This is a genomic window from Priestia megaterium (assembly GCF_046599315.1).
GTDB lineage: Bacteria > Bacillota > Bacilli > Bacillales > Bacillaceae_H > Priestia > Priestia megaterium_F.
This window is the reverse complement of the sequence record NZ_JBKIKC010000009.1, coordinates 56,093-171,435: the sequence shown is the minus strand read 5'-3', so window position 1 is coordinate 171,435 and position 115,343 is coordinate 56,093. Positions and strand designations below refer to the sequence as shown.

Sequence of the window (115,343 nt, the reverse complement as noted above, 5' to 3'; positions counted from 1 at the left end):
ATGCACGGATCCCTTTGGTTCCTTATTAGCTATTGGTATTTCTACTATGATCGGTATTCAGACATTTGTTAATCTTGGTGCCGTATCTGGTATCTTACCGATCACCGGAGTAACTCTTCCCTTTGTAAGTTACGGTGGCTCTTCAATTACTTTGCTATTGTTTGCGACTGGAGTATTAGCAAATATCTCAATGGTGGACAAGTTTAAAAAGAAATATAAACAAAATGGAACAAATGCCAGCCACTTAAAAAGTGTTTAATTAAAAGGTAGCGGCTTACTTTAAACTGCTATGCTAATAAAGGCGACTGGCTTTACATAGCGCATAAGAAAAATACAATAGAAACAAATTTTGATATTTTGAGCAAGTAAATTAATATTTTTTAAGTCTTTCGATATTGTAACTGCACCTATTCAGGAAATAGAAAAGCTGAGACCTAGTGTAAAATAGGAGCTCAGCTTTTTTTAGCATATACTAATGTTTATATCTTCCGTCTGATCAAAACGAAATGTCCTGTAATTGCTAAAACAAGAGCTAATGAAATGTTCTTTATAGCTAATAAGATAATCCTTGGATATAACTGCATATCTTTAGAGAATGACATTACGTTATATAGCGGAATGTCTTCCATAGTCCAATACTTGACCGTTATATATGCTAATACAATCAATAGCGGAATAGAGATATTTCGTGATAATACCATAAGGAAAAATCCTAAATAACAGTAAAACACAGTTTGAGGAAAATAAATAATAGTTAAATTAAATAATGATATGTAAGGATAAGGGTACCTTAATGTAATAGCAATTAGTAATACAAAAAATGCCGCTAGAAAAATAAGGAAGAAAGATGTCGCTCTAATAAGGCCGTAAGACAAAATAGGTGTCGAGGAGTTAGATGTTAACTCAGATGTTTTATCTTTATCACCAGAGTGATTTAAAAATAAGTATACAGACCACCAAGCCGCTATAGGACATACAACAAATTCTATTATTCTTGATATATATTGAAGGCTTTCTAGATTAGGGGAAAAGCACGTATAAAGTATTGCAATTAAAATAACTAAAAAAGGCACATAGAAGTCCGCACCCATTAATTTAGCTTGCGACGAGATATTTAATTTCTTAAAAAAGGTAGAGGTCATTGTTATTTTCCTTTCTCTTAGTTATAAAAGCGTAGTTACACAAAGAACCAAATTTAACTGGTAGAATTCTTGCGCGTTAAGTTAAGAAGTTTCTAATGTATAATTAAAACATATTTAGAAAAAAAAGTAAAATAAAATCATTACACTAATTTGCTACTATTGAAAGAAAAAGAAGCGTTATTTCAGAAGGGAGAACGATAAAAAAAGAACTAGAAGAGGCAGATAAGCCAAATGACATCCTTCAACTTGAAAACGATGAGTTAAAATCAGAAACTATGCGAGCTAATCAAAAGACTTACGGAACACCCAGGTATTAACACCTTTTTTGACGTCTTGCTTGAGATTAAACATAAGCCGAATGTGCAGGATGTATTTGTTGAAATTATGGAAGTGGAAGGCGATGAATATTATCCATTTTCCGAAAGAGTATATATTCTAGCCAATGCTATGTCTAAAGAAATAGAAGATTAGGTCGGTATTTTGGAACCAAGTGAAATTGAAGAAAATTACGCATTTGGTAAACCTCCAATAGCTCCAGAAATGCCCTCCTACTATACAGTTTTTTGGGTTTGGTAGGATTAACAAAAAAGTGCTTGTGTCTTTAAGTATGCAAGCACTTTTTTCTATGAATTATTAGTTTTAACTAGAAAGATTAATCCATGTGACAAACACCTGAAATTTACAAAAAAAGTGCAATTATTGTAAAATTCAGGTAGGTGTATTTTAAAAAAGAAGTGAGTTCTATAGGGGGATAGTATGAGTTTAAAAGAAAGAGCAACTAAAGAGTTCAAAGAAAAGATAGATAGCGACGAAGAAATTAGAGAATCCATTTTAACTTACTATGAATATGAAAGTGGGTTCTCGGGACTTGTAGGTGTGCCAAATGGAAATTCTGTACCTATCAGAGGAGTTTTAGCTTATACAGAAAAAAGCTTACTTTTTTACGGAGAGGTTTTCTCTAAGTTGCCTATTGTATTACATATCCCATTCAATAAAATCAAAGAAATAAAAACAGGAAAGCAAATCCTTACAATTTTCAAATCAACTCTTACTATGGTTGTTGTTCATAATGATCAAGAAGTTTTCTCTACGCGGGGAAACAAGGAGGACTTTGCCAGATTAGAGTCATTTTTTGAAAATGTAAATGAAGAAGTATTTCTTGCTAAATAGTTAGTGCCAAGATAAGCCTAGACTTAAATATTAGGCTTATCTTAGTATGGCGTCCGCTAATAACATACTTTTAAGAAAGGGTTTGTTTGTGTATATAAAAAATATGTTAGAGGTTATATGTGATGCTATCTCAGTTTAGAGGAAGGTGTTAATTGTGCGTAAAAGAAATAAAGGGTTTTGGGTAGCTTACCTAGTGTTTGCAATTATTATGCTATTAATCTATAAATATGTACCAGCTGAAAACGGGTTTATTGTTATTGTTTTGTTTCCTTTAATTTATTGGTTTACCTATGAATTTATATTAAGACCTAAGAAAAGAAGATGCACTGATTAAATTAAAGAGAAGAATGGTTAAGAAGGAGCGGTGTGCTTGTTTTGGAATTATCTTAATATGTGAACCGGACTTATAATAGCTTTAGCAAACATTTTTAATTCTGAAATCCAAGGGAGTATGCGTTGGGTAATGGTTGGGTTTGGTTTGTTGATTTTTTTATACAATTTAATAGTAATTTTAGATCAAAAACAAAACGAACGGATTGATCAAAATAAAGAAAAGAACTAACTAAAAACCTCTTGGAGTACAAGTTCATTTCAAACGAAATTTAGTTAGGAAGTAAATTAAGTACGAAGTGGATATCGTTGAGTAAAATTTACTTTCTTTTATAAGTTACGTAACGAAGATTCTGAAGTGAAAATTTTATAAGAAAGAGGGAAGTAATGGACGTTCAAAAGATAGCAAACTTATTTTTAATTTTTGTTTTAATTGCGGCAGGTATTTCATTGGTAATTGGCTTTGTGGTTGCTGTAAGAAGTACAAACTATAAGAAGGGATATATAAGTACGTTTATATCCAGCGTTTTCTTTTTAATAATTATTGTAAGTTGGTACAATAAAGCATCTTCAAACGTTTTTATGGGGACAATACCTTGGATTTTAAATGTCATTGCCGTCATTATTGTGTTACCACTGTACTTGTTGGTTGCTCGCTTTATATTTAAAAAAGTGACAAAAGGACAAAAAGGAACAAATGAGAAGATTAGCGGTTAACTTATTTTTTTTAGCGTTTTTTCTAATCTTCACGATTTTAAATAAATGAAGATACACAAAATAATTTTTTATCAATATCCTGTTAGAGAAAGTGATTGATATCATTTTCCGTAAAGGAGAGAACGTCTATGATAAAGGTTAACCAACAAATTGTGAAAATAAGTGATTTAAATAATAGTTCGTTAACAAAAGAAAAAGCTGACATTTTAAAACAAATGGATGCCTATAGAGAAGTGTATGAGTATGCTACATTTGACCAGCTTGATTTTGATATATCTGTTAAATTGCAAATTATTGAATCAGCTGTGCTGCTGCGTAAAAGCGGCGCAAAATTTGCTACGTTTGCACGTTCTAGGTGTAACGAAAAGTATTGGAAACGAACCGATAATGGAGGATTTCAGCTACTGCCTACAGTTTCCCCGAATAAAGCCATAGATGATATTTTTTACAACGGACACGAATATGCGTTTGAATGCGCGATGGCTGTTATAATCATCTTTTATAAAGCCGTATTAAATAATATTGGAAAAGAAAACTTTAACCGGCTTTTTGCTGATCTTTACTTACACGATTGGCAATACGATGAGGACCTTGAGCTTCATGGCCATAAAGGTTCTGATTACTTGCCGGGAGACTGTGCGTATTTTAAAAATCCTGATTATAACCCTGATACTCCCCAGTGGAAAGGTGAAAACACTATTGTATTAGATGAGACTTTATATTTTGGCCATGGAATTGGAATTACGACGCGTGAAAGAATTATTGAAGTGTTAAATTTAAAACGAAAAGAAGATGCAAAGCGCTCAGCTTATCTGTCAGATGAAATTGTCAGGCTTCACACCGCTCATCTCAGTTATTTTGCAGTTAGACACGAACCTGTTGTTTGGTACGACAGAAACAGCGCTATTATCTCCACTATTGGATCGATTACGTATGTAGCTTAAAAGATCAAAGTTTGATACTTTGGTCTTTTTTTATAAAAAGGAAAGAATTACATGAAGGCAAATTTAAGAATTCAAAAGGATTTTATGTATAAAAGAAGAATCCATTTAATACACAGGTCTTAAAACTAAAAGGAGAGGAGGGGATTATCATTAAAAATCGTGATAAAAGACGTAAGAGAAAACGCGGCGCATTAAAGGATTACTTGAAAAATAAGCTTGGTCAGCTAAAACCGAAGCCAAACAAAGGACCTGTCTCAAATTTAAAGTCTTCTGCTTAAAAACCCCCCTAGTTTTTATATAGGGGGATTTTTCTTTTGAATTTTCTTTTATCTTAATGTTTAAGTGTTATGAGTGGAATTTAAAGATTGATTTGTACAAAATAGACATTGAGTAGTTTATCTAATACGACAACGTAAGGAGAGATTAGACAATGGAAGACATGATTTTTAAACATATGGATGTTGTAAGAGGTATTACGACTAGTATCCTCGAAAAAACAACAGAAGAAGCAGCGGACATCACACCAAAAGGATTCAAGAATAATATTCGCTGGAATCTCGGACACATTGCTTTTATTCAAGAAAAACTTGTCTTTGGCTTGGCTGGTGAACCGATGCAAACGCCAGAGAGTTACGAAAGCTTTTTCGGCGCTGGAACAAAACCTGCTGATTGGACGGAGGCTGCTCCTTCTCTTGAAGAAATCGCGAATGTGTTAAGAGGCCAAGCGCGTCGTATTAAAGAATTTATGCCTCAGCAGTTTAACAAGCAGCTGATCACCCCTTTTACAAATAAAGCTGGCATCAACTTTACAACAGTTGGGGAAACGTTTTTATTCAGCTTTTACCACGAAGCGATGCATGTAGAAACAATTAAGCAAATTAGGAAAGCTGTACAATAAGGAAGTAAAAAAAGAATAAATCACATATTCTTTATAACTATTTTACATAGCGCCTATGCATATACCAATCCATACAAAGCATAAGATGTAACATGAGCTGCTTTTCCTAATGCAGTTCGCAAGGAGGTGACAACGTGAAATTTCTTTCAGGTTTAACGACTCTTCTTGTGATTTTAGGCGGTTTAAATTGGTTAGCTGTAGCATTAGGTGTGAATGTGGTAGAAGAGCTATTTGGCTCTTGGGATTGGTTAGTAACAACGATTTATTGGTTAGTCGGCCTATCTGCTCTTTATCAAATTTTTGATAAGTTTTTCGGAACAGGAGCGAGTGTCAAAAGCAAAGCGCTATAATAAATATTATTTTTTTATTATCTCTTTAGGGAGTTTGAATGTACATTCAAACTCCCTTTTTCATGGACAAAAGACGTGACATCTTTGCAAAATAAGGTAAAATAAGGTAATAACTAAAAAAAGCAGGAGGAATGGGAGGGAGCTTTGGGGTGTAGTACCTATCTTAGTGTTTGGACTTCTTTATATAGGAATTATTGCTGGTATTATAGCGGTTGTGGTTATAGTGTTAAAACGAATGAAAGAGAGAAATCAAAACAAGACGAATGTACCAGAAAATAAGGAATAGAAGAGGGTTTGATAGATGAAGAAAAGTGTACTTCTTATATTTTTTATCGTAAATCTTTTTTTATTTACTCTTTATTATTTAATCAAGGATACATCTTTCAGCTAAAGAATCTACCTTACATATGGGCAATTTATTTACTTATTGGCATCTTTTTATCTTTCTATTATATGCTGCGATCGAAAACAAAAAGAGATGGACAAATCCTGCTTTCAATTGGCATTTTTACTACAAGTATTAGTTCACTTGGCTGTTTGGTTTTTTTTTATTTCCTTTATCACGCGATGGGCGGATAAGAAAGAGTACCAAAAGCAGGGGCTTTAGTGAAAGTCTCTGCTTTTTATACGTAAATCTATTGTATAATGAAAAAAAGAAATGGATGCAGGAGGGAAGATATGCGAATTGTTTCGCTTTGTCCAAGCAATACAGAACTAATGGCGTATTTAAAATGTGAGCACTTGCTCGTAGCAATTGATGACTATTCCGATTGGCCGCAGTCTATTCAAAACCTGCCGCGTTTAGGTCCCGATTTATCAATTAATATGGATGCTGTGGAAGAAGCGAAACCCGATCTAGTCCTAGCATCCCTAAGCGTTCCTGGTATGGAGAAAAATATTGAAGAACTTAAAAAACGAAAGCTTCCTTATGTCGTGTATAACCCTAATTCACTAAATGATATTCGTTATAATCTACAGGATTTAGGCAAACGATTAAACATCGATTCACAAACAAATGAACTGTTAAAGCGTTATGATCAGTTTCTTTCTACATATAAAGGGCTTGCACGTCAAATTGATGAAAAAGCCACTGTATACTGGGAATGGTGGCCAAAACCTGTCTTTACTCCTGGAAAAGCAAACTGGTTGACTGAAATTAGCGAGTTAGCAGGAGGAGAAAATATATTTGCTGATCACAAAGAAGCCAATGTACAGAGCGATTGGGAAGAAGTATTCCAACGAAATCCACATCATGTGTGTCTGGCTTGGGTGGGTGTGCAAAAAAACAAAGTTAATCCAACTATTTTAAACAAAAGGCCGAACTGGTCTGACATGTCTGCCATAAAAGAACATCGCGTGTATGTACTAGAAGAATGGTTGTATTGCCGTCCGTCACCTCGGTTGCTGTTAGGATTAAAAAAACTCGCACCGCTTCTTCATCCAAATACGTTTCCTGCCTCTGACGGCAATGACCCTTTATTATAAGAAAAAGGAGAGGTACATATGAAAAACATTGAACAAATAAAACATACCATTCAACATCGCTATCCTTTTTTACTTGTTGATCGTATCTTAGAGCAAGAAGAAGGAAAGCTTGCCGTAGGAATCAAACAAGTAACAGCAAATGAACCTTTTTTTCAAGGTCACTTTCCGAACTATGCGGTAATGCCAGGGGTACTTATTGTCGAAGCTCTTGCTCAGCTAGGCGGATTTGCTATGGCTCCTGATGACCAACAAAAAGGAAGACTTGCTTTTTTAGCAGGAATAGATGAATGTCGTTTTAAGCGTCAAGTCAAACCAGGAGATACACTTCGCTTAGAGTTTGAAATTCTCAAGCAGCGGGGAAAGATTGTAAAAGGAAAAGGAACAGCATTCGTGGACAGCGGATTAGCATGTGAGGCGGTCATTACCTTTGCTCTTGATATATAATGTAAGCGCCTTTGTAAAAAAGCAGCTGAGGTTAAAGGTTGAAGATTATCAAATTAAAAATCAATAGAAGTTGGGATTAAACGTATCGAGAAAACCGCCTTATTTCGTAAGTGCGGTTTTTCGTGAATACCTTTTTATCTTGTTTGAGAATCTTGTGGCAAATTGTTTACTGCACGCCTGTCTTCTTCAATGATACCGTTATGCGTCGGATTATTATTACTATCTTTATTTTTATAATTGTTGTAGTCAAATCTTTCTACAATTCCTGATCCTGAATTATCAAAACTGCTGCTATTATTATCTGGCATACGAACATCTCCTAGCTCTATTATGTGAAGGTTTTACAATAAAATAAGTGGAGTATGAGGGGGATTAAATACGTAATCATCAATTGAACTACCTTTTGATGAGAGAAGAAATAGGGTATAGAAGAAAAAAGGAGAAGGGAGAATGCAGTGAGAACATTAACCGAAGTTGTTGTATTACTTACACTTTTGGGTACGTATATAGGGATTTCATTACTTGTATACAAACGTAAGAAAACCAATCCGTTCTTTTACAGCATTTACTTTTATTTAGCTACCAGCGTCATTCTGATTTGTTTAGTCATCTTTTGGCTCCAGCTTCGTTTTGGACTTACTGATAAGCAAGTAGGAGGATTGCTTATCAGTGTGGTTGCATTCTTTTTGCTTATTTACGGGTTGTTAAAAACAAAACAAAAAGACAGGTAGCCAATGCTATCTGTTTTTATTTATATTCATGTCCTACATTTTTAATAATTACAGTGTCAATTCGATAAATCTCTTCATATAATAAAGATAGCAGCTTTCTTTTGCAGGTTAGTTGACATCACAGCTTATAACTCGCTATTCTTTTGATAATTCATTTTGTGAAAGGAAGTGGACATATGGATGCATCCCACATCATAGCTAAGTTAGAAAATCGGATGCCAACAATCCTTGGGATGGAGCAGTTTTCTCGCTTCGGCATTCTTGTTCCTCTTATTGAAAAACAAGGGGAACTACATGTTTTATTTGAGGTAAGAGCGTTTGATTTAAGAAGACAGCCGGGAGAAATTTGTTTTCCAGGAGGGCGTGTTGAAAAGACGGATGCAGACGAAAAAGAAACCGCTATTCGTGAAACATCTGAGGAGTTAGGCATTACGTCCCAATCTATTCAGAACGTACATGCTTTGGATTATATTGTTTCTCAATTTGGAACGATCATTTATCCGTATGTAGGTTTTATTGACGATTCGCTTGACCTTCGACCGAATCCTTCGGAAGTAGCAGAAGTATTTACCGTGCCTCTTTCTTTTTTTCAGCGTACCAAACCTGATATACACAATATTCATTTCAGAGTAGAACCCGAACATAATTTTCCTTATGACGCCATTATTGGTGGAGAAAATTATAATTGGCAAACAAGAGAGATGGAAGAACATTTCTACTACTATGAAAATCGAGTTATATGGGGACTGACAGCAAAAGTGATTTATCATTTAATACATGTGTTAACTAATAAATAAAAAGCAGCGAATCCACATTCGCTGCTTTTTATATTAAATAGATTGAATAGCCTCTGTGATAGGTGTATCACCTGAAACTAAATCAAAAGAACGTCCGAATGTATGATCTTCACTTAATGTTTCCACTACAACACGCGCTACATCTTCACGAGGAATTGATCCGCGCTCTTTGATCTCACCGGCGTCTACACGTCCTGTACCTGGTTCGTTTATCAATCCCCCTGGACGAACAATTGTATACGTTAATCCGCTTGCCTCTAAGATTTTATCTGCATAATGTTTAGCTACATAATAGGGAATTAATGACGGATTCCAGTTTTCACGGTGATGTGCCTGAAGTGCACTTACCATAACAAATCGTTTAATACCTAAACCTTCAGCAGCTTCCATTGCTTTTACCGCACCATCTAAATCAATTAAAAGCGTCTTATCATAGCCTGTGCTGCCACCGGATCCCGCGCTAAAGATAACGGCGTCACAGCCTTTCATGACTTCCTTAATTTCATGTACGGTGCCTTCTAAGCTTGCAAAAGCCGTTTCAACACCTCTTGCTTCAAGTTCTTTTGCTTGTTCTTCTTTACGAACCATCGCACGTACAGTGTGTACATCACTTTCACTCAAGATATTTACAATATGTTTACCTACTTGACCATTCGCACCAATTACGAGAACTTTCATGTCTAAATTTGCTCCTTTCAAATCCAGATACTTATACATTATTGTTTCATATTCACCATTTCCATTCAACAAATGAGCTCAAAATTCGGTGAATAAGGGGAAATTAAGAAAATATATTAAAAAAATGAAAAACAAGAAATAAAAACTAATTTACAAACAAAAAAAGGAAAAAAATAGTTCATTAAACCCAGTGTTTGAACTATTTAAATTTTATAAAAGTTTCTCAAACCCTTGATAATACAATATTTCTTAAAAACAGTATTTCTTTTAACATTTCCCGTTACAACCTATATAAACACATTTTGATAATTTTAAACTTTTACTTCGGAAAATTTTTTTGTTATTATGTTTTAGTCATTAAAATATTCAAGATCGTAATATTTAGTCCAGACGGACAAAAGGAGAGGATAAAATGAACACATTACAATACTTAGTCGCAGAACGTGCAGAGATTTCTCCTCAACATGAAGCACTAGTTGAACATAATGAACGTTATACATTTAATGAATTTCATGAAAAAGTAAATCAATTGTCTTATTACTTATTAGAGAAAGGAATCCAAAAAGGAGATCGTATTGGTATTTTAGCTCATACAAGCATCGCTTACCCAGTCGTTACAATGGGGATTTTACAAGTGGGAGCGGTCGTTGTTCCATTAAGTAAAAGCATGACACCTTATGAACTTGATAGCATTATTACGAGCGGACAGTTAAAAGCGATTATCCACCACAATGAATTTACATCTGTATTGGAAAAAGCAGAACAAACGGCTCAACTGAGCTTTACGCTAAAGATTGAAGATGCAAAAGAATTTACAACTCAGTTCTCAGCGTATAACACAAACACACCAGAAGCACTTCCTGAAGTACTTCCTGAAGATCTAGCATTAATGATGTTCACATCAGGTACAACAGGAAAGTCAAAAGGATGTATGATTGCACACGGATCCGTAAGTGCCTTCTTAAATTCTGGCGGGCAGGAAGAACGCGCAAATATCGATAAAAGCATGCGCTATTTGTTTGTTCATCCATTCTTCCACATGAGCTCTATGAGCATCTTATTTATGTGCATCAACACAGGAAACACAATGGTATGTTCTAAAGAAACAGATCCAGCTAAAGTAATTGAAGTAATTGAAAAAGAAAACATTAAAATGCTGTTTGCATTACCACCAGCATTAAAATACATCGTAGAAGAGCTTGAAAAAGGAAATCACTATGATTTCCCTCTAAAACTTGCTGTGTCAGGTGGAACAAAAGTATCTGAGTCTTTAATCGAACAATATGATCGGAATGGAATGATTTTAGCTCAAGGGTACGGAAGCACAGAAGCGTGGATTATCAGTTCATGGCATCCTCAAATGGGATGGAAGAAAGTAAGCTCAGCTGGAAAACCTGCTCCGCATGTAGAAGTTAAAATTGTAGATCCAGAGACACGTCAAGAAGTGCCGACTGGAGAAAAAGGTGAAGTGCTTGTACGTAGCCCTTATCTTTTTAAAGGCTATTGGCAAAACGAAGAAGCAACAAATGCTGTCTTACAAGATGGCTGGTTAGCTATGGGCGATGCAGGGCGATTAGATGAAGACGGGTTTCTTTATATTGAAGGACGCTATAAAGATGTAATTGTATACGGAGGAGACAACATCTACCCAGATCAAGTAGAAGAGGTTGTTTTAGCATCAGAAGGTGTGTTAGAAGCGACAGTTGTCGGTATGCCTGATGACGTATATGGTGAAGTTCCATATGCATTTGTTGTTAAACAAGAAGCATCAACTTTAACTGAAGAAGACGTAGTGAATTTCTGTAAAGAACGATTAGCACCGTATAAAGTGCCAACTGTTGTATTTGTTTCTTCACTTCCTAAAAACAGTGTAGGAAAAGTGTTGAAAAACGAAGTAAAAAAACAAGCATTAGCACATGCATAATAAAAAAGCGGCTATAAAAGCCGCTTTTTTATATTTATTGCTGTAATTTTTGAGATATTTTTTTCATAATGTGAAAGTATTGATCTCTTTCTTCTTCTGATAAGTGTGAAAGTAGATCTGACCAAAAATCGACACGTGTTGCTTGTAATACTTCGACAACTTTTTCGCCTTTTTCTGTCAATTCTACCCATACGCTTCGGCGGTTTTGTTTTTTATAAATACGATTCACAAGCTCATCATCTTCTAATTGATTTAATACAATGGTGATAGCACCGGGTGAGAGCCCGAGCACTTTTGTGATATCGCTAACAATACAGCTGTTTTTATCATGAATTGTCTTTAGGATTGCCTCTTTTGTTGAAGTTAGGTGGTAGGGAAGCAAATCATATTTCTCACCGATTACGGTGTTTTTATATTTTAAAAGAGCTTCTTTTACATGATCGATACTTTCTAGCTGATGACTAATCTCTTCTTTGCTATAACGTTCAGTCAAGCGTAAATCCTCCTCATAAAACAAATTCCATTTTTACCATTATACCATGTATGATGACTATAGAAAAATGAACAACCCTGCGAAAATTGTCAGAAAAATTTTAAAATAATTACCATAATTCGTTAAAAAATTCTTATTTTCGTGCTATTATATATAAGAATAGTAATAATAGGAAACGCATACAACATATGTTTTCTATTGAGTTCATAAGAAAAAATGGGGTCTATGAACATCATTCCGCTTTACCTCATGTGTTGAACACAGAAAAAAATATAAAAAATGGTGATTATTCACTTTGACATATCGTCTTTTGGACGATGTTTGTATAAAATGAATGTATACATATTTTTATAGAAAAAACATATTGAGGTAAAGCCGAGATATGGGGGGATTCAATTACATGAAGAAAGTCTTAGGGGCGCTTTTGCTTAGCGCGACAATTGTTAGTGCGTTTATTGCGTACAGCATGTACACAAATCATTTTGCAAAGCAAACAGCTGCGATAGAACAAAAACAAGCGGCTAAAAAAGCAGAAAAAAAGGCTGAGAAAAAGAAAAAGCCAGTCCTTAAAGTTGAAGACCTGACGTATCAGTTAAAAGATTCCCGTACAGGACAAGTAATGAAAGAATTCAAGCCGGTTCATTACAAGGATAAAGATGTATACGATCAAGAAATTAAACAATTAGCCTCTGAGCTGGCAAAAGGGATCGATACGCCTATGCAAAATATAAAAATGGATGCAAATGGATCATTAACTGGCGGGTCCAAACAAATCATTTTAAAAGAAGCAGAGCTTGTTAAAAATCTGCAGAATTTAAATACGAAACAATTGGATGTAAAGGTTCCGATTTACGAAACCGCTCCAAATGTAACGGCAGCATCTGTTCAAGGAATCGCCAATGTATCATTAGCTTCGTATTCTACACGTTTTCGTCCAAGTGATACAAATAGAAACAGAAATGTTCAGCTATCAGCAGAAGCGATTAATAACGTTGTACTAGGGCCGGGAGATTCATTTTCCTACAATCAAACAGTAGGAGAGCGAACAGTAGAAAGAGGCTATCAGCCCGCTCCTGAAATTATCAACAAACAGCTAGTGATGGGAATTGGCGGAGGTATTTGCCAAACATCTTCTACGTTATTTAATGCTATTGACGGAGCTGGTCTTCAAGTGACAGCTAGGTCTCACCACTCAAAACATGTAGGTTATGTACCTGCAGGAAGAGATGCAACCGTATCGTGGGGAGGACCTGATTTTAAATTCACAAACAACAAAGATTATCCCGTCATCATTAAAGCATACGCAAATGTAAATACCGGTGTTTTAACGGTGGATGTTCGTACTTCACAGCGTTCCATCTAATAAAAAACGACGTATCCTAACAGATACGTCGTTTTTTTCATTTATTATGCTTTTTGTTGCTCACGTTCACGAAGTTCTACACGTCTAATTTTACCTGAATTGGTTTTTGGTAATTCATCAATAAATTCAATTACACGAGGATATTTATAAGGTGCAGTTAGGCTCTTTACGTGATTTTGCAGCTCTTTAATAAACGCTGCATCTGTCGTTTTTACATGATCGACAAGAACAACATATGCTTTTACAACATGGCCGCGATCAGCGTCTGGGCTAGCTACAACGGCACATTCTTTAACCGCTGGGTGCTTAATTAACGCATCTTCAACTTCAAACGGCCCAATTGTATAGCCGGAACTGATAATGATATCATCTCCGCGTCCTTGGAACCAGTAATAGTTTTCTTCGTCTTTAGAAGCGCGGTCACCTGTTAAGTAGTAGTTTCCTTTATAAGTTTTCTTTGTACGCTCCATATCTTTGTAGTAGTGCTTGAAAAGAGAAGGGAGGTCTTTACGAACGGCAATGTCTCCAACTTCTCCAGGCTTACAAGGTTCGCCGTCTTCATTAATGATTTCCACAAACCCTTCAAGCATTGGTTTACCCATTGAACCAATCTTCGTTTTTACACCTTTTAATGTACCGATTAAAAGAGTATTCTCCGTTTGGCCATATCCATCACGCACTTGGATATTAAAATATTTTTTAAACACATTAATAACTTCTTCATTTAGCGGTTCCCCGGCAGATACAGCGCTATGAAGGTGAGATAGATCAAAACGTTCAAGCTCATCAATTTTAGCCATAAAGCGGTATTCTGTTGGCGTACAGCACAGTACATTTACTTTTTCGTCCTGTAAAATTTCTAAAAACTTCTTCGGTTCGAAACGTCCGTTATAGATAATGCCTGTTGCACCTTGTCCAAGTACAGATAAAAACGGACTCCAAATCCACTTTTGCCAGCCAGGACCTGCTGTTGCCCAGACCGTATCGCCTTTTTTAATATCTAACCATTCAGCAGCTGCAATACGAAGGTGAGCATAAGCCCATCCATGAGTATGAACAACTCCTTTTGGCTGGCCTGTTGTGCCTGATGTATAAGGGAGGAATGCCGTATCATCTTTGGTTGTTTTAGCTGTTTGGAACTGTTCTGATGCATTCGCAGTAAGTAACTCTAAGCGCGTCCATGACGTAACATCAGCGCCAAACGTAATTTTATGTTGTAGAGAAGTAGGGAAGTTTTCAATCTTATCGATCTCATTGCAGAAAGGATGGTAAGAAATAATCGCTTTTGCTTCAGCGTGATGTAAACGATATTGGATATCTTTTGCGCGTAATAGTTCTGAAGAAGGAATTACAATAATACCTGCTTTTAAACATGCTAAGTAAATAGCATACGATTCAATAAGACGAGGCGCAATAACCAAGACGTGATCGCCTTTTGTTAAGCCTAGCTCCGTTAACCCGTTTGCCACTTTGTTTGCTTTTGCTAACAGCTGGTTATATGTAATTTCCTCACGTGCACCGTCAGCGTCCTGCCACTTTAGCGCAAGCTGATTGGATGCATGTTTTTCAATTTCCTCTGTTAAGTTGTAATGTTCGCTTGGAACTAAATCTTTTAGTTGAATCATAAAAACGACTCCTTATATTATAGATATCAATGATTTTTTATCATTACTATTATTATATTACTAACTATTAGTACTTGCTACTAATTTGTTTTGGGTTTTTGTAAAAAAGCAAAAAAAGACCCGCTTGCCTCATTAAGACAGCGGGTATAACGTATGTTATTTAAATAAACTCCATTTTGTATGAATAGGTACTAACTCTTCTTCAGACTCGTCCTCTTCGTATAAACCACGTTCTTTTAAATATTCCACAAAATATAAGTCTGCTTCCTTGCGTTCATCATAAGGCTTGATTGATAAAACAAACCCTACTTTATGCTGATCTTCATTTTCAACGCCTGAGAGATACGCTTTTACATTATGCTGCAAGAACAACTCTTTAGCAGGAATAATTAAGTCTTTGACGAACTTTGACAGCAATTCTAACTCAAAGTCGAAGGTGAACTTAGCAATTTTTTCTAGGTCTGCAAATACCACGCCGATAAAACTTGTATTATGTATTTCGTAGTCTTTCGTTTTTTCATCCCAATCAATATGTCCGATTTCCTTTAAGTAATTAATAAAATAACCAATGCCTTCATTGTGGCCAAAAGGCTGTTTAGAAAGGACCAACCCAATCTTTTTGTACTTAGGTAAATACACGCATGAGATAGCGGCTTCAACTTTATGCTGTTGAAATAAATGCGTTGCCCCTTGAAGCAAAGCATCTAAGACATGATGGGTAATTTTCATTTGCTTACGAGGGAAGTGATATTCGTTGCGTGCTAATTCATCTGTATCAGCAAACGTTGCTCCAATAAAGCCTGTATTGGATAGGGTAGGAGGGAGCTTCTTTCTTTTTCTTTTTCGTACCGTCATTCAAAAACACTCCTTGTGATCATCAATACGATAAAAAACAAATCGAACGTATGTTCTTGTTTAATGATACAAAAAATGTGTCGAAAAGTAAAGAGTAGTAAACGGATAATTTAAAATTTTATAATAAAAGTAGCTAATAATTGTAAAGAGTAGCGGTCATTAGAAGTCGGGAAGGAGAGAGAGGGAAAAAATAAAAGGCTGCAGATGAAAAGCATCCACAGCCTTTTATATATTCATTAACGAGCTTCTGTTAAAGCTACCATATCTTCATCATCTAAATCGATGTCTACGTGGCAATCCATTGTGTGAATTGTTTTATCTTCATGATTTCCATAATAAATTGTAATGTTCATGAGTATCGCTCCTTTAAAACTGGATAATGACATCCAATTTATACCGTCATCTATTTGTTTAATATTATACCCGATGAAAAGGGAAACTACAACTAAAATCACTAAAAAGCTGATAGTAAAGGGGTTTTTAAACATTTTAACAAAGAATTAAATAGAATAAAAATGCTTTTTTATGCATTTTATTGCAGGGAATACGAGGTTTTAACATTTTAAAATGAATAAAAATCCATTTAATGCAAACATATGTACTAAATGAAAAATATACGTTTCGTAGCAAATAAATCCTTGAAATATTAAACCTAAACAGATTTTATCGGTTTGCAAAGTACTTATTGAGAATTCAATGAGAAAAAATGAATGGGTATAAAATTTAATTTCTATAAGTAAACTCATTCATTTTTCAAAATCTTAAATATAAATTGTTTAATTAGAACAAATTATTGCTGACAATTAGTTTAGAGCGTTAGTTCATATAAATACAAACCCTATCTCATTTTTAAATTCCGTCTCATTATCATAAGTATTCTTTTGTAATGAGACGGAATTTCTGTTTTATCTATTGGTTCCTAGAATATATATTATGTAAACTAAAAAAAGAAATAAAATCATTGAGGTCTCCCTTGCTCTTAGATCCTTGGAATACATATCACCTATTGCTTTGTCTTGGTTACTCGTTTTCTTTAAGGCTTTATCAAGAATTCCTATAAGAAAATAATCGCTCACTTGATTTGGATGAACTTACATCTTCAAGTGTACGTCGTTTTGTACAGAATTAAGTAATTAATCATGGAATTAAGCCTAGAACGTTACGACGCCGTATATCAAGCTACTTAGTCAATATCGTTTAAAAGAAAATTATATGAAGTCAGACTTCACTGCTGATATCCAAGCGCCATAATCAGACAAAAAGCTTACTGTTTATATGTCCCTCGAAGAGCTTCAAAAACTTTTCCGCTACCTAGAAACTGATAAGTGTCCCCTAGCCTTTTGAAATAATTCATTGTTATTCTCAAAATTTGGGATTTATTGGTCCTTTCTCTTTCACCACTATTCCCTTATAATAACCTGTTAGAGAGAGGAGCATAGAATATGGCAGATGTAAAACAATTTATCTTTTTTGATTTTGAAATGCTGTGTTCAAACAAAGGAATGCCGTTTGAAGATATGGAAGCAATTCGGCTCGGCGCGGTGAAGTACAATATCGAGACAGAAGACATTGAGTTTTTTGACCGTTATATTCAACCTACAAAACAGGTGTCCTTAAGCCGCTTCTGCACAGAGCTAACCGGTATTAAAGATACTGATTTAGTCGGTGCAAGTAATTTCAAAAATGTTTTTGAAGACTTTTTAACCTGGATTGGCGGAATTAAAAAATCCCGTTTTTTCTCTTGGTCTACCAGCGATTTATCTCGTTTAAAAATAGATGCGGAAAAGCACGAAATCTCTCTTGCTACTATAAAGAAGATAGAACAGCGTTATGTTGATTTTCAAGCGATTTTTACAAAGCGTGTTTCTAAAAATAACGTATCAGTAGAAAATGGGTTAGCTTTATATAATTTGCAGTTTGAGGGTAAAAAGCACAATCCGATGTATGATGCGTATAACACTCTTCGTATTTACCTAAGCTTTTTGCACGAGCCAGTACAATCTGATTTCATTATGATAAAGCAATTTATTCTGGAAGAAGTACCGCAGAACATTAAAGAAATGAATGCAGCGCTTAGAAAGGCAATACAAAAAGACCTCCATGTATTTGCGGAAGAGTTAAATGAAATGTATAAAATGAAAGATGCGGTAAAAATTATAAAGAGAACTCAAAGAATCGTTAAAAAATACGAAAATATTCTTATCAATCGCTCTGGTTTGTTTTCGGAGGAAAATAGTTTTTATGTCGTTCTTTTACTGGATTTTTATCATAATTTGCTGCTTTGTTATAATGAACATCTCGAATATTCATCGAAAATTATCATCTTAGATGAGAGCACTCTATACCCTTTAAACCAGCTTTCTTTAAAGAGAGGATGAAAATCCGTTCTCTTTGGTACATAATTTAGCTCTTTCCTTATCCCCTTGTTCCTGTTCATTCCATTTAGTTTCCCAATTTACTTATATCAAATTCCGCTATTTTTTCCTTGCCTGACGTAACAATTAAAGTAGCATCCCAAGCTGCGTTTCTTAATTGTTCTAATTGCTGTTCGGTAGGAACTACCTTTATATCCTGCGAATTCTCTTCATCTACGCTTACCTCATTAATTTATCTTTTAAAAAAATAAAGGGTATTAATAATAAAAACAGGATAAAGCGGTCATAAACATGCGTCTTTATCCTGTTTGTTTATAGTTATAATACTTACTATCCTAAATGCATAGCAGATAATCTAAACAGTTCATCAATTTTAATGTTTCACAACAGTTACATTATTCGAAGCATCTTTAGCAGTTACGTTTAATTTAGTTCCTTTTTTCTGTACAGGGATACTAACAGAGAATGATCCATTTGAACTTGCCTTTGCGTACCCAATTCGTTTTTTACCTACATTAACAGTTACAGTTGAACCTGCTTCCGCTTTACCAGTTATAACTTTATCGTTATTGTCTACTTTATTAACAGTAGATTTATTTGGCGCAACAGTATCTTTGTCAGCTTCAAATTGGGGAGAGATTCCACATATAGTTACTACGTTTTAATTTCGAAAAATAAACAGCTTATTTTATTAGTAACCGTCTACCGTAACATCAGTAATTGACCCATCGCCAGGACTTACTTGATACCATCCTTGTGTAGCTGTATGTCCCTCTCCTGTTTCTTCATTATCCACAACGCTTTCATAAACATGGATAATATAGTTTCCTGAGTCGTCAACGTGATCGTATTCTACAAAAAGAGGTGAATCTTCAGATATGCCTTGTTGCTCACGAACTAGCTGGATAGCTTGCTCTTGGGAAACTGTTTGTTCGGCTGGTTCCTCTTCCTCAATGGCTTCTGTATCTTCTTCTTGCTCTGGTTCTGTTTGCGCCTCATCTTCTGAATCAGCTTCAGCTTCTTCCTCATCCGCTTTTGCCTGAGCTTCGGCTTCCTCTTGTTGTTTCTTCTCTTCTTCTGCTAAACGTTCTTCTTCCGCTTTATGATCTGCTTCTGCCTGAGCTTCAGCTTCTGCGTCAGCATTGGCCTGAGCCTCTTCTTCTTTTTGTCGCTCTTCTTCTCGCTGCGCATAGTAATCATCTAATTCTTTTTCCATTTGCTGCTGTTCGAGGTCTGATAATTGCTTTTGTTGTTCTTTGATTTGGTTTTGAAGCAAAGCAATTTGTTCTTCTGAAGCATTATCAACAAAATTAATGTTTTCTATATAATCACCACTCGCGTCAAAGTTAACTTCCATCATGCAAAAAACATTTTGCTCTTGATTAATGCCGTAGTAAATATACTGATTGTCACCTACTTGGATATACTGATAGCCATTCATTACATTTAATAAATAATCGCGATCTGCTTCTTTAGAATTAACGGCTTTTTTAATTGTTGATGCTTTTGTTTGTAATGTATTGGGTGAAGATTCTTTTACAGCGGTTTTGTTACCATTTTCTTTAGTATGAAGGGCTGTGGATTTCTCTGTAGGTTCTTCTTTTTGCGATGCAGTTTCACTGGTTTCATCCCCACACCCTGTCAGCAATACAGCTAACAATGGAATACCAAAAGCAACTTTCAACATTTTCATAGACTATTATCCCCTTTTTTTATCTTTTTTAGGGTTTATATAATTCTAAAGAGCTATGAACCCTGAAGGTCATTATACCAAAATCAAGAAAATATAATAATATTTTCTTGATTTTTTATGGTGTTTTTTTGAAAAAATTATCTTTATATATATAAAACAAAAAAACGCAAAGCCGCCTACCTTTTTTAAAACGCGGCTTTGCGTTTCCATAATAGGTATTAATGATGAAATCCATTGTCGTATTTCGTATCTTTAAGAACAGGTCTATCCAACGAATTGAGAAATTCAATAGCTTGTTTGAAATTAACCATAAATAAATGAGCTAGGTCTCTTGAAAATCCATTTCTAACGACAATGCGCATGATTGTTATTTCTTCCATGTCTGGAGGTAGCGGATAAGCAGGCACTTGCCATCCGTACGTACGCAATTGTCTAGATAAGTCATAAAGAGTCCAGTTCGGCGTGTATCCTTCTTTCAGTTTCCAGGCAAGAACCGGAATATCTGAACCATCAGAAAGAATTTCGAATGCTTCCATTTCTTGAATTTCTTTGCTGAGAAATAGTGCGGTATCTTGTGTGGCTTTTTGTACGGAATAATAGCCGTCTTTACCTAAACGCAAGAAATTATAGTACTGTAAAAGAACTTGTGCTCCTGGTCTAGAAAAGTTCAGCGCAAAAGTTGGCATGTTGCCTCCTAGATAAGAAACGCGGAAAATAAGATCTTCAGGCAAGTCCTCTTTTTCTCTCCAAATCACCCATCCTAAACCGGGGTAGACTAAACCATACTTATGTCCCGACACGTTAATGGACTTTACTCGCGGCAAGCGGAAATCCCAGATCAGGTCTGGTTGAAGAAACGGAGCGATAAAACCTCCAGAAGCTGCATCTACATGAATAGGAATATCCAATCCTGTCTTTTCTTGAACCTCATCTAATGCTTTTGCGATGGCAGCGATTGGTTCGTAAACCCCTGTGTACGTCACTCCAAGAATCGGTACAACGCCAATTGTATTTTCGTCAACAGCATTAATCACGCCTTCTGCATCTAAATAAGGATGATCTGGATTAATATTCACATAACGCGGCTCTACATCCCAATAGTTCGCGAACTTCTCCCATACCACTTGAACGGATGAACTAAATACAATGTTCGGCCGGTCGGTTGATAGACCTTTACTTTTACGTAGTTTCTGCCAACGTCTCTTTAACGCCAGTCCACCAAGCATACATGCTTCAGATGAACCTGTAGTAGAAACGCCCATCGTTGTATCAGGCTTAGGTGAATTCCACAAATCCGCTAAAATACGTACACATCTCTCTTCAATAGCCGCTGTTTGTGGATACTCATCTTTATCAATCATATTTTTATCAAAAGATTCGCCGTACAGACGCTCTGCATCAGGCTCCATCCAAGTGGTAACAAACGTAGCTAAATTTAAGCGAGCATTCCCGTCTAAAACAATTTCATCATGAATGATTTGATAAGCTGTTTCTGGCAGCATACCTTGATCACTAATACGAAGCCTTGGAATGGTCACTTCTCCTTGTCGAGAAAAAAGTGGATTAACAGGAACTTCATCAGGTAAATTTTTTTGTTCACGATGCGGATGCCATTGAGGCATAAAGTATCATCTCCTTATGTATAGGTCACTTTGAATGTATGACGAACTGCTTTACTTAGTTTTATAAATAAGCAGGGTCTCCTTTACACATTATGAGCTTCGAAACCTATTTTCATTCTTTTCATTATCAGCAGCACGTAAGAATGAACTTTATTTGTTAACACTACTGAAAATTTGATTGGCATAACTCAAAAGATAAAATATGGTAATATATCCCAAAAAGGTTTTAAGATGAAGAAACAAGGAATTATCTTGCAAGACAAGTTTTTCGAATTAGGTGAATCTCCTATTTATAATGAATCACAAGAGGTTGTTGGAAATGTCGCATATAAGTTGTCCATTGCTAATAAATTTGAGATTTTAAAGAACGAAGAAATCGTATTTACAGGTAAATCTAAAATGTTTGCACTTATGCCAAAGCTAATTATTTCAGATCATCACGAAAATGAAGTTGGAATAATTCAACGGGGATTCACTTTTTTTAAAAAGAAGTATCTTTATATTCGAAACGATGGTGATACATATGAAATTACGGGAAATATAACAGATCGTAAATTTGATGTTTTGCGTTCCGGTGTTCCCGTCATTCAAGTCCGGACTCTCTCTTCTTTTTTGTCATTACGTCCACACACGTTTGCTTTGGAATTTCTTGAACCTGATCTTAATAAGTGGGAAGGAATTGCGGTTATACAAGGTGTAAGGATGATGCTGAAAGACGAAAACACCAGTACAGCTACTGCTCCGGCTCAATAGTCTTTATAGAAGGTTATATGATATAAAAAACGAACAAGCTTTATATTGAAGTTTGTTCGTTTTTTGAATTAGGGGCCAAATACTAGCGTACCGATGACATGATAGCCAATTGGTACAAGAAACAAGATGATATTTAAAATAATTGCCCATAGACAGAGCTTGTCTTTTTTTATAAAAAAACCAATAATTGAAGGAACAATCATAAGCGGAACTAAAAAAATAGGCGCGATGATAGACAGTCCTTGAAGCTTTTCAGCACTTTAATATGGTTTTTATTGTAAAGGTATGGAGAAAATAGCTGTTGAAAGACTGCTAAGAAAAAGTACTGTAGCGATTGCTACAGTACTTTTTCTTAGCAGTGCATTTTTTCCTCTGCTTCTTTCCAAAGAACCGTATAGCCCTGTCCTTTTGCGCAGAAGACAGATGATGAGCTGTATTCCGGATCCGCATCTTTATTGTAGCTCATTCGTTCCATAACCTCTTCTTCATTATGACATCGTTCATACCCTCCGAATAACAGAGACATCGCTCCTTTTCCATGCGTAAAAGATGCTAGCGTCGAACCATAGTTCATAAAAGTAGCAACAGGAACTTTTCCTATAATAATCGCTTTGTTTTCGGTTGTTTGAGGAGAATCAAAGCGGCCGTGTGCACTTTGAACATCAGCTAACACCCTGCCCATTTGATCAATATCTACTTTAATTTTAAAGTCATAATACGGTTCTAGTACAATATTTTTTGCCTTTTCTAACCCTTGTCGTAATGCCCGGTACGTTGCTTCTCTAAAATCTCCTCCGCTTGTATGCTTGTTGTGAGCTCGTCCAGTACATAATGTCACTTTTATGTCAGTAATAGGCGAACCTGTCAGCAAACCGTGATGCTGCTTTTCAAATATATGCTGACGCACTAAATGTTGATACCCGACGGATAAATCATCGGTGTGACACTCATTTTCAAAAGTAATTCCGCTGTTTCGCTCCGATGCTTCTATTTTCAAATGAACTTCTGCATAGTGTTTTAATGGTTCAAAATGTCCGTAGCCCATCACCGTATCTTCAATGGATTCTTTGTACAAAATTTCCGGTTCTTCAAACTGTACGTTTATATTAAAACGTTCTTTTATCAGTTTTTCGAAAACTTCAAGCTGAATTGCTCCCATTACATGAATATGGAGTTCTTGAAGTTTTTCTTCCCACGTCACATGTAAAGATGGATCTTCGGCATCTAATAATCGAAAAAGTTTGACCCCTTCTTTTGGATGAACAGAAGAATCAAAAACAACTTTTGCTTTTAACGTAGGCAAAAGTTCGTAGGAGCGGCTTTCTTTTAACCTTCCAAGCCCATCTCCAATCGATGCTGAGGACAATCCTGTAACTGCAAAAAGTTCGCCGGCTGAACCTTCATTTACATTTTTAAATGTGCTTCCGTTATACGCACGAATTTGAGTGATTTTTTCTTCGTATAACTCTCCGTTTTTTGCATAAGCCACTTCATCACGCACTTGCAGTTTCCCGCTCAGAGCTTTGATAAACGTGATGCGCATGCCGTTTTCATCGTGCCGAATTTTATATACACGCCCTGAAAATGCTTCATCCTTCGAGTAGTGAGTTGCTGTTAGCAAATTAAACTTCTCTAAAAAACCTTCAATACCGATATCTTGTAAAGCTGAACCACAAGCACACGGGAAAATCTGATTGGTTTGGATAAGCTTTTGCATGGCAGCTCTCCAATAAGCTTGGTCATTCTTGCCTTCAATAAATGCATCTAGAAGCTCTTCATCTTTTTCAGCTATAAATTCAATAAGTCCCTCACTTAACGAGCTATCTATGAGCTCTGACGTTATATCATAAACATCAGGGGTTAAGTTATGTTTAATATCGTTTATAACGCGTTCATGGTCTGCTCCTATACGATCGATTTTATTGATAAAAAAGAATACCGGAACACGATGTTTTTGAAGCAACTGCCAAACCGTTTCTGTATGGCCTTCTACTCCTTCGACTGCACTTAAGATGACAACCGCATAATCCATCACTTGAATAGAACGTTCCATTTCAGGTGAAAAGTCGACGTGGCCCGGCGTATCAATTAAATAGTAAGTAGAACCGTTATATGAAAAAGTTCCTTGATCCGCAAATACCGTAATTCCTCGTTCTTTTTCAATTATATGGGTATCAAGAAACGAGTCTTTGTGGTCGACTCTTCCTCGCTGTTTAATACTTTTTGTATGGTAAAGAAGCTGTTCGGAAAACGTAGTCTTTCCTGCATCAACATGCGCGACAATCCCGATCGTCGTGTTAGATTGTTTCATTATTAAATACCACCTTACTACTGTATGTATAGCTGTTACTCTCTATTTTATAATAACCGTAAGAAAAAGTGGACGACAAAGAGTTATGGCCGCTCACATCAAAAAAGAATGCGTGATTAAACATCGCATTCTTTTTTGTATAGCATTTGGTATCTTTTTTACCTTTTGCTATAAAAATAGCTGCTATCAGACACCCAATTCCAGCTAAGCTTATTACGTTATTACCTGTTTCAGCTAGACTGGTACTAGACAAACCAATTAAAATGCTACCAAATATGATCAGTAAAACAGCAAACATCAACTTCAATTTCTTCACGCTCCTTTAGTACGTTTTTAAACATGATTTGCATACGGATCATACAAACCAGTAAGTAATATTAGGCTTGCTGATAAAATCAATGTTCCCGCTATTAACAAACTGGTGCTACACGTCTTCTTCCTTTTTTTGTGTAAAAACATTCTTGATATTAAGAAGCAATAGTGCGACAGATAGTAGAATCAAGCCTACACCAATATTCAATATTTCTTTCTCTCCCTTACGAATGTATTAATTAACATCTAGTTAACCATAATATTATTATGAAAATAAAAGTAAGAATTTGAACGTTGACCACATCTTATCCTAATTGACTTATATGTTATCATACATAAATTGTTAAAAATAAATTTTTTCAGCTTTCACTCTCAAAAAAACAGCCTCTTTACTAAGAGACTGCATGTTTTAATGACGACTGATAAAAATCGCTTAAGAAGCTTTTTTTAATTGTTCTTTTTGTTTCTGTTGATAAGAAGAAAAATAAATAAAGCCTACAAATACAGCTCCTCCAATCATATTTCCAATAAAGGCAGGGACAATATTTATAATAAAATTAATCCATGTAAAGTGACCTGCAAAAATGGCAGCGGGAATAATGAACATGTTAGCTACAACGTGCTGAAAGCCGATCGCAACAAAAGCCATAATCGGAAACCAAATACCGAGAATTTCCCCGTAACATCGTCAGCACCGTATGAAAGCCAAATAGCTAAACATACAAGCCAGTTACATCCCACAGCAGAAATAAGCGTTTTAAAAAACGATTCATCAATTTTAGCTTGAGCAATTGCTACCGTTTTATCTAAAAAAGGTCCTGTTTCTGTTAAACCGACAATGTGTCCAAAGAAATACGCAATAAATACTGCGCCTAAAAAGTTAGCCAGAGTGACCCAAAACCAGTTATGAAGCAAGTGACGAAGCGAAATTTTTCTTGCATACAGCGCAATGGAAACAGACATCATATTGCCCGTAATGAGCTCTGCTCCTCCAAGTACGACCAATATAAGACCTACAGGAAAGACCGTCCCTCCTAAAAGGTTTGATAAATTCCCCCATTCAACTGGTAAATTACCAATGATGCGTACATCCAGTAAAAAACCAAGCGCAATAAACGCGCCTCCTAAAAATCCAAGCCTAAGAATAGAAGAAAGTGATAACTTTGTTTTTGAAACACCTGCTTCTAAAGCGATGTTCAGTATTTTATCCGGCTTATGAAATGCCATAAAACCCCTCCTTAACTAAAAAAGGCAGCACTCAAAAACACCTTTTACACAAGGTTTTTGAATGCTGCCTAATAATCCTGCACTTTCTTTACAGTATATCAGTCATCATTATTTATAATAAAATCAAATAAAAAACAAGCAGATCCTACTCATCGTTCATTTAATTAAATTATGTATTTTCACGTTGTTCTACTGAATATTGGTTTCAAATACAAACACGGAAACAGCAATATCTTCCTCCACTTTGATATCGGAAAATAAATAGTCCAGCTTAGCTCCTAACAAATCTTCAAGTCCTTCTGGAGGAGATGAAGCATAAATGTTTTGAATAAGCTTTGTTCGTGCCATATGTACCGTCTCTTTACCTTCGGCTGTTCTCGCGATAAATTGTTCAGCTGGCGTTAAGTTTCCATACAAAGTTGAAATAGCCATGTTTTGAACGAATACCGTATGAATTCGTTCTGGACCTTTTCCAAAAAGTTTTTTGCGCAGCTTTCGGATAATATCATTAAAATCATGTATTTGTTTAGACACCAGTATATGCCTCCGCTTATCTCGAGTATGTCTCTCACGTTCATTCAAGTTTTTTCTAAGGATAAGAGAGATAAAACGTGTAAAACTTTGATAATACAAGTTACATTATACATGACGACGTTTACATTGTATACAATGTATCTAGTGTATCCTTCTTAATCCAAACAATCACAGAACTATAACGAAATGATAAAAAAAAATCCTTCACTCATTAAAGTGAAGGATTACCTTTATATCTCTACTTAAAGGTCACAAATGGATTCCTAGTTATCAAAAAAATAACTAAGAACTCTGACAAGATAACATGCCAAAATAGTCAAGTGGTATGTTTGTACCAGTAGTTAATGCTATCACGTCAAAGTTATGGAATCCACTTAGTTTACTTTCATAATACTTTATTTAATTTAAATATTCGTTTTTAATAAGTATTCCTTAATCTTCATCGCGATCTGCTCTAAACTCATCATCAGATAATGAATTTAGCTGATGGCTAAGCTTTTCGTAGTTATCTTGTTTTAGGTTTTGTTGTATCTCATTAGATATAGGGGCTTCACTAGAAACAGTAGATTTTTTTCTAGTCTCTGCGCCTCCGCTAACTCCAAAACCAATATTGTTATCTGTCATCGGATTCACCTCTTTAACCGTTATTATGGAGAAATGCTCTAAAAAAATAACAGGAAACAAAAGGAATTACCGCTTAGCTAATAGCGGTCCAAGTTTCCTTACTTACACCAAACCGTATTTAAGTAAGGAAATGACCTGCTTTAACCCCGTAGGCGATACCGATAAAAAAACTTGCTATACCTAGTGTTTGACTTTTACATACATACTTTATAGTTAAGCCTGGAATAAGACCCCATATAATGATGAAAATAGCGAACGATACTATAATGGAAGACACTGGATCTTGCCCTGATATACTTATACCTTGCATAAACGTTTCTCCTTTCAGTACTTATATCGGGAGAACATAAGTTTTTTTATAGTATCTTATTGTACGAGCTGAAAAATTCAAGTGACCTGTTCATATATGCTTTTACAGCGAATGGTGGCGTTCAAGCTCGATTGTTTTAGGTTTTTGCCATATTAATACCCCTGCTGCTACATACATAAACGAAGTGATGTAAAAAAGGCTGCCAATTGTCAAAAAATCAATGATATAACCTGTTCCAATCACGGCTAAAGCTGCCCATATAGAGGTCCATAAATGATAGTGTCCTACTTGTTTTCCCGTGTGAGCACGATCTGTCTGCCTAGATAACGCTATTTTTTCTGCCGTTTTTTGAAGAGCTCCAAGTAACCCCATTATAATTTGAATGATGTACACCTGCGTGATAGTTGTTAAGACGGGAATAACGATCATAACAACGGCCATCCCGAACGTATATAAAAGGAGCAAGCGCTTTTCTCCTACTTTGTCACTCCATGAACCGATCAAAGGGTGACTCAAGGCTGCGGTTAAAGCAAAAATTCCGTAAGCTAAGCCAAATTGTGAATAACTATCACCAAGATTTCGAAGCAGTAAAAGGTAAAAAGGAAAAACAATACTGCTCGCGGTAATCATGAGGCTTTGTGAATGTAAGAGTTGTTTATACGTCATTTTCCATACTCCTTATAAAATAAATTAACGAACGTTTCGTTTGGATCATATTTTCTTTTTAAATTAAAAAAGGCGGCTGTATGAGGATAAGCGTCTTCTAACTGCTTCTTGCTTGGATAACCGTAGTAAGGCAAGTAGTAGCTTCCTTGATGCTGCAGCGTCACGTCCACCATTTTTCTGACAACCCTTTGTGTATCAGAAATGCCTTGGTGATCCTTTTTTTGATTAATAAGTAAAACAAGAGCAAACATATCATCTTTTGCATAAGACATCACTGCTTTATTGTATTTTTCTACATAGCGAACGGTAATGTTCAGTAAATTTAATTTCTCTGTTGATAACACTTTTCGTAAATCATCAATGTAAGAAGCAAATTCATCAACCGGAACGAAGTACTCCTGTAAAACTTCCGTCCGATTAGCACTTTCGTACTCCATAAAATCACTTTCAGAACGCATAACATTATTTCTTGTTTCAAGTCGTCCGTTTTGCCTTAAGAAATAAGCCTTTTGTGTTTCCCACAGCATATCTTTTCCCCAGTCACTATATCGAGACAGCCCCAGCATAAATTTAGGAAGTGCCACTATTTTTTCTGTCTTGAGCGGTTCTTTTACAGTAGAAGTATTTTGAGAAGATAAACGATAGTTTGTGACGTACATATCTGTTAGCAATTGATTAGGAGAAACAGAAATACGTGCCATATGCATACGAACATCAGAATTATGCTGTACGTAGTTTTTAAAATACGCTGTATACTGTCTATAACCTAAGCGAATAATTTCATCTTCGTACCATTCATCATCCGTTAAACGGAGCGTCACATCTAAAATGACCCCAAATAACCCGTAGCCTCCGTTTACTAAAGAAAACAGTTCGGGGTGTTTTGTCCGGCTAATCTCGATAATAGATCCGTCTGCCTGCAGGAGACGCATAGATTTTACCGTATCCATTAAAGAACCGTATCGAATATCTCTTCCGTGTACATTCACACTGATAGAACCCCCAACGGTAAAAATGTTTTGTGACTGCATAACTTGAAGTGCAAGGCCGTCTTTATGTATATATTGCTGAATATCATTCCACGTTGTCCCGCTTTGAACTGTAATTTCTTTTTGATGGGGCTTGTAATCTATAATTTTATTGTACTGCTTCATATCAAGTAAAATAGCATTGGGATAATATGTCTGTCCTCCTTGGCTGTGCTGCATGCCTGAAATCGCTATTTTTTCATGATGCTGTGAAGCGGTTTTCACCCAATGCTGCAGCTGTTTTTCAGTTGTTCCATGCTTTATTTCTTTGACTTTTGTAGGAAGAAGCTGCGCAACATCTTTTGTTACAGGACGGATCTGCTGTTGTTTATAAATATGATAGGAGGCGTACGAACCTACTAGATAAAAAGATAGGAAAGTTCCTAACAACACGTTTTTCTTCATTATAAATTGTAAGCTCCTTTCTTTATTTCTGTGAAATTATACCATATAAAAAGTAGAATAACACTAAAAAAGTGTAATTTTACACTTTTATGCTCTTTTCTGGAAAAGGAACGTGAAAAACGTTTAAATTGAGTGTATTTCAACCTTATTGAAACAAAAAAAGAAAAGACCTAGTGTCTTTTCTTTTTTTGTTTCTTTATTTTTCAGCTTCGTATGCAACTAAAGCTACTCTTTTTCCTAACGTTTGTTGAAACTGTTCCTCTAGCTGTTTTAGCTTCGCATGCATATCATCGTTAATTGAAGCTGGCTCAAAGTTCATTTTTGTTTGCTTCATCAGATACTGTCACCTCTTTCATATGTGTATGTTCTACTTTTTCCAATATAAAAGAGGTCTATGACGATTTGATTCATATTTTACAAATTAAATTTGCTGATGAGCGCTGTTAATTGTTCTGCCATTTGAGACAGAGATTGTGCAGAAACAGCGATTTCTTCCATTGAAGCCAACTGTTCTTCAGTAGACGCGGCCACTTCTTCAGATGTAGCCGCATTTCCTTTAGCAAGGATCACCATTTCACCCGCTGTACGCGCTACTTCTTCAACAGCTGCTGAAATTTGCTGAGCAATCGCAGCGACTTCTTCAACTTGCGGAGCCGTTTCATTCATGCTGCTTAGAATTTGTTCGAACTTTTGAATAGCTGTCTGTGAAATCGTTAGTCCTTCTTCAACTTTGTTTGTAACTTGCTCCATCGTATGTACAGACTCCTGAGTATCTTGTTGAATAGCTTGAATAAGATCAGAAATTTGAGATGCGGACACTTGTGATTGTTCTGCTAGCTTCCTCACTTCCGCTGCCACAACAGAAAACCCTTTTCCGTGTTCTCCAGCTCGTGCCGCTTCAATTGCAGCATTTAAAGCAAGTAAATTTGTTTGAGCAGCAATACCGCTGATTACTTCTAAAATTGTTCCAACTTCTTTTGAACGTTGAAATAAAGTACGAATAGTTGTATTAGATAGCTCGACGGATTGAGAAATGGATTCCATTTGTTCCACCGTTTCTCTCACAGCTTTTCCGCCTTCTACAGCTTCAGACGTCATATGATTTGATAGCTGAGAAACGGTTTCTGTACGCTGAGCAATTGTATAAACCCCTTGTACAATCTCATCTAAAGAAGCTGCATTTTGGTCAATAACAGCCGTTTGTTTTTCAGCACTAGAAGCTACTTCTTGAATCGCAACTGATACTTGTTCAGTCGCAGCGCTTGTTTGTTGTGAGCTGGCCGTGAGCTCTTCTGAAGAAGCAGCCACTTGTTCAGCACTCATTTCAACATTTTGAATTAATATGCGAAGATTGTTTTGCATCTGACTAAAAGCATACCCTAACTCACCGATTTCATCCTTTGAATTGACGGTAATCGCTGTTGTTAGATCTCCTTCACTGACGCGCAGCGCTTGATTTTTCAGCTGTTTGAGTGGTTTAATGATTGATTGCAACACTACAAAGATAGTAAGACTACCCATTATCAGACAAGCTATGATAATGAATAGTGTTTTGTAAAAGATAGGCTGTGCTGCTTCACTCACTTCTGATGAATACATAGCACCTGCAACTTTCCAGTTTGTTGTTTTGTTCGTGGTAAACACCATCTTTTTTTCATCACCGTTAAAGGTATATTCAAAAGATCCGGAACTCTTTGCATAAAGCTGGTCAAAAAGAGATTGTGTAGCTTTTGTGCCTGCTTTTTCCGTAGGATGAACAATATATTTTCTATCTACATCTAAAAGAAATGGATATCCTTTTTCTCCGATTTTCACTTTACTGACAGCTTTATTAATGCGGCTTATATCTAAATCTAACGCAATAACACCCATGCCATCCGCAGTTGTTTTTGCTACAGTAATGACCATTTGACCTGTAGAAGCTGCAGAATAAGGTTCAGTGATAACTGTTTTTCCTTTGTGTTGCATCGCTAGCTTGTACCAATCTCGTTTTCTGGGATCATAGCCTGATTGTGTCACTTTTTTAGGAGATTGAATAAACTGCCCCTGCTGATTTCCTGTAAAAATGCTGATGGCTTCTGGATGAAGAGAAGCATATAAGTTAAAGTCTTTTCTTAAAGTGGTCATATCTTTTTCATTGTAGCGTTCGTTGTTCACCATTGACGCAAAAAAATCTACATCATGGATTTTTGGTCCAACGGTATCGTCAATCACTGAATTAATGGACTGTACATTTTGCTGTGCTGTATTGATAATTTCGTTTTCAATTTCATGTTTTGCTGTTATGTAAGCTGATACACCTATCGTAACAGACGGTACTAATAAAATTCCCGTAAATGCTAGCACTAGTTTTGTTTTAAAGTTATTAAAGGACCTTTTTTTTCTTACTCTCGCCATGCTATGTAGCCTCTCTCTCTGTAGTTAAAAATGATCGTGCACTTTCTTTCTATCGGCAAGACTTCATATTCTTTTAGTCACCGAGTGTATACATAATTAGCAATGGGTGTGAAAAGATAAGAGTATGATAAAAAAAGTAGGTGATTTTAATGGAAGAAAGTAAAAACAGCAAGTCTTTTTCAATGTTTGAAACAGAAAAGGTTCAGCGCGGGGAAGAAAAAGATATTTTTAATATCTATAAAGAAGGAGTCAAAATCGCAGAAGTAAGAGGAACGGATCCTCAAACTCAGCAGGTTATTCCAATGCATGACTTAAACGATTACGAAGAAAATAAGCTTCACGAATATATCGCTCATTTAGACCATACAACGTAAAAGTGCTAAAACAAGAGTCCGCTCTTGTTTTAGTCTTTAGAATCATAAAAAACATGTTTAAAATGCAGCGTGTTTTTTTGTATGTACAGTAGTCCAAACGAAAATTGTTTCTCACGCCGCTTGTCAGTAGCGGAACCTGCATTAAACAACGTAATATCACCAATTTTTTTATGAACAGGAATGTGAGAATGACCAAAAATTACTGCGTCCACTTTTTGATGTTCAAATGCCGCAAGTGCACGTTTTTCAGTCGTTTTTTCTTTTCCATGACCGTGGGTTACGCCAATAGTAATATTATCAAACGGAAGAAGCAATGAATATGGAAGTACTCGCTGCAGCTCTTCACTGTCTACATTTCCAATCACGCCGTGTACAGGAGCAAAAGCGCGCAGTTCATTGTATACATCCATCGTTTGAAAATCTCCAGTATGAATAATAGTATTAGCTGTTTTCAGTTCGGCAAGGAGTCTTTTTGGAAAATGTTTCGCTCTTTTTGGAATATGGGTGTCACCTAAAACAACAATCTTCATTCATCATACGCTCCTTTTTCGTTCATTATGGTGTAGTGTAGCGCATCACGGCGGAATGAAGCAACCCTACAAAAATCGTCAGGCAAAAAATTTCTCTTTTTCGTTTAAGTTTGCGAAAATACTTTACATACTAAGTTACAGAATGGAGTTTTCGAAATGGAAGTAAAAATTAATCGAAACGCAGCAAAAGTGTTAAAAAATGCATTGGCTAGTCCAGAAGGTCAAGGAAAAATGATTCGTGTATATGTGACTATAGATCACGGTGATCACGCGCATTACGATTGGAAATTTGATACACCGACTGAACATGATGAAATCGTAAAAACGGATAAAGATATCGATATTATTTTAGATAAACGCGAGAAATTTTTAGAAGGCGTATGGATTCAATATTTCCATGTTCCAGAGCCTGAATTTGTGATTAGCAGCCTTCACCACGCGCATCATCATTAATACAAAAAACACACCTGTTTTGTATAGGTGTGTTTTTTCGTTCGGGAGAAAAGTAAAAATTTTATTGCTGAGAAGAAGAGATAAAATTTTGTTGAAGCAATAAAAATGAGCTATAGTGGAATTACGGATGAAAGAAAAGAGGTTAGCTTATGAAAGTAAGTGTGTTAGTAAGGTCTATTTTAGTTGTTATTTTATATAACTTATTCGTGCTGTACATTGGATGGAACGCTTGGGTGTGGCTTCATACAATGTTTGAAGTGGAAAACAAATGGATTCTTACAGTCATCATAGTGTTTTTTGCTTATTCCTTTATCATCAGTCGTGCGTTTCAACAGGTGAGTATGTTTAAAATTGCAGGGTCGTATTGGTTAGGGTTTATTCAATATTCAGTTCTACTACTTCCTATAGGTAATCTAGCCGTATATATTCTCACTCTTCTAGGCGCTTCGCTTTCTACAGCTATCGATTCAATCGGATTTTTCATGATTGCGGCTTTTTTACTCATTTTTGCTTACGGTACGTACAATGCTTACAGCCCTGTAGTAAGGAAATATACGATTTCGCTTGCTAAAAAAACGAATCGGAAAAACCTCCGCATTGCCGTAGCATCCGATATGCACTTTGGCACATTGTCCGGCAAAAAACATTTGCAGCGGTTAATCACTCATGTTCAAAAGATACAGCCGGATCTTATTTTACTTCCTGGAGATATTATTGACGATGATCCCCAAGTATTCTTTAAAAAAGAAATGGATTATATGATGAAACAGCTCAAAGCGCCTTTAGGCACATATGGAATTTTGGGAAACCATGAGTATTATGGCGGGAAGATTCCTCAGTTTGTGGAAAGAATGAAAGAAATGAACATTCCTATTTTAATGGATGAAGTGTTAAACATAGGCGATAGCTTATACTTAATTGGAAGAAAAGATAAGACGGATAAAAACCGAGACAGCTTTTTTGATTTAGCGAGTGAAACGGATCGTTCTCTTCCGGTTATTGCAATGGATCATCAGCCGCTTTCTTTAAAAGAAGCTGAACAAGCAGGCGTAGATTTGCTTCTATGCGGCCATACTCACAGAGGACAAATGGCACCTAATCATTTGATCACAAAGAGGTTATTTGAAATTGATTGGGGCTACAAGCAAAATAATCAACTGCACACCATTGTCTCATCAGGATTTGGCTTTTGGGGTCCTCCTCTTCGAATTGGAAGCCGATCAGAGATTATTCAAATTGATATTTCATTTACAAAATAGAGAAAGCCTAGGACTTTCTCTATTTTAATGTATGCAGTAACTTCGGAAGCTCTGCATAAATAGCGACTACTTCATCTACTTTCATTCGAACGAGCCCGCTTGAAGACGGGGCAACAAAGTCCATTATTTCTGATACCACCGATTCCTCTTGTTTCCCCCACCTTACTTGCTTACGTCCGCTGAACTGCTGATAGACACCTTTTCCAACAAAACAGACGATTTTAGGCGTATATGTCGCTATTTTTTTCTTTAGGATTTCTCTACCTTCTGCATATTCTTCTTTTGTGATATCATCAGCTGCCTTTGTAGGACGCTCTACAATATTTGTTAAACCGTATCCTAATTGTAGCAGCGAGTGATCTTCTTCCGGACGGTATTTACGATCTGTCAAACCTGCTTTATGAAGAATCGTCCAGAATCGATTGGTTGGATTAGCAAAATGATGACCCGTTTCACCGGAACGGATGCTTGGGTTAAAACCGACAAATAAAATATCTAAGTTGGGTTTTATATGATCAAAAATAGAATTCATAGTCATACGCTCCTTACAATGTAAAAAGAAAACATCCTTTAAATTGGATGTTTTCTTTTTACTATACCCTATTAAATACGAACTACGCGTCCGTTGAAATGGGCTTTCCAATAGCCGCTGCTCATGTTTGCAATTGCAACACCCGTTGAGCTTTGAGCACCGATGAACTTGCCGCCTCCTACATAAATACCAACGTGGCCATCTTTTTTATATGTATCGAAGAAAACAAGATCTCCAGGCTGCATTTGACTAGAAGACACTTGTGTTCCAGCATGCTTTAACGTTTCTGTACTTACAGATCCAAGAGGCCCAAGGTTGATGCCTACTTGAGCATATGCCCAATGTATAAATGACGAGCAGTCAAACAAACCGTGGTTAATATCCGATTGGCTGCGTCCTCCGCCAAATACATAAGCAGAGTTTCCAATCCAGCGGTTTCCTACCGTTACAACGTTGCTAGCTTTTGGAGCCGGAGCGCTTGTAGGTGCCACATCATTGCTTCTTGCCTTTGGCGCTTCTTCCTTAGCAGACGATGAATCGGCTTTTTCAGCTGGCGCAGTCGCTGCTTTTTGAGCTTGTTCGGCTGCTTTCTTAGCTGCCTCTTTAGCCGCTTGTTCAGCTGCTTTTCTTGCTGCTTCTTCCGCAGCTTTTTGATCTTTAATATTTTGTTCAAGCGTAGACTGTTCATTTGCAAGAGAGCTGTCTTTTGCTTGTAGAGAAGCTTTTAATTCTTCATTTTTTGCTTCTTTATCTTTTAGTTCTTTTGCCAATGCATCTTTTTGTTTCTTTTGAGCTGCTAACTGAACAGTCATTTCATCCAGTTCTGCTTTCATGTCTTCTAAGCTAGCTAGCTTAGATTTAACATCTGCTTGTTTTGTTTTTAATTCGTCTTGCATCTTTTTTGTTTCTTTTAGAATATCACGGTCTGCATCTACAATAGTTGAAACAGCTAGCGCGCGGTCTACAAAATCACTAAAGCTTGAAGAACCAAGTAAAACTTGTAGATACTCTATGTTACCACCGCTTTCTTGTAGGGAACGTGCACGATCTTTTAAAATATCATTTCGCTTTTCAAGTTTTTCCTGAAGCAGCTTAATTTCTTTTTCAAGCTGGGCTACTTGTTTAGACGTTTCTTTAATATCCGCTTCTGTTTTTTGGGCTTTTTTATTATTTTCTGCTTCTGCTAATGTTAATCGCTCGAGCTGTGCTTTCATTTGATCTTGTTCTGCTTGAAGGCGTGTCAATTCGTCAGAAGCTGCTTTAATATTAGATTGCACATCTTGACGCTGATTTTGAATTTGAGATTTTTGTGATTCCATCTCCTGAATGGTAGAGGCATACGCTGGAGTTGATAAAACTCCTCCTAGACCTAATAAAACCGTTGTATTAAGTAAAAGCATTTTCTTTTTCACTATGAATTCCTCCGCTTTCTCGCTCTGTTAAACTAGTAAGTTCTAATTATGTATCAATATGTATAAAAGTCTTACAATTTATGTAAAGTTCCCTGTATTTGTCGATAAATAGCTAAATCTGCTAATGAAAATCTACGAAAATTATACCACGATAAACGTTTAAAAAAAGAATAACAATATTACAATTGTATTTCAGTAATGTAACATTTAAAGCTTGCATGTACATTCACCTTTACCTAAAAAAATATACCTCTATATTCCCATCAAAAGAAACAATCTACCAGACTTCAAACAGCAATGTTTCCAGCATGAGGAAGTAGGTAATTCACCTTTTTTAAGCTGCTTAGATGTAAGTTGTTTCTAAAATGAACGTAACAATTTTTTAACATCTACGTCTATTTTTTCACCTTTTTCTACTGTTTTTACAATATTTGAAAATGATTTTCTAAAATAGTAACAAATCTATTTTTTTATCGTTCGAAGGTGTTTAAAAAGAGGTTGATAGGCAGTTAATAAACAATATTCGACAAGGTGTGGATGAAATCATACAAAAAACCTTCTCGCTGTGAGGCGAGAAGGTTTTTTAATCACGCTGCTGATAATAATGTTCTAAAGCTACAATTGCGCTTCCCATTCTTTCTTGATCAGGAATAACAATACGGCCTACTCCTTCTTCTCTTAAAGCAGCAGCGGTTACTTTTCCAACGGCCACAGCTACTACAGAGCTTTCAAAGAGTTCTCGAATATGATCAGCTTGCCCATATTCTCTTGCAAACGAAAATAAAAAGCGGGCCTGCGGAGCGCTTGTGAAATTGACTGCGTCGATTTTTCCACTTATTAATTCGTTTATAAGCTGTTCCATCACTTCTGCTTGTGGCGGAATATGCTGATACGGTAAAATCTCTTTAAACTGGGCTTTTTGATTTGAAAGAAAATCAATCAACTTTGGTGCAGGGTCTCCGTGAAGCTGAAGCGCTACATGCTTTCCTTCAAAAGAAAACGAATGAAGTGCTCTGACTAGTCCTGCTGTACTTCCATCATCATCTCGAACGGTTGGAGTAATTCCAAGCTTTTTTAACATATTTACAGTTTTATACCCGCGTGCAGCAATATTGGCTGCTTGTAAAGAAGACAGAAATTTGTCAGCCAGCCCTAGCTTATCTGCCGTTTTATAAAGAATTTCTGTGCCGACGCCAGTCGTAAAAATAAACCAATCATAATTTCCTTTTACCAGTTCTTTAATATCTGCTTCTAAATGTGTGTCATCTAAAAAGATGGTTCCTTGTGCAGGTCGTACAAGCGGAGTCCCGCCAAGATTTTCAACAATTTTGCTGATTTCTTCTACTTTACGCTGACCTACCAATGCGACTGTTTTACCTTCTAATCGTTTCAATGTTCTACCTCCATTTTTCTATGTATGCTACTTAAATGACCCTTCATAACCGAGCTTTTGAGAAATTACGCTCGCTGCTTCTGTTACTTTTTGAATAATGAACGGCAGTCTGTCCTCTTGAAATCTCGCTTCAATTCCCGCTACGCTAATGCCTGCAACCACTTCATTTTGATGATTTACAATCGGCGCGCTCACGGATGTTGTAAAGTTTTCTAATTCAGAGGTGCTAATTGTATACCCTTTTTCTTTTGCTTCTTTTAGTGCATTTCTTAGCTTCTTTTTATCTGTAATGGTTCCAATACCTATTGGAGCTAGCTCCGTTTGATTAATATATTCCTCTTGTTCTTTTTCAGGTAAATAGGCCAAGATAATGCGTGAACAGGCTCCTGCATAAAGAGGTGAACGCCTTCCAATTGATGTATAGAGACGCACTGGATGAAGCGTATCTACTTTTTCAATATACATAGCTTCATTCCCGTCTCGTACAATTAAATTAACCGCTTCTTCTACGTCGTCTCGGAGCGTTTCCATTACAGGCTTCGCAATACTTCTAATATCTAAACGATTAGCCACTAGCTGGCCAAACTGCAAGAATAAAAGCCCAAGCGAGTAGTAACCTTGCGCATCTTTTGTTAAAAAGCCCATCTCTTCAAGCGAGCCAATCATTCGATGCAAAGAGGTTTTAGGAACGCCTGAGTACTCCATCATTTCTGTGAAAGTCAGTTTAGGGTACTTGATAAAAAGCGTGAGAATCTGCATGGATTTAACGACTGTTTTATTGTTAGCTTGCATGAAACCTTCTCCCTTATTTATGCGAATATATGTATTTGGTAGACGTATAGCTTACTAGCTAATGATATGTTCTTTTTATTATACATGAAGAAAAAAAGGAAAGCACTCCCTTATATAGAGCACTTTCCTTTTTTACACCATTTCTAGTTCTTTAATTGAAATGGGATTACTTTCTAGAAATTTGGTTGTGAAATCCCCTTCTTTAAACGAAGGATGATCCAGTAATTCTAAATGAAAAGGAATGGTTGTATGAATACCTATAATGATAAATTCTTCGAGCGCACGTTTCATTCGTTGAATCGCTTCATGTCGGTCTTTCCCTGTTACGATCAATTTCGCCACCATTGAATCATAAAATGGAGAAATTTCATAGCTTGGGTAAACGGCGCTGTCTACACGAACCCCGTAGCCGCCAGGAGGTAAATACATCTCCACTTTTCCAGGAGAAGGCATAAAGTTTTTAGCCGGATTTTCTGCATTGATTCGGCACTCCATTGCCCATCCTTTTAACTGAACATCCTGTTGAGCAAATGATAGCGGGTAACCTGCTGCTACCGAAATTTGTTCTTTAATTAAATCGATGTTTGTTACAAGTTCTGTAACGGGGTGTTCAACTTGAATACGTGTGTTCATTTCCATAAAGTAAAAATGCCCATGCTTATCTAACAGAAACTCAACTGTTCCCACACCTGTATAATCGACTGCTTTAGCTGCCAAGACTGCCGCTTTGCCCATTTTCGCACGAAGGTTTTCATCTACTGCAGGTGACGGAGCTTCTTCTACTAATTTTTGATGACGTCGTTGAATCGAACAATCTCGTTCACCTAAATGAACTACATTTCCTTCTTCATCAGCAATAATTTGAATTTCGATGTGTTTCGGTTCTTCTAAATACTTTTCAAGGTATACTCCGCCGTTTCCAAAAGCTGTTTCTGCTTCATGCTGAGCTTGACGAATCGCTTTTTCTAGCTCTTCTTCGCTATGAGCTAGCCGCATTCCTTTTCCGCCGCCGCCCGCCGTGGCTTTTACGATGATAGGATAGCCTATTTCTCGTGCTACTGGAATAGCGGATCTGCTATCTTCAATCAGTCCTTCCGTTCCAGGTACAATAGGCACACCGGCTTGTTTCATGGTATCTCGCGCTACAGCTTTTGCCCCCATTTTACGGATAGCTTCCGCTTTCGGACCAATAAAGGTGATATTATAGGATTCACACATCTCAGCAAAATCAGCGTTTTCAGCTAAAAATCCGTAGCCAGGATGAACAGCGTCTGCTTTGGTCACTTGCGCTACAGTAAGCAGGTTGCGAATATTTAAGTAGCTTTCTTTAGAAGACGTTTTGCCAATACAAAATGACTCATCTGCTAGCTTTACATGAAGTGCATCTTTGTCTGCTTCTGAATAAACTGCCACGGTTGCAATTCCCATCTCTTTACAAGCTCGAATGATACGAACTGCAATCTCGCCGCGGTTTGCGATTAAGACCTTTTTGAACATAATAACTCCTCCTGACAGTATGTATACTTTAGTATGATTTTACGGTAAATAAAGGCTGTCCAAATTCAACAACATCTCCGTCTTTCACAAGGATTTCAAGCACTTCTCCTTCCATTCCGGCATCTACTTCGTTAAACAGCTTCATCGCTTCAATCACACATACAACATCTTTACGTTCAATTGTTTGTCCTACTTGAATAAAGGGATCGGCGTCTGCTTCTGGCTTGGAATAAAACGTTCCGACCATTGGTGATAAAATTTGTTTTTCATTGTTTTCTGCTGAACTTACAGACGTAGAATCTTGAGACACTTGCTCAGTAGCAACGGCTTTTACTTCCTCGTTTTTTACTTCTGTAACAGCTGCTGTGTCCTCTAAAGGGATTCCTGCTTTATCAATGACAACTTTTGTACCATCATGTTCAATATGGAGCTTTTGAATACCAGATTCATTCATTAATGAAACTACTTCTTGCAATTCACGTACGTTTATCATCTATTGTCACTCCCATTTTATGTTATTTAGTTGACGCAAGGTTAATGCCAATCTTCAATTCTTGAAGCAGCTGCTCTTTTTCCAAATAGATTTTTTCTGCTTCATGAAGCGAAATGTGAGAAAAGTAAATGGACTCTCCAGGCTTCACCTGAGCTAAAAGCGGTAAATCCGCTGTGATTACTTGAGCGATTTTAGGGTATCCCCCCGTAGTTTGACGGTCCGCTAACAGGATAATGGGGTTTCCATCTGGTGGAACTTGAACAGAACCTTGTGAAACGGCTTCAGACAATAACTCTTTTTTCTCTTGAAGCTGAAGAGAAGGTCCGTCCATTCGATAGCCCATTCGATCTGATTGATTCAATACTTTAAAGGGCTGTTCAATAAAATGATTTTTGCTTTCAGCTGTAAATAAATCAAATTGACTGCCATTAGTGACACGAACACCTGGTTTTTTTGTAAAATGAACAAATTCCTTATATTTTACAGACCATGAAGAAGTATATACCCCATTTACTAGTTCATTTGAAAGAAAAGCAGGTTTCGAAGCAGCAGGAACAGATAGTGGTAAAACATCACCTGTTTGTAATGCTCTTCCTTTGTAGCCACCAATTTCGCCTCTCAAATACGTGCTTTTACTATTTAATACTTCATCAACAGCAAACCCTCCCGCTACAGATAGATAAGAACGACACCCAGTTCTACAAGTACCAAATGATAAAGTGCTTCCCTTTGGAATAAACAAAGGTTTCCACATTGGGACTGGCTTTCCGTTGACCGAAGGAGTTAAATCTCCCCCGTAATTGCCACTAAACAATCTTTTTCTATTTCAAGAGTAGGTCCCATTAGCGTAACTTCAAGTCCCGCTTCTTTTTCATCGTTACCAACTAGTAAATTAGCAATTCGAAGAGAATAAGAATCCATTGCACCGCTTACAACCACACCGTGCTGTTGAAACCCTCTTCTTCCTAAATCTTGAATGCTCGTTAATAATCCAGCTTTACTGACTCGTATACTCATTTTTCCCCCTCCTTTGCCTGTATTTCTTGATACTTTTCTTTAGAAATGGGCTCAAATTTTACAATGTCTCCAGCTTGCAGCAAACTTGGCGGATTTTGTTCAGGCAAAAACAGTTTAATAGGCGTTTGGCCAATTAATTGCCATCCTCCAGGAGTGGAAATAGGATACACTCCTGTTTGCATTCCTGCAATACCAACTGATCCAGCAGGAATAGATGTGCGGGGAGACGACCTGCGAGGCGTAGCAATTTTTTCAGATAGTCCTCCGAGAAATGGAAATCCAGGAGCAAATCCAATCATGTACGCTAAATATTCGCCTTCAGAATGAATATGAATTACCTCTTCAGTTGTTAAGTTATGGTGGCGAGCGACATATTCAAGGTCAGGACCATACTCTCCTCCGTAGCAAACTGGAATGGAAACCGTGCGATGTGCTAACTCTTTTTCTGTCTGCTCGTTCTCTAATTTTTTTTGAATAATAGAAGCCACCACCGCGAAAGGAGAAACAAATTCCTTCTTCTGCTTTTTTTTCACGGCTGCTACAACTTCAAGAGGGTTATAAAAGATTGTAAGGTTCGTGAATGCCGGCACACATTCGATAAACCCAGGAAAAGGATTTAATTCTATCGAATCTTTACATGTTTTAATTTGTTTATGAATATCGTACTGAATACTATCTCCAAACGTTATAACAAGCGCTGAGTCGCCAAGCGGGGAAATAACAGCGGACGCTTTTGTTACGGTTTGATTCATATCTACACCTCTTTCTTTTATAAAACACCTAGTTTTTCATCTCGAATATCGGTGATAAACATATGCCCGGGAGCATGTGTAATCATCATAGAAGGTTTTGTTTCCATTGCTACAGCTTGAGGGGTTACACCACAAGCCCAGAACACAGGAACTTCGCCTTCCTTAATGGAAACGGCATCACCAAAATCCGGAGATTGAACGTCTTTTATCCCTATCGCAGCGGGATCTCCAATGTGAACAGGTCCTCCATGCACAGCTGGAAAACGTGAAGTTACTTGTGCTGCTCGCACTACATCTTGCTGAGGAATTGGACGCATACTAACCACCGTTGATCCGTGGAATATTCCTGCTTCAGTGCACGAAATATTTGTTTTATACATAGGGACATTACAATTTTCTTCAATGTGACGAACGGGTATGTTATTGTTTAAAAGTGCCTGTTCAAACGTAAAACTGCAGCCGATAAGAAACGCTACCATATCTTCTGCCCAGTAGTCCGTGATATCGGTTACTTCTTTTACTAGTTCCCCATTTTCATAGATTCGATACTTGGGGATGTCTGTACGAATATCTCCCGACGGAGCTGCAAACTTTGGCACCGGAGATCCAACGTCCGTTACATCTAAAAGCGGACAAGATTTAGGATTACGCTGACAGAACAATAGAAAGTCAAAAGCTTGTTTCTTTGGTAAAATAGCTAAATTAGCTTGAGCATAGCCGTTTGCCATGCCTGCTGTTGGCTGAATAAGCTGATTGTTACGGATTTGCTGACGGAGTTCAGCTGGAGTTAGTTGTGAAAGGTTTGCCATATTTCTATCTCCCATCATTGCCCGCACGCAACTTACGTGCAGGCACCTTATTTTATTTAAATAATTGAGGAATTTGATCAATTAATGTATAGCCGCCCATTAAAGCCATAACAATAACAACAAGTACACCGGAAATAGTGAGCCATAAAGGGTGTTTATACTCGCCAACAATACTTTTTTTGTACGCAGCAATCAATAATGTTCCAAGAGCGACCGGCAGAATTAATCCATTGAGTGCGCCCACTAAAAGAAGAACTTTTACAGGTTTTCCAATTAAGACGAACGACAAAGTTGAAATAATAATAAAACCAATAATAATCCAGTTTGAGTTCTTATTAAGTTTTTCACTAAAAGTTTGAATAAATGAAACGGATGTATAAGCAGCTCCTACCACGGACGTAATAGCGGCAGACCACATGACAATCCCGAAGATTTTATAGCCGACGTTTCCTGCTGCAAGCTGAAAAACGGATGCTGGAGGGTTGGCCGGGTCAATTTGCATCCCTTTAGACACAACGCCAAGTACAGCTAAAAACAACGCAATTCGCATAACGGAAGTGATAAGAATTCCTGTTACAGAACTTTTTGTTACTTGAGGTAAAGAATCAATGCCTTTTACACCAGCATCTAAAAGACGATGTCCGCCAGCAAAGGTAATATAACCACCTACAGTTCCTCCAACAAGCGTAACGATAGCAATAATGTCGATTTTATCAGGAACAAAAGTTTTCACTACAGCTTCTCCAACGGGAGGTGAAGTCGTAGCTGCCACATATACCATTAGTCCAATCATGACAAAACCTGCAATTTGCGTGAAGCGATCCATTGCTTTTCCAGCTTCTTTTACAACGAAGATTAATACAGCGATTACTGCACTAATTGCAGCCCCGGCCGTTGGAGAAATACCTGTAATCGCATTTAAACCAAGCCCGGCACCAGCAATATTTCCAATATTAAATGCAAGTCCTCCGATTACAATTAAAATAGCGAGCACGTATCCTAATCCTGGAAATACCATGTTGGCGATCTCTTGTCCGCGTTTTTCAGAAACAGCAATAATCCTCCATACGTTGGTTTGAGCAAAGATATCAAGGATAATTGAAATTAAAATAACAAATCCAAAACTTGCTGCTAAATTTTGTGTGAATACGGTAGTTTGAGTTAAAAAGCCTGGTCCAATAGCCGATGTGGCCATTAAAAAAGCGGCTCCAAGCATTAACGTCCAGTTTACTTTAGGCGCAGCCGAAAGCTTTTGCTGAGGTGTTGATTTTTTAATGGGCTCCAATATCATCTTCCTCCTGATTGTATGTAGTTTTTATTGTGAAATAGCTTTAACTACTACTTCTGATGCTTTTAAAGAACGGTTCACGTGACGAGCAAATTCAAGTGCGTGAGCCCCGTCTCCATGAATACAAATTGTATCTGCTTGTAACTCTATATCCTTGCCTTGCTGAGATTTTACTTTCCCTTCTTTCACCATTGTAATAACTTGAAAAACAGCTTCGTCATCATTTTCGATTAAAGCATTTGGTTCGGTGCGAGCAGTGAGAGAACCGTCTAATTGATAGGTACGGTCTGCAAATACCTCATTGGCCGTTTTTAGCCCAATTTTGTTACCCGCTTGAATGAGCTCACTTCCAGATAGCCCAAATAAAATCAGTTCGGGATTTACGTTGTAAACAGCTTTTGCTATCGCTTCCGACAAAGCTTTATTTTTAGCAGCCATGTTATATAGTGCACCGTGGGGCTTTACATGCTGCATTGATACCCCTTCTGCTTGCAAAAAACCGTTTAATGCACCAATTTGATATACCACGATATCGTAGGCTTCTTGAGGTGAAATATTCATGTTTCTACGTCCAAAACCGATAAGGTCCTGTAGGCCAGGATGAGCACCAATTTGCACCTTTTTTTCAGCAGCCAATCTTACAGTTTTTCTCATGACGCTCGGATCCCCTGCGTGAAATCCACAGGCTACGTTCACAGACGTCACATAATCTAAGATTGCTTCATCATTGCCAATGTGATAAGCACCAAAGCTTTCCCCTAAATCACAGTTTAAATCTACTTTACTCATTGCGTTCTTCCCCCTTAACCTTTTAATGTAAGCGTAATCATTTGCAGATAGTAAGGAAAATTCAAGCTATGTTATCTGCATCAATACCTTTTGTTCCGTTTTTCGGAATTGAAGTACCGTTTTTCAGTTATACTTGGATTGTAGCACGAGATGATGAATTGAACAATAACATTGTCAGAATATTTGACATAGTCATTATTTTCGCTTGGATAATACTCCCTTATTTTATTGATCTCTTCTATCTATAGACTTAATATAACGCAACCCCTTAATGTCATTAGACGCAGTAAATAAACAGGTTGTCAGAATAATTAATAGTTCAAAATAATCAAAATGAAATTTTTATTGTAATCGTTTTCAACAAGGTGCTATATTTCAATTGTAGTCAAATTTATGCAAACGATTGCAAAAAGGGGGATGAAACGATGAAAGGGAAAAAATGGACGGCTTTAGCACTAACACTGCCGCTGGCTGCTAGCTTATCAACAGGCGCTCACGCAGAAACCGTACATAAAGGTAAGGGTCCAACAGCAGATAAAAACGGTGTCTTTTATGAGGTGTATGTAAACTCTTTCTATGATGCAAATAAGGATGGGCATGGTGATTTAAAAGGTCTTACACAAAAGCTGGATTATTTAAACGACGGCAATTCTCATACAAAAAATGATCTTCAAGTAAACGGGATTTGGATGATGCCGGTAAACCCTTCTCCTAGCTACCATAAATATGATGTAACGGACTATTATAACATTGATCCGCAGTATGGAAGTCTGCAAGATTTTCGCAAGCTGATGAAAGAAGCAGATAAACGAGATGTAAAGGTTATTATGGACCTCGTTGTGAATCATACGAGCAGTGAACACCCTTGGTTTCAAGCTGCTTTAAAAGATAAATACAGCAAGTACAGAGATTACTATATTTGGGCTGATAAAAATACTGACTTGAACGAAAAAGGATCTTGGGGACAGCAAGTATGGCATAAAGCTCCAAACGGAGAGTATTTTTATGGAACGTTTTGGGAAGGGATGCCGGACTTAAATTACGATAATCCTGAAGTAAGAAAAGAAATGATTAACGTCGGAAAATTTTGGCTAAAGCAAGGAGTTGACGGGTTCCGCCTAGATGCTGCGCTTCATATTTTTAAAGGTCAAACAGCTGAAGGCGCTAAGAAAAATATCCTGTGGTGGAATGAGTTCAGAGATGCGATGAAAAAAGAAAACCCCAACGTATATCTAACGGGTGAAGTATGGGATCAGCCTGAAGTCGTGGCTCCTTACTATCAATCGCTTGATTCTTTATTTAACTTTGATTTAGCAGGAAAGATTGTCAACTCTGTAAAGGCGGGAAATGATCAAGGAATCGCGACTGCAGCAGCCGCAACAGATGAGCTGTTCAAATCATACAATCCAAATAAAATTGATGGCATTTTCTTAACTAACCATGACCAAAATCGCGTCATGAGTGAGCTGAGCGGCGATGTGAATAAAGCAAAATCAGCTGCTTCTATCTTACTTACGCTTCCTGGAAATCCGTATATTTATTACGGTGAAGAAATTGGAATGACCGGTGAAAAGCCTGATGAATTAATTCGTGAACCGTTCCGCTGGTACGAAGGGAACGGACTTGGACAAACCAGCTGGGAAACACCTGTATACAACAAAGGCGGCAATGGTGTGTCAGTAGAAGCACAAACAAAACAAAAGGATTCTTTGTTAAATCATTACCGTGAAATGATTCGTGTGCGTCAGCAGTATGAAGAGTTAGTAAAAGGAACCCTTCAATCTATTTCAGTAGACCAAAAAGAAGTCGTTGCCTATAGCCGCACCTATAAAGGTAAATCGATTAGCGTGTATCATAATATTTCAAATCAACCTGTAAAAGTATCTGTGGCGGCTAAAGGCAAATTGATTTTTGCTAGTGAAAAAGGTGCAAAAAAAATCAAAAACCAGCTTGTGATTCCAGCCAATACAGCCGTTTTAATAAAATAATAAAAAAATCCGTGGGTTATATCCACGGATTTTTCTATAGCTCTTTTTCCAAGCAGTTAACTTGATTATGATGCAGCGGCTTAGTTGCGTACTGTGTAAAACCAAGACGTTCCCAAAACAGCTGGGCTCTAGGATTTTGAGACAGAACGCCAAGGCGTAGAACTAAAACTCCTTCTTCTTTTAACTTGTCTTCAAACGCTAAATACGCCTGTGTTCCAAAACTAAAATTGTGATAGGCGCTATGAATGATAAAAGCTCCGATCCATGGATGGTCATCGTTAGGATTTTGTTTCATGTAATCGATAACCCCTACGTATGTATCGTCAGCTTTTATAAAATAACTGTCTGTTTTTTCGTTCATGTATTCTTTAAAAAGCTCTTGTTCACTCCGCTCTTTCTTGCCGTTTTCTAACACGTTATAAGCTTCGTTTGAATTGATAATCTCTGAAACAATATACATCGTGTCAGCTGTAATGGGTTCAAATGAGATCATATATCTTCCCTTCTTTCTCTGTAAAGTGGCTGTATATCGCTGCTTTGTCAATTTTACCATTTTTCATTCGCGGAAAGGACTTTAAAATTCTCCATACGCGCGGGATTTTATAAGCAGATACTTGTTTTGTCAGCGCTTGTCTCACATCAGAAAGAGAAATGTTCTCTAGAACAATTGCTGCACCTACGACTTCTGAACGTTCAGCATCTACTACGCTAAAAACGGCTGCTTCGCTAACGCCAGGTATTTGTAAAAGCAGCTCTTCAATTTCTTCGGCATACACTAAGCTTCCGCTGCTTTTAATCACGTTTTTATCTCTCCCTACGATGGTAATGCTTCCGTCTGGAAGTTGAACCGCAATATCATGCGACGTAACATATCCGTTCAAAAACGAGCGGTTTGTTTCTTTGCTGTCATTAACAAACCCTTCAAATGCTTGATTTGTTTTCACAAATAATGTTCCTTTGTCCCCTTTTTCCACTTCTTTTCCACGTTCATTAAGGATTAAAACGTCTACACTGTCAACAGGATAACCTACTGTATGAGGCATCGTTTCAGCTGTATCGGGTGAAAGCACCGTAACAAATCCCATTTCGGAAGATCCGTAATATTCATAAAGAGAGGCAAGAGGAAACGCTTGTGAAAATTTCTTTCGAACGGAAGGCGATAATTTATTGCCTACTGAAATCACGGTCTTTGGCAGAAGTCGTTTCTCTTTCGGTCTGCTTTGTACGTAACGAAGCAAAGGAGAAATTAATGCTGGTGTAATAGACATACAGCTAGCTTCCTTCTTAAAAACAGCAGAAGGTGTAAACGCTTCTAAAATAACAGCGTGCATGCCGCTGCAAAGCGCATGTAAAACTGGGTAAAGCTGCGCGGAATACGAGATATGTAAAGGAACAAGCACTTTTCCATGTTTCTGTAAAGAAAATATGCTGGACCATTCTTGAAATGATGAAGACCAAGAATGATGCGATTTTACAAACCCTTTAGGCCTTCCTGTTGACCCAGAGGTAAATCCAAATAAAAATAGATCGGACAGTGCATTCACTTGCCGTACGGGCAGCATAGGTTTTTCTTTTGTTATGTTAGTTAAAGAAGAAGTTTCCCATAGCCAATTCGGAGATTGAATCGAAAAATAAGTATCGATTTCAGCGTCTGTTAACTCATTGTGTAAAAGCATTACCACTCCACCGGCTTTTAAAATCGCTAAAAATGACACAATAGCTTCTACATTGTTTGGCATGCCTAAAGCAACGAGCTCCCCCCCTTTCATCCCTTTTTCTTGCAGCTGTTTTTCGGCTTTGCATACACAATCCCACATTTGACTGTAGCTTAGCTTATTAATAGAATCCGATAGTGCCAGTCCGTCAGGCGTTTGTTGGCACTGATTAAAAATTAGTTCTTCAATTCGTTTCATTACTGCGTAAACTCCCTTTTTATTTTACTTTTAGTGTACCGTAAATGTAGATTTGAGAAAAGAAAAAATGTAAACTTACATAAAAATAAAGTTGACTAATTTAAGTTTAATAAGATACGATAGTCATGTTTTATCATACATAGCGGAGGTTTACGATGAAAACAAAAGATATGACGTACGTTGCATTATTTACGGCTGTAATGGGAGCGCTGGGGCTTGTTCCTCCTATTTTTCTATCATTTACTCCCGTTCCTATTACTCTTCAAACGATGGGAGTTATGCTGGCAGGAGGTATTCTTGGGGCTAGGTTAGGCGCATTAAGCCAATTTATTTTTTTATGTTTAGTAGCTGTAGGAGTCCCTTTGCTTTCTGGAGGGCGCGGTGGTATGAGTGTATTTTTTAGTCCAAGCGCTGGCTATTTAATCAGCTATATATTTGCAGCTTTCTTTATAGGATGGACACTATCCAAGTTGAAAACCCTTACGTTTACAAAGGTATTCGTAACAAATGTCCTGTTTGGAATTTTGCTAGTTTACGCTTTTGGCATTCCTGTACAAGCGATGCTACTTCACATACCGTTCTGGAAATCTCTTCAATTAAGTTTAGTCTATATTCCCGGTGACTGCATAAAAGCAATCATAGCAGCTTATTTAATTACAAAAGTCCGAAAAGTAGTAACCGTAACTGGTCGTTCCAATACGGCTTCTATGTAAGGAAGTGATGACTATCTACCAGGCAGCAGTTGTAAAAGCGAAGCGTACAGTGATTGGAAAAGAAAACGGCGTACTTAAAAATTTTTACGTTCAAGAACTAGCGGCTCCTTTATTAAAACACCTAAGCGCAGGAATTCAACATGAAATTAATGACGTTATTTTAGGAAATGTTGTAGGTCCAGGAGGAAATGTAGCTAGGCTTTCAGCGTTAGAAGCAGACCTCCCTTTTTCTATCCCTGGAATGACCATTGATCGTCAGTGCGGAGCTGGCTTAGAGGCCATTCGAATGGCTAGCTATTTGATAAAAGCAGGCGCTGGAACATGTTACTTAGCTGGAGGAGTTGAAAGTACAAGTACTTCTCCTTTTGAAAAAAGAGCCCGTTTTTCTCCTGATAAAATTGGTGACCCTGACATGGGAATTGCAGCAGAAAACGTAGCCCAGCAATACAACATATCTAAAGACCGGCAAGACAGGTATGCTCTTTTAAGTCATGAAAGAAGCTGGGAGTCTTTTGAAAAGAGATTGTTTAAAGAAGAAACGCTTCATCTTCCAAATATAATGCACGATGAAGCATTTATGAAAAAACGAAACATAACAAAGCTGCTTCAAAAAGCCAGCCCCGTCTTTTTAAAAAAGAAGGCACCGTCACCGCAGCCACCAGCTGCGGAATTAATGACGGAGCCTGCATTACACTTGTGATGGAAGAGAAAAAAGCACACGCCTTAGGGTTTCAGCCCGTTTTACGCTTTATCGATGCTGATATCTCAGGAGTATCACCTCTTTACCCAGCTATTGCGCCGGTTTCTGCTATTAAAAACATCTTGAAGCGAAATTCTCTTACGGTAGATGACATTGACTTATTTGAAATCAACGAAGCCTTTGCGGTTAAAGTTGTCGCTTGTATGCAAGAACTGGGGGTATCAGAAGAGAAAGTAAATATTCGGGGAGGGGCATTGACGCTAGGGCACCCGTACGGAGCATCAGGAGCTATTTTAGCCACGCGTCTTTTTTATGAAAGTAAGCGCCAAGACGTGCGATATGTAATAGCTGCTTTAGGGAGCGGAGGCGGAATAGGAACAGCGGTATTATTTGAAGTAATCAAATAATACCGCTGTTTTTATGCCTTTTTTATTACATTATGTTGTATCAAATATTGCTCAATATCTTTAAATGTCTCAACCGGAACAAATGAAACGTTTTGTTCGCGCAGTAAGTCTTGCAAAGCATCCTTCGCAAAGGTAACATCTGCATATTTTGCGGGATGTGAATCCGGCTCGCTGTCTCCAGCAAAATAAATCGTTTCGTATGCTTCCTTTAGTTCTTGAATAACAGCAGATTTATTAATACCGTAGCGTTCTGAATGCCATCTGTGAGCAGGGTCTAGACGCAAGTGAACATTGTTGTGATGGAAATATCCTTCATTCGAATAAACTTCCACTTCTTCAACTCCATATTTATCTAAAATCGGTTTAATATAGTACGTTGTTCCAGCGCTTAAAATATAAAAATCTCCGCCGTTTTTCTGAACAGCTTTAATAAAAGCGGGCACGTATTCATCAATTGGAATATTCGCTACTTCTTCTAAAATTTTCGGTTCTTCTTGGTGAATGGATTGAAAAACAGTAGATAAAAAATCAATGTCTTTCATTTCTCCTGCTTTCCACCGGTGGAAAAGGTCTTCACCTTCTGGAAAATATTTTTTAATCACAATCCAATAAAAGTCTTTCTTTGAAATCGTTCCATCAAAATCTGATACAAACGCCCATTTTTTCATTCCTCACACATCCTTTGCTACATGCTAAGCAGTTCTCGAAGCTCTTCTTCCGTCAGACTAGAAAGCATCGTTTCTCCCGGCTGAATAACTTGTTCGATGAGTTCTTTTTTCTTTTGCTGCAAGCCGTAAATTTTTTCTTCGATGGTCCCTTGAGAAATAAGCTTAATGACCTGCACGACATTTTTTTGACCAATGCGGTGCGCTCGGCCTGCCGCTTGTTCTTCAATCGCAGGGTTCCACCATAAGTCATATAAAATAACCGTATCGGCTCCTGTTAAATTTAAGCCTGTGCCTCCGGCTTTTAATGAAATTAAGAAAATATCTTGTTCTCCATTATTAAACCGATCCGCCATTTCCACTCGTTCTTTTGATGGCGTTTGACCATCTAAGTAAAAGTACGAAAGGTTTTCCTTTTGGAGCTCTTCTCGAATAATATGAAGCATACTTGTAAATTGAGAGAAGATTAACAAGCGTTTTCCGTTGGCAACTGCATTTCTTGTAATCTCAACCAGCTGCTCTAATTTGCTTGAATACCCTTCGTAATTTTCAACGAATAAAGACGGATGACAGCAAATCTGGCGAAGTCTTGTTAATCCCGCCAAGATTTTCATTCGATTTTTATTAAAATCTTCACCGGCTAAAGATGATTTCAATTGCTCTAAATAGCCTACATATAACTCTTTTTGTTCTTTAGTCAGCTCAGATAAATGAGTTGTTTCAATTTTATCAGGCAGTTCTTTTAACACATCCTTTTTTACTCGGCGTAGTAAAAATGGTCTTACAATTCGACTGACTTGCTCCGATGACATGTTTTTAAACTGGCGAAGCCCTGGAAATAAGCCCGGAAGAATGGTCTGGAAAATTGACCAAAGCTCATCGAGTGAGTTTTCAATAGGCGTACCGCTCAGCGCAAAACGCTTTTTAGCTGAAATAGTCCGCACAGCTACTGCTGTCTTCGTTGTATGATTTTTAATGCTCTGAGCCTCATCTAGAATTAAAGCATGAAAATGAAGGTGCTGATACAAATCAATATCTTGACGCAGCGTTGGATAAGATGTAATCCATACGTCAGCAGTTCGTTTTAACTTCTCCTCACGCTCGCTCGGCGTTCCTGTAATGGTTTGAACCGTTAGATTCGGTGCAAATTTCTCCAATTCGTTGCTCCAGTTATAAATCAAGGAAGCCGGCACAACAATTAAAAAGGCACTGCTAGCCTCATCATGATCTTTTTCAGATAAAATATAAGCGATGCTTTGAAGCGTTTTTCCAAGCCCCATATCATCAGCCAGTACGCCTCCTAAAGAGTAGTGAGACAGAGATTTAAACCACTTAAACCCATTGTACTGATACTCACGCAGGGATGCCTGTAAGGATTCTGGCACTTCCCAATCCATTTCCTCCGGGGATTTGAGCTGTGTAAGTAATGTTTTAAATGCTGAACCAAACTTAGCTGCTGATTTATCACCCGCACTCATAATTTCTTCCACTTGCATCCCTCTGTATAAAGGTACCTGTAATGAGTTAACCTTTAAGTCTTTCTCCGTTACGTTCAGCTCACGAAACAGATTTTGAATATGTTCAAAGCCTTCGCTTTCAAGAGGAATAAACGCACCGTTATCTAGGCGATGATAGCTTTTCTTTTCTAAAACAGATTTTAAAACATCTTGAACGGTCTGATGATCAATGTCTCCTAAGTCAAAATTAATTTCTAATAAACCATTGCTGTTTTTGATGTCAACCGTTGTTACTGGCGCAGAAAAATCCGTATAGGTATAGTCTTTCATCTCATCCGTAATATACACATCCGCTATTTCATCAAGCTTTGGAACAATATGAAACAAAAATTCATATAGAGAGGACTCGTCTTGATTTAAGTACAACTGATTTTTATAAATGTTTAAAGGAGCCGTTTCAATTAAGTCCATAACGCGATCTTCTTTTTCTAAATCTCGTATCAAGATTTTATCGTACGTTTCAGATTGGGATGAAAATGGATTAATCGAAATCTCTCCGTAGTTGTACCGAAGCGTCACAAACAGCTGTTCATCCTCACGGTCAATAAATACTTTTGCTTTTAGCTCAGGTGCAATAATTTGATGGGCTACTTCTTTTGCGATATCTACTTTCCCTACTTTTTTTAATCCTGGAACGACGTGAGATAAAAAATTACCCATCTGCTCTTCTGCAATAGGTACGACCGGCTTCAAAGGAGCCGTTTTCCGAAGTCCTTCAAGAAGCATACGCTGATCTTGAGATAGCTCATAAAACGTCCCGTTTAAAAATAGCCACCCGTATCGATCAAAAAACGAAGCTTGATGAAGTTCCGTAAAGTCTAGTTCAAATCCAGCTGCCGGATGCTTATTTAACTGAAATGAAAAAGGAGCTGAGCTTTCAGCAAAGATGATATTTTCATATGAATGCCCTTCGTGAATAAATGTAAAGTTCCGACCTTTGAGCAATTGAAATAACTCTTTGGCTACGATGGATGGAATGACTAGTTCTCTGTTATTTGCAGACGAACGATACATGGAATAAGAATTTTTATAAAATGATTCATTTGTCATAATATCCATCAGCAACTCAATGATTTTCCCATCTTCTTCTATAAAAAAATGTTCTGCCGGGTCATATTCGAAGCGCTTGGTAAATTCGTGAGTTTGGAATTCTTTAACGTCTGTTAAAAATTCTTGAATGTTTTTTATTACATACGTCCGGTCGACGCCCACTTTCATTTCAAGCGCTACGTACATTCCTTCTGAACGTAAAAATTCCTCTGAGTAAGACTTGCAAATAAATTCTACTTTCAATGGATCTTTATCTGCATATTTCCTATGGTCGCTTATTGTTTGTTGATAACTCGAAAATAAGTCGATAAAGTGATTTACATTTTCGTATTCTTTGCTTTGGCGAAAAGGCTTCGTTTTAATTGGCTGCGGCTTTGCTCGCTCATCGCAAATCGTTAATAAAACAGCTACTTCGTGTTTGCATTCTGAAAACTCGTGATAAGCAGGACAATCGCAGAATGAATAAAAAGAATTTCCTTTTTGTTCAACCATTACTGTATACATTTCCGCACCTCGAACGGATGCTGTCCACGTAGTGGTCTGTTCATTGTATTCCAAATCAAGCACACGTCCCTGCTTGTAATACGTGTGCCCTCTATAGTACGTTCTGCTTGAGTACGAATCTTTTAATTGTTCTTTGTTTAATGTTTTATTTATCATCGCTTCACAATCTTCCAATCGCATAACAGTCAATGCTGTTTCTGTTTAATTTCTATTCATAACAAATAATGTTCAACGTTAAAAACGTTGAACATTATTTGTCAATTTCTCTATTATAACATGCAACAGACATTATAAAACACTCTTAAGCAATGCAGACTGTTTTCGCTGTTTTCTTTTGTAGAGTAGCCAGCCAGCTCCAGCGGATGATAATAAAAGCAGACTAAGTCCTAAAAAAGCCAGTCCTATACGATCGTTAGCCGTAACATACATAGAGAAAAAAATCAGTAAAATACGAATTCCTAAAGTGATAAAGCGAAAGCAGCTGTCCACTCTTCCTACGATGATATTCGGTATTTTCTGCATCATAAACGTATTTCGAGCTACTCTTGTACCTGCATTTGCAAAAGCAAGAAGAAACACAATAGAAAAATAAATCGGCAGAAGCTTCATAAAGAAGATGATAGATATTCCGAGTGCAAAAAGGCTTATATTAAGCATAATCGCTAGCTCTGTGCCTGTTCTTTTCATAATAGATACGATGAATACACCTGCCGTTAATGCCCCGAAACCATATACGGCACTCTCAATTCCATATGCTGCTGGACTTGCTTTTAATTCTTGAGTCAGATAAATAGGAAACAAATAATTGGTCATCATCACAGCGATGAAAGGCATAAAAGAAAGCAGCAAAAAAAGAGATACCGAGCGATTTTCTTTTATGAATGCTAGCCCCTCTTTCATAGCTGTATATTTCTTGGCGCTTTGTCCGCTGCTCTGTTTATATGGAATAGTCGATAGGCAAAGGAATGCGGCAACGTACGTAGCTGCATCCACTGTTAAAATCCATTGAAGCGACCAACGAGTAATGACTAGACTGGCTACAGCCCCTGCAAGCATACTCGATAGCTGACCTTGTATTTCCATTATACTGTTTAATGATTGAAACGCATCCTTTGAAAAAACTTCTTGATTTAAGGCGAAAATCGTTGGATAAAAAAACGTGTAATAAAGGTTTCCAGTTCCGTATAAAACCACGTAGTGAATCGTCGAATAGTTTGTAACAAAACCAACGATGACAAATAACATTATCGTGATAAAACCTATAAGTTCAACCATTAACAATAATTTTTTCCGTGACATTCGATCAATAAGAATGCCGATATACGGGGTAGCTACAAAGCTAATCACCGTCATGATCAGCATAATCATGCCAAATAGTTTATTTCCATTTGGAGACGCAACCAACAGTAAAGGAATGGCAAGCATCGTAATACCGGAACCTATAGAAGATAAAACATTTGCAGCTACTACCGCTTGAAAGCTCCGGTCTTTATAGAGCGCCTTCATCACACGTTTTGCTTAGCTTTTAAAATTTGCTTTGATACTTGTGTGTAAAGAATCAGTTCGTTAACTAATTCATCAATTCCTTCAGCAGCAGTTTTTCGCAAAATTCCTTGTTCCATGACGTCTGTAGGATCTAACACCAGCTGCTTGGATAGTACATTTGCATACAAAGCACGAGTGACGGTTCTAAGGTTGTTTAAAGCATTAATGCCTCCTTTGCCTCCTCCCGATACTGCTACAAGTGCCACGGGCTTATTTGCAAAATACGCACTGTTTAAAAAGTCAAACGCGTTTTTTAATGCTCCGCTCATAGCTCCGTGGTACTCGGGCGTCGCAAGTAAAATAGCATCTGCCTTGTCTATTTTTTCAATTAGCATTTTTACTGCTTCTGTTTCGTACTGATAATTATCCCCTGTGAATATAGGAAGCAACAATTCACTTAAATCTAGAAAAGAACTTTGATAGCTTTTGTGAAGCTCTCTCGTCACTTTTGTTGTTCGGCCTGTTTCTCTAGGACTTCCATTAATAATAAGTATGTTCATGTTTATCTACCCCTCTGTCGTTTTGTTATATTTATAGTATAGGGATGATTGGACTTTTTTTCGTCCTGCTATTGATAGAAAGAAAGCTACCAATATAGACTGAAGTGTACAGAGAAAAACCTACAACTAAAGTCGTAGGTTAGGAAATGCCGTGCTGAACAGCATATAGAGCTGCTTGCGTGCGGTCTTGAACACCAAGCTTCGATAAAATATTAGATACATGTGTTTTCACTGTTTTTTCTGTAATATGTAAGGAAGCACCAATTTCTTTATTGCTTTTACCCTTTGCAATTTCTTTTAATACGTCTTTTTCTCGTTTCGTTAAGTGGTCAATAAAATTGACTTTCTTTTCGCTGCTTTTGGTTAACCGTGTTAGCAAGTGTGTAGTGACTTTTGGATGAAGCTGATTTTCTCCGTTCATTAGCTTTCGAATAGCTGCTACAAGTTCATCTGGATCACTTTCTTTTAATTGATAGCCTGAAGCTCCTGCTTCTAATGCAGGTATCACGTGATCTTGATCTGAAAAGCTTGTCAAAATCATGACTTTTATATGTGGTGCTTGTTTTTTTAATTCTTTTGTTGCTTCGATTCCGTCGAGAACCGGCATCGATAAATCCATTAAAACAATATGAGGCTCGAGGGATGTTGCTAACTTTAAAGCTTCCTCTCCGTTAGAAGCTTCTCCTACAATTTCTAAGTCGGGCTGCGTTTGTAAGAAAAAGACAAGTCCTTTTCGGACGACGTGATGATCATCTGCAATCAAAATCTTTATTTTCATGTGCTCTCCTTTCCGTTATGAAAGAGGAATAGATACTTCCACAACCGTTCCGTTTCCTATGCTGCTTGTAACAGATAGTTTTCCATTTAATCTTTTTATTCGCTCATGCATTGTTTTTAACCCAAGCGTCGGCAATTCTGCTGAAGCGCTATATACAAATCCATTGCCGCTATCTCGAATTTTCATGATCACTTGTTCTTTACTTATAGTTACGTTTAAATGTACCTCTGCTGTACCCGCATGCTTTCGACAATTATTAAAAGCTTCTTGCCCCACTCTCCACAGTGCCTCTTCAATTACAGCAGGCAAAACCGATACACCTTTAATTTGTTCTTTTACATTAAGTCCTAGCATTTGACCATAGCTTTTTAACGCACTGACAATGCCGTTTTCTAATCCTTGAGGGCGAAGTTGCCAAATTAATGCCTTCATTTCCACTTGAGCATGCTGAGCGGTTTCTTGGATTAAGGAAAAAGTCTCTTTTAACTGCACATCCTTTGCTAAGCTGCTTCCTGCTTTAGCTGTGACATTAATTGAAAACAGCAGCTGATTAACAGAATCGTGAAGGTCTTTTGCCAGTCTGTTTCTTTCTTCAATAAGTTTTACTTCCTGCTGAGATTGAGTCAGCTTAATCCGTTTAATAGCCGTGCCAATTTGAAGAGCGACAGATCCTAATAAATCAAGCTCTCGCTGTTCAAAATGAATTTTATGAGGAGCCGCTACATTTAATAATCCAAAGCGTTCATCCCCTGCTTGTAGAGGAACCGTTGCATGGTGGGTAATATCGTGTGTATCTCCCCAGTGATGAATGACGGAATCTTCAAGTCTCTTACACTCCATAATATTAGAAGCTTTTTGAAGTCTGCCGTCCATATACCGATCAACACACCAGCAGCTTCCGTTACACATAGGCTGAGCGGTTTTATTTAATAAAGCTGGTGGCAAATGCTGAGAAGCAACCATCTCATGCTTTCCATTTTCATCAATAAAAAAAATCCATCCTGTTTGTAAATCTGTTATTTGCAGCAGCTTTAAAAGAGCATCGTGAAGCATTGTATGTAAATTAGTGCCTTCATTTAAAATTTCGGCAATGTCTTTTAAAATCTTGAGCTCTGAAATATGATCTTTTTCCATAGCCTCTCTCCTATATGATGTATTTTCCATTCTTTATTTTATCACAATTAAAGAAGGTGCCGACTCACAGCACGTTATTTTTAAAGCGTTTTCGCCTAGATATGTAAGATTTTTTAACAACGATAACGAAATTTTCAAAAAGTGTGTCAGGTAGTTTAACAATTAGCTAGAGTCTTTAAGTAAAACGCACTATACTACAGATAATTCACGTAAGAAAAGAAAAAATGAAAGGAAATAAGGAGAAAAAATATTAAAATTAATCCATTGAAAACGCTTCCAAATATGAAGACATAGTGCTATTATATAATTATTAACAGAATAGGGATGTGAGGAAGATGAATAAATTATTTTTAGAAGAGTTACGATATATTATCTTGTGTGAAGTGCCTATGACAAAGTATCGAGTAGAGCAGCTGCAAGACAAATTTGATCAAAGCCCATACTTAATTAATGAACTTTATCAACTCCTATTCGAAAAGCGTCACATTTTAGCTTTTGTTGATGATATTGAATCATCCCTTTATGACTATATTGTGAATAAAGAAATGATGGATGCTAAAACGTATTATGGAGCTATTGCACATGTAGCAAATCTTTTCGGCGAAACGCCTACATATATAAGATGCAAAATAAAAAAATATAGACAGTCTTCAATTTCAAGTATCAGTGCCTAAAAGTTGTGCACAGCTGATTCAAATAAAAAACAAAAAAGAAATCCTAGCACAAGGATTTCTTTTTTGTACCAATAATATACAGGGAGGAAAATAAGATGAAGACATTTTTTATCACAAATCGCTATTCGTTTCTTGAAACGCAAGTAAATGAATATATGCAATCATTACTGGTAAAAACGCCTGAACAAGTTATTTTATATTTCGAAAGGCAAATTCGGAAGTATAAAGTGTATTTACAGAAAAAACATCATTACCCAGAGTGTATGGTTCAATCTATCCACCGTTTGATCGAAGAATATTCCTTAATTATCATTAGAGTAAAAAAATATATTAGCTATCAAAACAAGCTGATGAATAAACAGCTATTAGAGCCGCAGTAAAACGAATCATTTTTTATGGTTCGTTTTACTGCGGCTCTGCCGCTTTATTGTTCATATTTTACTAGTAGATGTAATACAGCGGGACGTTTTTCGAGATTTTTGTACGAGTGTGTGTGACTTCCTTCAAATTTCACTGAATCAAATTGTTTTAACTCGTATACCTCTTCTTCGATTTTGATTTCAATTCTGCCTTCCATTACCGTTGCTACTTCAATTAATCCCTTGTGGTGCGGTTCGGGACAGTATGTAGCGAGAGGAGAAAGAAAGGCTCGGTACATTTCAATTGTCGAATCCATTTGGTCTTGAAACATGAATTCGATCTTCCAAGCTTCCTCCGGTCCTCTGAGGGAAAACCCTTCTCCGCACTTAGATAGAGATACTGAAGGTTCTGCTGATACTAATTTGGTTAAAGGAATATTTAAACCTGTCGTTATTTTCCACATCACCCCTAAAGTGGGATTGGTCTCTCCTCTTTCAATTTTTCCTAATGTGAGTTTGCTGACTCCTGTTCTTTCAGCTAATTCATCCAGTGTCAAATGATTTTGAACCCTAATTTTTCTTAACTCACTGCCTACTTTTTTAATCATCTCTTCTGTATGCATTGCTTCCTTCCTTTCTGTTGTATATTATGATAAACTTTTTTAAGTTATTAACATATTATAATATATTTAAGGAGGGTAAACAATGAAAGCAATAATATGGGGACTATTATCTTCCATGTTCTTTTCCGCTACGTTTATTGTTAACCGAGCAATGAATGTATCTGGAACGAGTTGGGCATGGACCGCATCCCTCCGCTTTTTATTCGCTATTCCTATTTTAATCATTTTAGTGCTGCTGCAAAAGAAATTTATGCCTCTGTGGAAGGAAATGAAAAAACACCCTTGGGCTTGGCTTGGCTGGGGGACACTTGCAGGAGTAGGTTTTTATTCTCTCTTAAGTTTTTCTTCACTTTTCGGACCATCATGGCTGGTGGCGGGAACGTGGCAAGTGACTATTCTAGCAGGAGCTCTGCTTTCTCCCTTGTTTTTTATAAAAGTTCAAACTGCAGAAGGATATAAAAAAGTCAGAGGGAAAATTCCACTAAAAACGCTTAGCGTTTCAGCGTTTATTTTAGTAGGCGTTATTCTTATGCAGGTAAAAGAGGCAGAAAATATTACGGCTATGCAGTTTATCTTAGGATTTCTCCCTGTTGTTATAGCTGCTTTTTTATACCCGCTTGGGAACCGCAAAATGATGGAAATATGCAGTGGCAAGCTTGATACGTTTCAACGTGTTTTAGGAATGGCTTTAGGAAGCATTCCGTTAAGCATTATTTACGCTATATACGGTTTCTTTACTACAGGTATGCCAAGTGCTCCACAATTTTCTCAAGCCTTTATTTTGGCAATGAGTTCAGGTGTAATTGCTACGATGACGTTCTTTTACGCAACAGACTTGGCAAAAGAAAATTTAGGTTTACTTGGAGCAGTCGAAGCAACTCAATCGGGCAGCATGATTTTTACCGTACTTGGCGAAGTGTTTTTATTAAATGGCCGTATGCCAACAGGGATCGCTTTAGCTGGTATGATGATAATCGTAATCGGAATGATCGTGAACAGTATGCTAAACAAAAAAACAAAACTGTCTTCGACCTCTCCGTCACGTGCTCTATTAAAATAAGAAAAAAGGAGATGAAAATCTGTTCAAAAGTTTTCATCTCCTTTTTTTAGTATTCGAGGTGGTTGTTCCAATAGCGACTCCAAAGCACAGGGAATCGCATTTGTAAACCATCCTCATCATCTTCATCCCAATCAAGCTCTAAGTCTTGCTCATCGTACCACGTTGGATCAAACTGGTCATACTTATCATAATAGTAGTCATTATCCAAACCTGTCTTTTCTTCATAAGCTTCACATGCTACAGAAAGTAATTCTTCTAACTGAGGAGCATACCCTTCTGCTTCTAGCGGTTTAAGGACAGGAATCATCGTCTCAGGAGATTCAATTGCTTTATAATATATGTCTTTCCCTTGATATAAAAGCCACGCTCTAAAATAATCAAAACAATCATCTGAACAACCGCCCATTACAATATAAGCTGCTGCCCACAACGAAGAAGTATAGGAGTGATCAAAATGCTGATTTAACAGCTGATCAAAGCGGAAAATGTCTTTTTCAGAACGCTTTGCTAGCGTGGATCGGAGCCACTCCATTTGCTCGTCGACATCTAATTTTGTTTTCGCTTTTTTTATCAGTTCCCAGAAGAGAGCCTCGGACATTGTGCTGTCTTTCATTACTTGCATCGAACAAGTTAAAGGCTTATATCCCTTTTTTACTTTTGTACGAATCAGCTTTTCAGCTTCCGCTTGACAAGCTTCTGTAGAAGCAAACTCTTTTACTTGCATGCGGCCAGCTGTATCAACTTTTCCAAAATGAATCACTAACTTGCTGTCTCTTTTTTCAACTTTCCAAAATTTATTCAATTGCCCATCTTTATACACTAAGGTTATTTGCATGATACATTCCCCTTTTTCATCCCACTACTATTTTGAATAATTCTCTTTTTACAAGTTATGTAGATCCACAGCGCTTCATAATCCTTTTTCTTTGCTCTTTTAACATGTTTCAGTTGATTTTATTATTGCTGATGTCGTTTAAACAGCGAGCAATGACCACAAATTTGTGTAATATGTCCATTAGTTGATTTTTGTTGCATTTACAACATTTTATTTTTCCTTTATACTCTTTTTATATCACGTATTTTTATTATACAAAAAAGAAGCCTAAATTCGTAGAAAAGGAAGGATTTTAATGAAAATTGAGCATGTTACAACAAAAGAGCAGCTTGAAGACGTATTCCATATACGTAAGACGGTGTTTGTTGAAGAACAAGGAGTACCGTTAGAAGATGAATTTGATGAACATGAAGAAACGGCAAAACATATGTTGATTTACTACAACAACGAGCCGGCTGCTTCTGGAAGATTCCGCATAGTAGACGATTATGCCAAAATAGAGCGGATATGCGTATTAAAGGAATTTAGAAAATACGGACTCGGAAAAGAAGTGGTGGCTAGCTTAGAACAAGCAGTGAAAAAAGAAGGCTTAACTCAAGCTAAGCTTCACGGTCAAGTTCAGGCTGAACCTTTTTATCATAAATTAGGCTATAAGACTGTTTCTGATGTGTTTATGGAAGACGGTATCCCACATGTTATAATGAAAAAAGAGTTTACGTGTTAAAAAATCTTTTGTTGCATAGTTACTTCGGTAAATAAAAAGACTCTCAGTAGAGAGCCTTTTTATTTTGTACTATCAGATTTTCATAATTCCGCCTGTGCTTGCAGAAGTTACAAGTTTAGAATATCTTGCAAGATATCCTTTTTTCACTTTTGGCTCAAAGCCTTTCCAGTTTGCTTTTCGTTCTTCCCAAACATCTGGAGAAACTTGAACATTCATCGAGCGATCTTCAATGTCAATCACGATGTGGTCGCCATCTTCTACAAATGCTAGCGGTCCGCCTTCAGCAGCTTCCGGAGACGCATGACCAATGGATAGTCCACGAGAAGCGCCAGAGAAGCGTCCGTCCGTTAATAGCGCTACTTTTGCACCTAATCCCATTCCCATAATTTGAGAAGTTGGAGCTAACATTTCAGGCATTCCCGGTCCGCCTTTTGGTCCTTCATAGCGAATGACTACGACATGTCCTTCTTTTACTTTGCCGTTAGCAATACCGTGCAGAGCCTCGTCTTGAGAATCAAATACAATTGCTGGTCCTTCGTGACGAGTAATGCCGTCTTGAACACCGCCTGTTTTAATAATTGCGCCATCTGGAGCTAAGTTACCAAACAATACAGCAAGTCCACCTTTTTCTGTAAACGGCTTATCAATTGGATGAATAACCTTATAATCTTTCACATCGCATCCTGCAATGTTTTCACCTAGTGTTTTTCCAGTGACCGTCATCGTATCTAAATGAAGTGCACCTTCTTTTTTAGATAGCTCGTTTAGAGCAGCCGATACACCTCCTGCTTCATGTAAATCTTCAATAAATACATCCGAAGCAGGAGCCAGTTTTGCCAAGTGAGGCACGCGTTCTGCTACCTCATTAATACGCTCTAATGGATAATCAATTTCAGCTTCATTCGCAAGAGCTAGCGTGTGAAGGACTGTATTTGTAGAACCACCTAACGCCATGTCTAAAGCAAATGCGTTGTCGATTGCTTTTTCTGTTACGATATCACGTGGTTTTAAATCTAATTTAATTAATTCCATAAGCTGTTTAGCTGATTTTTTAACAAATTCCTTACGTTCAGGAGCTACCGCTAAGATTGTACCATTTCCAGGTAAAGCAAGTCCTAACGCTTCAGCTAAGCAGTTCATTGAGTTTGCTGTAAACATTCCTGAACAAGAGCCGCATGTCGGACAGCCGAATTGTTCCAATTCAAGTAGTCCTTTATCATCAAGTTTACCTGCTTGATGAGCTCCTACGCCTTCAAATACTGAAGAAAGAGAAATCTTACGACCGTCACTCGTTACACCAGCTTTCATTGGTCCGCCGCTAACAAAAACTGTCGGAATATTCAGACGTAATGAAGCCATTAACATCCCAGGTGTGATTTTATCACAGTTTGGAATACATACCATTCCATCAAACCAGTGAGCAGATACTACAGTTTCAACTGAGTCGGCAATGATTTCACGACTTGGTAATGAATAGCGCATACCGATATGTCCCATCGCAATACCATCATCTACACCGATAGTGTTCATTTCAAAAGGTACGCCACCAGCTTCGCGAATCGCATCTTTTACGATTTTACCAAACTCTTGCAAGTGAACATGACCTGGTACAATATCAATATATGAATTGACAACCGCAATAAACGGTTTGCCGAAATCCTCTTCTTTTACACCAGCTGCACGTAATAGGCTGCGGTGAGGTGCTCTGTCGAATCCTTTTTTGATCATGTTACTTCTTAATTCTGCCACAATAATTCCCTCCGTATTCATCTAACCTATTAAAAACTAAATCTTTTTAAATTATTTAATAATTTTTAATATAAATACTAATTTAACAAATCACACAAAGGTTTGTAAAGGTTTATAACAAAATAATCATTTTTTATTTCAAAATAGTAAAATACCATACATAAATTAGTATAATATATACATATACCCCTTATTTTACAGAAAAACTGAAGGTGGATGTTAAGCATGAAACAATCTTTTTACTACAGAGGTCATCAGGAAAAAGAAATATTTGCACAAAAATGGAATACTGAACATAAATCTGCAAAAGGCGTTATCCAAATAGCACATGGGATGGCCGAACATATTGGACGCTACGAATACTTTGCCAATGTATTAACTCAACATGGCTACATCGTATATGGAAACGATCACCGCGGTCATGGCCAAACAGCCTTAAAAGATGAAGAAAAGCGTTTTTTTGCTGAAGAAAATGGTTTTGACACCGTAGTTTACGACATGATTGCTCTGACTAAGCACATTTCAACGGAACACTCTGGCCTGCCAATCTTCCTTTTTGGTCACAGCATGGGATCTTTTCTAACGAGAAGATATATTCAATTGGATACAGAGCACATTCATGGCGTGATGCTCTCAGGTACTGGCAGCATTCCTTCCCTTTCACTGCAGGGCGGTATATTAGCTGCGAAAATAGAGAAAAAAAGAAAAGGACTACGATCTGCTAGTCCGTTGCTTGATAAACTTTCTTTTGGACAGTACAACAAATCATTTCATCCTGCTCGAACACCTTTTGATTGGTTAAGTCAGGATAATGAAGCTGTAGATTTATATGTAAATGACCCTTATTGCGGAGGGATTTTCACAGCTGGATTTTTCTATGACTTATTAACAGGAATTAAACAGATCTCTAACTTATCTAATATAAAGTTAGTACCATCAGATCTGCCTATTTATTTAGTTTCTGGAGAACATGATCCAGTAGGCAACAATACAAAAGGCGTATTAAAAGTATATAACGACTTTAAAAAAGCAGGATTGCAAGATGTAAGCTACCGTTTTTTTACACAGTGCCGTCATGAATTGCTTAATGAATTAAATAAAGATGAAGTGATAGAAGATATACTAAATTGGCTTGATCTGCAAATGCACAAAAAAACGGTTCGTGTTTAGACACGAACCGTTTTTTTATTAAGCAAATACAGATGTTAATACAGGTACTACTTGTTTTTTACGTGATACAACGCCTTCTAAGACAGCTGTATTGTTTTCAAGCGTTACGTTGTATGCTTCTTCTACTTTTGAAGCAGCAGAACCTAATGCTAATGCAGTAGAGTTGCTGTTTAAAATGTCTGTAACAACTAAAAGGAATAGTTGTAATCCTTTTTCTTCAATTGTTTTAGTAATGGCTTCTTCTAATTCAACTTTGCGTGCTAAAACGTCATTTACGTCGATTGCATTAACTTGCGCAATTTCAACTTTGCTTGTACCCATGCTGAATTCTTTAGCATCTAATGAAATTAATTGTGAAGCTGTTTTATCACCTAAGTCAGCTCCAGCTTTCAGCATTGCTAATCCATACTCTTCTGCATCTACGCCTGCAATTTCAGCTAATTCTTTAGCAGCTGCAACGTCTTGGTCTGTGCAAGTTGGTGATTTGAATAATAATGAATCAGAAATAATAGCTGATAGCATAAGACCTGCGATGTTTGGTTCGATTTCTACGCCGTTTTCTTTATACATCTTGTTTAAGATTGTTGCCGTACATCCAACTGGCTCTGCACGATAGTATAAAGGATCCGCTGTTTCAAAGTTTGCAATACGGTGATGATCGATTACTTCAAGCACACGCACTTGGTCGATATCGTTTGCACTTTGTTGGCGTTCGTTATGGTCCACTAAAATAACTTCATTCGTTTCTTTAGATACTTCATCAACGAAACGTGGCAGTTCAGCGTTGAACTTTTCAAGAGCAAATTGCGTTTCACCGTTAATGTCACCTAAGCGAACAGGCTCAGCGTCTACACCTAATTTATTTTTTAAATCAGCGTATGCAATTGCAGAACAGATTGTATCTGTGTCAGGATTTTTATGTCCAAAAATTAAAGTCTTTGCCATCTTAAATCTCTCTCCTTCTTACATATGTAAATAGCATTCTTGCGTAAATCTAGTTAATTCATTCACGCAACATTGCCATTTTAACATAAACTTTTACATTATTTTAATTTTTTTGCGAAAAATGATGTTCATCAGCAGATATTTTGCCATTTTGTATCTTTTTCAGATGAAAAACACCTCTATTTCCGATGTAAATAGAGGGTTTTATACATTCATTATATAAAAGTCAGCGATAAAACACAACCTGTCTCTTCATCACTTTATAAATAACTTAAACGTCGTATCTTGCCACTTTTGATAAAGAAAAAGTAGGACAGCAATAATCATCATTAGTATAAATAATAAAAAATGATTAATTTCCTTCAGTGTATAAATATCTAGCTTTTCAAAGATAAGGCTCATGACGAACGCTTGAAACAAATCAAATGCTGCGTTTATAATCATAAACATCCAAAAACCAGGATAGGTAAAATAAAAAATAAAAAGCGTTCCTATTATAAATACGCCAAAGGAAAAGGCGTCATGTTAACGAAGAAAAAAAGAAGCGGTAGTTGTCCCGCTTCTTTTACGCGAAAAGATATTCGATTATCGAAATTTATTCTACTTCTACTGCCCAGCCGAACGGATCTTCTACTGTACCATTTTGAATACCTGTTAGAGTGTCATACAGTTTTTGTGATACTTCTCCTGTATTTCCACTGTTGATTACCATTTTCTCGTTATTCCAAAATAGTTCACCAATTGGAGAAATAACTGCAGCTGTACCTGTTCCAAATGCCTCTTCAAGTTTGCCTTCAGAATAAGCTTGCTTAATTTCCTCCATAGAAATACGGCGCTCAGTTACAGGCATATTCCAGTGTTTTAGCAGCTCAATGATGGATTTACGCGTAATCCCTTCCAAAATACTTCCATTCACAGATGGCGTTACCACTTCTCCATCAATTTTGAAGAAAATATTCATACTTCCTACTTCTTCAATGTACTTACGTTCAACCCCGTCTAACCACAGCACCTGCGAATAGCCTTTTGAGTCGGAAAGCTGCTGAGCTTTTAAGCTTGAAGCATAGTTTCCACCTGTTTTAGCCGTCCCCGTCCCTCCTGCTACGGCACGAACAAATTCGCTTTCAACCGCAATTTTTACAGGAGCAATACCTTCTTTATAATATGAACCAACTGGAGATAGAATAATAATAAATTGATAGTGATCAGATGGAGCCACTCCTAAGTAAGGCTCTGTTGCGATGACAAATGGGCGAATGTATAGTGATGTACCTTCAGCCGTAGGAATCCATTCGCGGTCAATTTTAATTAACTGTTTTAACGCTTCTAACGCTAAGTTTTCATCAACATGAGGAATACAAAGGCGATCGTTTGATTTATTTAAACGTTTGAAGTTCTCCTCTGGTCTAAATAGTAATACTTGCTCTTTTTTTGTTACATATGCTTTTAGTCCTTCAAAAACAGACTGCCCGTAATGAAAGATCATAGATGCCGGATCTAATGTGATAGGTTGATAAGGTACAATACGAGCATCGTGCCATCCTTGACCTTCTGTATAATCCATAATGAACATATGGTCCGTGAAAATTTTCCCGAATTGCAATTGATCAGATTGCGGCTTTTCTTTTTTTGTTTGACTTAGTGTTACATCGATTGAATAAGTTGTCATAGTTGTTTCTCCTTGCTCTTTGTATTTACGGGTTTTTCGCTTAAACCTCTATATAAGTTACATTGTACAACTTTAGGGAAGCGTGTCACAATAGTTAGAGACGAAAAATTCTAAAAATTTTATAAAAATTATAAAGAAATAGCACCTAATTAGATTAAGTGCTGAATTGAAAAGGTTTTCTTTCTAAAAAAACTATTTTTACATTTTATTTACAACGATTTATAAGCCAATTTTCACTCGGAGCTTTTCATCTTGTATTGAAAATTGTTTGATTTTTCCTACTGGAATGACCTTCACTTTATCAATTTCATTAAGATTGATATGAATTTGTTTTTCTTCATACGTAGTAACAGGCGGCTTGTGAAAAATTCGATAGTTAATCCAATTTTGATTAAGAGGTTTCATTTCATGAATTTTGAATAAAAGCGTCCGTTCTTTTGCTTCAAGAGGTTCTAGTACAATGGAAAATGGAATTCTCACCAGAAATTTTTTAATAATTCCATTCACATGAATATAGGAGTCTTGAAATGAAATAGAAAATTGTTGAATTTGATCTTGCTTTGTCATTTGCTTTTGAAAAATCCGCATGAGCATAGAAGCGGATATAGGAACGGTTATCCCGCTTTCAGCCATCTTTTCTTTCATTTTTGCCTGCACATCATCACTAATCACATCGTTTAGCTTTCGCTGTACCCAATCCTTCATGATGCACCTCCGCTATGAAGTTATTTTGCTGTTTTCTCTAACGCATGAATCGAAGCTGTTAAGTGATTTGACACCTCAGCAAGGCGATTTTTTGTCAGTTTGTCTTCACCAAGATAGATAGGGTTTCCAAAGGAAATGACAATGGGATTCTTTGAAAATAGCTCTTTTACATTTGCAGGTCCTTTGTAAACCGCTGGTACAATAGGAACCTTTGCCATGCTTGCTATAGTGACTGCTCCTTTTTTTAGAGGAACGTCTTCCTCAGTCCGCGTGCCGCTAGGAAAAATTCCTACTATATGTCCTTCTTTTGCCAATTTAATAGGTGTTTTAATACTGCTAGGTCCTGGATTGCTACGATCTACTGGGAATGCGTTAAGTTTTTTTAATACATTACTAGTGAGTATATGATTAAAAAGCTCTTTTTTTGCCATAAAATGAATTTGATGAGGCAAAACAGCTGTACCAAGTGCTACGACGTCTACCCACCCCTTATGCGAACAAGCGATAACAAATCCTGTGTCCGTTGGCAGATACTCTCTGTTCCTTACACAAAGCTTCCCTCTCCTTTTTAATAAAAATCTACATGTGTGAGCCGCAACATTATACATATACGTTTCCTCTTCTCTCTATTTTTTGAAAATATAGACAAAATTATATCACTTAATACTAAGATCTGGTACTAAAAAATAAATGTAACATCTTTTTACACGATAACTTCACTACTTCTCTGTGTATTGTATAAAACCGGATATTAACCTTTTTGTTTTTAGTCAACTTAACTAATGACATCTCTTAAAAAACATTTTACTATTAATATATCATTTTAAATGTAATATTTATTAACATTACATGTGATATAATTAAAGGGGGTTTTTAATTGAATAAACAAAATCTACCGTTTCAACTAGCTTCATTGGGATTACAGCACGTACTTGCTATGTATGCGGGTGCCATTCTTGTTCCACTGATGGTGGGACGCGCATTAAATCTAAATGCGCATGATTTAGCCTATCTCGTGGCCATTGATTTACTGACATGCGGACTAGCCACGCTGTTGCAGGCATGGACAAACAGATGGTTTGGGATTGGGCTTCCTGTTGTACTTGGAAGCTCTTTTGTAGCCGTGACTCCTATGATTGCAATTGGGACTCAATATGGAATTAGCGCTGTTTACGGAGCGATTATTGCCGGTGGTATTTTCATCGTGCTGGCAGCAAGTTTTTTAGGCAAAATTATTAAATTCTTTCCTCCAGTTGTCACAGGAACGGTTGTGACGATGATTGGTTTATCACTTGTACCATCGGCTGTCCGAAATATGGCAGGAGGAGTGGGGAGTGAAGATTTTGGTTCTCTTTCTAATCTTCTTCTTTCTTTTGGTGTTCTAGCGCTTATTTTAATTTTAAATCGATTTTTTAGCGGTTTTCTTCGTTCTCTTTCTGTGTTGATTGGAATTGTATCCGGAACAATAGTCGCTGTATTAATGGGGAAAGTTGATTTCACTAATTTTAATCAAGCTTCTTGGCTGCACATTCCTACTCCTTTTTATTTTGGGATGCCCACTTTTGAAATCGGGCCAATTTTAACGATGATCCTCGTATGCTTGGTCATTATTATCGAGTCTACAGGCGTATTTTTAGCATTAGGAAAGCTGTGCGACCGAGAATTAACGGAAAAAGATTTTACAAAAGGCTATCGTGCCGAAGGAATCGCCATTGCTCTTGGAGGGCTATTTAATGCTTTCCCTTACAATACATTCGCTCAGAATGTAGGACTGGTTCAATTATCGAAAGTAAAAACAAAAAATGTGGTGGTAGTAGCCGGCTTTATTCTCGTATTGCTAGGACTTGTTCCTAAAATTGCTGCTTTTACAACCATTATTCCCACTCCTGTTTTAGGAGGAGCAATGATTGTATTGTTCGGTTTAGTTATTTCATCAGGAGTTAAAATGCTAAGCGCTGTTGATTTGACCAAACAAGAAAATCTGCTTATTATTGCTTGCTCTCTTTCACTCGGCCTTGGCGTAACAGTGGTACCTGATTTATTCGCTCAGCTCCCAAATGCTTTGTGCGTAATTGTAAGCGATGGAGTTATTACGGGAAGTTTAGCTGCCATTTTATTAAATCTCTTTTTTAACGCATCGATTGAACGAAAAATACCTTCTGTCTCCTTGGATAAGACAGACTATTCAGAAATAAAATAAAGGTGGTTTAGTATGAATAATGTATCTATACAGTATATAAATCAGCTTAGCAAGCAGCATTTCGTCTCGCTAGTTGGTGATATATTTGAACATTCAGCTTGGGTTGCAGAAGAAGTTTATCCAAAGCGTCCCTTCTCCTCCGTTGAACAACTTCATGAAAAGATGAAAGAAATTGTAGCACAAGCATCTGCAGAAAAACAGCTTGAGCTGCTGCAGGCCCATCCAAATCTAGGTGCAAATATCGCTATGACATCTGCTTCTACTGCAGAACAAACTAAAGCAGGCTTACAAAACTTAACGCAAGATGAGTATGAACAGTTTTCTTCCCTTAATCAAACGTATATGGAGAAGTTTCCTTTTCCTTTTATTTTGGCAGTACGAGGTAAACAAAAAGAAGATATCTACAAGGCAATGCAAAACCGCTTACTAAATACCGAACAAGCGGAGTTTGATACAGCATTAGAAGAAGTATATAAAATTGCTTTCTTTCGTTTAACGGATAAAGTTATTGAAGATAAGGAGGCAAAAAAACGAGCATGACTAAAATTACAACGCATATTTTAGATCTTACCCACGGATGTCCGGCTGCTTTTGTCAAAGTTGATTTTTATCATATCCAGTCAGAAAGTAAACGAATAAAGCTTTCAGATGGTACTACAAATGAAGACGGTAGGTTAGCAAACCCGCTCTTCTCTTCTGAAGCGTTTGAGTCAGGAGATTATGAACTTCTCTTTCATATTGGAGAATATTATAAAAAGCAAGAAGTTCAATCAACACATCCTCCCTTTTTAAATCACGTTTCTGTTCGAGTTGGATTATCTTCCGAACAAGAACACTATCACATTCCTTTGCTTGTGTCACCGTGGGGATACCAAATTTACAGAGGAAGTTAAAAAAAGAAACGGCGTCTTTAAACGTCGTTTCTTTTTTAGTTGAGTAATTTAGACATATAGTACTCATCAATGAACAAACCGCCAATTCGCAGTGAATGTTTTTTAGTTCCTTCAATTTCAAATCCTACTTTATCATACAAAGAAAGAGCCTTCTCATGCTGTACAGCAACTGTAAGCTCAAGACGGTGAATATGTTGTTCTCTCGCCCATTCTTCAAGCGCACTGATTAAAGCTGTCCCAATCCCTTGATTTTGAAACGTTCTTCGAATACCTAATGTCAAAGAAGCGATGTGAGCGTTTCGGTTCGCTTCGCCTCCTGTTGCAGCTATATACCCCACAAGCATCTCGTTTTCTTCCGCTACAATAATAGTAGAGTTCGGTTGCTGCTTAAAGATTTCAATGTTTTTCTCCTGTTGATCTGTGCTCAGCTTTCGCTCTCCGCTTTCAAACAGCATAAACTTACTTTCTTCTTCAATTTGTTTAAGCAAATCTACAAAGTTTGCAGCATCATGTAACTCTAATTCTCTAATTTGCATGCTGATCCCCCTTTTTCTGTGTCCCTTATATATGTATTGGTTCACCTCTATAAAATATAGCTTTACAGTTTCTTACGAAAAATACCACTTTTTAAGAAACGGAAGTAGAACAAAAAACCTACTATTTTCTCTTTTTTTTGAAATGATTTTTTCCTCTGTATAATTTTAAATCACTTATCAACTTCTGTAAAATTTTTAGATTTCCTCTTTTTATTTCCATTTATCTTCCTTTTTAATAGGTATAAATTTCATCTATAGAGACATTTTATATAAAAAATGTGACTATTAGCCTATTTTACAAGAAGAAAGAAAGCAATAAATGTAATTTTACGTGTAATCGTTTAAAATAAAAAAGTGGAAATTTTATGTACATATTCTCCTTAATTATTGATCTGTGAAAGGAATTTATTATGAAAGTACAACCCACAAAATGTGGTGTATATGTCTTAAGCGGTCTAGGAACTATTATTGTTTGCTTCTTATTTTTACTTAAGAACAGCACTCTCTTTCTAGAGGAAGAATATGGCCAAAAGAAACCTGAAGCTGAGTTTACGGTAAACGAACATACCTATCACCTCCATAAAGGTTCTATTAACTGGTCAAATGGCCGTTCGACAACCAAAAAAGAAATAAATGTATATGATTTATATACATACATATCGCAACAAAAAAGTATCCCATTGAAACAGCAACAATTGGTTAAGCTTCATTTTTCCAACTTAGACGGCGCTTATATTCGAGGTGTGAGTGTACATATATGGAAAAACAACGGTGAAAAAAGTAAGCTGTTTGTCAAAAACAATGAATTTAAACTTCCTAAAAATCAAGGTTTGTACGTTGTTGATATTGTGATCAACTCTACAAGAGGAACAATGCAATATGCGGCAAATGTGCAAATACAGTAAGTTTTTACATGTTTAAGTTTGGCTGTAGTAAATAAAAGTGTCGAAAGTTATTAAAGAGATGAAAATAATCCCACAAAAAAAGAGAGCAATTTGCTCTCTTTTTTATAAAATGAAAAAGACGCCCACGCAGGACGTCTTTGATGCGTTTGTGGCGGGGACCGTGTGACCACATTCACACGTTTAGCTCGAAAGCATGTCCTTCGACTTACACAAATTAGCTCATCGCTTTATTAATATAACATTAGCGATAAAAAAAAGCAATCAATTTTTAAATAGTTTTTTCTATTTATACATATTTCCAGAGAATCCACAAAATAATATGCATGCGTAGCTATTCACTCTCTACATTATTAGTCTATTTTAACCGCTGTACGAATACACTAATAGACCAGCCTATGCGCAGTTTTTGAAAAAGGATGTGAATAGCTTGTTTCGAATCACTGATTTTCCTGAATTTTCGTGGTCATACTCTAGGCATAAAATGATCACACAGTGTAAACGAAAGTATGCATATCACTATTATGTCTCACATAACGGATGGCTTGACGGTGCTTCCGAACGGTCTCAAAGAGCCTATCGGTTAAAAAAGGTTTCTACTCTGTCTATGTATGCAGGACAAGCCGTTCGTCAAGTGATTACAGAGGCTATTTCTGACTATACATCTACACATCTTGTCCCGGATGAGCGGGACTTAGTAGAGAAAGTGCAGCAACTACTAAATAACGCACTGCGTGATTCTAGTGATTACGGAGAGCTTTGGTATCATAAGCCCGCTCAGTATAAGATGCTTTTAGAGTTCTACGAAAATGGATATATTTCTAAAAAAGATCTTAAAGACATGCAAAAACGGGTACAAATTTGTGTGCATCACTTTTTACAAAGTAAATCGTTTTGCGACATGCTATCTTCACCTTTCTTAGAAGTAGAGTCTCAGCAGTCGTTTCGTTCCATAAATGTGTATGATCATAAAGTATATGCTCCTTTTCATTCTCTTTTTAAACATCCAACCACAGGAGAATTTACGATTGTTGATTGGAAGACAAGTAAACAAACAAAAGATGATTTGTTTCAACTGGCGATATACGCCCTCTACGTGCTAGCTGAATATAATATTTCCGTTGATCGAATAAAAGTCCGGAACGAACACTTGCTTTCAAGCAGCTCGCGTACGTATCAGCTTACCCTTCACGAAATTGAAGCAATTCTTCGGCAAATCGATACGAGCATTGATTATATGAAAACTTTTTTGGAACAATCAGAGGTAAACCAGCCTCTTCCGCTTGAACATTTTCCTCAAGCTGATAAACCCGCTTCCTGTCATGGCTGTGCATTTAAAGAATTGTGCCAAACGGGATAAAGAACGTGTGGAAATAGCCTATATTTTTTATCAAACTTTTTTATTGTCAAAAGAACATTTACTAGCATATAATTTGCATTAAGGAAACATTTTATACTTCATGTAAAAAAATTAGCTCGGGCTATTTATTGTTCATCAAGGAAAGGAGCACTAGACATGAAAGAACAAAACGGCAGTAAAATATTATCAGCTATGCAGCTAAGTGCTCAAGACGTATTGTCGGGTAAAACAAAGGGACTCAAGCGATTATTACCCTTCTTAGGCCCTGCTTTTATCGCTGCGGTTGCCTATATTGATCCGGGGAATTTTGCCACTAACATCGCAGCAGGATCTCAATACGGTTACATGCTGCTTTGGGTTGTATTAATTTCTAACTTAATGGCTGTTTTAATTCAATCGTTATCAGCTAAATTAGGTATTGCAACGGGCTTGAATTTACCTGAGATAGCGCAAGAACACTTCCCGTCGTTCGTTTCTTTTGGGCTTTGGATACAAGGGGAATTAGTTATTATGGCGACGGATTTAGCGGAATTTATTGGAGCTGCTCTTGGAATTTATTTATTATTTCATATTCCTTTGTTCCCAGCTGCACTTATTGCAGCGGTAGGTTCCTTTGCTATTTTAGAATTGCAAAGACGAGGTGTTCGACTGCTAGAAGCGGCTATTGCGGCGATGGTTTTTATTGTGGTATTAGCATTTGGGACCCAAATGTTTCTTGCACATCCAGACGGAGCAAGTGTTGTCCATGGATTATTTGTTCCTCAGTTTCACGGAACAGACAGCGTCCTATTAGCTTCGGGAATTTTAGGTGCTACAGTTATGCCACACGCGATTTATTTGCACTCCGCTCTTACGCAGCGCCGCGTGGTAGGATCTACAGAAGCGGAGAAAAAAGCGATTTTCCGCTTTGAATTTATTGATATTGTTATTGCGATGATTATTGCTGGTGCAATTAATGCCAGCATGCTGATTGTCGCAGCCGCTCTATTTTTTAAAAACGGACTAAACGTTCAAGATTTGGACCTGGCTTTTACACAATTTGAACATTTAATCGGTCCTTTTGCAGCTATTGCGTTCGGGGTCGGTTTATTATCTTCAGGCCTTTCAAGCTCTTCGGTCGGAACGATGTCTGGAGATGTCATCATGCAAGGATTTATTAAACGGAGAATTCCTTTATATCTTCGCCGTTTTATTACAATTATTCCGCCGCTTTTGATTATCGGGCTTGGCGTGAATCCAACTAGTGCATTAGTTGTCAGTCAAGTCATTTTATCGTTTGGAATTGCATTTGCGCTTGTTCCTCTTATCATGTTTACAAGCAGTAAAAAAATCATGGGCGGACTGGTCAATCATAGAGCAACAACTGCTATAGCTTGGGTAATTGCTGCATTAGTCATTTGTTTAAATATCTTTTTGATTTACCAAACTTTCGCATAGTTAACCAAACAACTTACTCAAACAGTGTTTTTAAGAAGAAAAAGCAAAAAAGAGACCGCAATTGTTAGACTGTATCTAACTTTTTAGGGTCTCTTTTTTTAAATGATAGTAAAAATGAAATAAACGAGAGTTCCAATAATAGCCCATAGCACTAAGTAACCCAATGGATAGAAATAGGAGTAGTTTTCTTTACGGATTGAAAGAATGCGATCAACAATAAAAATAAGAATAACTCCCATCATTCCGAATTCAAACATTAAAAATCCAAAAATGGCATGGAATATAAATGACATGACAAAATCAATTTTTTTACTACGTTCTTTTACAAAAGCACTGACTAATAAATCAACAATAACCGTGCCTAACGTCCCCATTATTAAAAAGAATGGTGTAAAAAATAAAAGGTATAAAGGAAATAAATCGATGAAATGCGAGCTGCTTTGTTTAACAGAAAAATTGGGAATGGACTCTTTTATACCTGGCATAAAACAAAAAAGCAAAGCAAAAAGAAACGCAGCTATAATAGCCGCTGATAGTTTTCTATTTAAATGCATGTTTATTTTTTTATTACTGAATTCAGTATTTGTCTTTGTATTATTATAATTCATATGTCTTTGGTGTGATGTGCGCGCCTTTTCCTTTCTCCTAATTTTTTCATCCGTATTTTATGTCCATCTTTTGTTACCGACAATTACAATGATACACGTTCTTTTTGAACTTGACTAGACTATCGTTTGCTCATCTTCCCTTCTATGTTCCTTTTTTTCAGCTGATGGTTGTAGTATAGTTTGTTCTTTCTACAACAAAAAAAGAGACGATTTCCGTCTCTTTTTTTGTTTGTTCGCATTACGAATTTAGTTTATCGAGAATCGAATGCAATTCACTTAAATGTGTAATTTCATAAGTAGGGATGACTTCATTTCGCTCTTTATTGTGACGATTAATCCATACAGATTTCATTCCAACACGAGAAGAACCCAATATATCTGTCATTAAATTATCCCCAACCATAATTGCTTCATCTTTCTTTAAATCCATAAGTGATAAAGCGTGGTCGAAAATAGATGGATCAGGCTTCCCTCGGCCAAATGCACCTGATATTACAATCTCATCAAAATATGGAACTAGTTCTGATGTAATATCTAATTTGGTATTTTGTAAGTCAGGTGAACCGTTTGTTAACAATAACAGCTTGTACTTCCCTTTTAATTGATCAAGCACCTCAAACGTTTCTTCATATACAAAAGGTGTTTTACGGCGCTCTAACGGAAAACGCTCGGCTAGTTCCGCTCCAAAAGCATCATCGTGAATTCCTAGTGCACGAAGGCCTCGAGTCCATGCTTCTTTGCGATACGTAGGAACAATATCTTTCATTTTGCGGAAGTCATCATGATCGTCTAAAAAATTTCCCCATAATCCTTCAAATGGATTAATGCCAATCATTTGCGTGAATTCATATGTTTCATACGACGCATATAATTCTCTTGCTTCTCTACGCACTTCTTCTTCTAGTTCTTCAGGCTTTACATTATATTTCTCACTTGCATATGTACATGTTGCAACAAATGCTTCTTTTACGCTTTTTTGATCCCAAAGTAGCGTGTCATCTAAGTCGAAAAATACCGCTTTAATCATGGATGTGTGTACCCCCTACTGTTTTTGAAAAAGTTTAACTATTCTTACACTAGATTACAAGGATACACACAATAAGTCTAGTATATTTGCATTTTATTCTGTAAATTTATTTTTATAAAGGCGTCGCTTTTACAAACAAATTTACAGAAATAACAACAGCTGATATAATCACAGCATGTATGTATGCAGGAGGTTTTATATGGAATCGTTAGAAGAAATATTCGGCATTCCCACAGTTCGGACAAGTAAGCGCTTAAGCAGAGTAGTTGCTGCACGCTTGCGCCCTTTTGGAATTACGCCAGAACAGTGGACCGTTTTAAAACGCGTATCAGAAGCTGAATATAGTACGCAGAAACAATTAGCTGAGCGAGCAGATAAAGATCAAGCGACGATGACTAAAATTTTAGATTTACTAGAAAAACAAAATTGGATTCAACGTATCAGAAATCCAGAAGATCGCCGCTCGTTTTTTATTCAAATAACAGAAGAAGGCCTGCGTTTAAAAATAGAAGTGACACCTGCTGTAGAACAATTGTTTTTCGAATTAACATCCGAATTAAACGAGCAACAAGTAAGTATTTATACTGACATTTTACGAAAACTTGAATACCGCGCCGAACAATTACTTCAAGACGCAGAAGACCTATGCTAAATACCCAAAACCCCACAGATCATATTATTCTGTGGGGTTTTACACGTAGTTAGCAATGCACAATACTTCTTTAATTTTTGAAATCACTTGTTTTGCTTCATCTGTTAAAGAGGTAAATTTAAAAGCGATGGATTCTGCATTTGGATTAATAAAGGGTTCTTTGTTCGTGTCTTTGCGATAGTCTTCAATTTGTTCTAAACAATATTTTAAAATAAACGATAAGTTCGCACGTCGAAATCTCAAACTGACAGTAGAAGGCCATCTTTTTTGAAATTGATTGCTTCCTTCATACTGAATCGCTCCAATATAGCGTTCTCCCGATAAAAAAGACTCTTTGCTTCGGTATAGCTGAACGGTTTGAGCTGTTCCGCTCCAGTCAATATAAATACCTGCTGTTTCACAAACTTCATATATGTAATGAAAAAGCTCCGTTACTTCTCCAAAATGGTAGTGAAGCGGATGTTTAGCCGTCATAGATAGCTCCCTCCTTTATTGACTTTCTACCATTATATTGTAAGGAAAGTAACTTATTCATTTATACAACTTATTTCATACGTATAAGTAGTAAAATATATGTTTTTTTAGTTTACATAAAAATGTTATAAGTAATTAGCGATAGCCTGATTTTCGAAAAGCATCGTATACGGTATCCTCCTGAAGTTTTTCAAGATAAACGTTTGTTGTAGCAATGGAAGAATGCCCTACCACTTGCTTTACAACCGCAAGCGGAACATCATTGGCTAAGCTGTTTGTAATGAAGGTATGACGAAACCAGTGAGGAGATATTGACGCATTTCCTTTTACTTTATAAACAGCTGACTTAATTGTTCGATACAACGTTGTATAGGACAATCGCTTCTTTTCGCCCGTACGATAGTACTCTTTAATGGAGTAAAAAAGTGGTTCAGTATTAAAAGGACTTAGTTCAGTACTTTCATTTAAAGCTTGCCGGTAAATGAAAAGCGTTTCTTTTACATCATCAAAAACGGGAATAGTTCGTTCTTTTTTCCCTTTACCAATCACATCTACAACAAGATTTCCGCGGCGATCTTTGCGGAAGCTTCCCCAATTTAAGCCCAGCAGTTCACTTGAACGCATCCCACTCATATACAAAAGCATTCCCATTAAGCGATTCCGTGCTTTAAATTCTTTTTCGTGCTCACGAATGCGCACGACTGATTCTAACGCATTTACAATCACTTGCGCTTCGCGGTCAGTTAGCTCTCGATATTCGGTACGATTTTGTTTTTCCTTATCACTGTAATGCCCTTTTGCAATAGAAGGTTTTTCAATCCACGTGGTATACAGTGAAGGATAAAAATGTGTAGCATGTCCAAAATCTAGCATTCTTCTAAAAAATTCTAGTTTTCTTGCAGCGGTGCGGTTTGCATATTGATTAATCATTTCGCCATTAAATAATTTGACTTCCATAAACCCAATCGATTTTAATGTGATCTCTCGTTTATAGAAAAAAGACAAGATAGTTTTCATATCTTGGTTGTAAGATCTTATCGTATGAGGAGAAAGTGATTTTTTGATAATGCGTATTGAAAAAAAGAGCTGAATAAATTCTTCATCTGAAACGTGCTTTAAATTCAAGTTGTTATCTTCATCCAACAGCTCTGCTTCTTCCCACTGTTCTTTTAGCTGGCGAAATGAATTTTTCGCAGGTGATACTTCAAATTCTTCCATTTTATCCCTCCTTATGATCAAAAAGGAAGACATGGTCTTTAAATGAATCAGAATTAAATTTAATGAACTTTTCTTCATTCGTGATAAATACCATCAAAAGTTTTGAAAAACCTCTATAAACTCAATTTGAACAGCCGTTTTTTTAAAACGTTTTATTATTTGTATCCATTATATGTAAAATGAATGCTATTTTTCGCTTATTTCTTTACTTTATCATATAAACGCTTGATAAGGAAGAGTTATCTTGCGTTAGTTAAGTAAAGGATTTTGTTCTGTGTTAAAGAGTAATATTTTGGAGATACTATTAAAAGTTTAGGTGATAATTGGAGGTTCCGATTTTGGATAATCAGAAAATTAGATTGACGTCTTCAGAAATTACAAGTTTATGGACACAATACATTCAGGACACCATGTCCGTTTGTATTAGCAAATATGTGTTAGTAAAGGTTAAAGATCCCGAGGTTTATTCTCTTTTTGAATTCACTTTAGAATTAGCTGAAAAGCATTTACATGTACTTAGAGATATCTTCAAAGCTGAAAAATTAGATTTGCCTATTGGTTTTACTAATAAAGATGTAAACCTAGATGCTCCTCCTTTGTTTACGGACACCTTTTGGTTAGTATATATACACGAAATGACCATGCATGGGTTAGCTGGATATAGTATATCTTTTAGTGTTTCAGCAAGAAAAGATATACGCGACCATTATTACCAATGCAATATTGATGCAATGGATCTTTATAATAAATCTATTGAAATTCTTATATCGAAAGGCATTTATCAGCGATCTCCCTATTTTTCTAAAACGGAAAGAGGTCAATCGATTACAGAATGGGGATATATTATGGACCTATTCGGAGATAAAAGACAGTTGAACTCAATGGAAGCTGGAAATATTTATTTTAATTTAAAAAAGAGTATTGCAGCTAAAGCGCTTGTGAATGGCTTTAAACAGGTAACCAAAGATAAAGATATCCATAGCTTTATGGATGAATGTCTGCACACAGCCAGTAAAAATATAAACGTTTTTTCTTCATTGCTTCAAGAAGAAAGTCTGCAGTCTCCGCGCTTGTTGGATGCTGAAATTACAAATTCAGACGTAGCTCCTTTTTCCGATAAACTAATGGTGTTTCATGCAGGATTTTTGTTTCATTTAGCTACTACCTATTATGCTGCGGCTATGATAACTAGTATGAGAATAGATGTAGCCGGACATTGCGATGCTTCTATTTTAAGGGATTTAAAAACCATCTCTTCTTTTGGACGAATAATGATCAAAAAAGGATGGATAGAAAAATTACCTAAAGCTGATGATCGGAAGGAATTATCTTAATAGCCTGCGAACCTCTTTTGTGCTATCTGTAAATAAAAAACATCACGCTCTGCGTGATGTTTTTTAAAGCGATTCAATTTTAGTCAGGTGCAGCTGTTTATTATTGTAGGAAACGGTATACGTTCGATAATATTCTTTTTCTTGACTTTGACCGTTCGTTGTAATTGAAATAACTTCTTTTGTTCGAATTGTGTAGACCACTTCAGCTTCTTCTTCACTCACAGGTTCAACGTCTAATACCGAATAATCAACGAGTTCTTCTCGAATGTCTCTTTCATACAGCATTTTCACAAGCTGCTTTTGATCATTCCATAAGACGCTGTCTCGCTCGATATAAGGCTGTACGTGTTCAAATTTATTCATGTTAATAGACTTTGTTAAACTCTTCAAATAATGTTCAATAAAAATATCTGCGGTTTCTTGATCAACTTTTTGGATGTTTTTTAAATTAAAATCTTTTTCTTCCTTCTCTTCTTTTTCTTTTTCATTTTCTTTAAAATCGTCGATGCGCTGAGAACTGATTTTGCTGATGGCATACTTTGTATTGTTCTCTTTGAAAACCAAAATTTCTTCTTTTTCCCCTTTTTCATTTGTACGGGTGGTTTCGCCTTGGTATGAAATATCGCTAGAAGGATTAATTGACTTTACGTATTCGATATATTCATCGGCCGTAATATTGAGATATTTTTGATGATAGGTGACTTCATCCCATTCATTTAATTTCCAGTGCTTATTTACGTATTTAAAATTCATGTAAATGGTTAGTCCGCCGCTTCCTTCCTTACTAATTGGCTCAATGGCCGACACGGAAAATTGCCCAGCATGATTGTTAATAAGTTCAAATCGAATAACGTGATTTACATCAGGGAAAAAGCTCATATTGCATTCTTTACAGTAATAGTTAGTAGAGATACTTTTTAACTTTGTTGCAATTAAAGACGATGTCGCGTATGGCGTTAGCGCTTTTTTTAGCGTTTCATAATCAGCAGGGTTAGATTCATTTTCCCATTCATACTCTTCCCCTAATTCTTTATAGGTACTTGAAATTTTATTCATCGTCTCAACCGCAGTTTTTTCTGCTTTTTTTTCTGATACAGGTTCTGGCTGAAGAGATGACTTAGCTTGATCTTTTGGGATCACTTCATCTGAGGAAGGTTCAGTTGGTTTGGATAACTTAACTGTTTCTTTTTCTTCACAGGCTGTCAAAACCATTAGTAGCAGTAGAACGAACGAGATCGTCCATTTTTTATGCATAAGGTGTCCTCCTCCATGCCGAATTTAGTATGTCTTTTAAATGATCTTTAATTCTCAAACGTATCGAGCACATAATCACCGCTTGGAATTCCCCACTTTGCCTTTTTATTTTGATCTGTTTTAGCAAGTAATGAAATGGAGTTTTCTTTGAGCGTAATGACAATTGTCCCTTTATTTCCTTGTCCATCATTTTCATAGTTAATAGCGGCTTGGTTATTTTTAAAGCGAATATTTTTTTGTTCAACGGTTGATACGCGGATTTTGCTAGGTGGCTGGTACGAATTTATTTTAATTGTTGCTTCCGAGTTGGATGTAGCAAGAAATTGAATAATAGGAGATCCGTTATCATTGCCAGTGGTCCATTTTCCATCGTAGTCGTGTAAATCTGTTGTTTGTGTAGTGGGAGTTTCAGTGCTTGCATTTGGTTTAGATGAAAAATCAAATGGTTCTACACTCGATAACTTTAACGTATCGTTTTGATAAACGGCAGTATAAAGACGGTCACAAGCTTTAGTATAAGAATCTTTACCTGGCTGCTTCAATACGCTTTCCTCATGGGTTTGTATTTTGAACACATGGTTAGGTTCTTCATACCAATTAACAATATGAAACGTTTGCTTCTTCTGCTCGATGCCTTGTCGTGTAAAATTTTCAACAAGAAGGTTCTGCTCTTTATAAAAAGAACTGTCCACTTTCAAAAAAGCCTTTATATCATCAAAAGAGTTTTGATCAACTGCTTTTTCGAATGCTGAAAAATAATCGGTCATCCAAGCTGTAATAAATTTCCCGCTCATTGCTTCTTTATTCAAATCAATTGATTGAATACTTTCTACCTGTGTTTTTGGTTCATTTAGTACTTTTTTTGCATCTTTTTCTACTATCATTGTATTTCCCTCTTTTAATGTTTCTTCTTGCTGACAAGCTGATAACAGAATAGATGAAACAACCGTGATAATGATTGTATTACGTTTGTTCATCATAATTGCCCCTTCTTTATCTAATATAAATGTATGTATATTCTTCCAACAAACAGACCTAGTATATCATTCTACAAAAAAACGCTCAACCCTTTAATTTCACAAGAAAAACGGCTTGCCTTTACAGCGCGCCGTTTTTTTTTCTTATTTAATAGATGCTTCCTGATATGAATTAGCTGCCTCTTTTTTAAGCTGTCTAGAACCATAAAAGACATAGTAAATAATTGAAAGAAGGAAAATTGCAAGAATCACATAAATTAAAGGTAGAGAAACACCAAACAGCATTAAATTTGTTGTAAGAACACTGTATTTTATGATGCTGTATAAGCATAGAATCCCTAATGCTAAGGCAATGCTTGGCACTGCCGGGTAATTCACTTTAAAAGGACGAGACAGGTTAGGTTCTTTCTTGCGTAAAATAAAGAGAGAAACTAAACTGATACAGTACATCATCATTGCTCCGAATACGGATAAGATAATAAGTGCATTCGCAAACGTTGCAGATCCTGCACAAATCACACCGATTGCTCCCGGAATCAACAAACCGCCGACAGGAACTCCTTTTTTATTCGTTTTAGCAAGAAATTTAGGAAAGTAACCGTCTCGTGCAAGTGCGTAGGTTTGTCTTGAAAAACCCATGATGATTCCATTTAAACTAGCAATCAATCCGAATAATCCAATAATGGCAACAACCGTTGAAATGCCGTTTCCATATACAGAAGACAGTGCTTGCGGAAGTGGATAATCGGCTAGCTTTCCGCTTCCCCCGCCAAGTCCTGCTGTTACAAATAGCGTAAATAACGTTGCGGTTGCGAGAGTAATAATGGCTCCAATAAACCCTTTAGGGATATTTTCCTTAGGGTTTTCTACTTCTTCCGCTGCCATTGCCCCGCCTTCTATTGCTAGATAAAACCAAACAGCGAATGGAATAGCTGCCAATACTCCTGTTGGACCACTAATGAATGAATGATCATTAAAAATATTCGATGTTTGTACATGAGGCAAACCAGCTACATAAAAAATAGATAAACCAATTAGTGCAACAATGGTAGCTGTAAGCTCAATCACTGCTACTTCTTTCACCCCGATTAAATTTAATAAAATAAAGAAAATAAAGGCGCCTACCGTTGCATATACAGGGTTAACGGCTGGAATAAGAAAGTGTAGGTATGCTCCTGTTGATACCGCAATAGCAGGAGGAGCAAAAATAAATTCAAGCAGACATGCGATTCCTGCGATATATCCGCCAAAAGGTCCAAGTGCTCTTCTTGCATAAGCTGAAGGTCCGCCGGCTTGCGGGATAGATGTTGAAAGCTCTGCATAACTGAACATAAACGTCGTATAAAACACGGTCACAATCAAGGTTGCGATTGCCAGCCCAATAATCCCGCCTTGTTCAAACCCGTAATTCCACCCAAAGTATTGTCCTGAAATAACCATGCCGACTGAAATAGCCCATAAATGAATAGGTTTTAATTGTTTTTGTAACGCCATATCTTCTCCTCCTTTTGATGTTTAGACAATAAGATGTACACCGCTTGTTTGCTGCTTGATCATTTTGTCCATCATGGTACCGATATGTGCGGCTGCCTCAATAGGAGGTGTACCTCTTCTATGAATATTAGAAATGACCATACGATCAGACTCTTTTTTGCCTTTATTAGGTTCATAGCACATGTAAGCACTCATTGATTCGGCACTGACCAGTCCAGGTCGCTCTCCAATCAATAACACAAGTGCTTTTGGCTTTAGGATCTCGCCAATTTCATCCATACATGCAACTCGCCCTCCCTTTATAAAAAATGAAGTTCCAATACGAAGTCCATATGACTGCAGAGAGTCAATTAAAGCAGGATATACGTCGCTTAGGTTTTCTTCGATTGCCTTGGCGCTCAGTCCATCTGATACCACTACTTGTACATCAGGCTGCTGTACGCAGTTTTTAAAAATTTCTTTCTTAGCGCTACCTGCTAATAATCTTCCTTGATCCGGCCGTTTTAAATAATGTTCTTTTGACTCAACGCATGTATTCACAGAGAAAAGGTTAAACTCAGATAAAATATCTTGTGACACTGCTCCGTATACAGAGTCTACGGCTGCAGCATGATCTGTACGAAAAGATAACACATCTTTTGTTAGCGGCCTCGTTCCCGTACGACCAACACCAATGCGGGCAGGGGTAAATTGTTTGAGTGTTTCAAGCGGGTCGTGATTTGACTTTGGTATCATAGTAAGCACCTTCCTTAAATCAAATTCATAAAAATAGTTGGATCTCCAGCTCTTGATGTAAAACATCCGTTTTCCGTAATGCGCTGATCATCAAGCCACTTTTGAAATAAAGGAGTTGGAGTGCGGCCAAGCACTTGACGTACCGTTGCGATATCATGATAACTAAGAGACTGGTAGTTTAGCATGCAGTCATCAGCCATAGGCACTCCTATTACAAAGTTCACTCCAGCTGTTCCTAAAAGCATACTTAAATTATCCATGTCATTTTGATCAGCATCCATGTGGTTGGTGTAACATACATCTACTCCCATAGGCAGACCGTGCATTTTGCCCATAAAATGATCTTCTAACCCAGCTCGTAGGACTTGTTTGCTATTGTATAAATATTCAGGTCCGATAAATCCGACAACCGTGTTAACTAAGAAAGGCTTGTAGTGACGAGCTAACCCGTAGCATCTAGCTTCGAGCGTCACTTGATCAATATTATAGTGAGCTTCTGCTGACAGTTCAGAACCTTGTCCGGTTTCAAAATACCAGCGGTTTGGACCTTTTGCGGTACCTTTTTCATGAATTAACGCTGTAGCTTCATTGAGCATAGATAGTGAAATTCCAAATGAGTCATTACCGGCTTCTGTGCCTGCTAAGCTTTGAAAAATTAAGTCAGCGGATGCCCCTTTTTCGATTGCTCTCATTTGACTCGTTACATGTGATAATACACAGTTTTGAGTAGGGATTGACCATTCATTGATCATATCTTTTGTTTCATTTAAAAGCGCGTAGATATTATCCGTTGTGTCAATAACAGGGTTAATTCCGATAACCGCATCCCCAATTCCATAGCTTAACGCTTCGTATAAGGATGCTCTCATTCCTTTTAAGTTATCTGAAGGGTGATTAGGCTGGGCTCTTGAAGCCAATACTCCTTTTTGGCCGATAGTCGTTTGACAAGTCGTTTGCACTTCTATTTTGGCAGATCCTTGAATTAAGTCTAAATTGGACATAATTTTAGTAGCCGCTGCAATCATTTCGCTGCTTAATCCTTTGCTAAGTGCAAGAAGATCTTCTCCGCTATGCTGATCAGATAAAATGTATTCTCTCAAATCCCCTACTGTCCAATTTTTAATAATATCGTAAACCGATGAATCAATCTGACTTTCGATTAAGGCCGAGATGTTGTCTTCATCTGCGCTGAGCAGCGGGTAATTTCGAATATCAGCGAGCGTAATATTCGCTAAGACTTGTTTGGCTGCCATTCGTTCCTTCATGGACTCAGCACTAATTCCTGCTAGCTGATCTCCAGAACGTTCTTCGTTTGCTTTGGCCATGATTTCTTTTAAGCTATAAAACGAAAATGTTTCCCCTAATAATCGTGTAGTTTTAAACATCGTTTCCTCCTTGTATATGTAGTTGATTACGATGAAAAAGCGAGTGTTTTAACAGAAACAGAGATCGCTTCTCCCGCTACTGGTAACCCGAGGTCGATATAATCTCCGTGTGTAAAATCAATTTGATCTAAACAAATAATTTCTAATTCTTTCTTCTGTTTAGCTAGTGCTTGTCCTAAAGCTTTTGCAATATCTTGCTCACATAGAACAACGAGGCACTTAGCTCCTTTAAAACAAGTAATAAATTCAGCGCTTATTGTTTTGGCTAATTCTTGAAGCATCTTATAGCTGCAGTAAGGAAAATGAGACAAAGCAATAGCTGCGGGAGGATCTTCTGCGCTAAAAATAGTTGAAGCATGCATACATGCCGTTCGAGCTCTTTTTTGAAACAGCTGTGGATTCCATTCTTCCTCTTGCTGTACGGGTACCTCTATAATCGGAATATTTTTCAGCGGTAGCCGTTTAGATCTAATGTATACGGTTGATCCGCTAACTTCTGTATTTTGCATGCCCGCACCAATGACAGTAGCGCGCGTTGTTTCAGCAGCTTGAGATACGTGTATGGATTGAAAGTGATGCGCTAGCAGCGGACCGATGTCTCCGTGTATGGAAACTTCCGTCACTGTTTTTGGCTTTTGTTTCTTCATCATTGCCCCTACTCCTCCTGAAATCATGATTGTTTCTGGTTGGATAGAAGATCTTGTATGAGGGGTAATGAGCAGCGAAGAGGTTTCTTTAAGCGCTCTTACATAAATCAGGGTTTCTTCAGCGAGTAATTGACAGATAGATGAAAGCTGTTCAAATGTAGTTTTTTCGCCTTCTCGTAGCCTTAAGTGATTATTTTTTAAAAATTCAGTTAAATAAGGCGAAACGTAGGTTACAAAACCTTCTGAATTCAGACGAATTAACCTTCCACCCACATGCAGTGTAAACGTTTCTATCACTTTTCCGTTCTGACATAAAGCGATGTTAGCAGTGCCTCCTCCTACATCAATATTGGCAATTACTTGATTCGTTTCAGCAGAACGTTCGATTGCTCCCGACCCTTTTGCTGCTAATATCCCTTCTAAGTCAGCACCAGCTGTTGCGACAACAAAGTCTCCAGCATGTTCGGCTAGATAGTGAACAATACTTTCTGCATTTTGCTTCCGAGCAGTTTCTCCTGTGATGATGACAGCACCCGCCTCTACTTGTTCCAAGGAGATTCCTGCTTTCTTATACTCTTTTTCTAGTAGTACCGTTAATCGTTGAACATCAATTTCAACATCGTTTAGCATAGGTGTGGTATAGATAGAACTTGCATACGTTACGTGACGATCAATAATTTGACAGCCTGGCAGCATAAACTGATTTTGTTGATTTGCTATTAACAGTTTGCTTACAATCAGTTTTGTTGTGCTTGTTCCAATATCTAAACCTATGCTCGTTATCCATTTCTGTAGCATGCTATCAATTCCTTATCTCGTTTGAATATGGTGACTATCATAAAACAATTTTTTGAATATTTCACTAACTATGTGATCAAATCTGACACACTTTTGTGTAAACAAAGATGACAAATGACAAAAAAAGACTAAATCTACCAAGATTTAGTCTTTTTTGTTAGGAGTGCGATTTAGTTACAATCATTCTTGATGCGGAGGGAATTAACAGTGAAAGAATGATTAGGCAGGCTATTAATGATCCTACCATTGAAATACCGTTCATTGAAAAAGAATACCATAGAGCGGACATTCCCTTTGGCGCATATGATCCCCAGAAAATAATACCAGCAATAAAGTGCCAGAAGTAACGCGCGAAGCTACCGATAATAAGGGATAAAACAATTAAAACAAAAGCTTTTGATCTGTTATTGTTAGCTAAATTTGTTTTAATAGATTGTGAAAAAACACCTCCAAAACCTATAAAAGCAAAAGCAACAATATATTCAATAAATGTTTGCAGCGCTGTTAAAATGTAAGCCGTTCCTGTTGCCAACTGCAAAAGTCCCCATAATAGACCAGATAGAGCCCCGCCTTTTACTCCCCAGCGAAAGCACATAATAAAAATAGGAACCATGGAGAACGAAATACTAACAGCTGTTGCAATCTTAATTGAAGGCAAAAGATCAAGAAGAAGTGCTAATGCTGCAAAAATAGCTATTTCAATTTTAGCTTGTAAAGGTAATGCTTTATTCACGTTTCTCACTCCTGTTTTTGAATCATTCATATCAAACGGTTTACACAGGAGTAAGCAAATATATGCTACTATTCCCACATTCCTACGCTAGCGTTAACTAACAGGTTCTAAGGGTCTGAACAATTTGTTCACTCTCAGCACGGCGGCTCCCCCTGTGGTACGTTCGGATATTTATGTATTATTAAGACAACATTTATTATACCATACGTTACAAAATAGATTCGAGAGATTTCAAAGATGTTTCTATTTTCTGAATCTATTTTTTATAATGACAACCGTTTTAGTATTTGATATACTTCTTTTATGTCAATTGAATATAAAAAACCCTCATCCTAATCGATGAGGTAGAGGTCGCAGTTTTTAATAGTAAAGTAACGGAAATGCAGAGAACATTGAGGATGTTGCTTGAAAGGAAAAATTGCCGAAGTTTAGATCACTTCTCGGTTGATTTAAGCTGGGGCTGTCTCCGAACAGGAACAGAACTGTCACATCATGCGAGTGATGTGAAGAGCTATCTTCACGGAAGGTTGACGCGGTTTTCAGGTTAAAAAGCGCGCACATATACTGCGGGCTTTTTTTATGTTATCCCGTCTCTTTCCGTCCATTCGAAAGGAGTATTTATCTATGCAAGAACAGCAAGAATTAAAACGTGGGTTGAAATCTCGCCACTTAACGATGATTTCATTAGGAGGAGCCATTGGAACCGGCTTATTCTTAGCAAGTGGTGGAGCAATTCATACAGCAGGACCTGGGGGAGCACTTTTAGCCTACGCTATTATTGGCGTAATGGTTTACTTTTTGATGACTAGCCTTGCAGAGCTCGCAGCTTATATGCCTGAAGCTGGTTCATTTAGTACGTATGCGTCTCGTTTTGTAGATCCATCCTTTGGTTTCGCTCTCGGCTGGAACTACTGGTATAACTGGGCTATTACGATTGCAGCTGAATTGTCCGCTGGAGCCCTTATTATGAAATTTTGGTTCCCGAACTCTTCTTCTATTTTATGGAGTGCCCTCTTTTTATTAATTATGTTTGGGCTTAATTACCTTTCTGTAAAAGGATTTGGCGAATCAGAATTTTGGTTTTCTTTAATTAAAGTAGTAACGGTTATCATCTTTTTAGTTATTGGTATTATGATGATTTTTGGTATCTTTAACAATGAAGCACCAGGTTTTAAAAACTTCACGCTTGGTGATGGACCGATTCACGGTGGATTCTTTACTGTACTAGGTATTTTCATGGCCGCTGGTTTTTCATTCCAAGGAACAGAATTGCTTGGAGTCGCAGCTGGAGAAAGTGAAGATCCCGAAAAAACGGTTCCTCGCGCAGTTAAACAAGTCTTCTGGCGCATCTTGTTATTTTATATTTTAGCTATTTTTGTTATTGGAATGCTTATTCCCTACACAGCTGATTCATTAGCAAGTGATGATGTACGAGTAAGTCCGTTTACTCTAATATTCGAACGAGCGGGTCTGGCGTTTGCAGCATCAGCTATTAATGCCGTTATTTTAACAGCTGTTTTATCTGCTGGTAACTCAGGTATGTATGCTTCTACGCGTATGCTGTGGAACTTAGCCAAGGATGGAAAAGCACCAAGGTTCTTAGCGAAAGTTAATAAACGAGGCGTTCCGGTTAATGCTTTAATCGTAACGGCACTTGTCGGTACACTTGCATTTGCTGCTTCATTCTTTGGTGACGGAGCAGTATACACATGGTTACTAAACGCTTCTGGTATGTCTGGTTTTATTGCTTGGTTAGGAATTGCAATCAGCCACTATCGTTTTAGAAGAGCATTTGTTGCTCAAGGTCATGATTTGAGTGAACTTCCATACCATGCGAAACTTTTCCCGTTTGGTCCTATCTTCGCCTTTATTTTATGTGCCATTGTTATTTTAGGCCAAAACTATTCGGCGTTTATGGGCGACTCGATTGACTGGTACGGTGTGCTTGTTTCTTATATTGGACTTCCTTTATTCTTAATTGTTTGGTTAGGATATAAATGGACGAAAAAGTCGAAACTTATCCCGTTAAAAGAATGTCAAGTAACAGTGAAAAAATACGAATAAAAAAAGCTCTCTATTCAAAAGAATAGAGAGCTTTTTTTATGTGAGTTAATCAGTAAAATGAAGAGATATATAGGCGGGTTGGTTTTTCATAACTAGCATATAACCTTTGAGGAGGCGATTATGGTAATCAGCAGCTTCTATATAGTAAATACGATGAATTAACCTTCTTAAATGGGTTACAAAAGATAGAAGTTGATGATTAGGAATGGTTTGGATGTAGTGTATAATTTCTTGTTTGGTGTGAAGGCCTGAATGGGTACGTTCTAACAGGTGAAAAAGTGGATCAGCTGTTATAGTATAGATAGTTCAGAATTGTGTTTGATTCTATTCAGTTGAATGTGAAGTTCTTTTTTAGACCATCTTTTCGGAACAGCTTTTAGTTGTTGATATTGAAAATGTGTATTCATGATAACTAGCACCTTTCTTATTAAAATAATAAAGTGACTTATTATTTTAATAACCTTTACACATGAAACTAAAACGTTGCAATGTGTAAAGGTATCATACATCTTATAAAATCAGCTGATAAAAAAGAACATCTTGCCACTGATCAAATTTCCAGCCTACTTCTTTAAATTCTCCGCAAAACGTAAAATTAAATTGCTCATGCATTTTGATGCTGATATCATTTCCTTTTGTAATCCCTGAAATGACAACATGATGGTTGAGTTCTTTGGCCAATTCCAAAATGCGTTTCATAAGCTGTTTTCCAATGCCATGCCCTTGTTGATTTTTATCAATATAAATCGATAGCTCTACTGTTTGAATGTACGCTTCTTTATCTCGATACGATGAAAGCGAAGCATAGCCTGCTACTACCCCATCTATTTCCGCAACAATAAGTGGAAACAGTTCATTGCTAGTATGGTTATTAAACCAGCCTCTTCTTTGTTCTACTGTTACAGGCGTTAAGTCAAAAGTAGCAGTACTCGTTTGAACGGACTGATTATAAATTTCAACAAGCATAGGTAAATCTTCTTCTTTAGCATAACGAATAATCATATGTACAAGCTCCTTATAGTATAGAATTATCTTTATTTTACTTCTTTTAAGAAACATAATCTACATAAAAAACCGATGTGCGCATGCACATCAGCCATTGTTTTGAGCATATTGAAAAGTTTGAAGGACTTGGAGAGTCTCTTTTGTAGAAACGACTGTTGCAAATTCTCCGTGCAAAGAAGACAACGCGAATGTATGTACATCTTCTGCAAGAAGCTTTGTTTTTCCATCGTAGGAAATACAGTCAAAGCAAGCCGTTGCATCGTTCACAACATACGTCCTATATCCTAGATTCCCAGCCATGCGGGCAGTCGTAGAGACGCAGTGATTAGTTGTTAGTCCTATTAAAATGAGCGTATCATAGCCATTTGCTTTTAAATAGCTATCTAGCTCTGTGCCAATGAAACAGCTGTTCACATGTTTGCGAATTAAGTATTCATCTTCTTGTGGACCAAATCCTTCTTTGAACTGAAACCCCTTCGAACTTGGGTGTAAAGGAGAATCTGGATTTTCTGATGCATGCTGAACGTGAATGACAGGATAGTCTTGGCGCCTCCACGCTTGCAGTAGCGTCAACATATGTTTTTCTGCATCTAGATTGTTTCTTTTCCCCCACTCAGGTGAATAAAAGCCTTCTTGTACATCGATAAGTAGCAACACTGGCCGGGCACGTAGCATAAGCATCATCTTCTTTCATCTTTATTTTAAAATAGAAATAACATATGTGCATCCATCAGGGCCGGCTTTTGAAGAATGAACGGTTTGTTTCGATAAATGTATCCGATCTCCTGCCTGACATAGAACCGTAGCACGTTCAATTGTAAAGTAAATAGACCCTTCAAGTATATGAAGAATTTCATCAGTTGGATGCGTATGAGTCGGGTGTGTTTGAAAAGCAATATCGTGCTGGACTTCAACGTATCCTGTATACGTCGGAAGCAGCTCCTTAATTACTTCTTCAAACTTTCCGCCAACTCCTTTTTAATAGAGGCTTTTTTTACGTCCATGTTGCTCACTCCTTTTTAATTTAAACGGACACTGTACGGTAGTATGGTTATTATCATCATGTAAAAAATATTGCTTCCACTCTCGGTTTTCTTGCTGCCCATACCATCTTAACTCAGGGTGAGCTGAGACGTCATCATATGTTTCTAACCGAACGCGGACAGCCCTTTGTATATGCTGCCCCACTTTTGAGCTCCCTGTCATACCTTCAAACACCCACCGAGGCTGAAAGGTAATCATAAACCCTCTGCTTTTACGGCTTTTACGTAAAGAATGAGCAGGTGTACTACAGACGACAAAAATAGGTTCTCCGTGAAAGCAAAATTCCCACAATGCATCTTTTGGGTCTTTTGGAATATCTTGTGGCCATTCCTTTTGGTCAATTTGATGAAGAAACGTCAGCGTATCCCAAAACATCGTTTCATACTCTTCCATTGAACGTTCTTTATGTTCAGGCTTAAAGAATAACACAAAGGATGTATATCGACCTATGGTCTTAAACGTATCTATGTATTCTCTAAGGGCCGCTGCTGTATGCCTAATATCTTGATAGTTATAAGGAGTCGTCATAAATGAAAAGCGCAGTAAATCTCTTTTAAATCCTTCTACCCCTAATATACAAGGAAATAGATTTTCTTCTGATAATATATTGCTTTTGAAATATTGAAAAGCATCTTTTACCCAAAATGGGACATGCGTTGACTCTAAAACCTCATCGGCTCGAAAAAGCATTTTTGATGCCATTAAAACCCTCCTTACGGAACTCAACGTTACATGTGTATTAAAGAAAAGAAAGTTTATGAGCATTTTTGACTAAATGTTGCTTCTAAATGATAAAATTCTAATCGATATATAAGTTACTATTGAACAAGTTAGAAAGGAGGCTGTGCTTGTGGAGTGGTTTTTGATTGCTATAAAACAAATAATTCTCGTTATTAGTCTCGCAGCACCGGTAGGTTCCATTAATATAGAGAAGATTAAAAGAGGTCTGACAAAAGGATTTTGGGCTTCTTGGCTAGTTGGTTTAGGAGGCATGACGGCTGATATCTTATTTATGCGCCTCATTTTAATAGGATTAACGCCTTTTGTTCAGATGCAGACTGTTACTGTTGCCTTGTATGCAACTGGTTTTGTTATGCTCGCATTTGTTGGCATTCAAAGCATGAAACAAGCTGTCTCTCGCTCCTTTCCAGTAGGTGTAAATAAATCTTCTGCTAAAAGAGGCAAGTCGTTTTTTACAAGTTTCTTCATTGCTCTTATGAACCCTTTAAATATTGTGTTTTAGTTTGACGTATTTGGGATAAGCTTAAGCGAAAGCCTTCAAAGTCAAACGTGGCTATCTGTCTTTTATCATAGCTTCTTTACTTTTTTGAAGATCATATTATAAGAAAATTTATCACGTCTAAGCTTCTTCGCTTCATTACGTTAGGTACCGGCTTTTTGCTTTTTCTATTTGGGTGACAATTTGGTTTTAAATGGGTATCCTTACTTAATAGACTGAGCTTTTAGCAATAAGTTTAATAAGAGTGTCATTTACTTTCTCACGTTCATCATAAAAAAGGCCGTGGCCACTATTTTCAAATGGAATAAGTGAAGAAAATGAAATATGGCGATTCATTACTTTTGCAAGATCAAATGGACAAATTTGATCTTTTTTTCCGTGTAGTATATATGTCTCCGCGAAAATTTGACTCAAATCTTCCCGTAAGTCTTCATCTCGTAAGGACACCGCAGTTTTAATTGTCCCATGGCCAGATGCTTCTAACCCTAAATCTTGAAACCATCCTCTAAAAGCTGAGCTGATAGGCTGATTAAAAAACTTTTTCCCAAAGTCTTCAAGCATGTTAGGACGGTCTCTATACGCATTATGGATAATTGTATTTACTTCCTCAGCAGGAAGTCCATATGGAAAATCCGCTTTTTGAATAAAACTTGGAGCCGCTGCCCCCAATAAAATTAACTTTTTTACGCCATATCCTAAATGTCTGCTCATATATCGAATGGCAATGGCTCCCCCCATAGAAAAGCCTACTAGCGTATAATTTTTAAGCCCCAGTCTTTCTACTAACATGCGAATATCATCTGCTAATTGATTGTAAGAATAGCCAGTGAAAGGCGCATCTGATTTTCCAAATCCGCGAAGATCAGGAGCGATACATCGAATACCGCAGGCCGGCAACGTTGTAAATTGGTATTCATACATTTTAGCGTTAACAGGCCACCCATGAAGGAAAAGAACGGGTTCTCCTTTTCCAATATCCCTAACAAAAAGTTTAGTCTTAGGAGTTACGTGAATAAAATAGCTCATATATGACACCTCCTAGATGTTCGTTTATATATATGTCTAGGACAATTTGAACATTCAAAAGTTTCTTAGAGGCTTGGAGGCTTGGGTAGGAACACTATGATGTTTATATGGGATAAAGTGTAGAAATTTATTTTTATATTGTTTATTTAGAACATAGTTTATTTTAATAATATTTGGCAAAAAAAGTAGTAAAGCTTTTAAAGCTTTACTACTTTTTTGTTATTTTTCTTCCAGCCACACATCAACTAAATTGCCGGCTTCGCTTTGGTCTAATACGAATGAACCGTTGCTGTATCGGTCGCTAGCTCGCATTGAACCGGGATCAACCTGCTCGATTTGACCTTTAGATGATTCCACTATCATGTAATGTTCTTTAGAGATTATTTTTACTTTTGCAATTTGATGCGGATTAGATTTTAGTTCTCGGACCATCACTAGCCCTCGTTTTGCTCGTGCTGATTCTTCAAACTCAGTAACTTTTGTCTTTTTCACAGCTCCTCGCTGCGTAGCGATAAACAATTCAGTTGATAGAGCTTCTTCTTCATCAAAGATAACGCCGCTTACAACATAGTCATCGTCTTTTAAGTTAATTCCTTTCACACCAGAGGCGCGAGTTCCTACAATATTGATTTCTTCTTCCGGGAAACGCAGTCCATAGCCAGAGCGAGTGGCAATAAACACTTGTTTTTTACCATCCGTTTGATATACATCGACTACTTCATCATTGCCTTTTAAATTAACGGCAACAAGAGCTTTAGAGTAGCGCTGTGCTTTATATTGAAGTAATTCTGATTTTTTGACCATACCATTTTTCGTAAAGAAAAGCAGGTACTGATTTTCTTTGAATTCTTTTACCGGTATCGCTCTTACAATTTGCTCTTCTTTATCAATTGGAACAATGTTCATGATATGCTGCCCCATGTCTTTCCACCTGATATCAGGAAGTTCGTGCACCGGCATATACAAATAGTTGCCTTTGTTTGTGAAAATAAGCAGCGTTTCGGTTGTATTAATTTCATACTTAGCTAAGATTCGGTCCGTATCTTTCATACCGAAATCTTGCCCATTAGAAGCGGCGTAAGAACGAAGGCTTGTTCGTTTTACGTATCCGTCTTTTGTGACTGTCACCATCACTTCTTCAGATGGAACCATTACCTCTAAATTAATCTTAATTTCTTCGATTTCCGCTTCGATTTTTGAACGGCGTTCTGTACTATATTGCTTTTTCACACGGCGTAATTCTTTTTTGATTACACTAAAAAGTTTTTTCTCGCTATGTAAGATGTCTTCTAACTCGCTAATTTTAGCACCTAGCTCTTCAGCTTCTGCTTGTAGAGCCGTAATATCTGTGTTTGTTAAACGGTATAATTGAAGCGACACAATCGCTTCTGCTTGAGGTTCTGTAAATTCATATTTGGCAATTAAATTATTTTTAGCATCGCGCTTATCTTTAGAAGCTCTAATAGTAGCAATAACTTCATCTAAAATCGACAGTGCTTTAATTAACCCTGCTACAATATGCTCACGTTCACGTGCTTTTTGCAGTTCGTATTTAGAACGGTTGGTTACCACTTCTTTTTGATGATCAATATAAGCATCAAGAATACTAGCCAAACTCATAAGCTTTGGTCGCTTTTTAGCGATAGCAACCATGTTAAAATTATACGGCACTTGCAGGTCCGTATTTTTGTAAAGAAAGTGAAGTACTCCTTGAGCATTTGCGTCTTTTTTCAGTTCTACTACAATGCGCAGACCGGTACGATCTGTTTCATCGCGAACTTCGGCAATACCTTCCACTTTTTTATCTAAACGAAGCTCATCCATTTTCTTAACAAGGTTAGCTTTGTTTACTTCAAACGGGATTTCCGTAATAACAATCTGTTGTTTTCCCCCGCGAATGGACTCCACTTCCGTTTTTCCGCGAATAATAATTTTTCCTTTACCTGTCTCGTAGGCTTTCTTAATTCCGTCTGCACCTTGAATGATGCCTCCCGTAGGAAAATCCGGACCTTGAATAGCCGTCATTAACTCTTCAATTGTACACGTTGGTTTATCAATTCGCATGATCGTTGCGTCGATTACTTCACCTAAATGATGAGGAGGAAGTTCTGTAGCATAACCAGCTGAAATACCCGTTGATCCATTCACTAGCAAATTAGGAAACATAGCCGGTAACACGGTTGGTTCGCTGCTTGTATCATCGAAGTTAGGCACAAACTCAACCGTTTGTTTGTCGATATCTCGTAGAAGTTCTGCAGCAATCGATGAAAGGCGAGCTTCTGTATAACGCATTGCTGCTGGGGGATCTCCATCAATACTTCCATTGTTTCCGTGCATTTCGATTAATACATTTCTAACTTTCCATTCTTGACTCATTCGAACCATAGCATCATATACAGATGAATCGCCATGAGGGTGGTAATTACCAATTACGTTCCCTACCGTTTTGGCTGACTTGCGAAAACCTTTTTCTGTTGTATTTCCATCTACGTGCATTGCGTATAAAATACGGCGCTGAACGGGTTTTAACCCGTCTCTTGCATCCGGCAGTGCACGCTCTTGAATAATATATTTACTGTATCGACCAAAACGGTCGCCTAGTACATCCTCAAGAGGTAAATCTAAAAAGCGTTCTGTTTGTGTCATTGTACATCCTCCTCTGCGACCGTTAATACATTTTCGTTATCTAAAATGTTTGGATCTTCTTCCAATCCAAACGCTACGTTGCTTTCAATCCATTTTCTACGAGGCTCTACTTTATCGCCCATCAAAGTGGTCACACGACGATCAGCGCGAGCAGCATCATCAATACGAACACGAATTAACGTACGCGTCTCTGGGTTCATTGTTGTTTCCCAAAGCTGATCTGCGTTCATTTCACCGAGACCTTTATAGCGTTGAATCATATAGCCTCTTCCTACCTTATCAATAGCACCTTGCAATTCTTCGTCACTCCATGAATATTCAACTACTTCTTTTTTACCTGAACCTTTACTTACTTTGTAGAGTGGAGGAAGAGCAATAAATACTTTTCCTGCTTCCACAAGCGGTTTCATATAGCGATAGAAAAACGTTAGCAGAAGGACTTGAATATGAGCACCATCCGTATCGGCATCGGTCATAATGACAATTTTATCGTAGTTAATATCATCAATTGTAAAATCTGCGCCTACTCCTCCGCCTATTGCGTGGATGATCGTACTAATTTCTTCGTTTTTAAAAATATCTTGAAGCTTGGCTTTTTCAGTATTGATAACTTTCCCTCGCAGTGGCAGCACTGCTTGAAAGCGGCGATCTCTTCCTTGTTTTGCTGAACCTCCGGCAGAATCCCCTTCGACTAAGTACAGTTCGTTTCGCTGAGGATTTCTCGATTGCGCAGGTGTTAACTTTCCGCTTAGAACGGTTTCTTGACGCTTGCGTTTCTTCCCGTTTCTTGCGTCTTCCCTTGCCTTTCGTGCTGCTTCACGCGCTTGAGCAGCTTTGATTGCTTTTTTTACAAGAAGAGAGCTTACGTCCGGATTTTCTTCTAAAAAATAGGCAAGTTTTTCAGAAATGACTCCATCTACGGACGAACGAGCTTCACTTGTACCCAACTTTCCTTTTGTTTGTCCTTCAAACTGAAGCAACTCTTCAGGTATCCTAACAGAAACGATGGCTCCTAAACCTTCTCGGATATCGGTTCCTTCTAAGTTTTTATCTTTTTCTTTTAATAGGTTTACTTTACGGGCATATTCGTTAAATGCACGCGTCATAGCGCTTTTTGCGCCGGATTCATGCGTTCCTCCATCTTTAGTACGAACATTATTAACAAATGATAAAATCGTTTCAGAATAACCATCATTAAATTGAAACGCAAATTCAACTTCAATATTGTGCTGAATTCCTTCAAAAAAGACGACTGGATGAAGTGAATCTTTTTCTTCATTTAAGTATGAAACGAAGGCTTGAATACCTGTTTCATAATGAAAGATATCGTGACGATCATGTCTTTTATCGATTAATTCTATTTTGAATCCTTTTAACAGAAATGCCGATTCACGCAGTCGTTCGCAAAGCGTATCATAATTGTACACGGTTGTTGAAAAAATCGTGGCATCAGGCTTGAAGTGAATCGTTGTTCCTGTTTTTTTCGTTTTCCCTATTTTCTCTAGCGTTGTAACCGGCTTTCCTCCATTTTCAAAGCGCTGTTCGTAAATAAATCCATCTCTGTGGATGGTAACGGTCAACCATTCAGATAGCGCATTTACAACAGATGCACCTACTCCATGTAAGCCTCCACTCGTTTTATATCCACCCTGTCCAAATTTACCTCCTGCATGCAAGACGGTTAAAATAACTTCAGGCGTTGGTTTCCCTAGTTTATGCATGCCCGTTGGCATACCTCGACCTTTATCTTGTACAGAAATTGAATTATCTTTGTGAATGGTTACAATAATTTCTTCTCCGTAGCCTGCTAATGCTTCATCGACAGAGTTGTCGACGATTTCATATACTAAATGATGCAGACCTCGTGTATCCGTACTTCCAATATACATACCAGGACGTTTACGAACGGCATCTAATCCTTCTAGTACTTGAATTGCATCTTCATTATAATTAAATTGTTGTTTCCGAGCCATTCATACTACCCCTTTCATCACAACGAACATTACTACATTATGTATGAAACACAAACACTTGCGTTTCTTGTCTAAGAATAAATGATCATGTATCCTATCTTGAATTTTATAGTGTTCGCATCAACAGAACGTATGTTTCTATTTTTGCGTACTTACAAGATTTTAGCACAAATTTCCGTATTATAAAAGCAATATCTTGTGTATTCATGGATTATAAGCATTATAAAGTTAGCTGCCTAACGTCTATTGTAGCGGAAACTCGCTTACTATTTCAACGCATGGTGAAACCCATGCAAGCAGTGTGCATGGGTTGGCTGTTCGGCGTATAGGTCTTACTTTGTTAAAGCATGCTCGACTTTTATACAACGATCCATAACTACAGTATACCCTTTTTTAGCGAGCAGGTCATATGCTTCTTCATTAATTAGACCAGATTGTGCCCAAAACACGTCTGCATCTACTTGTAAAAACTCTTCTGCAACTTCAAGCAAATGCTCAGAACGACGGAATACGTTAACTATATCAATATGACCTTCAATTTCTTTTAATGAAGATACGGCTTTCATCCCAAGCGCTGAATCGATTGTTGGGTTCACCGGAATAATCTCATAACCTTGCTGCTGCATGGCTTCTGAAACCATATAAGACGTTCGATGAGGGTTATCTGATAAACCTACTACAGCAATGCGCTTGCTTTTTTTCAATATTTTACCAAGCTCTTGACGGGAAGGAATTTTAATGGACATGTTTATTACCTCTCTTACCTATATAATGTGTACTGAACAACATTCGCGATTTACAGTTGATTTCCTGCATATAGTACCCGTTTTCTCTATTTTTGTAAACGTCTTCTTTTGTAAAAATAATTGTCTCTCACCGAAAACTAGCTATGTTTTTTTAAGTATCTCATGGTAAAATAGAAACGATATAGAAATAAAGGAGCTTTCAAACATGAATTATTTATTACCTATTCTTGCCTATATCTTGGGCTCTATTCCTTTTGGACTAGTTGTTGGAAAACTAGGATACGGCATCGATATACGAGAGCATGGAAGCGGCAACTTAGGCGGTACCAACTCATTTCGTACATTGGGCGTAAAAGCCGGAATTATCGTTACGCTTGGAGACATTCTAAAAGGAACCCTAGCAGCTTCTTTACCGCTTTTATTTGATACGAATCAAAACATTCTCTTCATTGGTTTATTTGCTGTCATTGGTCATATCTTTCCTATCTTCGCAAAATTTAAAGGCGGAAAAGCTGTTGCCACATCCGCTGGAGTGATTTTATGTTATGAACCTCTTTTATTTGTTTTCGTGTTATTATGTTTTTTTATCTGCTTATACATAACGAAGTATGTATCACTATCATCCATGGTTACTGGAGTATTAACATTTATCTACACTCTATTTAAACAAGACTACATGCTCATTATGATTATTGGTTTAATTGTAGCGTTTGTCATTTACAGACACAGAGCGAACATTACTCGAATTCTTAACAAAACAGAACCGAAAGTCACATTTTTATCAGGTAAAAAGAAATAAGAGAATCTTCCTCTTATTTCTTTTTTCAAACAGTTATGTAAGCGAATACATTCCTTATTTATTAGTTATACTGATACTAAAATAAGGAGGTGAATAATATGAAGAAAAAATGCCCTATTTGCAAACGAAATAAGAAAATGGATTCACAGCTAGAAGGAAGCCGCTACTGCGTTCACTGCTGGGAAACCATCGGGAAACAATATGATTTCAAATGAAAAAATGAAACGATTTAATATAGAAATGAAGCATTCGCCTCTATATTAAATCGTTTTATTTTATCTTATTCCTTCCTAGCTGAATTCGTATATATTGGTAATTTATCTGGCTTTCTACTATAATAAATGTATCCGCAGTATTGGAAGGAGCATAATTAATGAAATTAACAGTAACAGAAGAAGCAGCTACGTGGTACAAAGATGAAATGATGCTAGAAGGAAACGAAACAATTCGCTTTTTTGTTCGCTACGGCGGATGCAGCAATGTTCAAAAAGGTTTTTCTTTAGGTGTAAACACAGATTCTCCTAAAAACGTTGGCGTTGAAACAAAAGTGGACGGTTTAACATTCTTCGTAGAAGATGAAGACCTTTGGTACTTTGATGGTCATGATTTGACTGTAAATTATAATGAAGAGACAAAAGAACCTGACTTTCATTACGAAGCGTAAGAATAAAAAGCATCGATTTATCGATGCTTTTTATTCTTACGCTTAATTCTTCTTTTTAGCATCTTCATAGGCTTTATGCCATTCCGGATAGTTACGGCGAATAGAAATAGGCTTAAAGTTTTCTTTTTTTACACATACGTGTGACGATGTTCCTGTTAAAGCAAGTTCTTCATTTGAATTAAAAATTTCATAGCCATACACAACGCGTAGACCGTCATAGCTCTCAACCCAAGTATGTACTACAGCACTCTCGCCATAATGAAGCGGTTTTTTATACGACGCCTGTATATCAATAACTGGCGATAGCACACCGTCTCTTTCCATTTGTGCATAGCTAAAACCTAAATCACTGATAAACTGCGTTCGTCCTATTTCCATCCATACTAAATAGTTAGCATGATACACAACGCCCATCTGATCGGTTTCTGCGTAGCGCACTTCGATTTCTTTCCTCGATACTAGCATAATTCTACCTCCTCTTGCACTGTTCCTGTTTTATCTTACCATACAAGGAGAATATACTCCTACTGGTTTGGTTATTACTCAATATGTTGTAAGACTAAGTGCTTCTTGAATGCGATATACCAGTGTTTCCAGCCGCGTCATCTTATTTTCATACCTTTTATAAGGAAGTGTATATGTGTAGTCTTTATTTGTCCATAGGCGGTCAAAATAAGCGTTTAGTTCGGTCATGACCTTTTTGTTAGAAGATCCTGATACTTTAATATTCGTTTCTAAGTTCAAGTCATCTAAATTTCGTTTTGTGAAATTTGCTGCTCCTGCAATAATAGTTGCGCTTCTTTTGTTTCGAATAAATAAAGTTTTAGAATGATACTGCTCTTTTCCCGTATGATACCAGCGAATTTTAATATCTCCTTTGAATTTCTTTACAAGTTCTGCTGCTACTGGCCGATTAGGCAGTCCAAACTTTTTTCTTCCAAACGCATTTTCATTAGGCTCTAAAATTAACCGTACGTTTGCTCCTTGTTTAGAAGCTTTCAAAAGCGCCTTTACTACGTCTCGATCTCCAAGATAAAACATGCCAAGCCACACATCGTCACCTTCTTTAGCATGACGCAAGTCATTTAATACGTGTTTATAGATTTTCCCTTCTGTTAACAGCTGAACATAGAGGCTTCCCTTTTCTTTTTCTTTCTTTTTATATAGAGGTAGTCTTCCTCCGTAAGAAAAATCAGACACGGCTTGTTCGCTTTTTACAACATCTCCAATGATAGTTCCCTTTACTTCAAAGGCCATGTTGGAATTATAAAAACTTGCATCGTGAGGATTGGCAGAGGAGATAATAACGCTTTGATCTGTTGCTACTACTTTTCTGTGATTAGCTTTTGCATTTAACAACTTAAGATACGCACGAGCCGTCACGTTAGGCGCATTGGTTCCAAAAGGATTTGTTATCCATCCGGTTCCTTTTTCACCCATCCATCCACTGAACAAAAGTTCTCCATACTGCAGAATACAGTGGAATGGAGTCTCTGAGCTTAGATAAATTGGTTTGTACCACTTTGATTCCGTTTAGCCGCAGTGAATCTAACCACTTTGAATCATGTGAGCCGTACGTTGTATTTATTTCATCTGTAATAAAGATTATTTCGATATTAGGATGTTTTCGTTTTTTTTCAATTAGCTTACTTGCAAGCGTATCACTAAGATGAGGAAATGTTTCGCCTTCGTTATAGTAGCCATTAAATAGAAACATATCCATAATAATAAAAGCTTTTGCTTGATCAATCGCATTAGTAACTGCTTGAAAAATATGCTGTTCGGATACAGACGTCTGTTGATCTTGATACGTTAGATCTGATAAAAGAAATACACCTTCAACCTTGTGGGGATTACTTTCGTATGAAACTCCTTTAGGCAAGGGCTTATGCGTGTGATAAGCGCCCACAATAATCAAGACGATAAATAAACTGACCAAACTCCTTACTGCTTTCTTTTTTACGTGCTTTTTCACCTACGTAAACCTCTTTGCTAGTTTGTATTATTGTTCACCTTACTAAAAAAATATATAAAGAAAGCAGCTAAAACCATTTATTTTTAGCTGCTTATTGTTGCTGTTTTACGTATTAAATCGTACCTTCATAGCCATTTTGACGAGCTTCTGACTCATCTTTTATTTCGCTGCGCATTGCTTCAATGCTTACTTCACGATTGTGATTTTTTTGCTGAATACGCTGACGTTCTTCTTCAGTGCTATATGCAGCAGCTTCTTCTGCTTCTTCAATGTTTTTCATTGTATTTTGAACCATTGTTTGCAATTTTTCAACGTTGTCACTGCGATCATCTGGATTCGGTTTATTCCATGCCATTGTATCTTCCTCCTCAAAATAACTTTGTTACAATTGTAGTATGCCGGATTTGCTCATCTCTATAAGTGGAAAAAAATGATTTTAGTTTACATAATATAATTATGATAAATTTAAAAAATATATATAAAACATACATAATATGGTATTTTATACATACAAAGGAGGAATGACTATGACGAAACGAACGATAGCATTACTAAGCGTGTTCTGTATTGCAGTGCTGACCTTATTTTTTATGTCGCAAACCTCGTTGGCATCAAAATTGATGACAAATGCTTCTATCAAGCCTCATCATTACTCAAAACATGAAGAAAAAATGTTGGCTGTGACAAACGTAGACTACAAAAGCAATATAATTGCATACGATGTCAAATCCCCTAATAGCGCAAAAGAAGCTTACGTAAAAGCTACTTATTATGAAAATGGAAAAGCCAAACAACCTTTATTCTCAGGTGGGTTGACTATTTCAAAAGAGTTTGACCTGTTTGTTATTACATATAGAATTGATGACGATAACCAAAAAGTTATGTTTAATGTGGGAAACCCCGATACAAACCTAGGGATAGAAGCGGATAAGCACCAAAAAATGAACGGCTATTCCTTTACCGGATTAGAGAAAAACCAAACAGTCAAAATGGATAAAACATACCCAGTTGCTGCTTTATTTGGTGACGATGGCAGTGGCGCACGAGTTGCTCCGCTCTCAACCGATGATGGAGAAGTTATCAAAGAGCTTATTTCGAGCAATCCTTACGTTTATTTATTTACGGTAGAATTTAAATAATAAAAAGTCGCTGTATTCAGCGACTTTTTATTCATTCACCTTTGGTTTGAATAACTTGAGGATGCTTGCCCGATTTATCTTGCATTTGTTTTCCGTTATTTCCACCGGCTTCTCTCGGTTGAGTGCCGATATGATTCGGAACAAAAGGTTTGCTTTGTTTTTTAGGATTTCCCATGCTTATCCCCTCCTCACCGTTACTCTAACCAACTTACTTTAAACTTATTCAGCTCTTTCAAGCATACGATCTTCTAAACGCTTTTCAATTTCCATTTCAATGCGCTCAATTTCGGACTGATCTTTTAACAGCTGTGTTTTATTTTCTTGTACTAACTCCTCAAATGAACGTTTGCGTAATTTTCTCATGATTATAACACCTACTTTATGTAATTTTTATGAAAAATCTGAAAAATCTAAAGAAACTGATATCATACAACTATCTATATTGTAACCAATTTGTCAGATAAGTAAACATACTTTTTAAAAAGTTGTAAGAAAATTTGACATATTTACTGACTTATCTATACATACGATCGTAAAATAAAAAAGGTTCATTTTTAATAAAACAAGCAGCGAAGTTAATTCGCTGCTTGTTGAGCAAAGGTTTCCATCTGTTTAAGAGTCATTGGGCCATTGACTCGTTGAACAATTTTTCCTTGTTCATCTATAAAATAAGATGTCGGAATGGTAGAGACTCGATATTTTTTACTTCCTACAGTATCTTGATCGTCCAATAATACACGAAACGTAAATTGTTTTTCTTTAAGAAACTTAGATACTGCTTTTTTACTGCCTTCTGATGAAGTTAAATTAACCGCAAGCAGCTGTACATCGTTGCCATATTTCTCATAAAATGCTTGCATGTCGGGCATTTCTTTTTGACACGGCGGACACCATGTTGCCCAAAAGTTTAAAATGATTTTTTTTCCTTTAAAGTCCGATAATTGAACGGATTTCCCGTTCGTATCTGAAAGTGTAAACGGAGGCGCTGCGTCTTTTGGTTCCAACCCATAAGCTTGACCCGAAGCCTGACGAGCACTGTCGCCTTGTTTGATATTTAAATCCTTATATTCGCTTAAGTTAGAATTATCGGATGCTTCATTTGGAGAAAGCCCTTGCCAAAATGCATAGCTAAGAAAGCCTAGCAGCAGCAAGGCCGCAATTATTTTTTTAACCATATAATCGGCTCCTTTATTTCTTTTAAAAAGTGATAATATATGTACTAATAGATATGTGCAATATCTGCTAAAATAATCCTTTTATAGGGCATTTTATTTTATAATATAGCATATTTCTCTCTCATTTTTTGTCGAAAACGGTGCGTTTACATAAAAAAAGAGCGGCTCACGAGAACCGCTCTTTTACTTTATAACTTACGCATGTGTTTTAGACTGTAATTTATCACGAAGTACCATTTGAAGGATACCACCGTGGCGATAGTAATCAATTTCAACTTCACTGTCGAAACGAACTAGTACTTCAAACTCTTTTTTGTTTCCAGCTTCATCAGTTGCTGTTACTTTTACAAAATCACGTGGTTTTACTGATTCATCAACTGCTACTGCAATTGTTTCCTTTCCAGTTAAACCTAACGTATCCGCACTTTCACCATCTTTAAATTGAAGAGGTAAAACACCCATTAATACTAGGTTTGAACGGTGAATACGCTCAAAGCTTTCAGCAATTACTGTTTTAATACCTAAAAGGTTTGTTCCTTTTGCTGCCCAGTCACGAGAACTTCCCATGCCGTAATCTTTACCTGCAAGTACAACTAGACCTGTATTTTGCTCCTTGTATTTCATACAAGCATCATAAATGCTCATTACGTCATTGGTTGGCCAGTATGTTGTCCAGCCGCCTTCTGTACCAGGAGCTACTTGGTTTTTAATGCGAATATTTGCAAACGTACCGCGCATCATCACTTCATGGTTACCACGACGAGAACCGTATGAGTTAAAGTCTTTTGGTTCTACACCGTTTTCTTGAAGGTAAAGACCTGCAGGTGATGTTTTTGCAATTGAACCTGCTGGTGAAATGTGATCCGTGGTTACTGAGTCACCAAATTTTGCTACTACACGAAGGTCATTTAATGGTGCTACTTCACCTGGCTCTTCTGATAAGCCTTCAAAGAACGGTGGATTTTGAATGTATGTTGAGTCATTCTCCCATGTGTAAAGAGCATCTTCGCTCGTTTTAATTTCATTCCAGCGCTCGTTATCATCGAATACGCGCTCATACTCGTTACGGAATAACTCAGGCGTTACGGTACGGCTAACAACTTCTTTAATTTCATCTTGAGAAGGCCAGATGTCGCTAAAGAATACTTCATTGCCATCTGTATCAATGCCAATTGGATCTTTTTGTAAATCCACATCTACCGTTCCAGCTAGTGCATATGCTACAACAAGTGGTGGAGAAGCAAGGTAGTTACCTTTTACTAATGGGTGAATACGACCTTCAAAGTTACGGTTTCCTGAAAGAACAGACGTTACAAGCAAGTCACTGTCTGCAATCGCTGCTTCAATTTCAGCTTCTAATGGACCTGAGTTACCGATACAAGTCGTACAGCCGTAACCTACGATGTTAAAGCCGATTTTATCTAAGTATGGAAGCAGCCCTGAATTTTGCAGGTAAGCCGTTACTACTTTTGAACCCGGTGCTAAAGAAGTTTTCACGTAAGCAGGAACATCCAATCCTTTTTCTACTGCTTTTTTCGCAACTAAACCAGCTGCTACTAATACGTAAGGATTTGATGTGTTCGTACAGCTTGTGATAGCCGCAATAGCAATGGCACCTGTTTTCATTGTTGTTTCTGAACCGTCTGCAAGCTTAAATGTAATTTCTTTATCTACATCTTTAGCATCAAGTCCGAAGCTTTGGTTGCTAACAGGAGCTGTTAAAGCTTTTTTGAATTCTTTTTGCATTTGAGAAAGTGGAATTAAATCTTGCGGACGCTTTGGACCAGAAAGATTCGCTTCAATCTCGGCAAGGTTAATCTCAACAACGTCAGTGAAGATTGGATCTTCATTTTCTGGTGTAAAGAATAAACCGTTTGCTTTTGTATATTGTTCGACAACCTGAATGTCTTTTTCATCTCGTCCTGTTAAACGCATGTATGCGAGTGCCTCTGTGTCCACTGGGAAGAACCCACATGTTGCACCGTATTCAGGAGCCATATTAGCAATTGTTGCACGGTCAGCTAGTGGAAGTTCTGCTACGCCAGGACCAAAGAATTCAACGAATTTTCCGACTACTCCTTTTTGACGAAGCACTTGCGTAACTTTTAATGCTAAGTCTGTAGCTGTAGTACCGTTTGGTAATTCACCCACAAGTTTAACACCGATTACTTCAGGAACTGGGAAATAAGAAGGTTGACCAAGCATGCCTGCTTCAGCTTCAATACCACCAACACCCCATCCTAAAACACCGATACCATTAATCATCGTTGTATGAGAGTCAGTACCTACTAGAGAATCAGGGAAAGCCACGAATTCACCGTCTTCTTCAACAGCATGAACAACGTTTGCTAAATATTCTAAATTTACTTGGTGCACGATACCAGTAGCTGGTGGAACTGCACGATAGTTATTAAATGATTTTTGAGCCCAGCTTAAGAAATTATAGCGCTCTGTATTACGTTGAAACTCAAGGTCCATATTAACTCGTAACGAGTCAGCTGTACCTGCTTTATCAACTTGTACGGAGTGGTCGACAACGAGGTCTACTGGAATTTCTGGATTGATTTTATCAGGATCTCCTCCTAAATCAGCCATTGCTTTACGAAGTGATGCTAAGTCTACAACCGCTGGAACTCCAGTGAAGTCTTGAAGAATAACACGAGATGGTTTGAAAGGAACATCGATATCTTTGATGTCTTTTGTTCCCCATTTTGCAAGGTTTTCGACGTGTTCTTTTGTGATGACACGGCCATCTACCTGACGAAGAACAGATTCTAATAATACTTTAATTGAATAAGGCAGCTTAGATACGTTACCTAAACCTGCTTCCTCTAAAGCTTGTAAGCGGTAATAATTATATGTGCTGCCATTAAGATCGAATGACGAACGAGCGTTAAAAACGTCTTTTTTAGTCATTGCTTTTACCCCCTTAAAATTCTATGTATAAAGGATTCACTTGCCCCATCCTCTATTCCCTTCACCATCTATCTTAATATAATATTATACATAAGTAAATAAAAAGAATGTTATTAATTAACATAAGTTTTACTTATAACCTTTCCTGTTTTCCTTTTATTTTTCTAATAATTCATATTTCATTGATTTTTACGCATGCTAGAAACGGAGGTGATTCAACATGGCTAAACGCAAGTCAAACCACGTCATTCCTGGAGCTAACGCGGCTAGCGCTCAGGGAAAAGGAGCGGGTTATAACGAAGAATTTTCAAACGAACCATTAACAGAACAACAGAAACAAAATAATAAAAAACGTAAAAAAAATCAATAAATTAATTTCTTATTGGATATACTAATCACTAGTTAGAAAAGCAAAACCGTTTAACTCCATGAAATCTAACGAGAAGGCGTCACTATATGTGGCGCTTTTTTTCTGTTCCCATTTCCTCTTTTTGTTAAACCTACTTTTTAAAAGGAGAATTTTTCATCGGATAAATCCCCTTTCACTATCCTACCCTAATAAATGAAAGGGAGGGTTTAACTATGAACAAAAACAGCAGCAAAGACATTCGAAGAAATGCGCCAAAAAACAATTCTGGACAGCCAGAACCGCTAAGCGGATCTCATAAAGTGAAAAATCGTCAGCATTCTCGCCAAAAACATAATAGCGGACACGATATGTAAAACAGCAGCAAGCTCTCTTCGGGGCTTGCTTTTTTATATGTAAAGAAGACAGCTAGTACTTCAAGCTTATTCTTTTCGCAGGAGTTCACTAAGTACATAAACGCGCATATCATAGTAAAGTGAAACAGTTTAAACAATGGAGGAACGTAGAAATGAAAAACAAGCGTCTGCCAGCAGACCAAATGTTTGTAAAAGGCTTTCAAGAGTTGTTAGAAATCATGCTTTCAAATCCCTTTATGAGTTATTTAGATTACGATTCTGTTCGTATCGATTTATTTGAAACAGAACAATCATTTATTGTCGAAGCTGAATTGTTAGGGTATCACCCTAAAGATATTATCGTTCAAATACAGGCTGAACACTTACAGCTAACAGCCAAGAAATACTGCATTAGAGAATTTCATGATGAAAAGCAAGGAACACTTGCAAGAGAACAAATGGAAGAAAGCGTTGAACGTACAATTGACTTTCCATTTCCATTGATGAATAAAAAGATTACAGCTACGTTTAGTAACGAAATCCTTGAAATTACGATTTCTAAACATGAGACAAGTGAATCTAATCAGCAAATAGTCCCTATTGATTTCCAATAAAGCTGCAGATATTGTCTCTGGAGCTTTATTGGAAATATTCAATTGTTTATTTAACACATAGTTTTTTAAGAATGTTCTTCTTTTCAAAATAACGGGATATCCGTTGTTTTTTTGCGGCACACTACTAAAAAAGAGTAAAAGGAGAACGTTTATGCTTCATACTGCATGGAAAGGTAAAATCAGCTTCGGATTAATTGATATCCCTATTAAACTGCATGGAGCAATCGAAGAAAAAGATGTAAAGCTGCGTACGCTACACTCCGTTTGCCATACACCTATTCATCAGGAAAAACATTGCCAAACGTGTGGACGAGAAGTAGAATCCGACGAACTGGTTAAAGGATACGAAACAGCAACCGGTCAGTTTGTTGTACTTTCGCAGCAGGAAATTGACAGTGTCAAAGAGCCCTTTGCAGCAAACAAAGCTGTTGAATTGCTACACTTTGTTTCGTTAGATGAGATTGATTCTTTGTTTTTTGATAAGCCCTATTATATTTCTCCTGGAGAAACAAGCCTAAAAGCTTACTATACTTTATTAAATGCACTTGAAATAACAAATAAAGTCGGTATTGCCAATGTATTTTTATATTCCAAACAGCAGATAGCGATTATTCGTTCCTTTCGCGGCTCTCTTGTTCTTCACACAATGCATTTTGAAGAAGAGCTTCGTTCAGTCACAGATGTGCCTAACTTATCTAGTACTTTTTCCATTAATGGAAATGATACAAAAGTGACGGTGGAATTAATTGATAAGCTATCTACTTCTTTTAATCCATCTATTTACAAAAACCACTACCGAGACGCCTTGCAAAGCATCATTCAACAAAAAATAAATCAAGGCGAAGTTACAAAAGTAAGTGGAAGCGAAGAGAAAGATATTCTACATTTAATGGAAATGTTAAAAGTGAGCATAGATCCATCTCCTTTACAGCCGACAAAATCAGCAGCAGCAGAGAAAAAAATTTCATCCTTAAAAAAGAAAGCATAAAAAAAGCTAACGAAGGAATTCGTTAGCTTTCATTTGCAACAGAGGTCTTAGGAACAATGGCTCCATATGACGACGGTATTTTTAAATATTGCGTTACTTGATTATTTTCTACAAACACAATAAAGTTATCTTTCTTATCTTTTCCAATACCTTTAGCTTTCGCTTCAGACCACGTAAAGCCCAGCTTTTCATTTACCTCACTGCGAGTCGTTTCCGGGCCAAAAACATATACTTTATCCCATCTAAAATCACATAATTCATTAAAATCAAGGATGGAAGCTTCTTCTTTACTTTGATTTGTTTTTTTAATTTCATTAATTACAGTTTGCTGAAGTTGCGCTTGGTTGCGTTCGCTGTATACCCTGTCAATAAAAAAAGTTGCCAATAGCGCTACTAACGTGAATAGTAGAATCTTTTTCACTTCGTTGTCCTCCTGATACGTTCTCTGCACATGATACGACTTCTTTTTGATACGGTTTTATTCTCTACTATTCTAGAAAATTCAACAGGAAAATACAACTAAAATCTTGAAATGTCATCAAAACATAAAAAACTTAACACTGCTTCAACACATAAAAAAAGCTTGTTCACTTTCTGTTTATTTACCTACTCAGCGCTACAAGAATTCGGTTCCTCCGTGCAGATAGTTTGAATAAATTCTTCTACTAGCCCTTCTTCTCCCGGCAAAAAAGGCAGCGCACCCACTCCAACACGTTCAATACTTTTATAAAAATGATGATGCTTATAGTCTTCTACTTTTCCTGGAAACAGCACAATTGCTGTTTGTACTGGCTTCGTTCCATTTTCTTCTACAATAGCGTCTCGGTAACGATGCATGGTATTAATATCTTCTTCTCTAGGAGCTGCAGTATCTTGATTTGGTTTAATACGATACTTAGCGTCAAAAAGATATACGTTTTTTTCCTCGCCTTGCTTTACTTCAAGCAGCAAGTCTGGCTTTTGAATAACGGTATGAGTATGATGATATTCTTTTTGATACCATAGCGTCACTTCTGCTTTCCCCACTTGAAAACGATGATGAGATGCCTGCATCCTGACATTCAACCCTTGTTCTGTTGTTGTCATGATGTTTTGTTCTATTCGTTTGCCGTAAGTGTGCAACTTTTTTAACAGATTAACATACGTCCAGTATTCATAGAGAGTTGCGATATCTTTTAATGAAAGGTGGTAAAACTCGCCGTTAAGAGCTAATCCTCGCGTCAAGAACATAAAGTATCTGCTTGCCTCCCCATAGCGAGGTGCCGTACGTAGTGTAGGGGAAAGAGTTGAGATTTGTATAGTTTTCACCTTTTGCCAAAACATATTATTTAATAGTCTTTTTAATTCCGTATGATGGGTTTCTAGAGCTAACACCGCTTCTTTTTTCACATATCTATTTTCTATCAATTTGTCAATTAGCTTAGTTAGCTTACTGTACAGCTGTATCATCATCCATTTCACACTTTGATTTTCCGGATTATCATAGGTAGATACATGTGTTGTGCCAATCGCTTTTGTAGGGACTACTTTTACGTGCCGATTAATTTTAATCCCTCTGCTTGAAGGTGCAAGATAGATAGGGTGTGTTCGGACAAATGATATAGCACGGCTATCTTGTTTTTTTATTTGATCTCCTCTCATGAGCTCGTGTTCAACTTTTACGGATTGAAACGGCTGATTCTCAATCTGACGAACAGCATGAAGAAACGGTTTCATATAGTAAGAGAGCACATGATAAAATTCCGTCCATGTTGCTTGTTTAGACCAAACCGATTTTGCTTCAACATACGTTTTACGTAGCATATCGTATGCCAAATCATGAATGTAGCCGTTCACTTCATCAACCATGTGTACATAATCTGTCTTATAGCTCATCTTTGATGGGAAAATTTCAAGAGTAAAAGACAGCTCTTTTTCTATTTCACTGTAGACATGAAACGTAGAATAACCTACTTCATTTTGAAAGCTTATATTTCCTGTCAAGATATAAGGAAATCCTACAGTTTGAAAACTTTGTTCAACCGCTTTTGAATCGTGAGCCACAAACAGGCTTGTTTTACTTTTGGAAATTATTGTAATTTGGTAGGTTTCATTTTCAAAAAACAAAGGCTTAAGCGGCGGTTTTGAAGTCATCATGCCTTTTGTTTGATTTAATACTTTTACATGTGTAATTCCTTTTCCCGTACAAGAAAAAAACATCACTTCTTCTGTAGATTTTATTCTTTTTTTATTTTTCCCCTTTATAACCACCGTACATATGTCAGTTTCAATTTCAACGTACGGTATTAATCCAAAATGACGTGTATCCGTATACTTCAAAGCGTCTCATCATCTCCATTATTTTGCGTGCGCTTTTAGGAAACCTCATCCCATCTGCATTGACGACAGCTGTCTTAAATGCATCATCTAGCAGTGTATTTGTGCAGTAATAATAAAGGTTTTT

General features: G+C 37.1%; 115 protein-coding genes, 3 pseudogenes and 2 riboswitches (2 of these 120 running past the window's edge). Of the genes and pseudogenes, 42 read left to right on the top strand and 76 right to left on the bottom strand.

Annotated features, from left to right (window positions below):
• The 8 genes from ftsW to fabZ all read left to right on the top strand — a co-directional run.
• Window positions 1-259, top strand: partial view of a putative lipid II flippase FtsW gene (gene ftsW, locus ACLHDF_RS22505; RefSeq protein WP_413920831.1) — the final stretch only. 935 nt of this gene lie to the left of the window's left edge; only the last 259 of its 1,194 coding nucleotides appear in the window; the start codon falls outside the window, past its left edge; its stop codon occupies window positions 257-259.
• A gap of 1,639 nt (window positions 260-1,898) precedes the next feature.
• Window positions 1,899-2,312, top strand: a complete 414-nt coding sequence (locus ACLHDF_RS22500) for a hypothetical protein (RefSeq protein ID WP_413920830.1) — start codon at window positions 1,899-1,901, stop codon at window positions 2,310-2,312.
• A gap of 717 nt (window positions 2,313-3,029) precedes the next feature.
• Window positions 3,030-3,359 carry a hypothetical protein gene (locus tag ACLHDF_RS22495; protein ID WP_413920829.1) on the top strand — a complete coding sequence of 110 codons (330 nt, stop codon included), beginning with the start codon at window positions 3,030-3,032 and terminating at the stop codon, window positions 3,357-3,359.
• A 128-nt stretch (window positions 3,360-3,487) separates the two neighbouring features.
• Window positions 3,488-4,303 carry a protein-glutamine gamma-glutamyltransferase gene (locus tag ACLHDF_RS22490; protein ID WP_413920828.1) on the top strand — a complete coding sequence of 272 codons (816 nt, stop codon included), beginning with the start codon at window positions 3,488-3,490 and terminating at the stop codon, window positions 4,301-4,303.
• 430 nt (window positions 4,304-4,733) lie between these two features.
• Window positions 4,734-5,201 (top strand): DinB family protein, encoded by a 468-nt coding sequence (locus ACLHDF_RS22485; RefSeq protein WP_413920827.1) that lies wholly within the window; start codon window positions 4,734-4,736, stop codon window positions 5,199-5,201.
• A gap of 134 nt (window positions 5,202-5,335) precedes the next feature.
• Window positions 5,336-5,551 carry a DUF378 domain-containing protein gene (locus tag ACLHDF_RS22480; RefSeq protein ID WP_013057146.1) on the top strand — a complete coding sequence of 72 codons (216 nt, stop codon included), beginning with the start codon at window positions 5,336-5,338 and terminating at the stop codon, window positions 5,549-5,551.
• Window positions 5,552-6,229: 678 nt separating this feature from the next.
• Window positions 6,230-7,036 (top strand): cobalamin-binding protein, encoded by an 807-nt coding sequence (locus ACLHDF_RS22475; protein WP_413920826.1) that lies wholly within the window; start codon window positions 6,230-6,232, stop codon window positions 7,034-7,036.
• An 18-nt stretch (window positions 7,037-7,054) separates the two neighbouring features.
• Entirely contained in the window at window positions 7,055-7,480 is a 426-nt protein-coding gene (fabZ, locus tag ACLHDF_RS22470; RefSeq protein WP_413920825.1) for a 3-hydroxyacyl-ACP dehydratase FabZ, read from the top strand.
• A 134-nt stretch (window positions 7,481-7,614) separates the two neighbouring features.
• On the opposite strand, the gene ACLHDF_RS22465 is transcribed toward fabZ, so the two are convergent.
• A complete protein-coding gene (locus tag ACLHDF_RS22465) occupies window positions 7,615-7,788 on the bottom strand; it encodes a hypothetical protein (protein WP_413920824.1) in 174 nt (57 codons plus the stop codon).
• A 147-nt stretch (window positions 7,789-7,935) separates the two neighbouring features.
• Here ACLHDF_RS22465 and ACLHDF_RS22460 point away from each other — a divergent pair, with 147 nt between their 5' ends.
• Together ACLHDF_RS22460 and ACLHDF_RS22455 are read left to right on the top strand one after the other, a co-directional pair.
• The gene (locus ACLHDF_RS22460; protein ID WP_413920823.1) at window positions 7,936-8,211 is read left to right on the top strand and encodes a hypothetical protein; all 276 of its coding nucleotides are present in this window, start codon (window positions 7,936-7,938) and stop codon (window positions 8,209-8,211) included.
• Between the two features lie 176 nt (window positions 8,212-8,387).
• Window positions 8,388-9,008 carry an NUDIX hydrolase gene (locus ACLHDF_RS22455; RefSeq protein WP_413920822.1) on the top strand — a complete coding sequence of 207 codons (621 nt, stop codon included), beginning with the start codon at window positions 8,388-8,390 and terminating at the stop codon, window positions 9,006-9,008.
• Between the two features lie 33 nt (window positions 9,009-9,041).
• Here ACLHDF_RS22455 and ACLHDF_RS22450 read toward each other — a convergent pair whose 3' ends face one another.
• The gene (locus ACLHDF_RS22450; protein ID WP_413920821.1) at window positions 9,042-9,686 is read right to left on the bottom strand and encodes an SDR family oxidoreductase; all 645 of its coding nucleotides are present in this window, start codon (window positions 9,684-9,686) and stop codon (window positions 9,042-9,044) included.
• Window positions 9,687-10,098: 412 nt separating this feature from the next.
• On the opposite strand from ACLHDF_RS22450, the gene ACLHDF_RS22445 reads away from it, so the two are divergent.
• Window positions 10,099-11,610, top strand: a complete 1,512-nt coding sequence (locus ACLHDF_RS22445) for a class I adenylate-forming enzyme family protein (RefSeq protein WP_413920820.1) — start codon at window positions 10,099-10,101, stop codon at window positions 11,608-11,610.
• 34 nt (window positions 11,611-11,644) lie between these two features.
• Here ACLHDF_RS22445 and ACLHDF_RS22440 read toward each other — a convergent pair whose 3' ends face one another.
• Window positions 11,645-12,103: a MarR family winged helix-turn-helix transcriptional regulator gene (locus ACLHDF_RS22440; RefSeq protein WP_413920819.1), complete on the bottom strand. Its 459-nt coding sequence runs from the start codon at window positions 12,101-12,103 to the stop codon at window positions 11,645-11,647.
• Window positions 12,104-12,503: 400 nt separating this feature from the next.
• On the opposite strand from ACLHDF_RS22440, the gene ACLHDF_RS22435 reads away from it, so the two are divergent.
• On the top strand, window positions 12,504-13,466 hold the full coding sequence (locus ACLHDF_RS22435; RefSeq protein WP_413920818.1) for a VanW family protein: 963 nt from the start codon (window positions 12,504-12,506) through the stop codon (window positions 13,464-13,466).
• A gap of 44 nt (window positions 13,467-13,510) precedes the next feature.
• Here ACLHDF_RS22435 and mbcS read toward each other — a convergent pair whose 3' ends face one another.
• Complete coding sequence (gene mbcS / locus ACLHDF_RS22430) at window positions 13,511-15,091, bottom strand: acyl-CoA synthetase MbcS (RefSeq protein WP_413920817.1); 1,581 nt, start codon at window positions 15,089-15,091, stop codon at window positions 13,511-13,513.
• A 156-nt stretch (window positions 15,092-15,247) separates the two neighbouring features.
• Window positions 15,248-15,946 (bottom strand): hypothetical protein, encoded by a 699-nt coding sequence (locus ACLHDF_RS22425; RefSeq protein ID WP_413920816.1) that lies wholly within the window; start codon window positions 15,944-15,946, stop codon window positions 15,248-15,250.
• A gap of 1,442 nt (window positions 15,947-17,388) precedes the next feature.
• Here ACLHDF_RS22425 and ACLHDF_RS22420 point away from each other — a divergent pair.
• Complete coding sequence (locus tag ACLHDF_RS22420) at window positions 17,389-18,324, top strand: 3'-5' exonuclease (protein ID WP_413920815.1); 936 nt, start codon at window positions 17,389-17,391, stop codon at window positions 18,322-18,324.
• Between the two features lie 370 nt (window positions 18,325-18,694).
• Here the strand turns inward: ACLHDF_RS22420 and ACLHDF_RS22415 are convergent, their stop codons facing one another.
• From ACLHDF_RS22415 to ACLHDF_RS22405, 3 genes are all read right to left on the bottom strand, one after another.
• Complete coding sequence (locus tag ACLHDF_RS22415; RefSeq protein WP_413920863.1) at window positions 18,695-18,961, bottom strand: Ig-like domain-containing protein; 267 nt, start codon at window positions 18,959-18,961, stop codon at window positions 18,695-18,697.
• 51 nt (window positions 18,962-19,012) lie between these two features.
• On the bottom strand, window positions 19,013-20,014 hold the full coding sequence (locus ACLHDF_RS22410; protein WP_413920814.1) for a hypothetical protein: 1,002 nt from the start codon (window positions 20,012-20,014) through the stop codon (window positions 19,013-19,015).
• Between the two features lie 218 nt (window positions 20,015-20,232).
• Window positions 20,233-21,636 (bottom strand): glutamate decarboxylase, encoded by a 1,404-nt coding sequence (locus ACLHDF_RS22405; protein WP_413920813.1) that lies wholly within the window; start codon window positions 21,634-21,636, stop codon window positions 20,233-20,235.
• A 231-nt stretch (window positions 21,637-21,867) separates the two neighbouring features.
• On the opposite strand from ACLHDF_RS22405, the gene ACLHDF_RS22400 reads away from it, so the two are divergent.
• Complete coding sequence (locus ACLHDF_RS22400) at window positions 21,868-22,389, top strand: hypothetical protein (protein WP_413920812.1); 522 nt, start codon at window positions 21,868-21,870, stop codon at window positions 22,387-22,389.
• A gap of 352 nt (window positions 22,390-22,741) precedes the next feature.
• Here ACLHDF_RS22400 and ACLHDF_RS22395 read toward each other — a convergent pair whose 3' ends face one another.
• The 10 genes and pseudogenes from ACLHDF_RS22395 to ACLHDF_RS22350 form a co-directional block, all read right to left on the bottom strand.
• On the bottom strand, window positions 22,742-24,700 hold the full coding sequence (locus ACLHDF_RS22395) for a GTP-binding protein (RefSeq protein ID WP_413920811.1): 1,959 nt from the start codon (window positions 24,698-24,700) through the stop codon (window positions 22,742-22,744).
• Window positions 24,687-25,007: a hypothetical protein gene (locus ACLHDF_RS22390; protein ID WP_413920810.1), complete on the bottom strand. Its 321-nt coding sequence runs from the start codon at window positions 25,005-25,007 to the stop codon at window positions 24,687-24,689. The genes ACLHDF_RS22395 and ACLHDF_RS22390 overlap by 14 nt, the downstream gene beginning before the upstream one ends.
• A 438-nt stretch (window positions 25,008-25,445) precedes the next feature.
• Window positions 25,446-26,239: pseudogene (locus ACLHDF_RS22385) on the bottom strand (formate/nitrite transporter family protein).
• 189 nt (window positions 26,240-26,428) lie between these two features.
• Window positions 26,429-26,773 (bottom strand): DUF2294 domain-containing protein, encoded by a 345-nt coding sequence (locus ACLHDF_RS22380; RefSeq protein WP_413920809.1) that lies wholly within the window; start codon window positions 26,771-26,773, stop codon window positions 26,429-26,431.
• 432 nt (window positions 26,774-27,205) lie between these two features.
• A complete protein-coding gene (locus ACLHDF_RS22375; protein ID WP_413920808.1) occupies window positions 27,206-27,397 on the bottom strand; it encodes a hypothetical protein in 192 nt (63 codons plus the stop codon).
• Window positions 27,398-27,515: 118 nt separating this feature from the next.
• Window positions 27,516-27,707: a hypothetical protein gene (locus ACLHDF_RS22370; protein ID WP_413920807.1), complete on the bottom strand. Its 192-nt coding sequence runs from the start codon at window positions 27,705-27,707 to the stop codon at window positions 27,516-27,518.
• A 102-nt stretch (window positions 27,708-27,809) separates the two neighbouring features.
• A complete protein-coding gene (locus ACLHDF_RS22365) occupies window positions 27,810-28,373 on the bottom strand; it encodes an MFS transporter (RefSeq protein ID WP_413920806.1) in 564 nt (187 codons plus the stop codon).
• A complete protein-coding gene (locus tag ACLHDF_RS22360) occupies window positions 28,370-29,806 on the bottom strand; it encodes an FAD-binding oxidoreductase (protein WP_413920805.1) in 1,437 nt (478 codons plus the stop codon). Before ACLHDF_RS22360 ends, ACLHDF_RS22365 begins: the two co-directional genes overlap by 4 nt.
• 196 nt (window positions 29,807-30,002) lie before the next feature.
• Entirely contained in the window at window positions 30,003-30,140 is a 138-nt protein-coding gene (locus ACLHDF_RS22355; protein ID WP_413920804.1) for a hypothetical protein, read from the bottom strand.
• A gap of 80 nt (window positions 30,141-30,220) precedes the next feature.
• On the bottom strand, window positions 30,221-32,203 hold the full coding sequence (locus tag ACLHDF_RS22350; RefSeq protein ID WP_413920803.1) for a methyl-accepting chemotaxis protein: 1,983 nt from the start codon (window positions 32,201-32,203) through the stop codon (window positions 30,221-30,223).
• Window positions 32,204-32,352: 149 nt separating this feature from the next.
• Between ACLHDF_RS22350 and ACLHDF_RS22345 the strand changes: the two genes are divergently transcribed.
• Complete coding sequence (locus ACLHDF_RS22345; RefSeq protein ID WP_014459961.1) at window positions 32,353-32,577, top strand: hypothetical protein; 225 nt, start codon at window positions 32,353-32,355, stop codon at window positions 32,575-32,577.
• Window positions 32,578-32,606: 29 nt separating this feature from the next.
• On the opposite strand, the gene ACLHDF_RS22340 is transcribed toward ACLHDF_RS22345, so the two are convergent.
• Window positions 32,607-33,107: a metallophosphoesterase family protein gene (locus ACLHDF_RS22340; protein WP_413920802.1), complete on the bottom strand. Its 501-nt coding sequence runs from the start codon at window positions 33,105-33,107 to the stop codon at window positions 32,607-32,609.
• Between the two features lie 156 nt (window positions 33,108-33,263).
• Here ACLHDF_RS22340 and ACLHDF_RS22335 point away from each other — a divergent pair, with 156 nt between their 5' ends.
• Both ACLHDF_RS22335 and ACLHDF_RS22330 read left to right on the top strand, forming a co-directional pair.
• Window positions 33,264-33,560 carry an iron-sulfur cluster assembly accessory protein gene (locus tag ACLHDF_RS22335; RefSeq protein WP_413920801.1) on the top strand — a complete coding sequence of 99 codons (297 nt, stop codon included), beginning with the start codon at window positions 33,264-33,266 and terminating at the stop codon, window positions 33,558-33,560.
• 149 nt (window positions 33,561-33,709) lie between these two features.
• Entirely contained in the window at window positions 33,710-34,819 is a 1,110-nt protein-coding gene (locus ACLHDF_RS22330; protein ID WP_413920800.1) for a metallophosphoesterase, read from the top strand.
• A 19-nt stretch (window positions 34,820-34,838) separates the two neighbouring features.
• Here the strand turns inward: ACLHDF_RS22330 and mug are convergent, their stop codons facing one another.
• The 11 genes and pseudogenes from mug to pxpA form a co-directional block, all read right to left on the bottom strand.
• Window positions 34,839-35,351 (bottom strand): G/U mismatch-specific DNA glycosylase, encoded by a 513-nt coding sequence (gene mug / locus ACLHDF_RS22325; protein WP_413920799.1) that lies wholly within the window; start codon window positions 35,349-35,351, stop codon window positions 34,839-34,841.
• Between the two features lie 71 nt (window positions 35,352-35,422).
• The gene (locus ACLHDF_RS22320) at window positions 35,423-36,763 is read right to left on the bottom strand and encodes a coiled-coil domain-containing protein (RefSeq protein ID WP_413920798.1); all 1,341 of its coding nucleotides are present in this window, start codon (window positions 36,761-36,763) and stop codon (window positions 35,423-35,425) included.
• 583 nt (window positions 36,764-37,346) lie between these two features.
• On the bottom strand, window positions 37,347-38,156 hold the full coding sequence (locus ACLHDF_RS22315; RefSeq protein WP_413920797.1) for a uroporphyrinogen-III synthase: 810 nt from the start codon (window positions 38,154-38,156) through the stop codon (window positions 37,347-37,349).
• Window positions 38,157-38,183: 27 nt separating this feature from the next.
• A complete protein-coding gene (locus ACLHDF_RS22310) occupies window positions 38,184-38,948 on the bottom strand; it encodes an IclR family transcriptional regulator (RefSeq protein WP_413920796.1) in 765 nt (254 codons plus the stop codon).
• A gap of 132 nt (window positions 38,949-39,080) precedes the next feature.
• A complete protein-coding gene (accC, locus tag ACLHDF_RS22305) occupies window positions 39,081-40,445 on the bottom strand; it encodes an acetyl-CoA carboxylase biotin carboxylase subunit (protein ID WP_413920795.1) in 1,365 nt (454 codons plus the stop codon).
• 28 nt (window positions 40,446-40,473) lie between these two features.
• On the bottom strand, window positions 40,474-40,938 hold the full coding sequence (gene accB / locus ACLHDF_RS22300; RefSeq protein ID WP_413920794.1) for an acetyl-CoA carboxylase biotin carboxyl carrier protein: 465 nt from the start codon (window positions 40,936-40,938) through the stop codon (window positions 40,474-40,476).
• Window positions 40,939-40,960: 22 nt separating this feature from the next.
• Window positions 40,961-41,955, bottom strand: a pseudogene (locus ACLHDF_RS22295) (biotin-dependent carboxyltransferase family protein).
• Entirely contained in the window at window positions 41,952-42,707 is a 756-nt protein-coding gene (gene pxpB / locus ACLHDF_RS22290) for a 5-oxoprolinase subunit PxpB (protein ID WP_413920793.1), read from the bottom strand. The pseudogene ACLHDF_RS22295 and the gene pxpB overlap by 4 nt, the downstream one beginning before the upstream one ends.
• A gap of 17 nt (window positions 42,708-42,724) precedes the next feature.
• A complete protein-coding gene (locus tag ACLHDF_RS22285) occupies window positions 42,725-43,516 on the bottom strand; it encodes a putative hydro-lyase (RefSeq protein WP_413920792.1) in 792 nt (263 codons plus the stop codon).
• A gap of 52 nt (window positions 43,517-43,568) precedes the next feature.
• Window positions 43,569-44,807 (bottom strand): NRAMP family divalent metal transporter, encoded by a 1,239-nt coding sequence (locus tag ACLHDF_RS22280; protein ID WP_413920791.1) that lies wholly within the window; start codon window positions 44,805-44,807, stop codon window positions 43,569-43,571.
• Between the two features lie 24 nt (window positions 44,808-44,831).
• A complete protein-coding gene (gene pxpA / locus ACLHDF_RS22275) occupies window positions 44,832-45,593 on the bottom strand; it encodes a 5-oxoprolinase subunit PxpA (protein ID WP_251393561.1) in 762 nt (253 codons plus the stop codon).
• A 425-nt stretch (window positions 45,594-46,018) separates the two neighbouring features.
• Between pxpA and ACLHDF_RS22270 the strand changes: the two genes are divergently transcribed.
• Window positions 46,019-47,581, top strand: coding sequence for an alpha-amylase family glycosyl hydrolase (locus ACLHDF_RS22270; protein ID WP_413920790.1), 1,563 nt, complete (start codon window positions 46,019-46,021; stop codon window positions 47,579-47,581).
• 34 nt (window positions 47,582-47,615) lie between these two features.
• Here ACLHDF_RS22270 and ACLHDF_RS22265 read toward each other — a convergent pair whose 3' ends face one another.
• Together ACLHDF_RS22265 and ACLHDF_RS22260 are read right to left on the bottom strand one after the other, a co-directional pair.
• Window positions 47,616-48,074: a GNAT family N-acetyltransferase gene (locus tag ACLHDF_RS22265; RefSeq protein WP_413920789.1), complete on the bottom strand. Its 459-nt coding sequence runs from the start codon at window positions 48,072-48,074 to the stop codon at window positions 47,616-47,618.
• A complete protein-coding gene (locus ACLHDF_RS22260) occupies window positions 48,061-49,494 on the bottom strand; it encodes a class I adenylate-forming enzyme family protein (RefSeq protein ID WP_413920788.1) in 1,434 nt (477 codons plus the stop codon). The genes ACLHDF_RS22265 and ACLHDF_RS22260 overlap by 14 nt, the downstream gene beginning before the upstream one ends.
• A gap of 155 nt (window positions 49,495-49,649) precedes the next feature.
• Here ACLHDF_RS22260 and ACLHDF_RS22255 point away from each other — a divergent pair, with 155 nt between their 5' ends.
• Together ACLHDF_RS22255 and ACLHDF_RS22250 are read left to right on the top strand one after the other, a co-directional pair.
• Window positions 49,650-50,207 carry a biotin transporter BioY gene (locus ACLHDF_RS22255; RefSeq protein WP_413920787.1) on the top strand — a complete coding sequence of 186 codons (558 nt, stop codon included), beginning with the start codon at window positions 49,650-49,652 and terminating at the stop codon, window positions 50,205-50,207.
• 7 nt (window positions 50,208-50,214) lie between these two features.
• Window positions 50,215-51,314: pseudogene (locus ACLHDF_RS22250) on the top strand (acetyl-CoA C-acyltransferase).
• A gap of 11 nt (window positions 51,315-51,325) precedes the next feature.
• Here ACLHDF_RS22250 and ACLHDF_RS22245 read toward each other — a convergent pair.
• From ACLHDF_RS22245 to ACLHDF_RS22220, 6 genes are all read right to left on the bottom strand, one after another.
• Window positions 51,326-51,982 (bottom strand): MtnX-like HAD-IB family phosphatase, encoded by a 657-nt coding sequence (locus tag ACLHDF_RS22245; protein ID WP_413920786.1) that lies wholly within the window; start codon window positions 51,980-51,982, stop codon window positions 51,326-51,328.
• Window positions 51,983-51,999: 17 nt separating this feature from the next.
• Window positions 52,000-55,206: an SNF2 helicase associated domain-containing protein gene (locus ACLHDF_RS22240; RefSeq protein ID WP_413920785.1), complete on the bottom strand. Its 3,207-nt coding sequence runs from the start codon at window positions 55,204-55,206 to the stop codon at window positions 52,000-52,002.
• Window positions 55,207-55,338: 132 nt separating this feature from the next.
• On the bottom strand, window positions 55,339-56,556 hold the full coding sequence (locus tag ACLHDF_RS22235) for an MFS transporter (protein WP_413920784.1): 1,218 nt from the start codon (window positions 56,554-56,556) through the stop codon (window positions 55,339-55,341).
• Entirely contained in the window at window positions 56,556-57,095 is a 540-nt protein-coding gene (locus ACLHDF_RS22230) for an NADPH-dependent FMN reductase (protein WP_413920783.1), read from the bottom strand. Before ACLHDF_RS22230 ends, ACLHDF_RS22235 begins: the two co-directional genes overlap by 1 nt.
• Before the next feature lie 139 nt (window positions 57,096-57,234).
• Complete coding sequence (locus ACLHDF_RS22225) at window positions 57,235-57,873, bottom strand: response regulator (RefSeq protein WP_413920782.1); 639 nt, start codon at window positions 57,871-57,873, stop codon at window positions 57,235-57,237.
• 15 nt (window positions 57,874-57,888) lie between these two features.
• Window positions 57,889-59,007 carry a GAF domain-containing sensor histidine kinase gene (locus ACLHDF_RS22220; RefSeq protein WP_413920781.1) on the bottom strand — a complete coding sequence of 373 codons (1,119 nt, stop codon included), beginning with the start codon at window positions 59,005-59,007 and terminating at the stop codon, window positions 57,889-57,891.
• 335 nt (window positions 59,008-59,342) lie between these two features.
• Here ACLHDF_RS22220 and ACLHDF_RS22215 point away from each other — a divergent pair, with 335 nt between their 5' ends.
• Together ACLHDF_RS22215 and ACLHDF_RS22210 are read left to right on the top strand one after the other, a co-directional pair.
• The gene (locus ACLHDF_RS22215; RefSeq protein ID WP_413920780.1) at window positions 59,343-59,681 is read left to right on the top strand and encodes a hypothetical protein; all 339 of its coding nucleotides are present in this window, start codon (window positions 59,343-59,345) and stop codon (window positions 59,679-59,681) included.
• Between the two features lie 95 nt (window positions 59,682-59,776).
• Complete coding sequence (locus ACLHDF_RS22210) at window positions 59,777-60,061, top strand: hypothetical protein (RefSeq protein ID WP_013057202.1); 285 nt, start codon at window positions 59,777-59,779, stop codon at window positions 60,059-60,061.
• A 44-nt stretch (window positions 60,062-60,105) separates the two neighbouring features.
• Here the strand turns inward: ACLHDF_RS22210 and ACLHDF_RS22205 are convergent, their stop codons facing one another.
• A complete protein-coding gene (locus tag ACLHDF_RS22205) occupies window positions 60,106-60,663 on the bottom strand; it encodes a helix-turn-helix domain-containing protein (RefSeq protein WP_413920779.1) in 558 nt (185 codons plus the stop codon).
• An 82-nt stretch (window positions 60,664-60,745) separates the two neighbouring features.
• On the opposite strand from ACLHDF_RS22205, the gene ACLHDF_RS22200 reads away from it, so the two are divergent.
• Window positions 60,746-61,723, top strand: coding sequence for a multidrug resistance efflux transporter family protein (locus ACLHDF_RS22200; RefSeq protein WP_413920778.1), 978 nt, complete (start codon window positions 60,746-60,748; stop codon window positions 61,721-61,723).
• A gap of 46 nt (window positions 61,724-61,769) precedes the next feature.
• On the opposite strand, the gene ACLHDF_RS22195 is transcribed toward ACLHDF_RS22200, so the two are convergent.
• Entirely contained in the window at window positions 61,770-62,558 is a 789-nt protein-coding gene (locus tag ACLHDF_RS22195; protein WP_413920777.1) for a DUF4240 domain-containing protein, read from the bottom strand.
• Window positions 62,559-62,853: 295 nt separating this feature from the next.
• Here ACLHDF_RS22195 and ACLHDF_RS22190 point away from each other — a divergent pair, with 295 nt between their 5' ends.
• Window positions 62,854-63,282 (top strand): GNAT family N-acetyltransferase, encoded by a 429-nt coding sequence (locus ACLHDF_RS22190; RefSeq protein WP_413920776.1) that lies wholly within the window; start codon window positions 62,854-62,856, stop codon window positions 63,280-63,282.
• A gap of 72 nt (window positions 63,283-63,354) precedes the next feature.
• Here the strand turns inward: ACLHDF_RS22190 and ilvD are convergent, their stop codons facing one another.
• Entirely contained in the window at window positions 63,355-65,031 is a 1,677-nt protein-coding gene (ilvD, locus tag ACLHDF_RS22185; RefSeq protein WP_413920775.1) for a dihydroxy-acid dehydratase, read from the bottom strand.
• A gap of 225 nt (window positions 65,032-65,256) precedes the next feature.
• Between ilvD and ACLHDF_RS22180 the strand changes: the two genes are divergently transcribed.
• Window positions 65,257-66,201, top strand: a complete 945-nt coding sequence (locus ACLHDF_RS22180; protein WP_413920774.1) for a lysophospholipase — start codon at window positions 65,257-65,259, stop codon at window positions 66,199-66,201.
• Window positions 66,202-66,219: 18 nt separating this feature from the next.
• Here ACLHDF_RS22180 and ACLHDF_RS22175 read toward each other — a convergent pair whose 3' ends face one another.
• The 4 genes from ACLHDF_RS22175 to ACLHDF_RS22160 form a co-directional block, all read right to left on the bottom strand.
• The gene (locus ACLHDF_RS22175) at window positions 66,220-67,146 is read right to left on the bottom strand and encodes a manganese-dependent inorganic pyrophosphatase (RefSeq protein WP_413920773.1); all 927 of its coding nucleotides are present in this window, start codon (window positions 67,144-67,146) and stop codon (window positions 66,220-66,222) included.
• A 595-nt stretch (window positions 67,147-67,741) separates the two neighbouring features.
• The gene (locus ACLHDF_RS22170; protein ID WP_413920772.1) at window positions 67,742-68,815 is read right to left on the bottom strand and encodes a branched-chain amino acid aminotransferase; all 1,074 of its coding nucleotides are present in this window, start codon (window positions 68,813-68,815) and stop codon (window positions 67,742-67,744) included.
• 219 nt (window positions 68,816-69,034) lie between these two features.
• On the bottom strand, window positions 69,035-69,520 hold the full coding sequence (locus tag ACLHDF_RS22165) for a hypothetical protein (protein WP_413920771.1): 486 nt from the start codon (window positions 69,518-69,520) through the stop codon (window positions 69,035-69,037).
• A 20-nt stretch (window positions 69,521-69,540) separates the two neighbouring features.
• Complete coding sequence (locus ACLHDF_RS22160) at window positions 69,541-70,128, bottom strand: lysophospholipid acyltransferase family protein (RefSeq protein ID WP_413920770.1); 588 nt, start codon at window positions 70,126-70,128, stop codon at window positions 69,541-69,543.
• Window positions 70,129-70,397: 269 nt separating this feature from the next.
• Here ACLHDF_RS22160 and ACLHDF_RS22155 point away from each other — a divergent pair, with 269 nt between their 5' ends.
• The 3 genes from ACLHDF_RS22155 to uraH are packed head-to-tail and all read left to right on the top strand — an operon-like array spanning window position 70,398 to window position 72,613.
• Entirely contained in the window at window positions 70,398-71,720 is a 1,323-nt protein-coding gene (locus ACLHDF_RS22155; RefSeq protein WP_413920769.1) for a nucleobase:cation symporter-2 family protein, read from the top strand.
• 12 nt (window positions 71,721-71,732) lie between these two features.
• Window positions 71,733-72,260, top strand: a complete 528-nt coding sequence (gene uraD / locus ACLHDF_RS22150) for a 2-oxo-4-hydroxy-4-carboxy-5-ureidoimidazoline decarboxylase (protein WP_413920768.1) — start codon at window positions 71,733-71,735, stop codon at window positions 72,258-72,260.
• Window positions 72,257-72,613, top strand: a complete 357-nt coding sequence (gene uraH / locus ACLHDF_RS22145; protein WP_413920767.1) for a hydroxyisourate hydrolase — start codon at window positions 72,257-72,259, stop codon at window positions 72,611-72,613. The genes uraD and uraH overlap by 4 nt, the downstream gene beginning before the upstream one ends.
• Before the next feature lie 35 nt (window positions 72,614-72,648).
• Here the strand turns inward: uraH and ACLHDF_RS22140 are convergent, their stop codons facing one another.
• On the bottom strand, window positions 72,649-73,149 hold the full coding sequence (locus ACLHDF_RS22140; RefSeq protein ID WP_413920766.1) for an N-acetyltransferase family protein: 501 nt from the start codon (window positions 73,147-73,149) through the stop codon (window positions 72,649-72,651).
• 410 nt (window positions 73,150-73,559) lie between these two features.
• Between ACLHDF_RS22140 and ACLHDF_RS22135 the strand changes: the two genes are divergently transcribed.
• From ACLHDF_RS22135 to ACLHDF_RS22125, 3 genes are all read left to right on the top strand, one after another.
• On the top strand, window positions 73,560-74,054 hold the full coding sequence (locus tag ACLHDF_RS22135; protein ID WP_413920765.1) for a hypothetical protein: 495 nt from the start codon (window positions 73,560-73,562) through the stop codon (window positions 74,052-74,054).
• Window positions 74,055-74,481: 427 nt separating this feature from the next.
• Window positions 74,482-75,411, top strand: coding sequence for a PD-(D/E)XK nuclease family protein (locus tag ACLHDF_RS22130; RefSeq protein WP_413920764.1), 930 nt, complete (start codon window positions 74,482-74,484; stop codon window positions 75,409-75,411).
• 156 nt (window positions 75,412-75,567) lie between these two features.
• A complete protein-coding gene (locus tag ACLHDF_RS22125) occupies window positions 75,568-76,848 on the top strand; it encodes an Nramp family divalent metal transporter (protein ID WP_413920763.1) in 1,281 nt (426 codons plus the stop codon).
• A gap of 98 nt (window positions 76,849-76,946) precedes the next feature.
• Here ACLHDF_RS22125 and ACLHDF_RS22120 read toward each other — a convergent pair whose 3' ends face one another.
• Window positions 76,947-77,402: a hypothetical protein gene (locus ACLHDF_RS22120; protein ID WP_413920762.1), complete on the bottom strand. Its 456-nt coding sequence runs from the start codon at window positions 77,400-77,402 to the stop codon at window positions 76,947-76,949.
• Between the two features lie 292 nt (window positions 77,403-77,694).
• Window positions 77,695-78,483 carry an HAD family hydrolase gene (locus ACLHDF_RS22115; RefSeq protein WP_413920761.1) on the bottom strand — a complete coding sequence of 263 codons (789 nt, stop codon included), beginning with the start codon at window positions 78,481-78,483 and terminating at the stop codon, window positions 77,695-77,697.
• A gap of 199 nt (window positions 78,484-78,682) precedes the next feature.
• On the opposite strand from ACLHDF_RS22115, the gene ACLHDF_RS22110 reads away from it, so the two are divergent.
• Window positions 78,683-79,135 carry a MarR family winged helix-turn-helix transcriptional regulator gene (locus tag ACLHDF_RS22110; protein WP_413920760.1) on the top strand — a complete coding sequence of 151 codons (453 nt, stop codon included), beginning with the start codon at window positions 78,683-78,685 and terminating at the stop codon, window positions 79,133-79,135.
• Between the two features lie 39 nt (window positions 79,136-79,174).
• Here the strand turns inward: ACLHDF_RS22110 and ACLHDF_RS22105 are convergent, their stop codons facing one another.
• Window positions 79,175-79,609: a hypothetical protein gene (locus tag ACLHDF_RS22105; protein ID WP_413920759.1), complete on the bottom strand. Its 435-nt coding sequence runs from the start codon at window positions 79,607-79,609 to the stop codon at window positions 79,175-79,177.
• A gap of 135 nt (window positions 79,610-79,744) precedes the next feature.
• Window positions 79,745-80,827 (bottom strand): tyrosine-type recombinase/integrase, encoded by a 1,083-nt coding sequence (locus ACLHDF_RS22100; RefSeq protein ID WP_413920758.1) that lies wholly within the window; start codon window positions 80,825-80,827, stop codon window positions 79,745-79,747.
• A gap of 338 nt (window positions 80,828-81,165) precedes the next feature.
• Between ACLHDF_RS22100 and ACLHDF_RS22095 the strand changes: the two genes are divergently transcribed.
• The gene (locus tag ACLHDF_RS22095; RefSeq protein WP_413920757.1) at window positions 81,166-82,161 is read left to right on the top strand and encodes a DUF3231 family protein; all 996 of its coding nucleotides are present in this window, start codon (window positions 81,166-81,168) and stop codon (window positions 82,159-82,161) included.
• Between the two features lie 63 nt (window positions 82,162-82,224).
• Here the strand turns inward: ACLHDF_RS22095 and ACLHDF_RS22090 are convergent, their stop codons facing one another.
• From ACLHDF_RS22090 to thiT, 7 genes are all read right to left on the bottom strand, one after another.
• Window positions 82,225-83,415 (bottom strand): TcaA NTF2-like domain-containing protein, encoded by a 1,191-nt coding sequence (locus ACLHDF_RS22090; RefSeq protein ID WP_413920756.1) that lies wholly within the window; start codon window positions 83,413-83,415, stop codon window positions 82,225-82,227.
• A gap of 47 nt (window positions 83,416-83,462) precedes the next feature.
• A complete protein-coding gene (locus ACLHDF_RS22085; RefSeq protein ID WP_413920755.1) occupies window positions 83,463-84,392 on the bottom strand; it encodes a TcaA NTF2-like domain-containing protein in 930 nt (309 codons plus the stop codon).
• Between the two features lie 144 nt (window positions 84,393-84,536).
• Window positions 84,537-85,886: an ethanolamine permease gene (gene eat / locus ACLHDF_RS22080; RefSeq protein ID WP_413920754.1), complete on the bottom strand. Its 1,350-nt coding sequence runs from the start codon at window positions 85,884-85,886 to the stop codon at window positions 84,537-84,539.
• 21 nt (window positions 85,887-85,907) lie between these two features.
• Window positions 85,908-86,621, bottom strand: coding sequence for an ethanolamine ammonia-lyase subunit EutC (eutC, locus tag ACLHDF_RS22075; RefSeq protein WP_413920753.1), 714 nt, complete (start codon window positions 86,619-86,621; stop codon window positions 85,908-85,910).
• A gap of 14 nt (window positions 86,622-86,635) precedes the next feature.
• A complete protein-coding gene (gene eutB / locus ACLHDF_RS22070; RefSeq protein WP_413920752.1) occupies window positions 86,636-88,006 on the bottom strand; it encodes an ethanolamine ammonia-lyase subunit EutB in 1,371 nt (456 codons plus the stop codon).
• 26 nt (window positions 88,007-88,032) lie between these two features.
• Window positions 88,033-89,451, bottom strand: coding sequence for an ethanolamine ammonia-lyase reactivating factor EutA (locus ACLHDF_RS22065; RefSeq protein WP_413920751.1), 1,419 nt, complete (start codon window positions 89,449-89,451; stop codon window positions 88,033-88,035).
• A 157-nt stretch (window positions 89,452-89,608) separates the two neighbouring features.
• Entirely contained in the window at window positions 89,609-90,214 is a 606-nt protein-coding gene (gene thiT, locus ACLHDF_RS22060; RefSeq protein WP_049817120.1) for an energy-coupled thiamine transporter ThiT, read from the bottom strand.
• A gap of 32 nt (window positions 90,215-90,246) precedes the next feature.
• A riboswitch (TPP riboswitch) is annotated at window positions 90,247-90,347 on the bottom strand.
• A gap of 174 nt (window positions 90,348-90,521) precedes the next feature.
• A riboswitch (Lysine riboswitch) is annotated at window positions 90,522-90,706 on the top strand.
• A gap of 102 nt (window positions 90,707-90,808) precedes the next feature.
• Here thiT and ACLHDF_RS22055 point away from each other — a divergent pair.
• Complete coding sequence (locus ACLHDF_RS22055) at window positions 90,809-92,248, top strand: amino acid permease (RefSeq protein ID WP_413920750.1); 1,440 nt, start codon at window positions 90,809-90,811, stop codon at window positions 92,246-92,248.
• Window positions 92,249-92,758: 510 nt separating this feature from the next.
• On the opposite strand, the gene ACLHDF_RS22050 is transcribed toward ACLHDF_RS22055, so the two are convergent.
• The 4 genes from ACLHDF_RS22050 to ACLHDF_RS22035 form a co-directional block, all read right to left on the bottom strand.
• Window positions 92,759-93,250 carry an N-acetyltransferase family protein gene (locus ACLHDF_RS22050; protein ID WP_413920749.1) on the bottom strand — a complete coding sequence of 164 codons (492 nt, stop codon included), beginning with the start codon at window positions 93,248-93,250 and terminating at the stop codon, window positions 92,759-92,761.
• A gap of 90 nt (window positions 93,251-93,340) precedes the next feature.
• On the bottom strand, window positions 93,341-93,928 hold the full coding sequence (locus tag ACLHDF_RS22045) for a cysteine hydrolase family protein (protein ID WP_413920862.1): 588 nt from the start codon (window positions 93,926-93,928) through the stop codon (window positions 93,341-93,343).
• 21 nt (window positions 93,929-93,949) lie between these two features.
• The gene (locus ACLHDF_RS22040; protein WP_413920861.1) at window positions 93,950-94,081 is read right to left on the bottom strand and encodes a hypothetical protein; all 132 of its coding nucleotides are present in this window, start codon (window positions 94,079-94,081) and stop codon (window positions 93,950-93,952) included.
• Between the two features lie 150 nt (window positions 94,082-94,231).
• The gene (locus ACLHDF_RS22035) at window positions 94,232-94,999 is read right to left on the bottom strand and encodes a YqcI/YcgG family protein (protein ID WP_413920748.1); all 768 of its coding nucleotides are present in this window, start codon (window positions 94,997-94,999) and stop codon (window positions 94,232-94,234) included.
• Window positions 95,000-95,147: 148 nt separating this feature from the next.
• Here ACLHDF_RS22035 and ACLHDF_RS22030 point away from each other — a divergent pair, with 148 nt between their 5' ends.
• The gene (locus tag ACLHDF_RS22030; protein ID WP_413920747.1) at window positions 95,148-95,540 is read left to right on the top strand and encodes a LysE family transporter; all 393 of its coding nucleotides are present in this window, start codon (window positions 95,148-95,150) and stop codon (window positions 95,538-95,540) included.
• 204 nt (window positions 95,541-95,744) lie between these two features.
• Here ACLHDF_RS22030 and ACLHDF_RS22025 read toward each other — a convergent pair whose 3' ends face one another.
• The 4 genes from ACLHDF_RS22025 to ACLHDF_RS22010 form a co-directional block, all read right to left on the bottom strand.
• The gene (locus tag ACLHDF_RS22025; RefSeq protein ID WP_413920746.1) at window positions 95,745-96,563 is read right to left on the bottom strand and encodes an alpha/beta fold hydrolase; all 819 of its coding nucleotides are present in this window, start codon (window positions 96,561-96,563) and stop codon (window positions 95,745-95,747) included.
• 219 nt (window positions 96,564-96,782) lie between these two features.
• Complete coding sequence (parC, locus tag ACLHDF_RS22020) at window positions 96,783-99,209, bottom strand: DNA topoisomerase IV subunit A (protein ID WP_413920745.1); 2,427 nt, start codon at window positions 99,207-99,209, stop codon at window positions 96,783-96,785.
• Complete coding sequence (gene parE / locus ACLHDF_RS22015) at window positions 99,206-101,182, bottom strand: DNA topoisomerase IV subunit B (protein ID WP_413920744.1); 1,977 nt, start codon at window positions 101,180-101,182, stop codon at window positions 99,206-99,208. The genes parC and parE overlap by 4 nt, the downstream gene beginning before the upstream one ends.
• Window positions 101,183-101,514: 332 nt before the next feature.
• Entirely contained in the window at window positions 101,515-101,928 is a 414-nt protein-coding gene (locus ACLHDF_RS22010; protein WP_413920743.1) for a CoA-binding protein, read from the bottom strand.
• Window positions 101,929-102,133: 205 nt separating this feature from the next.
• On the opposite strand from ACLHDF_RS22010, the gene plsY reads away from it, so the two are divergent.
• Both plsY and ACLHDF_RS22000 read left to right on the top strand, forming a co-directional pair.
• Window positions 102,134-102,727, top strand: coding sequence for a glycerol-3-phosphate 1-O-acyltransferase PlsY (gene plsY, locus ACLHDF_RS22005; protein WP_074680976.1), 594 nt, complete (start codon window positions 102,134-102,136; stop codon window positions 102,725-102,727).
• 373 nt (window positions 102,728-103,100) lie between these two features.
• The gene (locus ACLHDF_RS22000; RefSeq protein ID WP_061859795.1) at window positions 103,101-103,391 is read left to right on the top strand and encodes a HesB/YadR/YfhF family protein; all 291 of its coding nucleotides are present in this window, start codon (window positions 103,101-103,103) and stop codon (window positions 103,389-103,391) included.
• A 42-nt stretch (window positions 103,392-103,433) separates the two neighbouring features.
• Here ACLHDF_RS22000 and ACLHDF_RS21995 read toward each other — a convergent pair whose 3' ends face one another.
• The 4 genes from ACLHDF_RS21995 to tlp all read right to left on the bottom strand — a co-directional run bounded on the left by ACLHDF_RS21995 (window position 103,434) and on the right by tlp (window position 105,721).
• On the bottom strand, window positions 103,434-103,856 hold the full coding sequence (locus ACLHDF_RS21995; RefSeq protein WP_413920742.1) for an acyl-CoA thioesterase: 423 nt from the start codon (window positions 103,854-103,856) through the stop codon (window positions 103,434-103,436).
• A 78-nt stretch (window positions 103,857-103,934) separates the two neighbouring features.
• Window positions 103,935-104,846, bottom strand: a complete 912-nt coding sequence (locus tag ACLHDF_RS21990) for a phospholipase D-like domain-containing protein (RefSeq protein ID WP_413920741.1) — start codon at window positions 104,844-104,846, stop codon at window positions 103,935-103,937.
• Complete coding sequence (locus tag ACLHDF_RS21985; protein WP_413920740.1) at window positions 104,824-105,366, bottom strand: hypothetical protein; 543 nt, start codon at window positions 105,364-105,366, stop codon at window positions 104,824-104,826. The genes ACLHDF_RS21990 and ACLHDF_RS21985 overlap by 23 nt, the downstream gene beginning before the upstream one ends.
• A gap of 112 nt (window positions 105,367-105,478) precedes the next feature.
• Window positions 105,479-105,721 carry a small acid-soluble spore protein Tlp gene (gene tlp / locus ACLHDF_RS21980; RefSeq protein ID WP_413920739.1) on the bottom strand — a complete coding sequence of 81 codons (243 nt, stop codon included), beginning with the start codon at window positions 105,719-105,721 and terminating at the stop codon, window positions 105,479-105,481.
• A 172-nt stretch (window positions 105,722-105,893) separates the two neighbouring features.
• Here tlp and ACLHDF_RS21975 point away from each other — a divergent pair, with 172 nt between their 5' ends.
• Window positions 105,894-106,505, top strand: a complete 612-nt coding sequence (locus ACLHDF_RS21975) for a hypothetical protein (RefSeq protein WP_413920738.1) — start codon at window positions 105,894-105,896, stop codon at window positions 106,503-106,505.
• 31 nt (window positions 106,506-106,536) lie between these two features.
• On the opposite strand, the gene ACLHDF_RS21970 is transcribed toward ACLHDF_RS21975, so the two are convergent.
• The 4 genes from ACLHDF_RS21970 to acnA all read right to left on the bottom strand — a co-directional run bounded on the left by ACLHDF_RS21970 (window position 106,537) and on the right by acnA (window position 110,596).
• Window positions 106,537-106,680 carry an acid-soluble spore protein N gene (locus tag ACLHDF_RS21970; protein ID WP_043982832.1) on the bottom strand — a complete coding sequence of 48 codons (144 nt, stop codon included), beginning with the start codon at window positions 106,678-106,680 and terminating at the stop codon, window positions 106,537-106,539.
• 44 nt (window positions 106,681-106,724) lie between these two features.
• Complete coding sequence (locus ACLHDF_RS21965; RefSeq protein WP_013057252.1) at window positions 106,725-106,868, bottom strand: FbpB family small basic protein; 144 nt, start codon at window positions 106,866-106,868, stop codon at window positions 106,725-106,727.
• Between the two features lie 212 nt (window positions 106,869-107,080).
• On the bottom strand, window positions 107,081-107,680 hold the full coding sequence (locus ACLHDF_RS21960; protein WP_413920737.1) for a redoxin domain-containing protein: 600 nt from the start codon (window positions 107,678-107,680) through the stop codon (window positions 107,081-107,083).
• A gap of 195 nt (window positions 107,681-107,875) precedes the next feature.
• Window positions 107,876-110,596 (bottom strand): aconitate hydratase AcnA, encoded by a 2,721-nt coding sequence (acnA, locus tag ACLHDF_RS21955; RefSeq protein ID WP_413920736.1) that lies wholly within the window; start codon window positions 110,594-110,596, stop codon window positions 107,876-107,878.
• Between the two features lie 220 nt (window positions 110,597-110,816).
• Between acnA and sspO the strand changes: the two genes are divergently transcribed.
• The 4 genes from sspO to ACLHDF_RS21935 all read left to right on the top strand — a co-directional run bounded on the left by sspO (window position 110,817) and on the right by ACLHDF_RS21935 (window position 112,900).
• Complete coding sequence (gene sspO, locus ACLHDF_RS21950; RefSeq protein WP_013083371.1) at window positions 110,817-110,966, top strand: small acid-soluble spore protein O; 150 nt, start codon at window positions 110,817-110,819, stop codon at window positions 110,964-110,966.
• A 212-nt stretch (window positions 110,967-111,178) separates the two neighbouring features.
• Window positions 111,179-111,319 carry a small acid-soluble spore protein P gene (locus ACLHDF_RS21945; RefSeq protein ID WP_413920735.1) on the top strand — a complete coding sequence of 47 codons (141 nt, stop codon included), beginning with the start codon at window positions 111,179-111,181 and terminating at the stop codon, window positions 111,317-111,319.
• 152 nt (window positions 111,320-111,471) lie between these two features.
• Window positions 111,472-111,912 (top strand): Hsp20/alpha crystallin family protein, encoded by a 441-nt coding sequence (locus tag ACLHDF_RS21940; protein ID WP_413920734.1) that lies wholly within the window; start codon window positions 111,472-111,474, stop codon window positions 111,910-111,912.
• A gap of 151 nt (window positions 111,913-112,063) precedes the next feature.
• The gene (locus ACLHDF_RS21935; protein WP_413920733.1) at window positions 112,064-112,900 is read left to right on the top strand and encodes a Ku protein; all 837 of its coding nucleotides are present in this window, start codon (window positions 112,064-112,066) and stop codon (window positions 112,898-112,900) included.
• 22 nt (window positions 112,901-112,922) lie between these two features.
• Here ACLHDF_RS21935 and ACLHDF_RS21930 read toward each other — a convergent pair whose 3' ends face one another.
• The 3 genes from ACLHDF_RS21930 to ACLHDF_RS21920 form a co-directional block, all read right to left on the bottom strand.
• Window positions 112,923-113,321, bottom strand: a complete 399-nt coding sequence (locus ACLHDF_RS21930) for a hypothetical protein (RefSeq protein WP_413920732.1) — start codon at window positions 113,319-113,321, stop codon at window positions 112,923-112,925.
• A 185-nt stretch (window positions 113,322-113,506) separates the two neighbouring features.
• Window positions 113,507-115,219, bottom strand: a complete 1,713-nt coding sequence (locus ACLHDF_RS21925) for a DUF2357 domain-containing protein (RefSeq protein ID WP_413920731.1) — start codon at window positions 115,217-115,219, stop codon at window positions 113,507-113,509.
• Window positions 115,173-115,343, bottom strand: partial view of an MrcB family domain-containing protein gene (locus ACLHDF_RS21920; RefSeq protein ID WP_413920730.1) — the final stretch only. The gene runs 1,464 nt beyond the window's last position; the window shows 171 of its 1,635 coding nt (coding positions 1,465-1,635); its start codon lies beyond the right edge, outside the window — the gene reads right to left on this strand; the stop codon is at window positions 115,173-115,175. Before ACLHDF_RS21920 ends, ACLHDF_RS21925 begins: the two co-directional genes overlap by 47 nt.

Coding starts and splice junctions, on each gene's coding strand:
- ACLHDF_RS22500 (WP_413920830.1), top strand. CDS start 1,899: ATGAGTTTAAAAGAAAGAGCAACTAAAGAGTTCAAAGAAAAGATAGAT.
- ACLHDF_RS22495 (WP_413920829.1), top strand. CDS start 3,030: ATGGACGTTCAAAAGATAGCAAACTTATTTTTAATTTTTGTTTTAATT.
- ACLHDF_RS22490 (WP_413920828.1), top strand. CDS start 3,488: ATGATAAAGGTTAACCAACAAATTGTGAAAATAAGTGATTTAAATAAT.
- ACLHDF_RS22485 (WP_413920827.1), top strand. CDS start 4,734: ATGGAAGACATGATTTTTAAACATATGGATGTTGTAAGAGGTATTACG.
- ACLHDF_RS22475 (WP_413920826.1), top strand. CDS start 6,230: ATGCGAATTGTTTCGCTTTGTCCAAGCAATACAGAACTAATGGCGTAT.
- fabZ (WP_413920825.1), top strand. CDS start 7,055: ATGAAAAACATTGAACAAATAAAACATACCATTCAACATCGCTATCCT.
- ACLHDF_RS22465 (WP_413920824.1), bottom strand. CDS start 7,788: ATGCCAGATAATAATAGCAGCAGTTTTGATAATTCAGGATCAGGAATT.
- ACLHDF_RS22455 (WP_413920822.1), top strand. CDS start 8,388: ATGGATGCATCCCACATCATAGCTAAGTTAGAAAATCGGATGCCAACA.
- ACLHDF_RS22450 (WP_413920821.1), bottom strand. CDS start 9,686: ATGAAAGTTCTCGTAATTGGTGCGAATGGTCAAGTAGGTAAACATATT.
- ACLHDF_RS22445 (WP_413920820.1), top strand. CDS start 10,099: ATGAACACATTACAATACTTAGTCGCAGAACGTGCAGAGATTTCTCCT.
- ACLHDF_RS22435 (WP_413920818.1), top strand. CDS start 12,504: ATGAAGAAAGTCTTAGGGGCGCTTTTGCTTAGCGCGACAATTGTTAGT.
- mbcS (WP_413920817.1), bottom strand. CDS start 15,091: ATGATTCAACTAAAAGATTTAGTTCCAAGCGAACATTACAACTTAACA.
- ACLHDF_RS22425 (WP_413920816.1), bottom strand. CDS start 15,946: ATGACGGTACGAAAAAGAAAAAGAAAGAAGCTCCCTCCTACCCTATCC.
- ACLHDF_RS22420 (WP_413920815.1), top strand. CDS start 17,389: ATGGCAGATGTAAAACAATTTATCTTTTTTGATTTTGAAATGCTGTGT.
- ACLHDF_RS22410 (WP_413920814.1), bottom strand. CDS start 20,014: ATGAAAATGTTGAAAGTTGCTTTTGGTATTCCATTGTTAGCTGTATTG.
- ACLHDF_RS22405 (WP_413920813.1), bottom strand. CDS start 21,636: ATGCCTCAATGGCATCCGCATCGTGAACAAAAAAATTTACCTGATGAA.
- ACLHDF_RS22400 (WP_413920812.1), top strand. CDS start 21,868: ATGAAGAAACAAGGAATTATCTTGCAAGACAAGTTTTTCGAATTAGGT.
- ACLHDF_RS22395 (WP_413920811.1), bottom strand. CDS start 24,700: ATGAAACAATCTAACACGACGATCGGGATTGTCGCGCATGTTGATGCA.
- ACLHDF_RS22375 (WP_413920808.1), bottom strand. CDS start 27,397: ATGACAGATAACAATATTGGTTTTGGAGTTAGCGGAGGCGCAGAGACT.
- ACLHDF_RS22370 (WP_413920807.1), bottom strand. CDS start 27,707: ATGCAAGGTATAAGTATATCAGGGCAAGATCCAGTGTCTTCCATTATA.
- ACLHDF_RS22365 (WP_413920806.1), bottom strand. CDS start 28,373: ATGACGTATAAACAACTCTTACATTCACAAAGCCTCATGATTACCGCG.
- ACLHDF_RS22360 (WP_413920805.1), bottom strand. CDS start 29,806: ATGAAGAAAAACGTGTTGTTAGGAACTTTCCTATCTTTTTATCTAGTA.
- ACLHDF_RS22355 (WP_413920804.1), bottom strand. CDS start 30,140: ATGAAGCAAACAAAAATGAACTTTGAGCCAGCTTCAATTAACGATGAT.
- ACLHDF_RS22350 (WP_413920803.1), bottom strand. CDS start 32,203: ATGGCGAGAGTAAGAAAAAAAAGGTCCTTTAATAACTTTAAAACAAAA.
- ACLHDF_RS22345 (WP_014459961.1), top strand. CDS start 32,353: ATGGAAGAAAGTAAAAACAGCAAGTCTTTTTCAATGTTTGAAACAGAA.
- ACLHDF_RS22340 (WP_413920802.1), bottom strand. CDS start 33,107: ATGAAGATTGTTGTTTTAGGTGACACCCATATTCCAAAAAGAGCGAAA.
- ACLHDF_RS22335 (WP_413920801.1), top strand. CDS start 33,264: ATGGAAGTAAAAATTAATCGAAACGCAGCAAAAGTGTTAAAAAATGCA.
- ACLHDF_RS22330 (WP_413920800.1), top strand. CDS start 33,710: ATGAAAGTAAGTGTGTTAGTAAGGTCTATTTTAGTTGTTATTTTATAT.
- mug (WP_413920799.1), bottom strand. CDS start 35,351: ATGAATTCTATTTTTGATCATATAAAACCCAACTTAGATATTTTATTT.
- ACLHDF_RS22310 (WP_413920796.1), bottom strand. CDS start 38,948: ATGCAAGCTAACAATAAAACAGTCGTTAAATCCATGCAGATTCTCACG.
- accC (WP_413920795.1), bottom strand. CDS start 40,445: ATGTTCAAAAAGGTCTTAATCGCAAACCGCGGCGAGATTGCAGTTCGT.
- accB (WP_413920794.1), bottom strand. CDS start 40,938: ATGATAAACGTACGTGAATTGCAAGAAGTAGTTTCATTAATGAATGAA.
- pxpB (WP_413920793.1), bottom strand. CDS start 42,707: ATGAATCAAACCGTAACAAAAGCGTCCGCTGTTATTTCCCCGCTTGGC.
- ACLHDF_RS22285 (WP_413920792.1), bottom strand. CDS start 43,516: ATGGCAAACCTTTCACAACTAACTCCAGCTGAACTCCGTCAGCAAATC.
- ACLHDF_RS22280 (WP_413920791.1), bottom strand. CDS start 44,807: ATGATATTGGAGCCCATTAAAAAATCAACACCTCAGCAAAAGCTTTCG.
- pxpA (WP_251393561.1), bottom strand. CDS start 45,593: ATGAGTAAAGTAGATTTAAACTGTGATTTAGGGGAAAGCTTTGGTGCT.
- ACLHDF_RS22270 (WP_413920790.1), top strand. CDS start 46,019: ATGAAAGGGAAAAAATGGACGGCTTTAGCACTAACACTGCCGCTGGCT.
- ACLHDF_RS22265 (WP_413920789.1), bottom strand. CDS start 48,074: ATGATCTCATTTGAACCCATTACAGCTGACACGATGTATATTGTTTCA.
- ACLHDF_RS22260 (WP_413920788.1), bottom strand. CDS start 49,494: ATGAAACGAATTGAAGAACTAATTTTTAATCAGTGCCAACAAACGCCT.
- ACLHDF_RS22255 (WP_413920787.1), top strand. CDS start 49,650: ATGAAAACAAAAGATATGACGTACGTTGCATTATTTACGGCTGTAATG.
- ACLHDF_RS22245 (WP_413920786.1), bottom strand. CDS start 51,982: ATGAAAAAATGGGCGTTTGTATCAGATTTTGATGGAACGATTTCAAAG.
- ACLHDF_RS22240 (WP_413920785.1), bottom strand. CDS start 55,206: ATGATAAATAAAACATTAAACAAAGAACAATTAAAAGATTCGTACTCA.
- ACLHDF_RS22235 (WP_413920784.1), bottom strand. CDS start 56,556: ATGAAGGCGCTCTATAAAGACCGGAGCTTTCAAGCGGTAGTAGCTGCA.
- ACLHDF_RS22230 (WP_413920783.1), bottom strand. CDS start 57,095: ATGAACATACTTATTATTAATGGAAGTCCTAGAGAAACAGGCCGAACA.
- ACLHDF_RS22225 (WP_413920782.1), bottom strand. CDS start 57,873: ATGAAAATAAAGATTTTGATTGCAGATGATCATCACGTCGTCCGAAAA.
- ACLHDF_RS22220 (WP_413920781.1), bottom strand. CDS start 59,007: ATGGAAAAAGATCATATTTCAGAGCTCAAGATTTTAAAAGACATTGCC.
- ACLHDF_RS22215 (WP_413920780.1), top strand. CDS start 59,343: ATGAATAAATTATTTTTAGAAGAGTTACGATATATTATCTTGTGTGAA.
- ACLHDF_RS22210 (WP_013057202.1), top strand. CDS start 59,777: ATGAAGACATTTTTTATCACAAATCGCTATTCGTTTCTTGAAACGCAA.
- ACLHDF_RS22205 (WP_413920779.1), bottom strand. CDS start 60,663: ATGCATACAGAAGAGATGATTAAAAAAGTAGGCAGTGAGTTAAGAAAA.
- ACLHDF_RS22200 (WP_413920778.1), top strand. CDS start 60,746: ATGAAAGCAATAATATGGGGACTATTATCTTCCATGTTCTTTTCCGCT.
- ACLHDF_RS22195 (WP_413920777.1), bottom strand. CDS start 62,558: ATGCAAATAACCTTAGTGTATAAAGATGGGCAATTGAATAAATTTTGG.
- ACLHDF_RS22190 (WP_413920776.1), top strand. CDS start 62,854: ATGAAAATTGAGCATGTTACAACAAAAGAGCAGCTTGAAGACGTATTC.
- ACLHDF_RS22180 (WP_413920774.1), top strand. CDS start 65,257: ATGAAACAATCTTTTTACTACAGAGGTCATCAGGAAAAAGAAATATTT.
- ACLHDF_RS22175 (WP_413920773.1), bottom strand. CDS start 67,146: ATGGCAAAGACTTTAATTTTTGGACATAAAAATCCTGACACAGATACA.
- ACLHDF_RS22170 (WP_413920772.1), bottom strand. CDS start 68,815: ATGACAACTTATTCAATCGATGTAACACTAAGTCAAACAAAAAAAGAA.
- ACLHDF_RS22165 (WP_413920771.1), bottom strand. CDS start 69,520: ATGAAGGATTGGGTACAGCGAAAGCTAAACGATGTGATTAGTGATGAT.
- ACLHDF_RS22160 (WP_413920770.1), bottom strand. CDS start 70,128: ATGTATAATGTTGCGGCTCACACATGTAGATTTTTATTAAAAAGGAGA.
- uraD (WP_413920768.1), top strand. CDS start 71,733: ATGAATAATGTATCTATACAGTATATAAATCAGCTTAGCAAGCAGCAT.
- uraH (WP_413920767.1), top strand. CDS start 72,257: ATGACTAAAATTACAACGCATATTTTAGATCTTACCCACGGATGTCCG.
- ACLHDF_RS22140 (WP_413920766.1), bottom strand. CDS start 73,149: ATGCAAATTAGAGAATTAGAGTTACATGATGCTGCAAACTTTGTAGAT.
- ACLHDF_RS22135 (WP_413920765.1), top strand. CDS start 73,560: ATGAAAGTACAACCCACAAAATGTGGTGTATATGTCTTAAGCGGTCTA.
- ACLHDF_RS22125 (WP_413920763.1), top strand. CDS start 75,568: ATGAAAGAACAAAACGGCAGTAAAATATTATCAGCTATGCAGCTAAGT.
- ACLHDF_RS22120 (WP_413920762.1), bottom strand. CDS start 77,402: ATGCATTTAAATAGAAAACTATCAGCGGCTATTATAGCTGCGTTTCTT.
- ACLHDF_RS22115 (WP_413920761.1), bottom strand. CDS start 78,483: ATGATTAAAGCGGTATTTTTCGACTTAGATGACACGCTACTTTGGGAT.
- ACLHDF_RS22110 (WP_413920760.1), top strand. CDS start 78,683: ATGGAATCGTTAGAAGAAATATTCGGCATTCCCACAGTTCGGACAAGT.
- ACLHDF_RS22105 (WP_413920759.1), bottom strand. CDS start 79,609: ATGACGGCTAAACATCCGCTTCACTACCATTTTGGAGAAGTAACGGAG.
- ACLHDF_RS22100 (WP_413920758.1), bottom strand. CDS start 80,827: ATGGAAGAATTTGAAGTATCACCTGCGAAAAATTCATTTCGCCAGCTA.
- ACLHDF_RS22090 (WP_413920756.1), bottom strand. CDS start 83,415: ATGCATAAAAAATGGACGATCTCGTTCGTTCTACTGCTACTAATGGTT.
- ACLHDF_RS22085 (WP_413920755.1), bottom strand. CDS start 84,392: ATGAACAAACGTAATACAATCATTATCACGGTTGTTTCATCTATTCTG.
- eat (WP_413920754.1), bottom strand. CDS start 85,886: ATGGCGTTACAAAAACAATTAAAACCTATTCATTTATGGGCTATTTCA.
- eutC (WP_413920753.1), bottom strand. CDS start 86,621: ATGATACCAAAGTCAAATCACGACCCGCTTGAAACACTCAAACAATTT.
- eutB (WP_413920752.1), bottom strand. CDS start 88,006: ATGTTTAAAACTACACGATTATTAGGGGAAACATTTTCGTTTTATAGC.
- ACLHDF_RS22065 (WP_413920751.1), bottom strand. CDS start 89,451: ATGCTACAGAAATGGATAACGAGCATAGGTTTAGATATTGGAACAAGC.
- thiT (WP_049817120.1), bottom strand. CDS start 90,214: ATGAATGATTCAAAAACAGGAGTGAGAAACGTGAATAAAGCATTACCT.
- ACLHDF_RS22055 (WP_413920750.1), top strand. CDS start 90,809: ATGCAAGAACAGCAAGAATTAAAACGTGGGTTGAAATCTCGCCACTTA.
- ACLHDF_RS22050 (WP_413920749.1), bottom strand. CDS start 93,250: ATGATTATTCGTTATGCTAAAGAAGAAGATTTACCTATGCTTGTTGAA.
- ACLHDF_RS22045 (WP_413920862.1), bottom strand. CDS start 93,928: ATGCTACGTGCCCGGCCAGTGTTGCTACTTATCGATGTACAAGAAGGC.
- ACLHDF_RS22035 (WP_413920748.1), bottom strand. CDS start 94,999: ATGGCATCAAAAATGCTTTTTCGAGCCGATGAGGTTTTAGAGTCAACG.
- ACLHDF_RS22025 (WP_413920746.1), bottom strand. CDS start 96,563: ATGAGCTATTTTATTCACGTAACTCCTAAGACTAAACTTTTTGTTAGG.
- parC (WP_413920745.1), bottom strand. CDS start 99,209: ATGACACAAACAGAACGCTTTTTAGATTTACCTCTTGAGGATGTACTA.
- parE (WP_413920744.1), bottom strand. CDS start 101,182: ATGGCTCGGAAACAACAATTTAATTATAATGAAGATGCAATTCAAGTA.
- ACLHDF_RS22010 (WP_413920743.1), bottom strand. CDS start 101,928: ATGTCCATTAAAATTCCTTCCCGTCAAGAGCTTGGTAAAATATTGAAA.
- plsY (WP_074680976.1), top strand. CDS start 102,134: ATGAATTATTTATTACCTATTCTTGCCTATATCTTGGGCTCTATTCCT.
- ACLHDF_RS22000 (WP_061859795.1), top strand. CDS start 103,101: ATGAAATTAACAGTAACAGAAGAAGCAGCTACGTGGTACAAAGATGAA.
- ACLHDF_RS21995 (WP_413920742.1), bottom strand. CDS start 103,856: ATGCTAGTATCGAGGAAAGAAATCGAAGTGCGCTACGCAGAAACCGAT.
- tlp (WP_413920739.1), bottom strand. CDS start 105,721: ATGGCATGGAATAAACCGAATCCAGATGATCGCAGTGACAACGTTGAA.
- ACLHDF_RS21975 (WP_413920738.1), top strand. CDS start 105,894: ATGACGAAACGAACGATAGCATTACTAAGCGTGTTCTGTATTGCAGTG.
- ACLHDF_RS21970 (WP_043982832.1), bottom strand. CDS start 106,680: ATGGGAAATCCTAAAAAACAAAGCAAACCTTTTGTTCCGAATCATATC.
- ACLHDF_RS21965 (WP_013057252.1), bottom strand. CDS start 106,868: ATGAGAAAATTACGCAAACGTTCATTTGAGGAGTTAGTACAAGAAAAT.
- ACLHDF_RS21960 (WP_413920737.1), bottom strand. CDS start 107,680: ATGGTTAAAAAAATAATTGCGGCCTTGCTGCTGCTAGGCTTTCTTAGC.
- acnA (WP_413920736.1), bottom strand. CDS start 110,596: ATGACTAAAAAAGACGTTTTTAACGCTCGTTCGTCATTCGATCTTAAT.
- sspO (WP_013083371.1), top strand. CDS start 110,817: ATGGCTAAACGCAAGTCAAACCACGTCATTCCTGGAGCTAACGCGGCT.
- ACLHDF_RS21945 (WP_413920735.1), top strand. CDS start 111,179: ATGAACAAAAACAGCAGCAAAGACATTCGAAGAAATGCGCCAAAAAAC.
- ACLHDF_RS21940 (WP_413920734.1), top strand. CDS start 111,472: ATGAAAAACAAGCGTCTGCCAGCAGACCAAATGTTTGTAAAAGGCTTT.
- ACLHDF_RS21935 (WP_413920733.1), top strand. CDS start 112,064: ATGCTTCATACTGCATGGAAAGGTAAAATCAGCTTCGGATTAATTGAT.